Here is a 102125-nt window from a genome sequence, read left to right as displayed (position 1 = left end):
CTACGGTACACCGAGCAACCTTTAACCCGTCAGCTTTCATCTGCTGCCAGACTTTGCGCGCACCGTAACGGCACTTGCTGTCCCGCCAAATACGTTTAATCTCACCGATGTAATAGGCGTCATGCTGACTGCGCAGTGAACGCTTGTGTGGGTTGTCGCTTAAGGCTTGAACACGATAATAAGTTGACGGGGCAATCGGTAGGACTCTACAGATCAGCTCGACCCCATAAAGGTGTTTATTGTCGTCGATGAAGTGAATCATGATTTTAGTCAGCGGTCGAGCTCCGCCTGGGCGAAAAAAGCCGCAGCCTTCCTGATGATTTCATTAGCTTGCTTAAGTTCTTTATTCTCGCGTTCAAGCTCTTTGATGCGTTCTTTATCACTTTGCGCTTGTACTGAGGCAGGAATAGTTTGATCGATGTGCTTTTTATGCCAGGATCGCAGGGTCTCAGGTGTGCAGCCAATCTTAGGGGCGATGGCTTGAATCGCTGACCAGGTAGAGGGGTAGTCGCCTGCCGCTTCAATGAGCATGCGAACGGCGCGTTCTTTAATCTCAGGAGTATAATGTCGTGTTTTCATTGTCGTATTCTCTCAGAATATTAGGTCTCCGACAATCCCGGGGCGGTTCAAGCCTATATTTATTGATTAAGTATGGGCTTGTTGTCATTATATAAGAGAGCAATTATAAGAGCAAAATCACAAGCACAGTCACAAAGGATGTGATGGCTCTATCATTTATACAGCAAAGGAATGTTACTATGAATCAAATGTCCCTCTCAACAGTCATACTGTCTTCTCAAAAGCCGCTACTAGCCTTATGCCTAAGCATGTTAGGTATCGCCAGCAGTCAGGCGATGACTTACGATATCGACCCCACTCATACCAATGTACGCTTTGCTATTGACCATTTTAATACCTCTACCAACACAGGTGGCTTTTATAATATCACTGGGCAGCTAGATTATGACCCAGCGGCTAAGACCGGTAATATCTCGTTAGTAATTCCTCTGAATAGCCTAAATACAGGCAATACAGCATTTGATATTACGTTAAAAAGCGCAGATTTTTTCGATATTGAGCAGTTTCCACTGGCGCAATTTGAGTCTACCAAATGGTATTTTACGACTGATGGTAGTGGTTCAAATGTCAGCAAAGTCGATGGTATGTTGACACTACACGGCAAGACTAATCCCATTACGCTGACGGCTACCAAGTTCAATTGCTACCTAAACCCAATATTGAAAAAATCAGTGTGCGGTGGGGATTTTACAACGACCATTGATCGAACGAAATGGGGCATCAGTAAATATACGTTATTGGGTATTACTAAAGAAGTTCAGCTAAATATTCAGATTGAAGCGGCAAGGCAGTAGTTTAACAGCGTTAAGGTTGAAAAAATCTTAAAAATTTTATCGCTGATAAAATCAATAGAAAGCAATTCTCTATTTATATTATCAAAAAAGGGCTGAGACTTAGAAAATAAGTTTTGGCTTTTTTAATGAGAGAATCCTTAGATTCGTTAGTTAGTTTATCGAAATTTTCTTTATGCTTTCACTAGCGTAGCTCATTTTTCTACAGGCTTATTTTTTGCTGAATGATCCTATCGAGCAAGTCATAAAGTCTCCGCTATCCAATCTCATGTCATACCATAATTTCATTAACATGAATTATATTCATCTTATATTTAAATAGTATCGTTTTTATTCATGTAATAGTTTAGGTATGATTCACCTCATACACAAATTTGGTTTTATCTCAAATAATGAGAGTAGATTAGGGTAGCGGATTATCATGAGTAAAGAATTTAGTTGTGCCATTAAGCGCATTCGTTTTGATGAAAACTATCATCCTGCAAATAGCACGCGTCTGACGACAAACTTTGCGAATTTGGCGCGTGGCGAGCATCGTCAAGAGAACTTAAGCAAAACGTTAAGAATGATCAATAATCGTTTTAATGCTTTGGCACATTGGGATAATCCCACCGCAGATCGTTATTCTGTTGAGGTTGATATTATTTCTGTCGACATGGATGTGGCAGGAAATGGCGATACTTTCCCTATCATCGAGATGCTGCAAACAACGATTGTGGATCAGAAAGAAAACACCCGTATTGACGGTATGATTGGTAATAGTTTCTCATCTTATGTGCGCGATTATGACTTTAGCGTGGTCTTATTAGACCATTTCGATAAACATCCATCATCTGCGCCACCAGTAGATTTCGGTGACTTACATGGCAAACTGTTTCAGTATTTATTGAATTCAGAAGCTTACCAAGCTAATTTCACCAAGAAGCCTGTGATTTGCTTGAGTGTTTCCACCAGTAAAACCTATCAACGTACGACCAATCAGCACCCTGTATTGGGCGTTGAATACAAACAAGATGGCTGCTCTTTGAACAAAGGGTCATTAACCGATGAGTACTTTTCCAAAATGGGTTTAACCGTTCGCTACTTTATGCCTGCTGGCAGTGTTGCACCTTTAGCCTTTTATTTTGCGGGTGACTTGCTGAGCGATTATACCGATCTTGAGCTGATCAGTGCGATTAGTACCATGGAGACGTTTCAAAAAATCTACCGACCTGAGATTTATAATGCCAATTCGGCAGCGGGTCAAGTGTATCAACCGAGTTTGAAGTACCAAGATTATTCCCTAACGCAAATCGTCTATGATCGCGCAGAGCGCAGCCAGATGGCAGTGACACAAGGTAAGTTCACCGAAGAGCAGTTCATCAAGCCATACCAAACCATTCTTAATGAGTGGGCAGCAAGCTATGATGTAAATGAGCACGTGGCAGAAGCATGTGCGAATAAAGAATACGCTGCCTAAACACGCTCAATCTGGCTGAAATGAGAATACCAATAAATAAGAAGATGAATCGTATGACAATATTATTACCGACACAAAAATTACTACCGACGTCAACGGCGGGCAGTTTACCGAAACCTTCTTGGCTTGCAGAACCTGAAAAAATCTGGTCACCTTGGGCATTAGAAGGTGAGCAACTGCTTGAAGCCAAACAAGACGCACTACGTTTGACATTGCAAGAACAGGTACATGCAGGCATTGATATTGTCAGTGATGGCGAGCAAACTCGTCAGCACTTTGTGACCACCTTTATTGAACATCTGGATGGCGTCGATTTTGAGAAGCGCGAGACCGTGCGTATTCGTAATCGTTATGATGCCAGTGTGCCGTCAGTCGTGGGCGCGGTAAGCCGTCAAAAACCTGTATTTGTTGATGATGCTAAGTTTTTACGTGCACAAACCGATCAGCCAATCAAATGGGCACTGCCTGGTCCGATGACCATGATTGATACCTTATATGATGGTCATTATAAAAGCCGTGAAAAATTGGCGTGGGAATTTGCTAAAATATTGAATCAAGAAGCCAGAGAGTTAGAGGCGGCTGGGGTGGATATTATCCAATTTGATGAGCCTGCGTTTAACGTGTTCTTTGATGACGTCAACGACTGGGGTATTGCCACGTTAGAGCGTGCCATTGAAGGTCTAAAGTGTGAGACGGCGGTGCATATCTGCTACGGCTATGGCATCAAAGCCAATACCGATTGGAAAAAGACACTGGGTTCAGAGTGGCGCCAATATGAGCAAGCCTTTCCTAAATTGCAACAGTCGAATATTGATATTGTCTCTTTAGAATGCCAAAACTCACATGTACCAATGGATTTGATTGAATTGATCCGCGGTAAAAAAGTGATGATTGGTGCCATTGACGTGGCAACCAATACCATTGAAACCCCTGAAGAAGTGGCCAATACGCTACGCAAAGCCTTGCAGTTCGTCGAAGCGGATAAGTTGTATCCTTCAACCAACTGCGGTATGGCACCACTATCGCGCCAAGTGGCACGCGGCAAGCTGCAAGCGTTAAGTGCTGGCGCAGCAATCGTGCGTCAAGAACTGACCGCTTAGGGTTCATTGACTAAACTGATGCAAAATTTAGCTTTTATAGGTTGGGTTTTTAACCCCGTCTATACCAGCTTGTTTAAACTCATGAGTGACCTCAGTTATCAATGAACTTAAAGATTTAAAATTTAGGAGTTAAGTCATGATTGAAGCCACCGATTTTAGAGACGGTATGTCTTTGTTAACAACAGCGGTCAATGTCATTACCACAGAAGGCAGCGCTGGCACTCATGGGTTTACCGCATCTGCGGTGTGTAGCGTCACAGATACACCGCCAACCTTGCTGGTTTGCATGAATCAGACATCTCGCTCACATGCCCATTTTATTGAAAATAAAACGTTAAGTGTCAATGTTTTAGGTGCACAGCATGAATCAATATCTAACGCTTTTGCCTCCAAATTGAGTTCACAAGAGCGATTTGAATACGGCTCTTGGTCACCGCTTAAAACAGGCGCTCCCGTTTTAGAAGATGCGTTGGTCAGTTTTGATTGTGAGATTGAGGACATTCAGCAAGTGGGCACGCACAGTGTTTTCATGTGCCGGGTGGTCGCCATTAGACAAAGTGAGCAAGAGGAGAGTTTGGTGTATTTTAATCGTGCCTATTCTCGGGTTGGTCAAGTGGATCAAGCAGAAATCGCTTAATTTGGCTTTTTAACTGATTGATTGTCACTGAACTAAAATAACCATCGTACTAACTCTACATAAGAAGTAAATATCCCGTGGAATTAATCATTTTTTTAATCATAGGTGCGCTAGCAGGATTTGCTGCGGGGCTATTTGGTGTAGGCGGTGGCACAATTATCGTGCCATTATTATTCATCGTCTTTACGCAAATGGGTTACAGCCCTGACAATATCATGCATTTGGCATTAGGTACGTCATTGGCGACCATCATTGTCACCTCGATCAGCTCGCTCATGGCACATAATAAAAAAGGCGCAGTCATGTGGCCTGTCTTCAAAAATCTGGCACCAGGCTTAGCGATTGGTTGCTTTTTAGGGGCAGGGATTGCAGGGCAGATGTCTGGGCTATACCTTCAGCTCATTGTTGGCGTATTTTTACTGTGGGTCGCCTACAAGATGTTTTTCGGTGGCAAAAAACAGGTTACTAATCCTGCTACCAATTCTAGTAGTGCCGACGATGCTAATACACAACTGCCTTCAAAACCTAGGCAATTAGCAGCAGGTGGGGTTATCGGTATCGCTTCTGCCATTTTCGGTATTGGCGGCGGTAGCTTAACCGTGCCTTATCTCACGCGTTATGGTGTAGTCATGCAAAAAGCCGTTGGTACCTCAGCAGCTTGTGGTCTGCCGATTGCCATAGCTGGGGCATTAGGCTTTATGTTCTTTGGGATGCAGCAACGAATTGATGTGCCTAACACCATTGGCTTTGTACACATTTATGCCTTTTTAGGGATCAGCATCATGAGCTTTTTTACCGCCAAGCTAGGCGCGAAAGTTGCTCATATACTATCACCAGAGCTTTTAAAGAAATGCTTTGCGTTGTTATTAACGGTTGTAGGGTGTTACTTTCTGTATAAGGGATTGGTTTAAGTCTTTATATTGGCGCGTTTACACTGCAACGTTTAGATCGTTCAAAAGTTTATTTTGAGTGGTTCTCTTATATCAGTCTGCTTTAAGTGGTCTATTAATGGATTTAAAGGGTGAAGTAGCTGGGTTCTGTTGGGGTATACTCTTTTGTTTTTCAGAATGATCTTTGGAAAGAGAAAATCATTTGTCCTAGAGTCTGATAGCAACTTAGAGGTTAGCAGTACAAGTGCTGGTAGGTTGTTCAAAGAAGGTTTGCTAACCTCCCTTTCTAACCCAAAACTTATCTTATTTTTTATGGCTGTATTTCCGCAATTTATCGATACTGAACAAACCTATCTTTCTCAATTTCTAATTTTAGCTTCATCTTTTTGCCTACTGGTCTTACTGATCCATTTTTGCTACGCAGAAGCATTTGCTTTAGCCAGTCGATATCTATGGAAAGCTTAAGATAACCTATACTTAATTACAAAAATAGGCGGTGCAATATTAATGCTCATTGCCGTTCTATTGTGTGTAAGTGTAGTGCTCACTCTCTAAAAGCATCCTATGGTTAATACGAGATTGTCATAAAATTTTTAAATATAATAATCAGCCATAACTTTCTAGGCCAACTACATGACTCCTATATACACTGCATTGGCTGTACTGGTTACTTTTATTTGGGGTGTGAACTTTACTTTTATTGCATGGGGGCTTGAAAGCTTTCCACCGCTAATGCTCACCGCCCTGCGTTTTTTCTTTACCGCTGTGCCACTGGTTTTCTTTCTGAAGCCGCCCAAATTTAACCGTACATTACTTATCTATGCTATCGGTACGTTTGTCATGCAGTATGCTTTTATATTTACTGCCATGCACTTAGGGGCATCAGCAGGATTGACGGCACTATTGCTACAAATTCAAATTTTTATTACCGTATTGTTGGCGTATTTTATACTGGGTGAGGCAGTGAGTCGCATGCAAATCATCGGTATGCTGGTCGGTGTGCTAGGGCTTAGCGTCATCGCGTTGAACCTTGGTGGTGATATGCCTCTGGCTGGGTTTGTCTGTATCTTGATTGCGGCCATAGGCTGGAGCTTTGGTAACATTGCTTCAAAACAGGTTTCAACACAAGCGATGCAGCAAGGATCAGACGGGGCTATTATTTCGTCTAATAGTGGAAGGAATAAGGCATCCGCGTTGTCTGCTCTCGCTCTCGTGGTTTGGGGTGGTCTGATCGCTTGCGTGATTTTAACGCTATCTTCTCTCATATTTGAGACCGAGGCATGGCAGCTGGCGACGTTTACCGAGGCATCGCTTAAGTCTTGGTTATCACTTGGGTTTATCGTGTATGTCTCAACGCTGATAGGCTTTGGACTGTGGGCGCATCTGCTTAGTCAAAATACGGCTTCTAAGGTTATGCCGTTTGCTCTATTGGTGCCAGTATTCGGTATGACAACCTCAGTGCTGCTTACAGGAGAGGTCGTGACATGGTGGAAGATGCTGGCAATGATATTGATATTGTCGGGGTTGGTGCTAGCGAATATAAGAATGAAACTGGGAAGAAAGCGCCAGCCAGTATGATGTTAGCTGCTCTTATTCCTATAACAGCGCTTACGGTAAATAAAAATCCAAAAGCTCATAGCCGAAGATTGAAGTCCTTACTAGGGTATCGAACCTTCATATCTAGCATCAGTATGTCGACTTCTTTGATATGACTATCTAAGATAAAACCTACGCTGTTTAATCTTTAGCGCTGTCCACCCAAGAAAACTCTTCTAAGATACGCATCCATTGGTCATCTAATTTAGCTTTTAGCAATAATGGCTCACCAGTGACGGGGTGGCTGAGCGCTAAAGTCTGAGCATGCAGCAACATGCGCGTACAATCATAGTGGGTACGAAAAAATCGTGTGTGACGTATATCACCGTGGCTAGTATCACCCACGATATGATGGAATACATGTCGCATGTGCCGACGCAGCTGATGCTTGCGCCCAGTCTCGGGTGTCAAGCGCACAAGACTATAGCGGCTCGTGTCATGCTTTTTTGATACGGCAAATGGTAGCTCGATTTGTGCCAAACTTTGCCAATGGGTCACCGCCTCTTGAGCGGGTTTGTCCAAATCGGCAAACTTATCGGCGATGGCATCGGGCTGAAAGCTCAACGCATAATCAACGGTGCCTTGTTCTGGCATATAGCCGCGCACCACGGCTAAATACTGCTTGGTAACTTTGTGTTCAGTAAAAGCCTCGCCAAGGCTGCGCGCCACGGCTGAGCTCTTGCCAAACAATAATACGCCCGATGTGGGCTTGTCTAACCGGTGCACCGGAAATACGTGGCAACCTACCGCATCACGAGTGAGTTGCATGGCAAAGCGCGTCTCGCCTTTATCCAGCCAACTGCGATGCACCAATAGACCAGCCTCTTTATTAATTGCTACCAGAAATTCATCTTCATAGATTATTTCTATTTGACTAGCGATTTGATTGGCGGTGTCGCTTTCGATATCCATGTTCTCATTGTCCATACTGTAGATACAGTAACTATATAAGTGATTGAATTATATAAATTACTGATATTTTTCTATTTCGTTATTCACAAAAAATCCTTCGCTATCTTATTCGTACCAGATAGCGAAGGACTCGGTGTAAAAAGCAACTGATTAATAATTTTATTATTAAAATCAAATACTTATATTACTCAACAGTCACTGATTTAGCAAGGTTACGCGGCTGATCGACGTCTGTACCGCGCATTACGGCGACATGATAAGACAGCAGCTGTACGGGTACGCTGTAGACGATAGGGGCAAGCGTTTCACAAACATCGGGCACATAGACCACATGTAATCTGTCTTCTGCGACCATTTGACTAGATTCACTGGCAAAAACGAACAGCTCACCATGACGCGCGTGTACTTCTTGCATGTTGGCTTTTAGCTTATCAAACATGCTGTCTTTTGGCGCTAGTACGACGATGGGCATGTCTTTATCGACCAAGGCCAATGGTCCATGCTTGAGCTCACCTGCTGCATAGCCTTCGGCGTGGATATAAGAGATTTCTTTCAGCTTTAACGCGCCTTCTAGAGCGATCGGGAATTGTAGACCTCGACCTAAGAACAAGCAGCTCTTTTTATACTCAAAATGCTCACTCATGGCTTTAATAGGCGCATCGAGGTTTAAGCTGGCATGTAGTTGACCACGTAGCTCTTGTAATTGACCAAGCAAGGTACTCAGGTTTTCGCCAGTCATGCGCTCCTGAACGACACCCACTTTTAAGACCAATAGCATTAAAGCGGCGAGCTGAGTGGTGAATGCTTTGGTAGAAGCAACACCAATCTCGGGACCAGCAAGCGTTGGTAAAAAGATATCCGTCTCACGTACCAAAGACGATGTCGGTACGTTGCATAATGCTAAGCTAACTAGACCTGCTGGCGTATGCTTTTGAATATCACGTAGCGCCGATAACGTGTCTGCCGTTTCGCCAGATTGAGAAATACAAATGACAAGTGTGTTGTCGATGACGACAGGATTACGATAGCGGAATTCACTAGCGACTTCAACGGAACAAGGCACACGAATAAGGCTCTCAAACCAATATTTTGCGACCAAGCCTGAGTGGTAACTAGTACCACAAGCGATGACTTGGACATGCTTAATGCCTTTTAAGTGCGCTTCATGACGCTGTAAAAAATCATCGCGCAGCTTAGACGGCTCATCGCTATCTACAGCCATCTCAACAGTACGGGCGACCGCGTCTGGCTGCTCATAGATTTCTTTGAGCATATAATGCTTAAACTCACCTTTATCCGCATTGTGCTGTGCCGCATCAATTTCATGTATCTGACGTTTTACTTCGACACCATCGGCATAAACCTGAATGCTACTGCGCGTCAATTTGGCGATATCACCTTCTTCTAGGTACATAAAGCGATTGGTGACCGGTAGTAGGGCTAATTGATCAGAAGCAATAAAATTCTCACCGATACCCACACCAATCACTAGTGGAGAGCCTAAACGAACGGTAATCAACTCTTCTGGGCAGTCGATATGTAGAATACCAAGGGCAAATGCGCCATGTAATAACGGAATAACGGCACGAACCGCCTCTAGTAAATCAGGTGTGGTTTTGTAGGTATCATTGATTAGATGAGCGACGACTTCGGTATCGGTCTGCGACGTAAATACGTAACCTTTAGCAATCAATTCTTCTTTTAACTCGGCATAGTTTTCAACGATACCGTTATGTACCACAGCAATCTTGCCTGATACGTGCGGATGGGCATTACGCTGTGCCGGCTCGCCATGGGTTGCCCAACGTGTATGCGCAATACCAATATGACCATCGAAAAATTCAGGATTGACTGCCACAGCATCGACCAATGCTTGCACTTTACCCACTTGGCGCTCGCGATGGAGTTCGCCATCACGAATGACGGTCAGACCGGCAGAATCATAACCACGGTATTCTAGACGCTTAAGACCCTCAAGTAAGATATTAGCGATATTACGCTCAGCGACTGCTCCAACGATTCCACACATAACTATTCCTTAAATTCGATGTTTCATGTTTTGATTTTTAAAGGCTTCAATGTTTCAATGCTTAACCGCTCAAATACTTTGAGAGGCGATAATGTTCAGTCAATAAATAATAGAAGTTCATACTAGCAGAGCTTTTATACTAACAATTTTGACGTTATAAATATAAGGAAGCAGCATCACAAAAATTGTCATGCTGCTTAGTATTACTTCAATAGACATTAGTCAAAATGCTTGTGATTGACCATTGCTATTTTGACTTTTTGGTCGGACGCTGAAAGTCGTTTTTCTGAGTTTGTCGTGCCCGTCCAAAGGCTAATGCTTTACTATCAACGTCTTTAGTAATCACTGAACCTGCGGCAACCGTAGCGGTATCACCAATAGTCACAGGTGCCACTAAACTTGAGTTCGAGCCAATGAAGGCATTGTCTTCGATAATGGTTTGTGATTTATTGACACCATCATAATTACAAGTAATGACGCCTGCACCGACATTGACATCTGTACCAATGGTCGTATCACCGATATAACTCAAGTGATTAACCTTGCTGCCATGACCGACCGTTGATTTTTTAATCTCGACGAAATTACCAATTTTACTGTTATCAGACAATACGGTTTCAGGACGCAAATGGGCGAAAGGACCGACATCAACACCTGCCCCAATCTCAGCGCGATCAATCACGCAATAAGGTTTTATGTGGCAGGCATTACCAATGTGGGCGTTTTTGATGACACAGCCCGCTTCGATATAAACATTGTCACCTAAGACACAATCACCCTCGAATACCACACCCACATCGACAAACACATCTTGACCCGCAGTCAAGGTGCCGCGAATATCAACGCGCGTCGGATCAGCAAACTGCACGCCCGCTTCTTGTAAGTCGGCAACCAGTTTGCCTTGCCAAGTGCGCTCTAAGCTAGCGAGCTGTTGGCGGTTATTGACGCCTTCAATCTCAAAGGTATGCTCAGGCTCAATCGCGACAATATTAATACCTTCAGCGACCGCCATTTTGACGATATCCGTCAGATAGTATTCTTGCTGCGCATTGTCATTAGACAGTTTTGGCAGGTATTTATGCAATAACGCATTATCGACGCAGTAAATACCGCTATTAATCTCTTGGATTTTCTGCTCATCGGCGCTGGCATCTTTTTGCTCGACGATGGCTTCGATGTTGCCGTCTTTGTCACGTTTGATACGACCGAGACCAAAAGGATTATCTACGGTCAACGTCAACATCGACATGCCCTCGGTGTTAGCCGCTTGTAGCGTTGCTAATGTCTGGCAGCTGACTAATGGCACATCACCATAGAGAATCAGGCTTTGCCCTTCTTTGGGTAATTCCGACAGGGTTACTTTCACCGCATGTCCAGTACCTAATTGCTCAGTCTGAGCAACCCAAGTAATAGGCAAGTGTGCATATTGAGCATTGATATCTGCTTGGACTTGCTCGCCACCAAAACCATGAACAATAATGGTGTCGTCAACCGTTAATTGATGACACGTATCAAGGACATGACCCAATAACGACTTACCAGCCAATGTCTGTAGCACTTTTGGCTTAGCCGACTGCATACGCGTGCCTTTGCCAGCAGCGAGGATGATTACCGAGAGGGGAGTTGTCATAATAGCCTACAAATGTAACAAAATATAATTTCAAATTATAACGCAAACCGTCATTTAACTAAAACGCTATGTCGTGACATCTTTGTAACTTGCGTTGCTTGTCATGGGCTTACCATTTACTGGTGGTTTGCTGATAAATTGGCTATCGTCACAAACGCATTACTAAAAAAGTGGGAGAGTTAAAAAAATGATGGACTATAAACGACAATCGGTTATGAAAGACCGTCGCTTATATAAAAGCGAGGCTAATTTAACAATTAAAGGATGGTGGTATAAATAATGATCCAAACGGCTGCTGCCATGACCCCTGCGATGATGTCATCAAGCATGATACCTAGGCCCCCTGCGACTTTTTTATCTGCCCAGCCAATCGGTGGTGGCTTAATAATGTCAAAAAAGCGGAATAATATAAAGGCGATAATGATGGTAGTAATAGAAGAGGTTTGGGCGATATTTTGCCAAAAATTACCGTCAGCGATACCCATATAAGATAGCGGCAGTAGGGTAAGCCACATGCCTGCCCATTCATCCCAGACGATATGCGGGTTATCATGACCACCCATTAGCCCTGAGGTACGACCGCATATCCAACTACCAATCACACAAGAGAGAATGGTAATAATCAAAAATGGCACGAATCCTAAGCTTAGCAATGGTATCGCGATGATTAAGCCACCAACCGTGCCCCAAGTACCGGGTGCACGGCGAGGCAGACCACTACCCAAACCCAACCCAAGCCAATAAACTATGCGGTCAAGCATATCGGCATCGGCGGGTAGAGGCGGGCAGTCATTGGCTTTACGGATATCAGGCTTAGATAGGTTGTGATCAATCATGGGTTAACCTGCAAAATGTTGGTAACCCGTCAGATTGGGCCAAGTAGTAAAGGGGGCGGGATGGGCAGGTGTGATTGGCTGTCCTTGATAAAAAAGCTCTGGTCGTAAATTTTTAGTAGCATCTGGCTCATTTACGGCTATGACTTCGCCGATACAGGTAACAGGCGTGTTGCTACTGTCATTAACAGGTGGTTCAATATGAGCAGGCAAAGTAAAAGCCAATTCATAATCATCACCGCCAGTCAGCTGGCACAACAAGCGCTCGGTTAACTCAGCGTTTGCCAATGCTTTGCTAGTAGGTAGCTGATCAAGATGAATGCGCATACTAACGCTGCTTTGTTGGCAGATATGTCCAACGTCTTGATACAGACCATCAGAGATATCTATCATCGCTGTCGCACCAATTTTTGCCAATGCTGCACCCAGTGTAACACGTGGCGTTGGCATATGTAGACGATGCGCAAGCTCAATACCGATAGCAGTATCAGGATTTTGTAGCACATAAGCGGCATCGCCAAGCGTGCCTGAGACATAGATTTTATCGCCAACTTGCGCGCCTGAACGATACACGGCTGGCGTCTCTTTGGTGAGTAACCCTTGCGCGCTGATACTAAGCACTAAATTGTCGCTGCGGGTGGTATCACCACCAATAAGCGTCACCCCAAATAGCTGGCAAGCATGAAATAAGCCTTTAGCAAATTCACTTAACCATTGATCATTTGCCAAGCGCTGAGGTAAGGCTAGCGCCAATAGAATACTATGCGGAGTTGCACCCATAGCGGCAATATCTGAGACGTTCACTGCCACGGCTTTATAACCGATGGTAAATGCCAGCTTATTTACTTGCTCCCAGTCAGCGCTGAAGTGTCGACCTTGAACCAGTGTATCAATACAGCTGACCAAGCGCGCACCCGCAGGCAAGCACATCACCGCGGCATCATCACCAATGCCTTTTTCAACACTGTCTTTGTCGACACTGCTAGACAATGACTGCGCAGCTTGCATTTGGGAGAATATACGCTCAATCAGCTCAAACTCATTCATGATTAGTCTTTGCTGTCTGCATCAGTGCGGTCTGTTTCAATCGCTTTTTTGCTCGCTTTAAAGTCACTAATATTGGCAGTAGCCTTACTAGCGCTATTGCGTTTGACGGTAGCATTATTGGCGCTAATACGAGGCTTGTTTGAAGTAGTTGATTTTTCTTCAATGGCAGCTTTATCAGCACTATCTTCTATATCAGCGTTATCGTCAGCATTGCTATCCGCTTTTATTACAGGTTTAGCAGCCGTTTTTTGTGAGGTGCGTAAATTGGCTTTGCTATCTGCTTCTACTTCAATAGCACGTAGCTCTACCGCCATTTTATCAAGGACGGCATTAATCAATTTATGCGCGTCAGTAGCGCCAAAGTGATTATTCAGCTTCATCGCTTCATCAAGTACCACTTTATAAGGAATCTCTAAGCGGTTTTGTAGCTCGTAAGCACCAATTAAAAGAATAGCGTGTTCGACGGTATCCAATTTATCGATTTCACGGTCAAGATGCTGAGAGATAAGGACATCTAGTGCCTCGATCTGCTCTGGGATGTCACGCATCATTTCATGATAATAGCCAATATGTACGGTATGCATGGCATTGGTCGCGCGTGTACGAGCGGCGATATCGTGTGGGGCATTGTCTTTCCAGCCAAGCTTACCATCGATATCGAAGCGGCGGTCAGTGACGAGCCATTCGTATAGACCTTGCATCGCAAAGCGTCGTGCTTTACGGATAGCAGTGTGACTGGTCTTGTAAGAAGACTCACTCATATCGAAGATTTGATCACCCGCACTGCTGCTCGCGATGCGCGTGGCTTCAGCTTGTTTATCATTGGTTTGGGCGGTTTTCGCAGCGCTGATAGCGCGCTTGAGTTGGTCAGTCATAGGGGGTCTATACCTAGTTGCTAAGATAAAAAGTTTTTAAGATAAAAGGTTTAAAATAAAATGTTAAATAGTAGTTAGCTGGCAGGCTTTGCCAGTCAAGTTTTGTAGCGTACTTGGTAACAGTTTTTGTAACACTGACGCTGTGGTCTCGATAAAAACGAAAGCTCATAAAAACCACAGCGCTCATTAAATAACAAATAGCCTATCAAATGATGGCTTGATTAAGCGTCTTCACTGTCATCTTCAATATCTAACTGTGATAGTACCGCAAGCATTTCTAGTACAACCATTGCCGCTTCTGAGCCTTTGTTACCCGCTTTCGTGCCCGCACGCTCAATCGCTTGCTCAATGCTGTCAGTGGTCAAGACGCCATTGGCAACTGGGATATTGTAGTCCATAGCTACCGCGCTTAAGCCTTTTGCAGATTCGCTTGCAACGAAATCAAAATGCGGTGTGCTACCACGAATAATCGCACCTAAAGCAACGATGGCGTCAAAGCGATCAGACTCAGCAGCGCGCTGTGCAACCAATGGCAGTTCAAAAGCACCCGGTACACGGATAACGGTAATGTTGCTACCCAATACACCGTGACGTAGTAGCGCGTCAATTGCACCATCTACCAATGACTCAACCACAAAACCATTAAAACGACCGACGACGATACCAATACGAACGTCTTTATTTTGATGTAAATTACCATCGATGTGAGTCACGTCATTGCGCTGCTGTTGTAGATTTGACATAAAAAATCCTTTGCCGAATGGGCTTTTAATTAAAATGTAGGAATAAATAATGCGCTAAATATATCGCTACGCTCAAATGGCTTATTATCCGTTAGATAATCAGTTAAATGAACGAAAATAAGTGGTTAGCGCTATGATAACATTTTTTTCTGTTTTATTTGTACTTTACGAGCCTACTATAGACGCATTTGTATGCCTTGCGCTGCCATATACGCTTTGGCTTCTTGAACCGTATACTCACCAAAATGGAAGATGCTGGCAGCAAGTACGGCATCGACGCCACCTTCCAACACCCCTTCGGCTAAATGTTGCAGATTGCCGACGCCGCCTGAAGCAATAACAGGCACATTGACGCGGTTAGTAATTTGCTTCATCAATGCCAAGTCATAGCCTTTTTTGGTGCCATCACCATCCATCGAGGTCACCAATAATTCACCAGCGCCAAGCTCAGCCATTTTGCTTGCCCAAGCAACGGCATCAATCCCCGTTGGTTTGCGACCACCGTGGGTAAAAATCTCCCAACGCGGCATGATGATGCCATCGACATTGATATCTGCAACGCGTTTGGCATCGATAGCCACGACGATACATTGATTACCAAATTTCTGCGCCGCTTCGCCAACGAACTCAGGGGTAAATACCGCCGCAGAATTGATAGCTACTTTATCCGCGCCCGCATTGAGCAAATTGCGGATATCAGCGATTTTACGCACGCCGCCACCGACAGTTAATGGCACAAATACCGTTTCTGCCATACGCTCAACGGTATGATAGGTGGTATCGCGCTCGTCATTGGTCGCAGTAATGTCCAAAAAAGTAATCTCATCAGCGCCTTGTTCGTTGTAGCGTTTCGCTACTTCAACAGGGTCTCCTGCGTCTTTGATATTGACAAACTGCACACCTTTGACCACACGACCATTATCAACGTCCAAACAAGGAATGATACGCTTTGCTAACATAGGGACTTTCGCCTTATAATCAATTCATTCTATAAGCGCTAGTCTAGCAAAATCACCGCCATCTCAGGCAGGTTTTCGCAAGATTATTATGCTTTTAGCCAAAGTTTGCTCATGCACGGTACAATCACTGTCATTACCGTATCTATTTACCTTCTTTTAATTGCCATAAGTGAGATGTCATGTCCGTCTATACCCAGTTAACCGATGACCAGTTTGCCGCTTTTTGCCAGCGTTTTGGCGTGTCATTCGCGCGTGCCATTCCGATCACCCAAGGTATCAAAAACTCTAACTGGTTTATTCAAACGACTGACGATGTAGATGGCGCACACTCTTATGTATTTACCTTATTTGAAGAGCGTCCACCAGAAGATATCGAAAAGATGGCGATTATCTTAAATCAACTAGACGGTAAGTTACCGGTCGCTGCGCCGTTATCACTCGTTGATAGCGCAGAAAAATGTTATGTCATTCAATACGACAATAAAGCAATTACCTTAGTGCCATGCCTAGCAGGCTCGCATCCCCAGCAGACGACGCAAGCGATGTGTCATGAAATTGGCGCCGCTTTAGCGATGCTGCATGAGACATTGCAAGCACTACAACCTGCGGAAGAATATGGCGTGCCTTTATACCCATGGAGCGAGGTGCGCGATCGTGAAAGGCAGTTTATGCCAGCTGACGAAGCCAAATTGATGAGTGATATTTGGCAGTCTTATACGGATTTGCCGCTTGCGACTTTGCCAAAAGGCTTATGTCATTTAGACATGTTCGCTGATAATACCTTATGGGACTTATCGTTAAATAATAGCCAAAAAGGCGCAGAGCGTCTGACTGGGTTGTTAGATTTCACCGAAGTTAGCGTCGAGCACTATGTGATGGATATTGCCATTACGATTAATGACTTTTGTACCACGTGGGGCGATGCTGAGCAGGGCGAGTCGGTGAATTTTGATCGCAGTAAAATGGCGGCTTTTTTGCAAGGCTATGAGTCGAAACGCATGCTCGGTGAAGATGAAAAACGTGCCTTACCAGTAATGTTGGCAAAAGCGGCGGTGATTTTTTGGCTATTACGTCTCAACGTTATTCACTATAACCGTACCGAAGGACGTACGGGCGATAACATCATGGTCAAAAATCCTGACCTGATGAAACGCCTTGCTGCTTATCATTGGTCACATGTTGAAAAAGCGCAAAGTACAGTGTTTGTACTAGAACATGCGCGTTATAAAGATGATAATAAAAATAACGATGTCGAAGATTTTAAGATAATCGGTGTGTTTGCGACTGAGCAACAAGCACAAGCTGCTATTGAGCAATTAAAATCACAATCTGGCTTTAAAGATTATCCAAACGGTTTTCATATTGATGCTTATCCGTTAAATCAAATTAATTGGTCACAAGGTTTCGGTTGCTAATAGAATAATAGCAACGAGTTATATTTATAAATATCTAAAAGGAATTTATCATGACCGATCAAGTTGATAACTGGCACAAACTGGCACGCTACGACACCAATATGCAGGGTGAACTGCATGCCAATCTGCTGCGTAACAATGGTATTACGGTGTCTCTGCAACCGCTGAGCGCAATGCCGGGTATGAATTCTGGGATTGTGCTGTGGGTACAGGATACTGATTTGGCGCATGCACAGCGTATTTTGGCAAATATTGACACCGATGGGGCAACGCCTTATGAGGTGTTTGATGAAACGTCAGCAGCCAAAATTAACCCTACTTTCAATCCTGCACAAGACGACAATAACGGCGGTGAAGTATAAATGTGTCAACTCTTAGGAATGAACTGTAATACCCCAACCGATATTGGTTTTAGCTTTGCAGGGTTTCGTCGCCGCGGTGGCATGACCGATAGTCATGAAGATGGCTTTGGCATTGCGTTTTTTGAGCGTAGTGAGTGCGACTCAGAGAATGCTTCAACTGGTTTGCGTCTTTTCCATGATAATAAACCAAGTCATTTATCACCCGTTGCTGATTTGGTCAATAATTATCCGATTAAAGCCATGAACGTCATTGCTCATATCCGTAAAGCGACCCAAGGGCAAAATTGCTTGGCGAACACCCATCCTTTTGTCCGTGAAGTGTGGGGCGAACAATGGGTATTTGCGCACAATGGGCAAATGAATAGCGAATTTATCAAACGCTGTCAGCGCTTGCAAGACAACGGCAACGCCTCACATTGCCAGCCAGTTGGTTCAACTGATTCTGAAATGGCGTTTTGCTACCTTGTTAATCGCCTAAAAAGCAGCTTTAAAACTCGCCCTGATGACCAAACGCTGTTTAACTTTTTGACCACCCAATGTCGTTATTTATCCGCCAATGGCTTGTTTAATTGCTTGATATCGAATGGCAGTTGGCAATTGGCTTATGCGGGGAGTTTATTGTTTTATCTCACGCGTCAAGCGCCGTTTGGCGAAGCAAAATTGGCAGATGATGATTTGGCCATTAACTTTGGGGATGTGACCACAGATACCGATAAAGTGACGATTCTGGTGACTGTACCATTGACTGAAAATGAAAAATGGCAGCAATTAGCCGTCAATGAATGTCTGATATTCCAAGACGGGGATGTCATCTATAAAGACAGCCCAAGCCAGCGCAAGTTTTTGACGATTGAGGAAGGGATTGCGGTAGCAAGGTCGGTTGGGGCGAGTATTTAAAAGTACTCTTCAAAACAGTGCTTAAACCAAACCTTTGATCTGAACCGCAAATACAAGGCTGCTTTTTATTGATATTTGTCTATAAGATTTCATGTTCTAGTTTGAAAAATGAGGACTATTAAGTGATGTCAATTCAATATATATCATTTGAAGATCATCAAAGTTTTGATGGGTTTGAGTTTCGTGGTGGTGATTATTTTGATTTAAATGTTAATCTCACGTTAGGCGATGAGAAAGGAGGTGATAATTTCTACTTCTATATTACTAATGACTATGACTCTAGCTGCGATGAAATAGTCATTGAAGATTATGAAATTTACTTTCGAAAAAAAGGGGTTTTTGTGATGAAGTGTTTTGATAAGCAGATTTTGTTAGACTTCATTAAATCTTTAATTAAAGATAAGGGTAACAATCAAAATCCAAGCGAAGTATCAACCGATTTATCAGAGTATTTTCATTGGGAGTTTGATAATTACGTTCCGTACAAAGACTGATTGGTTTATCTACATTGTTTTTAAAATATATGATGAAATTTATGGCAATAGTATTAACTCAAATAACCCCCACAACACCGCTTAAACTTCTCACCAGACCCACAAATACACGGCTGCTTTTGCGTCACAGACATTGAAACAGTCGGATCTAAAAAGTAGCAGTGTGCATCATTATTGATTTTGTCTGTCACCTTCACAAAGGCAGACAATTCATGATGCGCCTGCACTTTCTCTTCTAGATTACTTGTATTATTAGTTGGCTTGAAATAAGCCTTGAACTCAACTTGTGCGTGCCTTTTACCAAGTTTTAGCGTATGCGCGACGATTTCTAATCCTGCCCAATTTGTCTCTTTTGCCCACGATTCAATCGCTTCTATATCTAGCAAGTCTTGCTGTGCAGGTAGCGTAGTCTTGACGATATATTCCGGAATAACCAAGACAAAGGCGCTATAACGCGACCGCATAAGACGTTCGGCTGTCTCAGCTTTTATACCCTCTGCTTTGCCAACTTCATCATTATAAAGAGTATCATTATAAACAGCCTCATGATAAGGCTGACAGCAATCTTTATAAAGTAGTGGTGAGCTGATAGCGCTTGATGATGGATGAATTTGGCAAGGGCAAACGTGTAGATTAGGTTGCATGTTTTATTCTCATTTTTGCTTGGGTTTTACTGCTTTACCGTATCTTTATCGCAGCATGCTTTTTATCAGTTCTGGCAATATGCCAACTTTTAGCTGTGCCCATGGTGCTGGGTCACGCAGCTGCTGCCAAAACGCATCAAACGGCGGGGCAAAATAGACCAACATGGCGAGCAGTGTATATAGTAATAAATACCACCACTTATCTTTAGGCTGATAAAACTTCATCGCTGTACCTGATGAGCGCTTCATTTTCATATTCGATAAGTTAACACTATATAGCTCGTCCAACGTCAAATGCACTAGCGCGCCACCGAATAAAAATAAACCGTAAAACCAGCTTGCCGTCAGTGGAAGGTGCAAGACGTAGTAGCTTAAATAGGTCAGTCCCAAACCCAAAATTGCCATATAAGGCACGGAGTGAATCACGCCGCGATGCACGGTCATGTTGGTAAAAATAGAGAAAACCACATAACGCATAAAGCCGTAGCCTGCCAGCCATAATGCAATCAGGGCGAGCAAACTCAGCTCACTGCGCCAATGCATGACCAAACCAAAGGCAAAAATAAACGAAGTAATATTAAACCCAAGCTTAATCGGTGTGGAGTTATCAGAATCCAAATCAGGCAGCAGCCCACCGATAGTGCCGAGCGCCACGCAAACTAAAAACCCCGAATCATCAATCAATCCCGCTTTATAAACCGTCAAACTGAGTGTACCACTGACCATGAATGCAACATTCAGGTGGGTGTTAAAATTTGCCATAAAAACTCATCAATAAGTAGCGCGCGAAACGATTGTTTTGAGGCGTTTGCCTAGCGGTAAAAAAGCGCACCATAATAGCATAGAGCAGCCAAACGTCTAACAGATAAGGATCGTATGCCGCGACTGGTTTACCCATTACCTTTGATTCTAATATTTCTTTGGAAAATATATTGATACTTAATAATAGAACGTTAACCCCTTGTTACGTTTACGATTATGCCACGATTTGACAACGTCTAGACGTTAACAAAGCGCCGCCGTTTTGTTATGGTAAAAGAGCGTTATTGTTAAGTCCTAAAGAGTCACTTAGCTATTTTGTTAACTCAACTTTATATTCTACTGTGTCAAATAATAATGATTTTGAATACAACTCGTACAATCATCTATCTAGCCACCAATCCTCAGCATAAACCTATAACCGTTTGGGCTTAGGATCTATAACAATGATAAGGAAGCTACCATGAGTGATATTTTTAATGTAAAAGACACCATTTCGGTCGCGGGCAAGGAACATGCCTATTACAGTTTGCCAAAGCTGACCGAAACTTTTGAGCACATCAGCAAATTGCCATTTTGCATGAAAATCGTCTTAGAAAACCTATTACGTAATGAAGATGATGGTCAATCTGTCGGCAAAAACCATATCGAAGCGGTTGCTAACTGGGATGCAGGTGCAGAAGCGTCAAAAGAGATCGCCTTTATGCCAGCCCGTGTGGTCTTGCAAGATTTTACGGGTGTACCGTCAGTTGTCGATTTGGCAGCGATGCGTGATGCCGTGGTTGAGCTGGGCGGTCGTGCTGAGCAAATTAACCCCTTTATCCCAAGTGAATTGGTGGTTGACCACTCCGTACAGGTTGATGCTTATGGTCGAGAAGATGCACTAGACTTGAACGAAAAAATTGAATTTAAACGTAACAATGAACGTTATGAATTCCTGCATTGGGGTCGTAATGCGTTTAAAAATTTTGTGGTCGTACCACCAGCGACGGGTATTGTGCATCAGGTTAACCTTGAATACTTAGCTCGTGTTGTAATGGCTGCTGATGTCAATGTTGATGGTAAAAGTGAGCTGACGGCTTATCCTGATACGGTATTTGGTACTGATAGTCACACGACGATGATTAATGGTATTGGCGTGCTTGGTTGGGGTGTCGGCGGTATTGAAGCGGAAGCGGCAATGCTCGGTCAACCGTCATCAATGCTGATTCCACAAGTGGTTGGCTTTGAGCTAAAAGGTAAACTCACTGAAGGCGTTACCGCGACAGATTTGGTATTGCGTGTGGTTGAAATGCTACGTGCGCATGGTGTGGTTGGTAAATTCGTTGAGTTTTATGGCGAAGGCTTACACAGTATGCCACTGGCAGATCGTGCGACGATTGCCAATATGTCACCAGAATATGGCGCAACCTGTGGTATTTTCCCGATTGACCAAATGGCGATTGATTATTTGCGTCTATCAGGTCGTGAAGAAAGTCAGATTGAGTTGGTCGAAAAGTATGCTAAGGCGCAAGGTTTATGGCACGATGCTGATACGCCAGCAGCGACTTATTCAAGTAAGTTAGAGCTCGATTTATCATCGGTACAGCCTGCACTTGCCGGTCCGAACTTGCCACAGCAGCGTATCAATCTATCTGATATGCACGAAAAATTTGGCGAAACGCTCGAGAAAATGACTAAAGACCGCAAATCAGAAGTCGAAGGCAAGGTACGCTTTGATGAAGAAGGCGGCGAGCAAGAGCAAGCGGATAGACTCTATGCTAAGCCTAATGTTTTCTCTGACGTCAATATCGATGATAAGAGCCATAAATTGCGTGATGGTTCTGTTGTTATCGCAGCGATTACCTCATGTACCAATACCTCCAACCCTGCGGTGATGATTGGCGCGGGATTAGTGGCGAAAAAAGCCGCTGCAAAAGGTCTAAAAGCCAAGCCTTGGGTCAAAACTTCATTGGCACCCGGTTCGAAAGTCGTCACCGATTATCTTGAAAAATCTAAGTTAATGGACGAGCTTGAAAAAACAGGCTTCTATTTAGTGGGTTATGGTTGTACCACTTGCATTGGTAACTCAGGGCCGCTCTTAGAGTCGATTGAAAAAGGTATCGAAGAAAAAGACTTAGTCGCTGCTGCCGTGTTGTCAGGTAACCGTAACTTTGAAGGTCGTATTCACTCACATGTAAAAGCGAGCTACTTAGCATCACCACCACTCGTTGTCGCTTATGCGCTGGCAGGTACGGTCGATATTGATTTAACGACGCAGCCTTTAGGACAAGATCAAGATGGCAAAGATGTCTTCTTGAAAGATATTTGGCCAACGTCAGATGAGATCAATGAGCTGATTGCCAATAATATCGATGCGGATATGTTCCGCAAAAATTACGGCGAAGTGTTTGACGGTAGTGCCGCATGGAACGCTATTAGCTCAGCCGATAGCCAGTTGTATCCGTGGAGCGAAGCGTCTACTTATATCAAAAACCCGCCGTTCTTTGATGGTATGACCATGGAGTCAGAAGGTATTCCTGATATCGAAGGCGCACGCATCTTAGGGTTGTTCGGTGATTCAATCACCACTGACCATATCTCACCAGCCGGTAATATCGATCCAGATTCGCCAGCAGGTAAGTACTTGCAAGCGCGCGGTGTGATGCAAGCCGACTTCAATAGCTATGGCTCACGCCGTGGTAATGATGCGGTCATGACGCGTGGTACTTTCGCCAATATCCGTATCAAAAATACCATGATGGCTGGCAAAGAGGGCGGCTATACTTATTACTTCAACGGCGATAGCGCCACTCTACAAGACGGCGAAGAAATGGCCATCTATGATGCGGCAATGAAGTATAAAGAAGACAAGCGTCCGCTCGTGGTACTTGGCGGCGCAGAATATGGTTCTGGCTCTAGCCGTGACTGGGCAGCGAAAGGGACGATTTTGCTTGGCGTAAAAGCAGTATTGACCAGCTCGTTCGAACGTATTCACCGCTCCAACCTCGTCGGTATGGGTGTACTACCATTAACCTTTAAAGATGGTGAAAATGCAGAAACTTATAATCTAGACGGCTCTGAAGTGCTTAGCATTACAGGTCTAGATAATGGCGAGAGCAAGACCGCCAAAGTCACGGCCACACGTGCCGATGGTTCGTCTGAGAGCTTTGATGTCAATGTTATGCTACAAACGCCAAAAGAGCGCGAGTACGTGCGTCATGGTGGCGTGTTGCACTATGTGCTACGTCAATTGGCTGCTGAGAGTAAAAACGCAGCGTAACGGTCAATTGAGCTTAGTATGATAAAAAGCCCAATTCCAGTTAAAGTAGGGGATAGGGCTTTTTTATTATCTGGGAAAAGGGAAGCACGTATCTGCAAATCTATTCCCATGAACTATCTAAAGTTTTCATTCCAGCTCTCCTTAAATATTTTATTTAAGAATGCTTCTTTATTGATACTGCCGTCATTGTTTAAGCAGGTCTTATCGACAAAAAGATAATTCGTCCAACTGATATCAGGAGACAATTCATTGATTTCATTTACGATATCAACTTCACTACTTTCAGAGAAATCTCTCATAACAAGTTTTTGTGCCAACTCTAAAATGCGACTCTTTGTTTTATACTCATGAGAATTTGGATACTCAGAAATTTTATCAAAAAATTTCTCATAATTGATACTTAAGTCTTCGTTTACATATTCATCACTCCAGAATATATAGTCACTCCAAAATGGGTCAGGAGACAGTTTGTCTAGTTCACGCTTTATTGCTACTTGCCTTGACTCTGAGCATGGAGTATTAATTAACTCTTCAAGTAATAAAGTGATTTTTTGCTTAGTATCATCGTTCATTATTATTTCCTCTGCTATTTATTCCAATGGTTTCAACCTTTCTCAGTCAACAGCCTAATTCCCAAGCCAATAAATACCACACCGCTTATCTTGTTTAAAATGGCTTCGATAGAGGGGTTTTTTCTCAGGTTTTCACTGAATTTTGATGCCAATAATGCTAAGCACAAGCACCATATAAAGCCAGTGACAGCAAAGGTCAGTCCTAAAATGACGAACGACACCATACTATAAGCATAACTGGCATCGATAAATTGAGGGAAGAACGCCAAAAAGAATAATGCGACTTTTGGATTAAAGGTATTGGTGAGTACACCTTGCTTATATATTTGCCAGTGATCTAAAGGCTGAACGGGCTTTGGCTTCTCGTCATCCTGCAAACTCGCGGCTATCAAAGGCTGTTGTTTACTTATGAGCATTTTGACGCCTAGATAGCACAAATAGCTGGCACCAATATATTTTACGAGCATAAATGCCGTAGGGGAGTTAGCCAGCAACACGGACAATCCTAGCGAAGCCAATAGCGTATGCACCAAAATGCCTGAAGTAATACCCAAAACAGAATAAAACCCTGCCGTTTGCCCCTGCGAAATACTACGGGTAATGATGTACATGCTGTCCGTGCCTGGGGTCAGGTTTAACAAAATAGCTGCCATGATAAACCCTAGATAGTTCTCAATCCCGAACATGGTTAAAACGTCCTTGTGTTAAGCCTAAAAATTTGTACGTTATAAAGTATTTATACATTCTATAAAATCCTTATAGGATTGATGGTAGCGAGGATCTTACGGGTTGGCAATAGAATAAATCATTCAATAAATAATGATATTAAAAACTATAAAGTAGGTTATGGCTTCAGTCTTTATCGAAATCAATAAAACGTAAATATCTTATAAAATCGCAGATACCGCAATGTGAACTCTGATAAGATATCAGAGATTAGTAAGACATTTGTTGATAATAAGGATTTGAGATGAAACGTTTGGCTTATACCATTGCTGTATCTGTTTTGGTCACGACTGTTGGGATAAATGCCGCGCATGCCGAGAGAGTTTGCAAAGTAACAGATCCGACGGGTACTCCACTAAACATTCGCGACGAGCCTAATGGCAAGATTATTAATAAGCTGCGTAATGATCGCGAGGTGTATGTCACAGATACTACTTATGATAATAAAAATCGTCCATGGGTATATTTAGAAGGCTATTACAAGGGCGAATACAGGCGTTGGGGCTGGGCGATTAGAGAGTTTGTCTCTTGTTATGATCGTTGATATGACAATTTACCGATTTTAGAGGATAGTCATGTGATTTATAAGTATGTGTTCTTATTTGCTATGTCTTTTTTGATTTGCTCGTGTAGCACGGGTATGAATACAGCAAACGCAGAAGCTTCTGACAGTAGTATAAAAATCGAGAAACACTCTGACGCAAATATAAGAGAAATCGAGATTGGTAAATCTTTTAGTCTAAAGAAAATTAAAAGCATGACCACGTTCGGCGGTGAGTTTAAGAAACTTTATAACGTTGAGTGTGGCGGGTTTTTTACCGAAGAAGAAGTAGGCGAGAGTTACGACGAAGCGATTTATCAGTATGGCAACATGGAAGTTGATATCACAGGTGATCAGGGTGCTATCATGAAAATAGTGGGCATTCCCGACGGGCTTCATATTAGATACCATGAATTATTGGTCGATAACAACTTCAATCCTAAAAGCTTAAACCTTCAACAATTTGAAGTTGATAAATATAAAGCGACTGCTTCAGACAAAACCGTTAGTATAAAGTCCACTGATATAAAAACAGCTTACGATACGATGTATTCCATCTATGAAAAGACGAGTGATGACATTCTATACCTAAGTTTCCTAGACAACAAGCTGGTTGCTATTAGAGTGCTAGTACAGTGTTGATTGATACTCTTAAATAAAGACCAATAGACATAAAAAAGCCCAGTCACCGTATGATGACTGGGCTTTTTTATTGTTCGCTTATTAGTCTAACCTGATGCTTAAAGGTGCTAAGCAAAAGTGCTAATAAGTGACGCCGAATAGTGGCGTCCCCAGGGGGATTCGAACCCCCGTTACCGCCGTGAAAGGGCGGTGTCCTAGGCCTCTAGACGATGGGGACGCATAGAGTGTTATAACCAATGGTTACAACGGTACTTCACAATATCAGATAGCTTAATAAATAAGCATTGCCTAGGTGCTGATATCGTCCTACTAGCGAGTATTTATGGTTACGTTTCAGTAGTACTGAGCGTTGCAATAAATAGTATGGTGGAGCTAAACGGAGTCGAACCGTTGACCCCTTGCATGCCATGCAAGTGCTCTACCAACTGAGCTATAGCCCCTCGCTAAGAGTGTGCGTATTTTATGCAAGACCGGGAGTCCTGTCAACTACTATTTTAAAAATAATGCATAAATATTTGAGAAAAAGCGTTTAAAGCTATTTTAGCTACTTAATAAGCCCAAATTAGCGTGGATTTTGCTTGATGGCAATCTCTTTTAGGGCTTTATCGGTAAAGAATTCTTCCTCAGTGAGGTTAGAGCTGCTGTCAGAAAAAATAATGGCGCAGCATTCCGTTGGGATATATTGACCACCTTTTTCTCGGATTGTTCTGATGCCTTTAAAGCCAATGATGTCAGATTCTTTCAATCGATCGACATTATGATTGGTATAACTGCAGTAAGTGGTGTATATCCACTTTAAATCTTCAAAGTCCTGACCGGTTGTCAGGGTAAGTTTTGCATTATAAAGCTCTTTTACGATGGCATCATAGTATTTCTGTGCTTCTTTGAGCGTGCTAAAGACATAGTCTTTGCTTTCGATGGTGACGGTCTTGGCGGCCATGTTTATTTCCAATTAAAAGGTTTGATACAGGATATTTAATAATAGTTGAAGGGTAGTAGTACCTATTAATTATAAAAAAAGGGTCAGAACTGGGCTGACCCTTCTAAATTCATAAATTTTAGCTAATCGATTGTTTAGTAGATGAGTTATTCAGCTTCTAAACTATTCTGCAGCCAAAAAATCTGGCAACTCAGCCGCTTGTTTCTCAAGTTTTTTTAGTTTCTTTTTACCGAGGCCACCCAGTACATCAACAGCATGACGCAAGCGAGTCAAGGTCATATCTGCACCGATGATTGCCATAGAATTCATGACTGGCGTCGATGAGGTGCTACCAGCGATAGCGATAAAGAACGGTGCCATAAAGTCACGCATTTTAATATCAAGATGGGCAGCAAGACCTTTTAGCGTGGCGTAAATATTTTCTTCCGTCCACGTTGGTAAGGTTTCTAGCTGCCATAATGACAGTTGGAGCATCTCGATAATTTGCTCAGGCGTGAGCGATTTATGAGTAAAGCTCTCAGCATTGATATCAGGTAAGTTCTGGAAATAGAAACCACCCCAATTAACTGCATCAGATAACAGCTCAATACGAGGCTGAATCGCCGCTGCGATAGCGGTTAATTTATCGCTGTTACTTGCCCAGTCGAGGATTTTGTTTTTGAGTTCTTCAGGGGTTAGCGCACGTAGCCATTCGGCGTTAAGCCAATTGAGCTTTTCGATATCGAAAATAGGGCCGCCAAGGGACACACGCTGAATATCAAAGCTGGCAATCATTTCCTCTAAGGTAAATTTCTCCGCTTCGTCAGGCATCGAGTAGCCCATACGACCAAGGTAGTTAAGCAGCGCTTCAGGTAGTACACCAGCATCACGATAGTAAGTGATAGAGGTTGGGTTTTTACGCTTAGACAGTTTTGATTTATCTGGGTTACGCAGCAGTGGCATATGGCAAAGCACAGGCATCTCCCAACCAAAATACTCATAAAGCAGCTGATGTTTAGGCGCAGAGTTGAGCCACTCTTCACCACGCAACACATGGCTGATATCCATCAAATGGTCATCGACAACGTTGGCTAAATGGTATGTTGGCATGCCGTCGGTTTTTAGCAGCACCTGCATATCGACTTGCGTCCAAGGAATTTCAACCGTACCGCGTAACATGTCATGTACTTGACAGACGCCTTCGGTAGGCACACGCATACGAATGACATGCGGTTTGCCCTCACTGACCAATTGCGCAGTTTTTTCAGAGGCTAAATGGGCACAGCGACCGTCATAACGTGGTGTTTCACCATTGGCCATTTGCGCAGCACGCATGGCATCGAGCTCTTCACTGGTACAAAAGCAGCGAAACGCATGATCGTTTTCTATGAGCTGTTCGGCGTGCTTTTTATAAATATCACTACGCTCGCTCTGACGATAAGGCGCGTGCGGGCCACCAATATCTGGACCTTCCGCCCAGTCGAGACCGACCCAACGCAGCGCATCCAAAATCATTTTTTCAGATTGTTCGGTTGAGCGCGTTTGATCCGTATCTTCGATACGTAAAATAAACTCGCCGCCGTGGGCTTTGGCAAAGGCTAAATTAAATAGGGCAATATAAGCGGTGCCGACATGCGGAAAGCCAGTAGGCGATGGCGCAATGCGGGTGCGGACAGGGCGCGTGCTGTTAGTTGAAGTCGATGATTGCATCATAAAATTCTCAGAATAGGCTAGTTAATGAATATGGCAGTGAAAAATGAAAAAAATAGCTGTTAAAAATATTAATAATAAATGTGAATAACACGTTTGAATAAAAAATACGGCACAAACAATAGCCGTCAATGTAGAAAAATAGCGTAAAATATAGCGCTAGTATAACAGAGAGATGGAATATTTTTAACGAAATGCCCGTCTAGCGCTTGACTACCCGTGTATCCTTGCGATAATAATGTTAGGCAAGTCATAACTTGTTTATTTTCATCTGATTTTTCACTCTTACTGACCAAAATGGTCGTCATCTACTGAGTCGTTTGTGTCCATATTGAATAATAAGCCAAAAAATACGCCGAATACTAAGCAAGATTCTAAAATGAATCCTTCTTTAGCCACTGTTAATGCTGCATCAGAGGCTGAGCTGTCTGCTGTGGAAAACGATTTTGTGGTAGAGAGTGACTCTACTAATCAGCCGACGCAAGAGTCTGTCACTGATAAAGCCAACTCTGATGAATTGAGCTTTGTTCATGATGCGGTGCTATTGCAAGAAACCGTCGCGGCAGTGCTGGGTGTCAAAGCGCTACCTAAGCAAACAGACGATGCAGAACAAAGCAGTGACAATCAAAATAGCTTGCAGATGAGTGGCGTCTACGTTGATGGAACCTTCGGGCGTGGTGGTCATAGTCGATTATTATTAAGCCAGTTAGCCGATGATGCAACCTTGATTGTTTTTGATAAGGATCCAACCGCTATTAGCGTTGCTCGCGAATTGGCAAAGACCGATAGTCGCGTAAAAGTGGTGCACGATAGTTTTGCGACGTTGACGAATAGTCTAGCGGCAATGGGTATCATGCAAGTTGATGGCTTAATGGCAGATTTGGGTATTTCATCGCCGCAAATTGATGATGGCAGTCGTGGTTTTAGTTTTATGCGTGACGGTGCGGTCGATATGCGTATGGACACCAGTCGTGGGCAGTCGGTCGCTGAGTGGTTAGAAAAAGTCGATGATGAAACCTTGGCCAATGTGCTTTATGATTTTGGCGAAGAGCGTCATAGTCGCCGTATCGCCCGTGCTATTAAGCAGATGGACAGTTATGACTCTACTTTGGCATTGGCTGAAGTGATTAAAGTGGCGCATCCTAATTGGCAGCGCGGTAAGCATCCAGCGACTCAGAGTTTTCAGGCGATGCGCATTTTTATTAACAATGAGCTTGGCGATGTTGACGACTTTTTAGAACAAAGCATTCCGATTTTAAAGTCAGGCGGGCAGCTGGCAGTGATTAGTTTTCACTCATTAGAAGATCGCCGTATCAAGCAGTTTTTGCAGCGTCATAGTAAAGGCCAATATCCAGAGGATGAGAATTTGCCGATGCCGCCCAATCGTCCACGCTACTTTAGCAAGCCTAAACGCGTGGGTCCAAGCAAAGCTGAAACCAGTCAAAACCCACGCGCGCGTAGTGCGTGGTTGCGCATGGCGACTCGTACTGATACCGACTATCTACACAGTGTTGAGCAATAACACAGGTAGTGTGATGTTATAGAGAGGGTGTTTGGCTGCGTTGCTGGTGATTGGTTACTGGCAATTAAGTAGGATAGAAAGTCTGAATACTTACGCGGCTGTTAAAAATCTGTAAACATTATCTGCTAGGCTCGGCTGTTCCTTTTTCGTTTGGTTTTACTTTATTGATGGTTCTGTACAAAGCGTCTTACCGCTCTAAAACAGTTGCCAATTTTCATACTTGAAGTCCACTTTTTGAGAGCGTCATGGCAATATCTGACAAACCCGCAAACCGTCGTGCTGCAATGCCGCATAACACCGATATCGGCGAGCTATTTGTACGCCGATTTAATGTGGTTAGTATCTATGTAGTGGTGCTATTGCTATTGGCAGTGGCGATTGTGTGGAGCGGTATCAAAACAGCCGAAGGCGTTCAGCAATATCATCAGGATTATAAAACCTTGCAAGACATGAAAAAACAAGAGCGTAATCTGCAAGTCGAACATCAACGTTTGCTCATTGAACAGCAGACTTTTAGTGCGACGCCGCAAATTGCTAGCCGTGCGGTGGCTGAACTGGGTATGTTTTCACCGACGCTAAAAGATAAGCTCATTATCCAGCCGGGTGTTGCCACAGCACAGGTGCCAGTCGTTGATACTGACTCAGATGAGGATAAGTCTGACGTTATCGAACCACGGGCTGCTACGGATATATCGCCTGACGCTCCTATCACCAATACCACGGTAGCGGAGGCAGGACAATGAGTGATAAAAAGCCTAATGCCAATAGTGGTAAAACGACCGCAAAAAATGCGAATAAAAAGCCAACTAGCGGTAAGGTTACTAAGCCCTTACGTCCTGCTAGTGCAGCCAAATCGGGGCAAACAGGCAGTACGGCTGAAAAAAAATCCTCTGGCAACCGTAAGGCTAAATTGTTTGATCGATTGAAAAAGAGTGAAGAGCAAGGCGCTTATACCAGTGTCAAAAACCTGAAAAATAAAAGAGGGTTTTTGGGTAAAGCGTCTGGCGCTTCCTCTCGCGGCGGTTTTGAGCAAGACAAAAACCGTTTCCGTACTATTTGGGTCATTGCATTGGTTATCTTGGGTTTGCTGATAGCCCGTGCTTATTATTTACAAGTTGCCAATGCCCAGTTTTATCAAGACAAAGGTGATGAGCTTATCACTAGCGTGCGCACGCAAAAATCCTATCGCGGTATGATTACCGATCGCAATAATTTGCCACTTGCAGTCAGTGCACCACTGGCGACGGTCTCCTTTAGTCCGCATGATTACGCGCGCGAATATTACGAGCTTAAGCGTATTATTATCACCAATCCTGAGAGTCCACAGCTGGTTGCGCGTATGCAAAAGCGTTTGGATAATATGGATCTGACCACGCTTGCAGCTGCTGCGAATATTTCGGTCACTGAGCTGAAAAAAGTTACCGCTATCGACGATAGTATTGATGTAACCGATGAGGCAGCAGTTAAAGCCGCGCTGCCATCGGGTGCAGGCTCGCACTATTTACCGCTACTGAATAAAGTAACGCCTGAGATTGCCCAAAGTGTCAGCACCCTTGATTTTCCTGGCGTCTATGAAAAAAACTTTTTCCAACGTTATTACCCGCAGCCACAACCAAACTCGCAGCTATTGGGCTTTATGGGGCAGAATGTCAGCGACCCTGAAGGTGGTTACGAAGGTCGTGCTGGTATCGAACGCCAATATGAAACTGAGCTGGCAGGTGATGATGGTAAAGTGTTGGTGCTAAAAGATGCCAAACAAAACAGTTTAAAAGAAATTAAACAGATTGAACCAGAAATACCAGGTAAAGATGTGGCGTTGACCATTGATTCGCGCTTGCAGTATTTGCTTTATAAAGAACTAGAGAAAGCAGGGCGTTTGCAAAAAGCGCGCTGGTCAACAGGCATGATTGTTGATGTGCAAACGGGTGAAGTGCTTGCCTTGTCAACATGGCCATCTTTTAATTCTAATAACCTGAATGAGATGACTGGTGAAAACCAACGTAACCGTGCGCTGCTCGATGTCTTTGAACCCGGTTCAGTGATGAAACCATTCACCGTTGCAGCGGCTTTAGACTCAGGAAAATATACCGCCACTACCTTAATCGATACCAATCCTGGCTCTATTCGTGTCCGTGGTTATACCATTCGTGACCATAATAATTTAGGGCGGATCACAATGGCAACGCTATTACAGAAATCTAGTAACGTCGCCTCGACTAAGATTGCTTTGTCTTTACCCGCTGATGGCATTACCAATATGCAAAAGCAATTTGGTTTTGGTTCAAAGACACCGCTACAGTTCCCAGGGGAAGGTAGTGGGCTTGTGGTCACACCAAAAGAAAAAGAAACATCAAGACGGGCAACGGTCAGTTATGGTTATGGTCTACAGGTAACATTGGCTCAGGTCGCGCAGGCTTATTCGGCGCTGGCGGCAGGCGGTGTGATGCACCCATTGACCCTCATTAAAGATGACAAGCCGCAGCCAAGCAAGCGTATCATGGCACACGAGCAAGCGATGTCTATCGTACAAATGATGGAAAGTGTCACCGAACCGGGTGGTACGGCTAAAGGTGCTGCGATTGACGGTTATCGCGTCGCTGGTAAAACAGGAACGTCGCGCCGTATCAATCCAAAAGGTGGCTACTATACTGACCAGTACCGCAACGTTTTTGCGGGTATGGCGCCAGCATCTAACCCAAGATTAGTAGGTGTGATGCTCATCGAAGACCCGCGTGGTCAGATTTATGCTGGTTTAACAGTCGCGCCAGTCTTTCATAATGTCATGAAAGAGGCGCTGCGTTTATACAATGTACCCTTAGATAAGCCGTTAAAAACGGAAGATTTATAGGCTTAAACGTAAGTTTTTTAAGTGTTCAGTTTTTAACTATTTGATGTGTTTTAACCGTATAGGATTTGCCAATGACCCTGTCACCCTCGTCGCCAAGCATTACCCCAGTCACCTTGCAGCAGCTGACTGAATCTAGTAGTAGCAATAGCAGGCATGGTGTAGGTATAGAGCAGGCGTTGCAAAAACTATCGACTCAGACGACATTGATTGGGGCGGATTCAAAACCAATGAATTCGTTTCTTGATATTCCATTCCTGCAGTTTCGTTTAGACAGTCGTCAGCTAGAGCCGAACGATGTGTTTGTGTTATTAAAAAGCCACATACCAAACTGTCAAAAAAGTCGTGACTACCTCTATCAAGCCGCTAACAATGCGGCTTTTATCCTATCAGAAATAGATCCTACGGCTTTACTTAACACGACTAGTGTATCAAATCACGCCGATATCACTTTATCGAATGATAGTACTGCTAAAGCGCAGCAGCAATTAGCAGCACTGCCTTGCCCTGTTTTATACGTGCCCAATATTCGTGATTTTTTAGGGACACTCATTCAAGCACGTTTTCAATATCAGCAGCCCGTGACCTTGCCAACGGTGGTCGCGGTGACGGGCACCAATGGCAAAACGACTATCAGTCAATTGGTGGCGCAGTTGACGCAGCTGACAGGCATAAGCAGCGCAGTCATGGGCACGGCAGGTAATGGTAGGCTTGGTGCTTTGGTGCAAGCCAGCCATACCACGGGCGATGCTTTAGCAGTTCAGCAATTTTTATATCAAATGGGGACAGAGAATGCTGAATTATTGGCATTGGAAGCCAGCTCACATGGTTTGGATCAGCAGCGTTTACAAGGTATGCCAGTGTCGGTGGCGATTTATACCAATCTTAGCCGTGACCACTTAGACTATCATGCCGATATGGCAGAGTATGCAGCAGCAAAAGCTAGACTGTTTGATAAAGCGCATTTTCCAGATTTGACACACGCTATCATTAATATCGATGATGAACATGGTCAGATTATGCTCGACACCGCACATGCCAGTGATTTAACGGTCTGGACGTACAGTTTAGAATCATCAAAATCTGCGACCTTTGTTGCGGCTGAAATCAAACCAAGCTTAAAAGGTGTCGAGATTACGCTACGTACTGATTTAGGCGATGGCGAAGTTAATCATTTAGGTATCGTCAGCCCATTATTGGGGCGCTTTAATGTTGCCAATTTGCTTGCCGCGATGGCAGCTGCCGTCGCTTTAGGCACTAGCCTTGAGCGTATTGCCGCAGTGGTGCCGCAGCTACAAGGTGCGGTTGGACGTATGCAGCGTGTGCCGTCTAATGATGGCTGCTTTATCGTTGATTATGCGCATACGCCAGATGCCTTAAGCCAAGTGCTTGCCAGCCTAAAGACCCATTGTAAGGGTCAGCTGTGGGCAGTGTTTGGCTGCGGTGGCGACCGTGATGCGGGCAAACGTCCTTTGATGGCGCAAGCAGGATTGGCAGGCGCGGATAAAGTCGTGTTAACGGCAGACAATCCACGCACTGAAGATCCCAATGCAATATTGCAAGATATGCAAGCAGGCATGACGAGTGAGCAATATCAGCGTACCCATATCGAACCTGCGCGCCAAGCAGCGATTGAGTATGCGGTCAATCAAGCCGCGGCTGATGATATTGTCGTTATCGCTGGCAAGGGTCATGAGACCTATCAAGAAATTAACCATATTCGTTATGATTTTGACGACAGTGTTATTTTGCAAAACGCCTTAAAACAAGCAGGGCGTGTATAGCATTTATAGATAAATAATAGCGCTTACAGTTAGTTTTTCATGCTTTTTAAGAAGTATTGCTCGTTAACTATAAAAAATAAATAAGTAGTCATCATATATAAGGTAATCATTATGACAGCCGACAACGATAACAGCATTCAGTCGCAAGGGCTGTATGTTTGGCAAGCAGACAATCTGCTCGCAGCAACCGCAGTACTCGATGGGCATTGGCAGCTGAGTGAAGGGCAATCCGACTCAGAAAACAATTCAGTAAATGATGTAATGAGCACTCGTATCGCCACCGATACCCGTACGATAAAACCTGGTGATATATTTTTAGCGTTATCGGGTGATAATTTTGATGGTCACGATTATATCGATACTGCCATCGCGCAAGGTGCGGTTGCGGCTATCGTCGCCCGCCCTATTGCTACGGCTGATGCAAATAGCATTCCGCAGCTAGTAGTGAGCGACACCCGTTTGGCGCTAGGACAATTGGCTGCGTATCGTCGTCAACAGCATCAAAATTTAACCGTCATTGCTATTACTGGCTCTAGCGGTAAGACCACCTGTAAAGAGATGCTGGGTAGTATCTTTGGCAGACTAGCACCGACATTGATTACCCGTGGTAACCTAAATAATGACTTGGGTGTGCCGATGATGTTGCTCGAATTATCCGACCATCATCGCTATGCCATCCTAGAGCTTGGTGCAAACCATATTGGAGAAATTGCTTATACTACCGAGATTGTAAAGCCAGATGTCGCGTGTATTTTAAATATTGGTACGGCGCATTTGGGTGAGTTTGGTAGCCGTGAAGGGATTTGCCAAACCAAGGCTGAGATTTACCATACCTTGAATGACAGCCAATTTGCGATCGTTCCTGATAAAGATGATTTTACCAATCAATTACGCCGTATCGCTGAAAAATATACGTCACACGTGATTGGTTTTGGTAATACTGATGTCAGTGCCAGCCATTTAGATGTCGAGCCTGAGCGCAGTGAATTTAAGCTGCATATCGGCAATCAAGTCCATGATATCAACTTGCCACTAGCGGGCGAGCACAATGTCAATAATGCTTTAGCCGCTGCTGCTTGTGCCCATGCACTAAATATCGATGTTAGTGATATCGTCGTCGGACTTGAAAATGCGCGTCCTGCTAAAGGGCGCTTGAACAGTCAATTACTGGGTATGCATCGCTTGATTGATGATACCTATAATGCCAATCCGCATTCGGTGCGAGCGGCAGCAAAAGTACTAGCGGCGCAAACGGGCACGCAAGTCATGGTGCTGGGCGATATCGCAGAACTGGGAGAGGCGGCGGTTAGCGAGCATCAAAGCTTGGGTCGTACGATCGCGACAACGGGCATCAATGTGCTGCTGTGTGTTGGTGAATACGCGCCTTTTACCGTGGCGGGTGCACAAGAGGTTTCTGACATCAATGCCCATGCGTTTACCGATAAAGACAGTTTATTGGCGTATTTGAAGCCGTATTTGCAAGCACAGCAGGCGCAGCCTTGTACGGTGCTGTTTAAAGGTTCTCGTTCCATGCAAATGGAAACCCTTATCAATGCGCTAATCGAGGAGTAGGCGGTGTTAGTTTGGTTGTTTGGCTGGCTTGGCCAGTATTACACGCCGTTTTCTGCGGTTTCTTCGTTGACGCTGCGAGCGTTACTCGCGGTCATTACCGCCCTCGCATTTAGCATGTTTTTTGGTGGGCCTGTCATTCGACGTCTGCGTGCACTGAAATATGGTCAAGCGATTCGCAATGATGGTCCGCAATCGCATTTGGCGAAAACTGGTACGCCGACCATGGGTGGGGTGCTGATTTTAAGTGCGATTGGCGTGTCCACCTTACTATGGGCGCGTTTGAATAACCCGTACGTTTGGATTTTGCTCATTGTTATGATTATCTTTGGTGCGGTCGGCTGGGCAGATGATTGGCTAAAAATTAAGTATAAAGATCCCAAAGGCTTAATTGCTCGTAAGAAATACTTTTGGCTCTCTATGGGTGCTTTGTTCGTCGGTGTGTCTTTGTATTATATCGCCACCTTGCAGCCAGATATTGCGACTACGCGTGAGATGCAGGATTTGCTGCTACCGATTTTTAAAGATTGGATGATTCCTTTTTCGGCAGTGCCGTTTGGTATTGGCTTTATTATCTTTACCTACTTTGTGATTAATGGTGCTTCTAACGCCGTCAACTTAACCGATGGTTTGGATGGTTTAGCTATTTTGCCCGTGGTCTTGGTCGCGGCAGGTTTGGGCGCGATGGCTTATGTATCAGGTGATGTACGCTTTGCTGATTACTTGCATGTGCCTTATATTGCCTATAACTCCGAGGTTCTCATTGTCTGTGGTTCGATGATTGGTGCAGGGCTTGGTTTTTTATGGTTCAACGCCCATCCAGCCCAAGTATTTATGGGCGATGTGGGGGCGCTTGCTCTTGGGGCGATGCTCGGTACGATTGCCGTTATGACCCGCCAAGAAATTGCTTTTGCTATTATGGGTGGTCTATTTGTCGCCGAAGCACTGTCGGTCATGCTACAGGTTGGCTCGTATAAGCTGCGTAAAAAGCGCGTCTTTCGGATGGCACCATTGCATCATCACTTTGAAGAAATTGGCTGGAAAGAAACGCAAGTGGTGGCAAGGTTTTGGATTATTGCCATTATTCTCGTCATCCTTGGGCTCATGACCTTAAAGCTGCGTTAACACAGCAATATCGCTCGAACATTAATATGAATATCATGTACGCAAAAGCCATCTCACTTTAGTTGAGGTGGCTTTTTTTGTTGCTAATAGTTTGGTTGCTGATAGTTTGTTTTTTGCATTTTCTTTCCTGCATTGTTTATCACGCAGTAAGCCTGAATTTTGTTAAAATGGCAGCCATATTGCGATGACGTTGAGATACTTGTGAGCTTATTTATTTGTCCCCTTTGCCAATCACCATTACAGCCTGCCGCAGATACGTGGCGCTGCGATGGCAGCTTGCACCCAAAACACACGGCTCATCCATTTGATGTGGCACGTCAGGGTTATGTTAATTTATTGCCCGTGCAACAAAAAAAATCCAAAGCACCGGGCGATAGCCAGCAATCAATTGATGCACGCAAACGGTTTTTAAACGCTGGACATTATCAGCCATTGCAGACGCTTATTTGCCAGAAAATGAGGGAATTGTTGGCGAAAAATGAGTCGGTCGCTGATTCAGCAATTGAGCCGATAACTAAAAAGGATAGCAAGACAATCAATTGGTTGGATATTGGCTGTGGTGAAGGGTATTACACGCAGGCAATGGCACAGACAGGCATGGATACGCTCATCGCCGCAGATATCAGTAAACCTGCTGTGGTAGAGCTTGCGAAAACGAGCAAAGCGACGGGGCGTCTTTGGTATCAGCAAGCTAAAGACAGTGTTACTAATGCGACAGCCAAGTCGGCAGTCATCTATCCGCTTGTTACCAGCGCTGCCCATTTGCCGTTACGCGCGCATAGCATCAATGGCATTAGCAGTATCTTTAGTCCTATCTTGCCAGACGCGTTCAATGAGGTATTGACTGCAGACGGTTATTTAATCATTGCCAAGCCAGATATCGGGCATCTAGCGACGATGCGCGAAGCGTTATTTGATAACGTCCGCGAGCATGATTCGGATAAGTTTTTGCATGAATTGGCTCCATATTTCACGCTAATGGGTACGGAGCATGTCAATACCGAGATGACGTTGTCAGCCGCTGATTTGGCTGATTTGATGACCATGACGCCTTATGCTTATCGTGCGCTTAATGAAAAAAGACAGGCGCTACTAGCAGCCGTTGAAACAGAATCCTTTAAGACGCAAGCTAAGTTTGTCATCTATATTTTGCAGAAGACAGCAGCTGAATAGAATCGCTTAATGTCATTAGTATTTCTCCATGTTATTAGCCCGTTTAGATATGATCAATTGAATTGAGGACACGCCCTAATAATGGGTTACAAAACAGGCCCCATCGTGGCGACAATGTTATTCCAGATTTTATAAGATAACGGCCAGTTTTCAACTTGCTCACGAGTGACCTCTTCAGAATCAGCGATATACTGGTATTGTCGCTCAACGATGGCCGCTGTGAGCGTTTTATCGCTAAACACAATGTTGTTTTCATAGTTCAAATCAAAGCTACGCAAGTCTAAATTGGTCGAGCCAATCAGACTGATTTCGCCATCGATGGTCAAGGTTTTTGCGTGTAATAGACCGGGTTTATATTCGTAAATATTGACCCCCGCTTCAAGCAGCTGCCAGTAATAACTGTGGCTGGTAGCAGCCACGACTATTGAGTCGTTATTCTTTGGGAAAATCATGGTTACTTGTACACCGCGATAAGCGGTCGCACACAAAATGCTGACGAGCGAATAATCAGGCACAAAATAAGGCGTTGAGATAATCAGGGTTCGTTTTGCCTGACCAATTAAGACACCTAAAAATTGTGGCGTGGTGCCGCGTCGTTGGGTAGGACCATCAGAAAAAACCTGTGCAGCAAAGCCATTTGGCGGCAATGCGACTGGTAAAGGTGGCGATGATGTTATTGGTAAAGGCTCCTCAGTTTCTGGCTGTGGGGATTTTTGTTGCTTTAGTTGAGGGTCAATAAAATAAGGAAAGCTGTCAAGCGGCGTATCAGGATTTTCAGTCAGCCAATCACTGGCAAACAACATCTGATTCTGTGCCACCACTGGTCCTTCGACCCGCAGCATAATGTCTACCCACGGCGCAAATTTTGGCTTTACACGAAACTCAGGATCGGCGCAGTTGCGACTGCCACAGTAGCCGATTTTGCCGTCAATAACCGTAATCTTGCGGTGATTTCGCAAGTCAATCCGGCTAAACATGAGTACCTTTAAAAGATTACTAATTGGTAGGGCAACACTGACTTGTACGCCAGCTTCTATCATTTCCTGCCATATCTTTGAGCCGACCATTTTTCGTGAGCCCATACCGTCAACCATTGCTCGGCAGATGACGCCGCGCCTTGCCGCTCGTATGAGCGCTTGAGCAGTATCGATTCCCATACCATCGATTAGCCAAATATAATACAGCACATGAATATGATCGGTCGCTGCATCAAAGTCGGCAATCATACGTTTGCGCGTCTCAGCCGCATCTGCTATTAGCTCTGCGTGATTGCCCACCGTTGTATGATAGCCAGTTGCATTGGCAGAGTAGGCAAAGGCCGCTTGGTATTCAGGTTTGATAGCCTCCGACAAAGCGATGTCATCACCAAGTACTTCGGGACTATGTGCGCTTAATTTATCGATGATTTCTTTACGTTTGCGCGTAAAATCGCGTCCTAGATGCACCTCACCAAACATCCAATAAATTACAACTCCCAGATAAGGCAAAATGAACAATATCACGAGCCAAGCGAGCCGAGCGGGCGAGGTCAGATCATGGCGCGCAAGCACTCGCAAAGAGATCAGTATCAGCAGCATAAAATGAACAGTTAAAAAGATATCCAATAGCATAATGCGCTCCATCATTATTATTTTTATTTGCAGTATTTATCAGTGGTTCTTACTGATTATAACGCACTGTAAAATTACCACCGTTTTGATTGGTAAAAACAGCAATGCGGCAACGCTGGAGCTATGATATTTAGTAGTAAGCTTGTTCAAACTGGTGAAATATACACCTCCATCAATACTCTCCTAACAACCAGCCACTGACAAAGGCAAAATACTCGCGAAACCAAGCGTTGTAACGAATGGATAAAGGCGTGGGACTGGCGACGGTGATCGGTTGTGTATAGCCCTGATGTCGCGCAATGCTGGCTGCGCGAATGCTATGGAAATCACTGGTAACGATGGCGATAGGATCAGTGATAGATAGCCCTTTTGCTTCTAACAACGCTCGGCTGTTAGCGAGGTTTTCTTCCGTACTAGTACTTTTACCTTCTTGTAAAATGCGTTCGAATGGCACGCCATGTGCCTCATGCAAATACGTGGCCATGATATCGGCTTCGCTACGTGTACGCTGAAAACCAACGCCACCACTGGTTATCACCAAAGCATCTGGTTGCGTCTCGATAAGGGGCACGGCGGTGTCCAAGCGCTTGGCGAGCGTCGGTGTCGGCTTACCTGCAACCGTGCCAGAGCCTAATATAATAATCGCTGCCACTGTCGGTGCAGGCTGCTGGCTAAGCGCAATCTGCTGTTGTAATGACCAAATAAATAGAGCGAACCTCAACAACCAAAGTATAAATACAGCCCATAACCCATACCAAAGGCGGTTAAAGCCATAATGTTGGCTACAAAACCTGCGTATTGCATGCCAAAACATTCCATGTATGACAAAAACCATGCCGAGTAAAAAAGGTACAACCGAGCCGAAGTTGACTTTACCGACGACTATCAATGCAGCGCAATCGATGATAAGTATGATGCCGATAACAGATAAGAGGCCACGAGTAACCGAAATTAAACCTTTAGTCATAGTGAAAGACGCTTTTTTATTCAAGTGAATGGAGTTTCTGATAGTGGCTTATAAAAGTAAGCGGTAATGAGGTATGTTTTAACCCATTATTAATCTATTTTTAACCTGTCTTTATAAAATATAGTGATTCTGGACATATTGAATGCACAGTTCATGAAACGCTTGTGCTGACGGTGAAATCGTTTTATTTGCCAATTTAAAAATACCAATTTGTCTGTCTAAGGTAGGTTCAAGTAAGTCGAGCCATACCAATTCTGGCTCATTCGACGGAAAGGCGAGCTTGGGTAGGGTGGTGATGCCAAGATCATTGCGTAATAATGAAAATAAGGAAGTAATGTTCTCGACCGTGTAACGCGCATTGCGGTTGAGCACCTCGGCGGGTGTGTTTTCGAGCAGTCGACAAGTGCCATTATAAATAAAAGGCTGGGTCATCAGTTGTTGCCATTTAAGCCCTGCTTTTTGTTGGTTTCTTGACGGTTTTACTGGTTGATTTAACGAGTTGCTTTTTAAGCAGACCACGCCAATCGGGTCAGATATGAGCAAGGTGAAATCTATGTTTGATTGGTCGATACTAGTGCAGTTGCCCAATGCTAAATCGATTTCACCTGCCAATAAACGATTGGCCACACCGACAGAGTTATCATCTATTAGTACAATCTCGACATCAGGATATCTCTTGGAGTACTCAACCAACACGCTAGGCAAGAGTTTTGTCACCAGTGATGGCACGCTTGCAATCCTTATTTTGCCTTTATCGCCAGCGGCTGCTCCTTTTAAATCATCCTCTAGCGCTTGATAAACCGTCATAAACTGCTCGATTTTGGGTAAACAAGTCTCGCCAAAAGGCGTGAGTGTTGCTTTATTTCCTCCTTCAAATAAGCGCTGACCCAGTGTTTTTTCCAATTCCTTTATCGAGGCAGACAACGCCGCTTGCGAGCGATTGGCTCGATCCGCCGCCGCCCGAAAGCCGCCTTCCTCTACCACGCATAAAAAGTGACGTAATTGCTGTAATTTCATAGGCTTATTCTTCACCACTATTAATATATAAGATATCGTCTATGATAGATTAAATCTATTATATTCTAAATTTAATTAGTTAGATTTATCGTTAGTACTTGGGTAGGATAACTCTATAGCAATCGCTGCCCAATCATTGATCAAAGGATATGACGACATGACGACTCATTCAACCAAACAATCCATCAAAACCTCACTTTATGCGTCTAAAGCCCCTCTAGAATGGGCGATCACTAGCAATGGTACGTTGTACACCGCGCAGATTCCTATCGATGAAAATGGTGATGTGGTTGCAGGTGGTATCGAAGCGCAAACCCGTCAAACGTTAGACAATCTCAAGCACACACTAGAATGTGCCAATGTTGGTATGGATTCGGTACTACAGGTCATGATCTATGTGACCGATCGCGACTATCTAAAAACGGTCAATCAAGTTTATGCTGAATACTTTGAAGCACCCTATCCAAATCGGGCAGCGCTCGTGATAGCAGGACTGGCTCGTGAAGAAATGCTGGTTGAGCTGGTTGTATATGCCGCTGTGCCTTAAAGCTAATTTTAATATTCCATCTTTTAATACTTTATCAAGGAAGCTCTTATGTCAGCTCACACAGCCCAACAGATATTGCAGCAAGACCCAACCAAATCACTTTACATTAACGGTGAATGGCAGTCAGGCGTAAATACCGTAGCCAATATTAACCCATCTGATATCACCGACACTATCGGTGAGTTCGCACAAGCGAGTAGCGATCAAGTCAAAGAGGCTATTGCTGCTGCCCGTCACGCTCAGCCAAAATGGGAAGCAACTCCTTTAGAAAAAAAGCAGTCTATCCTACAAGCAATTGGCGATGAAATGATTGCTCGCTGTGATGAGCTAGGTACGCTGTTGTCTCTTGAAGAAGGTAAGCCTTTTGCGGAAGGTCGCGGCGAGATTTACCGCGCAGGTCAGTTCTTTCATTACTATGCCGCTGAAGTATTGCGCCAAATCGGTGATAACGCCGCCTCAGTACGCCCCGGTGTCAAGGTTGAAGTTACCCGAGAAGCAGTCGGTGTGGTCGCCATTATCTCACCTTGGAACTTCCCAACTGCCACTGCTGTGTGGAAGATCGCGCCAGCGCTAGCGTTTGGTAACACAGTCATTTGGAAGCCTGCGAATTTGACGCCAGCCAGCGCAGTGGCATTGGCTGAAATCATTCACCGTCAAGGTATGCCAGAAGGGACGTTTAACCTACTATTGGGTGGCGGATCGTCAGTCGGTGATGCGCTCATCAATTCTACAGATATTGATGCCGTTAGCTTTACGGGCTCTGTACCAACAGGTCGCAAAGTTGCTGCTGCAACGGCCCCGAACTTTATCCGTTGCCAGCTTGAGATGGGTAGCAAAAATGCCTTGGTTATCGCTGATGATGCCGATTTGCAAGTTGCTATCGATGCGGCAGTGGCTGGTGCATTTGGTGGTTCTGGACAGAAATGTACTGCTTCTTCACGACTCATCGTGATGGACAGTATTCATGATGCCTTTGTCGAAGGGGTGATTGCCAAAATGAAAACCTTAAAAGTCGGTCATGCGCTTGATGACGGTATCTTTATGGGGCCAGTCGTCGATGATAAGCAACTGGCATCAAATATGGACTGGATCGAAAAAGCCAAGCAATCTGGTGCCAATTTAGCGTTTGGTGGTGAGCGTTTAGAGATGCCACATGACGGCTACTATATGTCGCCAACCTTGTTTACCGAGACGGACAACAGCTGGGATATCAACCAAGAAGAGGTTTTTGCTCCGCTGGCTTGTGTGATGCGTGTCAAGGATTTGGACGAAGCGATTGCCATAACCAATGACACGCGCTTTGGTCTGACGGGGGGCATCATCACCCAAAGCTTGCGTAGCAGTGCGATGTTCAAAGAACAAGTGCAAGCAGGTTGCGTCATGGTCAATTTAGCGACTGCAGGTACGGACTATCATGTACCGTTTGGTGGCCGTAAACAGTCAAGCTTTGGCCCGCGTGAGCAAGGTCAATATGCCAAAGAGTTCTATACCATCGTCAAGACCGCTTATCAAAAAGCGTACTAGGCATGTCTTAACAAGCATACTCGCCGCTATCGAAGTGACACGGTGTGAAAAATCACTTAATAGCCAATGATAGCGGCCACTGATAAAAGTATTAAAGGGAATTGATATGTACCAAGACCATATCGTCATTGACGGATTACAGTATAGCCATTGGGATCGTGATTACTTTAAGATGCTACAAGCCAGTGGTATCAATGCGGTACATGCCACCTTGGTCTATCACGAAGATGCCCGTCAGACCATGACCCGCTTTAGCGAGTGGCACACACGCTTTGAGCAAAACTCAGATCTTATCTTGCCAGTGTACTCAGTAGCTGATATCAAAACGGCAAAAGAGCAGGGCAAAGTGGGCATCTTCTTTGGCGCGCAAAACTGCTCACCAATCGATGATGAAATTGGCCTAATCAGCGTGATGCGCCGCTTGGGTCTATTGATTATGCAGCTGACTTATAACAATCAGAGCTTACTAGCGACGGGTTGTTATGAGCAGAATGATAGCGGTATTACACGTTTTGGCCAGCAAGCCATTGCTGAGATGAATCGTGTCGGTATGATTATCGATATGTCACACAGCGCTGAGCGTTCAACGCTTGAGGCGATAGAGATCTCATCGCGCCCGATATGTATCAGTCATGCCAATCCAACCACGGCTCATGACGCGCTACGCAATAAATCGGATACGGTTATTAGTGCATTAACCAAAGCGGGCGGGTTGTTAGGTTTTAGCTTATACCCGTTTCATTTGCCAAATGGTAGTGATTGCACATTAGATGATTTCTGTACGATGATTGCCAATTGCGCTGATAAATACGGTGTCGAGCATTTATCCATTGGTAGTGACTTGTGTCTCAATCAACCCCAAGCCGTGCTTGAGTGGATGCGTAATGGGCGCTGGTCAAAAGCGATGGACTATGGTGAAGGCAATGCCAATAATTCAGGTTGGCCAGATACCTTGCCGTGGTTCGCTGGGAAGGACGGTATGGAAAACATCTATAACGGTTTGCTAAAACATGGCTTTAATGAGATTGACGCTGGAAAAGTCATCGGTCAAAACTGGTTTGATTTCCTTGAGAGTGGTTTAAAGCCTTTAGCCTAAAGGCTCATTCCTAAAGGATAATTCTAGCAAGTCATCGCTAAAAATCGCTATAGGACGACAGACGTTTTATAGCGCATACCCATTTGAAATAAATAGCTTTGAAGTAAATGCCTTTGAAATCAATAATATAGTGAGGATATCTGGCTATATCCTCATTGTTATACGTCTGATCTAAATAACGAAACGTTAGCATATGGAGCCACATCATGGCCGATTTAAAGGGACTTAATCAAGTTGAGCAAGGATGCTCAAACGCTGCCAATAGCACAGCGGATAAGGTGAGCACTGTACCAGCTGCTACCGATATTGATGCGTTGGGGCTAAAAAATCCTGCCTTTTGGTATAGTGGCGGGTTTATTACGATTTTTGTGCTCATGGCGATTTTTGCAGAAGCACAGTTAGCAACGATTGTGGATGTTGGTTTTAAATGGTCGGCCAATATCTTTGGTCCTTTTTGGCAAATTTTGCTTCTCGCTACTTTCGTCATCGCTTTAGCGGTTGGAGCAGGTCGCACGGGTCGTGTGATTTTGGGCAACTTACCAAAGCCTGAAATGGACAATTTCAAATGGATGGCCATCCTGTTTTGTACATTATTGGCTGGAGGCGGGGTTTTTTGGGCGGCGGCAGAACCTATTGCTCATTTTGTGTCAGCGCCTCCTTTATACGGTGAGTCACCAGACTTGCAACAACGAGCATTTAACGCCTTATCACAATCTTTTATGCATTGGGGATTTTTGGCGTGGTCGATTGTCGGTAGTTTGACCGCGATTGTGGTCATGCATTTGCATTATGACAAAGGCTTGCCGCTGAAACCTCGCACACTTCTTTATCCTATGTTTGGTGAGCGCGTACTTACTGGTCAAACGGGCGCGATTATCGATGCGTGCTGTATCGTCGCCGTGGCTGCGGGTACGATTGGTCCGATTGGCTTTTTGGGTCTACAGACCAGCTATGCCCTCAATACTTTGTTTGGTATTCCTGATACTTTTGCCACCCAGCTTATCATTATCATATTCGCGATTGCGCTTTATACCTTATCAGCGATCAGCGGTCTTGCTCGAGGCATGCAATTGCTCAGCCGCTTCAATGTCATATTGGCAGTTGCGCTGATGGTCTTTATTTTGATATTTGGACCGACCAATTTTATCGTCAATGGTTATATTCAAGGTGTCGGCACGATGGTCGATAACTTTATTCCGATGGCCACTTTTCGCGGTGATGAAGGCTGGCTTGGCGGTTGGACCGTGTTCTTTTGGGGTTGGTTTTTGGGTTATGGCCCGATGATGGCCATCTTTATCGCTCGTATCTCACGTGGTCGTACGATTCGTCAATTGATTACCACGGTTTGTATCATTGCGCCACTCGTTACTTGCTTTTGGTTCACCGTCGTTGGTGGTTCAGGTCTGGCGTTTGAGATTGCCAATCCGGGCAGTGTCAGTAGTGCCTTTGAAGGCTTTAACTTACCTGGTGCACTATTAGCCATTACCCAGCAATTACCCTTTCCTTTAATTACCTCGATATTATTTCTAATTTTAACCACCGTTTTTATCGTCACGACAGGCGATTCGATGACCTATACCATCAGCGTCGTCATCAGTGGCGAGCGTGAGCCAAACGCCATGATTCGTACCTTTTGGGGCATCATGATGGGGGTAACAGCGATTGTTTTAATCTCGCTTGGTTCAGGGGGCGTGACCGCATTACAGTCCTTTATCGTGATTACCGCTGTGCCTGTCTCCTTTATTCTATTGCCGTCGTTATGGAATGGACCACAAATTGCCCAGCAAATGGCGCGAGAGCAAGACTTGTATCGACCTAATCAGGTAGAGGTAAGACATAAAATTAGCGAAGAAAAGCTCGCTAAGGAAAAGCTTACTCAAAAAACTGATTGACTACCAAACGGTCAAGGTCAAAACAACGATCCTAAAAACGGCTGAATACTTATTTACTGATAGATATCATCATTGGCATTATTAACGAAGCTGCTGGCTCAATATATTAGGTAAGGTAGTGAAATTATGAATATGATTCATGCAAATAATGAAAGCATTAACGTCAAGCCGCCTCAACTTACCACTGAATTTCGTACTCGTGACGTGATTATGAATGCAGAAAGGTTGGGCGCGATGCACCAAACTCGCATTAGCTTTGTGCGCACGTTACTGCGTAAGATTGATAGAGAGCAATGGACGCTCAGTACCCATTTGTGGGATTTGGATGAGCAAGGCTATGGCACGGTTATTTATCGCCTCAATACCCCAGAGCATCTGTATCATCTGGTGGTGTTTTGTAATGAGCTGGCTGATGATGAGCGCAACGATAGGGTGATTGCCCAAAAATGGGATGTAACCTTTGGTCTGGTCTTTGGTGAGATAAGTGAGGAATTACTGGATAATCTACAAGCCAATGTACCGCTGCAAGAAGCAGGTCGCAACTCTAATATGGTGATGGTGCTGGCACGAGCAAATAAAAGCGTACGGGTCTTTGATCATATCGTTAGCTCACTCGCCGTTGGTCAGCAACCAGATTTAGATATACTTGCGCAAGTGGGTTATATATTGCGCACTACTGCCGTCTATGGCAATGGTAAGTTTGGTATTTATGACTTCAAACCGTTAGATCACAGTGCAGATTTTGATCAATCCTTTCGAGCGCAGATGTGTGCCGTGTATTTGCTGCGTGAGTTTAGCTTAGATTGGGTCGATTATTTGGCAAAGCAAAAAGGCGGTAGCAACGCCGCTGCTCTGCATCCAGAGATTAAGCGTTACTTGGGAGTTGGTAACGCCACCGGTCTGGGCATGGCACCGTATCTAATCAACCATCCCTGTGTCGTCGATCAATGGCTAACTACCCGTGAAGAAGCGTTGCAAGCGACACTGGTTTGCCAAATTGAGCCTAATGAAACGGCGCATTTTGCCAGTTTAATCAAACGCGCTATTCAGCATTTTAGTGAAATTGTCACTATCAATGAGCAGCAAATTAAACTCAATGAAGCGGTCGTTGCGGAATTAGCCGTACTACAAAATAATTTGATGGCAACTATTAATCAATACAGTACATGGGCGGAGTTCTTACAAGCTCACCATCATCTAAGCCTTGAGAGCCAAGAAGTAGTTATCTCTTGCTTGATGGAGCTTTATCCTGAGCATGTCGATGCGTTTCAAGAAAAAATAAATGCCGATGAAACGCTGTCGCTACCGAAAGGCAAGGTGATCCAAGATTTAATCGATGTATTAGAGCTACATTATCAGTGGGCGATTAATATTGATTTTAGCCAGCCCGATAATAGCCATTGGTTTTGGTATCGTTCGGTGGATAAAGAAGAGCCAAGGATGGGCGTGCGTGGGCAAGAACCGGGTGCTGATCGTGAGCTTGCATTAGACATCGCACGGCAAGCAAATAAGCTGTATCTCGCGTTGAAACCCACCGATCCAAAGCAGCTCATTTCAGAGTTCATCTTAAATCAGCCAAAATATCGCTCGATTGCGCGCCGCGTTTGGACGATGGGACATAAGCCACTGGGCGATATTCAGATGAATGTCTTGCATAAAACCGCATTACCCATGCACCTGTTACGGTGTAAATTATCGATGTTTGGTGCCACCAAGTTCGATCCCAGATCAGATCGCTGGGTGCGGATCACCTTGTTTCAAGGTGCGCCTTTGTTTGCAGAAGTGCATAGTGATGAGTGGCTGTTTCCTTTATTACCCGATTTATCGAAAGAGCAGCGAGGTTTGACTCATGATCGTATCGCATAATGAAATCATGACGATAGTACACAAAGCCTTTACTGGGATGCACCGTGAAGTAGGCGAAGCGGATGTGATTGCTACCATGGTCGCTGAATTACAGATGGCGGGCTTGGACGGTATCAGACACTTTAACAATGCCAGTCCGTATATCTTAACTGAGCACGATACGCCAATCGATATCGTCCATCAACAAGACGGCGCTATTCGTTTAGATTTGCATGGTAGCAGCTTGGCTTGTCACTTGCCGACTATCATTGACTATGCTCTGGAAAAAATGGGTGATTTGGCGCATTTTCATATTTATTTACAGAACTGTCATAACCGCTGGTTGGCTTATAGCGAGCTGGTGGGGCTGGCTGCCAAAGGCTTTGCTTGCTTGGCTAAATGGGACAATGGCTCTGTGCCCAAGCATACATTATTTACGTTAAATCAAGGTTTTGTGTATCCTGATTTATACTTTTTTGACCAAGCACAAGCCAATTACAATACCAATGATATGATTATTGAAATTGCGACCCAAAATTTTGATATTGAACAGGATATACAGCATTTCAATTATAAAATATCGACAGATGAGCTATTTGAAACGCATCAGCGCGCATGGAAAGAAGGCATCTATGTCGACGATGAGCAGTGGGCGATACTCAAAAAAACGGCTGCGGCGATGTTGGTAGAAAATAGTGAAACATCAAGTAAAGGTGCGGGAGGGGCGTAAGCGAGAGGAATGTAATAAATAAAAGGTTACAAAATGACACAGGCAAATAAATTAAGCCAAAAAGAGGCTTGTAATTAAAAATTTCAGAAAGTGTTTTGGACTAAAAGGTATTTCGGAGTTGTTTGAACAGATGGGAAAGCTAGAGGCTTTGATTAAGCAGAATAAGATTGGCGGTGAAGGAGGGATTCGAACCCTCGATACGCTATTAACGCATACACACTTTCCAGGCGTGCGGTTTCAGCCACTCACCCACTTCACCGTTTTTAGACGGCTTAGTATAGCGGATACTGTCTAGAATGTCACGACTTGCACCTTATCTTTCTTTATTTACAAACGCCTGCTACGATAGCGTATACGTAATGACAAGCATAGATGGTTGAAAGTTGAATGATAAGTTTCGGTAGGCTCAATGCCCGTTTGAAAAACAGTATTACAATGACCGTGATGGCGGTGGTCGTAAGTATAACTTCAGCGCATGCTGATGACTTTACTCAGTGTAGCGAGTCCTTTTATGGCGGTGTCTATCCTGAGTTTATCAATACCAAGCTAAGCAACAAAACCCAAGCCTTATGCATGGATGGTTTTGCCGTTATGTATTCTGGCGTGTCGCGTACACCGCTTTGGTCGGCAGAGTATTTGGATCGCAAGCGTTTACAACAAGCAAAAGAAATTGATCGTGAAGACAGCTTTCATGAAGAAAGTAGGTTACCAAAATCCGCACGCGCCTCATTGTCCGACTATTCAGGCTCTGGCTATGATCGCGGGCATTTAGCGCCCAATGCTGATATGGCGAATCGCAGTCAACAATATGATAGCTTTAGCCTTGCCAATATCGCCCCGCAGTCACCGCGCAACAATCGCTATATCTGGCGTAATATTGAATCAGCCACTCGCTATTTGACCCAGCAATATGGAGAGGTTTATAGCATTACAGGAGTAGCCTTTACTGGCAAAACAACCAAGCAATTGGCAGATCGTGTGCTGGTGCCCAGTCATTTTTTTAAAGCCGTCTACATACCAGCGATTAATCAAGCAGGGGTCTATTATGCACCCAATGATGAGTCGGAGCGCATAGAGGTTATTAGTGTTGATGAACTCTCGACTAGAATTGGTATCGATGTGCTGCCCGTCTTGGATGCCAAAACCAAAACACAGGCGTTTGATCTGCCATTAAAGGCGGGTGAAAGCTCCGAGTTGCCCGATGAGCCAACAGAAGAGCCGGCTTGGATGCTGTTTGTTTGGGCGATTCTTGAGTGGGTAATCGTCCAATTGCAAGCATAATGCCTCTGTGACACGAGTCTATATATAATAAAAGGCACAAAAAATCCAAAAATTACGCAAGGTATTAATAAAAAGGAGAATCACATGATTGATCCATTTGCCAATGACCACCAAAGCATGCAAATTGGTGAGCTTATCATCGAAAACCAAACAGATAAAATTATTATATATGGCGATATTGATTTGACTCTTGATGCTACTGGATATGAGCAAGCACAACAGTTGCATGAACTAACAAGCAAGATTATTCAGGCATTTGAAAATAATTCTATTTACAATAATAGTCAGCATAAGTCAAAAGAAAAAGATGACCGGTTAGATAAAAATATTGACAATCCTTTTTTGTAACTATTTGATATAGTTCAATTTTTATAGAAATAATAAACTATAAAAAAATTACTAGGCAAAAGCTTAAAATTGCTTATAATGAGTCAAGACATCGCTTATGTCGTATAAAATTTTGATGAGCAGTTTTTTTAGATGCGCTAAACACTCCCAAAGAGTAGAAAGTCGCATGGCTGTTAATAGGGATTTTAGCGAAGGATAAGCCTAGGAGATCAGAAACATAACGTTTCGAGTAATCATTGTATGAAGGGAATCAGTCTATGAAATTATTTACCAAAACCACTCTAGCTGTTGCAGGTATCAGTTTAGCAAGCATGGCATTCGCCGCTGATCCTTTGGCCAATACCACGTGGCAGACATTTGATGAAGGTAAGCCAAAAGGTACCGTAAAGATTACTGAGTCAAATGGTGTACTAACAGGTACGCTTATCGCTACTAACTCAGCCAAAGGCAAAAAGCACGTTGGTACGACCATTATTAAAGGTTTAAAGTCTGATGGTGGTGGCAAATATAGTGGTGGTACGATTACTGATCCTGAAAAGGGCAAAGACTATCGTATGACCGCAAACTTGAGTGGTAACACCTTAAATCTAAAAGGTTATATCGGTCCATTCTCACGCAGTCAAACGTGGAAAAAGAAATAAGCCGAGAGCTTATTTTTAGTATTAGACTTAATAGTTATAAATAGATAAAAATCCCGCAATACCTTTTGGTAATGCGGGATTTTTAGTACATATATTTTAATATTGGCTTCAGAGCTTATCTCACAAATTCTGGATATGCTTCCATACCACACTCTGCTATATCCGCACCTTCATACTCATCTTCTTCAGAGATACGAAGACCAATCACTAATTTGATAACCGCCCAAGTGATTAAGCTGGCGATGAATACCCAAGTAAAGATAGTGGCTGCACCAGCAATCTGACCTACGAACGATGCTGCTGGATTGGTAATTGGTACGATAAGCAGACCGAACAGACCGACTACACCATGAACTGAGATAGCACCCACTGGATCATCTATTTTTATTTTATCCAATGCTAAGATAGATAGCACAACGATAACGCCAGCGATCAAACCAAACAGTGTTGCTTGTAATGCAGATGGGGTTGAGGGTTCTGCTGTGATAGCGACTAATCCTGCGAGTGCACCATTTAAGAGCATGGTTAAGTCAGCTTTGCCAAAGATGATGCGTGCTATTATTAAAGCACCAATTGCACCGCCTGCCGCTGCTGCATTGGTATTCAAAAACACCATAGCAACCGAGTTAGCACTGGCAATATCACCCAGTTTTAGCACCGAGCCGCCATTGAAACCGAACCAACCCATCCAGAGAATAAGTGTTCCAAGCGCTGCCAGTGGTAAGTTAGCACCTGGAATGGCGCGTATTTCACCATTAGGGCCATACTTGCCTTTACGTGCACCTAATAATAATACCCCTGCTAATGCAGCCGCAGCACCCGCCATATGGACGATACCAGAACCTGCAAAATCAGAAAAACCCATGTCGCCTAAATTGAACATACCAAATACATCATTGCCACCCCACGTCCAGCTACCCTCTAATGGATAAATGACACCAGTCATCACCACAGCAAATAATAAGAACGACCACAGCTTCATGCGCTCAGCCACCGCTCCTGAAACGATTGACATACAGGTTGCAACAAATACCACTTGGAAGAAAAAATCAGACGCAGCGGAGTAAACAGAATCACCGTCAAAGCCGTTTTCAGCGGAGGCTGCTAGGGCATCTGCTACCAGCGTTTCATTACCCGCGATACCGCTTAAGAATAGGTTGCCACCATACATAATGGCATAGCCGCATATCATGTACATGGTACAAGCGGTGGCAAAAAGTGCGATATTTTTGGTTAAAATCTCAACGGTGTTTTTTGAGCGGACGAGTCCAGCTTCTAACATGGTGAAGCCTGCTGCCATCCACATGACTAGCGCCCCGCACATTAAAAAGTAAAACGTATCAAGTGCGTACTGGAGCTCGAAGATTTGATTTTGCATGTTAATTCCCCCTTGAATTGATGCAATACAGCTATCGGTATGATCTATAAATCTGTGTCTATATGGCCTTGCGCGTTAGATAGCGTCAGGGCCTGTCTCGCCCGTACGAATACGAATAACTTGCTCGAGTGCAGTGACAAAGATTTTGCCGTCACCAATCTTGCCCGTGCTAGCGATGCGAGTGATCGCTTCGATAGCAGGTTCGACCATCTCATCAATAACAGCCACTTCGACTTTTACTTTAGGTAAGAAGTCCACCACGTATTCTGCGCCGCGATAGAGTTCTGTGTGACCTTTTTGGCGACCGAAACCTTTGACTTCAGTAACAGTGACACCTTTAACACCGATGTCAGAAAGCGCTTCACGTACATCATCGAGCTTAAACGGTTTTAAGATCGCAGTGATTAGCTTCATAAAATATTCCTTATTTGTGTGATGCCGCAGGTTGATCGAAGCATTGTGGTGCATCGTATCGCTGCCATGCTTACTATTAGTCATTCAAGAACTGTGCCAATTTACTCAAGGGGGATAGGTAAGATTGGATTTGTTTGTTCAAAAACAGCCATAGTTATGGCAAAAAATACTGGTTATGCTGCAATGGTATAAACCATCATTATGAGCATAGAGAATGCGAATTAACCTTTAGCGTTGAACTGACGAAAACTTTATTATAACCAACTTTTTAGGTGCTTGGGGAGACCATCCATCTATTTCCTGTGATGATTTGCTAACCTAGTTTGGTATATGAAACGAATTACTTGAGGAGAAAGTAGGGAAAATTGTGTGATACGGTAAGCGGCAGAGCTCAACATGGATGTATAGGCTCTGCGCTCAAAGAGAGAGGAGTGGCTGTGTAGATCGGCTAAAGCCTATACCTTTGGGAAGAGTAGGTAGGGGGTTTTGGTGCTGCCGAGCAGCTTTTTTGTGTCGCTACCTTTTAGAAGTTCGCGCAGACGAGATTGGCCAAAAGCACCGGTCATTAGCATACCGATATCATTTTCATTTTGATAATAATTCAAAGCCGAAGTGACATCACGGCAGTCCAGCAAGGCTTTTTTAGACTTGATGCCTGCTTGTTTGAGCCGCGCATAAGCTTCACGTAGCGCATCGCAATTTTCAGAATTTTCTTTACCGACCATCACGATATGAACGGTTAATGCGCGCACCAGTGAAGTTTTGCAGAGCCAATTGAGCAATTTATGTGAAGTAGGGCTGTTGTCAAAAGCAAATAACGCGGTCGTAGGGGGCAAAAATGGTGCATGAGTCACCAAAATGGGGCAGTGACTGACTCTAATTAACTGGCTCAATGTCGATTTGCAGGTGACATTGTGACCTATAACGATCAATTGTGCTTTGTCATCGACGTAATCGATACTTTCATTGAGGTGTTCATGGCGATGTAGAGTAAAGGTTTTTAGTTTTTGTCGCTGCTGCTCGCAGTAGGTGGTGGCTTGATGAAGCAAAAGCTTACCTTGGGCTTTTAGCTCACAATTACTCAAGTGCTCCTTGGTGGTGAATTGCTCAAGCAGCATGTTTTCATCATCGATATTTAGGCAGCCTGAATAATTCACAGCCGCTTTTTGTTGTAAGCTCGGTACAGAATGCAACAGTCCAACAGGTGCTTGTAGACGAGTCGCGGCCCACATGCTGGCTTCTAACACTGCTTGCACGTGGTCTGGGCAGTCCAAGCAGGCAATCACACTATCTGGTTTCAAATTACTCATAAGACCACCACATTATTCCAATATTAAAAAAACAGAATAAAAAGACAGCTGCTTGGCTCAAGGGTGGGGCGATAATGCTTATGCCCAACCCTTTGCACCAATGCAGCTGTTTATTCAACTGTCTATTTATGAGCGGTAATGAATATTAGCTCAATAAATAGACGTGGCTTTGTTTAATCCAATAAGCCAATATCTCGGCGATCGTGGATAGAGAAGCGATCAATCAGGGTTCGGCTCGCATTATTGAGTCCCACCACTTTGACATCAATGCCCTCACGTTGCAAGCGCATGACCAGTTTGTCCAAGGTGTCTACGGCACTGACATCCCAAAAATGCGCTTGGCTGACATCAATTTGAATACTGTCCAAAGCTTCTTTGGTATCGAAGCTGTTTAAGAACTGGGTCGTAGAAGCAAAGAATACTTGTCCTTGTACATAATAATAACGGGTATTAGTACTCTCATCATACTCACTAAATACCGTTAAGAATTGACCAATTTTATTGGCAAACGCCAGCGCTGATAGCAGCACGCCCACGCCCACGCCATAAGCTAGGTTGTGCGTAAATACTGTGGTCAAAACAGTCGCTAGCATAACAATATTAAATGACATCGGATGCGTTTTAAATTCGCGAATAGACTGCCAGTTAAAAGTACCAATGGAGACCATAATCATTACAGCGACCAGTGCCGCCATGGGAATTTGACTGACCCATTCACTTAAAAACACTACCATAATGAGCAGTACGATACCTGCCATCAAAGTGGACAGACGCGTACGTCCGCCAGATTTGACGTTGATCATAGATTGACCAATCATGGCACAGCCTGCCATGCCACCGAAGAAACCTGATACGACGTTGGCAATCCCTTGACCGCGACACTCGCGGTTTTTATCGCTTGGCGTATCTGTCAAATCATCGACGATAGTCGCTGTCATCATCGATTCTAATAAACCAACGATGGCAAGTGCGATAGAGTAAGGCGCGATGATCAGTAAAGTATTTAGGTTCAAGGGAATGTCAGGTAATAAGAACATCGGTAATGAATCAGGCAAATCGCCCATACTGCCGACATTACGAATATCGAGATTCATGTACATCGCGACAGCAGTCAAACCAACGATACAGATCAGCGGTGACGGAATCACGCGACCGATTTTAGGAATCAGTGGAAACAAGTAGATAATCGCTAAACCCGCCGCTGTCATAATATAAACCGTCATGCCAACGCGTTCAGTCATCGGGTTAAGCTCAGGCAGCTGGGCGGCAAAGATCAATATCGCGAGCGCATTGACGAAGCCAATGACTACCGAGCGCGACACAAAGCGCATCAAATTACCGAGCTTTAGAATACCCATTATAATCTGAATCCCACCGCACAATAAGGTGGCAGCTAGCAAATACTGCAAACCATGCTCGGCGACTAAGTCAACCATCACCAGTGCCATTGCCCCAGTTGCTGCCGAAATCATGCCTGGACGACCACCGACGAAACTGATCACGACCGCGATACAAAATGAGGCATACAAGCCGACTTTTGGATCAACACCTGCGATAATAGAAAAGGCAATGGCTTCAGGAATCAGCGCTAAGGCAACAACCAAACCGGATAAAACGTCGCCACGAACATTGGAAAACCACTCGTCACGTAAGTTATCAATAAAAGATGTCATAAGTAAACTGCATAGGGTTAGAGGCAAAAAAAGTAATCATTACTCATTCATAAAATGATCGCATCGCTATAAAAGTAGCTATTCATCTTTCTTTTACGGCAACATGTGCTGTGTCATATTGCGGTATTGAATTATTAAAGGTCGGTAATAAGTAGGTCTACTGATTTACTTACTGGTATCACTAATACGCTCACCAATAATTGATATGATGATAAATTCAGTGAGATTACCTAAAAAAAATAGTTAAAATAAGGTGCTTAAAGCAGGGCGTTTATAAGAGCACCTACAGTAACGAATAGCGTCAGCAATGATATGCTGCGGTAGAGGGTAATAAATAATTTCTCAAATAAAAATAGCCGCTCGACATGACCCGTCTATAGTAGTAACTTTGCCAAACAGAAGTGACAGTAGCGTGCTAACTGTGACAACATGCTAAACTAAAATGCTTGGGTAAATACCCAGTCACTTACAGATTAAGGCAACTATTATAGCATTAGCCACTTAATATAAAAACAGGGGCATAATAGCACATCGTCATAAAAAACCAGTACCGAAATCTGAACGATACCGTTATGATGCGTCTTATCTTGACGGCATCATTTTGCTTCTTTATATACTAGGTTTGTTTGATGCCATTTTGCTCGTCCAACAGAAGGAATAAATATGACCACCAACACTGCAACAGATGCCTTACTTCACAAAGGCAGTGGTCTACAAGTCGTGGTCGGTTTGGGACAATCTGGGTTGTCAGTTGCGTGCTATTTGGCCAATCAAGGCTATCAGGTTGCTGTCACTGATGCTCAGGCGACACCTAGCTTAGCAGATCAACTACCCGCTGAGATTAGTATTCGCCAATTTGGTGCGATTGACGCCGAGCTCTTGCAGCAAGCGGCACGTATTATTATAAGCCCCGGTATCTCACTTGCTACCGAAGCCGTCGCCGCTGCTCGCCAAGCGAATATTCCAGTGGTTAGTGACATTCAGCTATTTTGTGAGGCTTGTACCGTACCGATAGTGGCAATTACTGGCTCTAATGCTAAGAGCACCGTGACCACCTTGGTCGGGCAAATGGCCGAGGATGCTGGTGTCAATGTCGGTGTCGGCGGTAATATTGGCGTGCCAGCGCTGACCTTGCTTGATAATACTGATATGGAACTGGCGGTACTTGAGCTGTCGAGTTTTCAGTTAGAGACGGTGACCAATTTGGGTGCGCAAGTGGCGACAGTTCTGAATATGTCACCTGACCATCTAGATCGCCACGGCGATATGCTGGGCTACCATCAAGCCAAACATCGTATCTTTCAGGGTGCTAAGTCCGTGGTTATCAATCGCGAAGACGCCTTGACGCGTCCGCTAGTGGCTGATAATTTGCCCAGAGTGAGTACCGGTATACATGCTCCTGATAAAGGTCAATATGGTCTTATTACTACTCCTGAAGGTCAGATTTATCTTGCCCACGGTACAGAAAAGCTACTGTCTGCAGATAAACTGTTGATTAAAGGTCGTCATAATCTGCTCAATGCACAGGCAGCCTTAGCGTTAGGCGAACTTGCTGGTTTGCCATTGGGCAGTATGTTGAATACCTTACAGCAGTTTACTGGACTTGAGCATCGTTGCCAGTATGTGGCAAATGCTGCAGACATTGATTATTTCAATGATTCAAAAGGCACCAATATCGGCTCAACGGTGGCAGCTATCGAAGGGCTGGGTGCAGTCTATGCACCAAAGGATGGTAAACTACTATTGATTTTGGGTGGACAAGGTAAGGGTCAACAGTTTGGTGAATTGACGCCGTTTATCAATCAGTATGTTAGCCAAGTACTGTTTATTGGTGAAGATGCGCCCCTGATTGAACAGCATCTGCGCGCGGCTAAGATAAGCGCCGATGTTGCGTTACATCAGTGCCAAACTTTAGAAAATGCCTTTACAACCATTCAACAAGTCACGACAAGCAGCCTATCGCAAGTGCAAGCGGTGCTATTGTCACCTGCTTGTGCCAGCTTTGATCAATATAGTGGCTACGCAGCTCGCGGTGAGCATTTTAGTCAGTTGGTTGGTCAGTTAGCAACTGAGTCGTCAGATATGATGGCGGCCGATTAAAAGGTTTGGTGATTTAAGCATTTGCATGATAAGTGCTTAGCGAATATCAGCATTTAATAAAGAAATCAGAATTTAATAAAGAACTCGTGTATTTAATAAAGAATAAGGGCAATGCAATAGGATTGCCCTGAATTGACTTTTACGACGCGCGCGCATTTTCTGTATAAATGATTGTTTTGCTTATAGATTGCTGCTACTGTCAATCATAGCCAGTCAGCAACATGAATGGTCAGCTTATTTTCTTAGTAATCTGTCTGGTACTGTCTATTTTCTATTTTTTAAACGGTGGCGTTTAATAGACGCCGTGTTTTTTCGTTCGTTAGTGTATATAAAATTATGGCGCTCTCTTCTCTTTTTCGTTCCTCGTCCCAACCGAAGCAAGTATCTGGCTCAGATGGTATTCTTTCTATGCCGTCAGCACGCGCCATTCTCCTATCGAGTGTTGGCTGTATGTTGGTGCTCAGTCTATTGATGGTGGCTTCCGCTTCTATTCCTTTTGCGCTCAGTCGCGGCATGACAGAGCTGCACTTTTTCAAAAACCAGCTGCTGTATATGATGATCGGTTTGACGGTCGCTACGGTTTCTTATTACAGCGTGTCTTTGCGAACACTATATAAGACTGAAACCCAATTTATCCTATTGGGTATCACTGGCATGCTGCTAGTGGCAACCCTCTTTAGTACGCCTATTAACGGCTCCAAGCGTTGGCTGAACCTAGGGGTATTTAATTTTCAGGTGGCAGAGTTGGCCAAGTTAGTGATGATTGTCTTTGTCTCTGATTTTGTGGTGCGTCGCTCTTTTGAAGTTCGTAACGGCTTAGACGGTTTTTTGCGGATTATGTTGGTGGTGGCACTCATCACCATGCTGCTATTGTCACAGCCAGATTTTGGTTCTTTTGTCGTTATTTTAGGTACTATCTTTGCGATTTTTTATATCGCTGGTGCGCCTTACAAGCACTTTTTAGCACTGGGCGCGGCTGCCATCGGTGGTGCGGTATTGATGGTGACGACAGCGCAGTACCGATTGGTACGTGTGATGTCATTTATGGATCCGTTTGATGATGTGCAAGACACGGATTATCAGCTGGCACGTAGTTTGATTGCCTTTGGTCGTGGACAATTTACAGGCGTTGGTTATGGTGAGAGCGTACAGAAACTGTCGCATTTGCCTGAGGCACATACTGATTTTCTATTAGCCATTACAGGGGAAGAGTTAGGCTTTGTTGGGGTTACCATGGTACTGGTGCTCGAAGCGCTGATTATCGGTAGCGCGATGCGTATCAGTTACAACGCGCTCAAACGTCGGCAGATGCGTATGAGTTATACCGCCTTTGGTATCGGTGTGGTGTTTATTGCACAAACAATTATCAATGCGGCGATGAATATGGGCGCGATTCCAACCAAAGGATTGACCATGCCATTCTTCAGTTATGGCGGCTCATCAATGTTGATTAGTTTGGTGATGGTTGCGTTATTGCTAAAAATTTATAAAGAAAGCCCTGAAATCGAAAAAAGCCAATGCCGTTATTATTGATAGGTTGAGCATTAGTGATAGGCTCGATGCATCATGACTGGCATTATCCAAAGAAGCGTCGCTAAATAGTGGCGCTTTTTGCTAGCTGGCTTTTATCCATTGGGCATATTTAACTGTTGTTTGCCTTGTAGCGGCGTACTGTTCCATTGAGCAATGGCTTGCTTTAACATACGAGTAGGTGTGTCTCTATCGACGGCTGGTTGCTGTAATAGTTGTAAAGCATCGGCGATGAGTTTACTTGGATCTCGTGTATCAATGGGTTGTGCTAGGTTTTGCTTGGAGAGTTTTTGTCCATCAGCATGACATATCAGTGGCAAGTGATACCAGTGATCGATGGCAGGTAAGCGTGCGGCATCCATGATGCTGATTTGCGCTGTCGTCATGGGTAGGATATCTAGACCGCGCATAATATGTGTCACCTGTTGCAGTCCATCATCAAGGCTGGCAGCCAAAATATAATTGATCATACCATCTTGGCGACGCACCACCATATCACCCAATGTCTGCTGAGGATTATCCCACTGCAATCCTTGAATACCGTCGTTAAAACCAATCTTATAATTCGGTAGCTGTATGCGTAGCTTATGTTGCTCTCTATCAAGGTCAGCGCTGACACAGCAGCGTGGATAGCGCTTCCTGTTTGGTTGCAATGGGTTAGCATCATAAGATGGGCTCAGCTCTTCTTGCGCCCAGTATTGCTCCAAATCCTTACGCGAGCACTGACAACCATAAGTGAGCGGATGCAGGGCTGAGTGTAGATAATCATTATAAATATCAATACGCTCAGATTGATAAATGATATCACCGTCCCAGTACAATCCAAGCGCTTCCAAATCAATCAAGATTTGCTCAGTAAATTGCTGATCACAGCGTTCGGTATCAGTGTCTTCAATACGCAGTAGCCATTTACCACCAATGGATTTTATGTGGCAAAAGCTGGCAAGCGCAGTCGTCAATGAGCCAAGATGCAGTTCACCAGTCGGTGAGGGAGCAAAACGACCAATCGGCTGTACTGGTATGATTGGAGTGGGCATAGGAATAAGGTTAGTTTTCAAAGTAGGAAATTATTAGTAGAAAAGGTAGAAGATAGAATAATAAATATATCCGTAAAAAGATATTTGTGAAATGAGTCTGTTTTGTTAGCAAATCAATATAAGCAAGCTTAAAGCTCTGTATCAGCCATGATTCATTGACTAAAAGCCAGTCTTCTAAAACGCAATAAGCGACCATGTTATGGTCGCTTATGCTTACATTCTACTATTGAGATGAATCGTAATTCGCTTAAGCGCCTTGATTTTGGCGTTCTTTAATCTCAGACAGGGTTTTACAATCGATACACTGGGTAGCTGTTGGGCGCGCTTCGAGACGACGCAGACCAATCTCTACGCCACAAGTTTCACAAAATCCATAATCATCATTTTCAATTTCTGACATGGATTTATCAATTTTGCGAATGAGCTTACGTTCACGGTCACGCGTACGCAATGCGAGGGCAAACTCTTCTTCTTGGGTGGCGCGATCATTGATATCTGGCATAGCACTGGACTCGTCTTGGATATAAGTCTTGGTGCGATCCGCTTCGCCAATCAGTTGGCTCTTCCAATCCAATAATATAGCCTTAAAGTGCTCTAACTGCGCATCAGACATGTACTCTTCGTCTTTGGCAGGCACATAAGGAGTAAACTTAGCTTCACTTGGATTCGTGGTCAGGGTGCTCATATGGGTATCCTACTTTTTTCAAATTAATTCAATAAAACGACGTATCAAAAGACAAGACGCTATCAATGTCATAAACGCTATAATTTGTCCCTTTATAAAACGTTTTACCACTTGGTAACACAAGTAATACAGCGGATCTAATAGTACAGTTATCTTGATATGCTCAAAGCAATCTATCAAGGGTCAGGTATATGGTTATGCATATTTTTATTTAAATAGCGTTGTCTTAATAATGCGACAAATCACTGACTGTGAAGACTTAGCTGTGATCGATTTAGCCATCCTAGCTATTATAATTCTACCTAATACCAGATACTAGGCAGTCCTCATTTCGTTTTATACGTTGTATCATTGTTTCTGACAATAATGAAGTCATTTTTCATCATCATGTCGTTTTTACCGTGCCAGTCATTGTATTCTGAACTCAGAAATATCAGTCAATAGCTTGGGGTATAAGGGCTCACATCAATATTGGTGTCAATAAATCTGGGCGTCAAGTATCCAGTCTTTCTACCCAGCTTGCAACCTTTCCATTGTTGGCTAATTGCAACCAACGGTAACCGGGCGGGACGCTTTTATCATAGGAGAAATCATTCTCATAAGGCTTGAACTGGTAGCAAGTAGATGGCGTACTATAGACCGTGACTCCTTGACGATGGCGGACCTGCTCTTGGTGCGTATGACCACTGATAATGACCTTGAGATGGTCAAATCCTAACAGATGCTGCCAAAAGGCTTCACTATTCTCTGCCATATGTGTGTCAATCCAGTCAGAGTCTACGGGAATGACGTGATGATGTAGAGCAATCAGCGCAGGCTTATCACAAGCATCGAGTCTCTCGCATACCCAGTCAATATCGGTAGGCGTTATCTCGCCCGCGACTTTGCCCGTGATGGATGAGTCTAATAACAACAGCTGCCAGCGATCAGTCTCAATGACATGCCGGCTTAGCAAGCGCGGGTCGGCAGGTTGAGCAAGCAGTTCGCGCTCAAAGAATGGTAAGTCACTGCCTATCTCATCCGTCACATCATGATTGCCCGCAATACAAGCAAAAGGAATATTGGTGGCTTGCAATACCTCAAAAATATGATCGTAAATAGCGGGTTTCACTTCATTGACTAAGTCGCCAGTCACGATAATCAAATCGCAGCGAATGTCGCTACTCAATGCTTGCTGTAGTACTGTTTCAAAGCACTGCTGACAGACAGTGGCTTCGCTATTGTTAGTATCGCTATCAACACTAGAAGAAACGGGCGTTGATAAATGCAAATCTGTGATTTGTAGTATGTTTACCTGTTCATCTGGTGTGCTAATGTTATTAACAGGATAGCTTAGCATTGGGTCAGTCCCTCATCGAATCGAAACAAGTGATGCTGTTAAAACGAATGATAAATAAATGTCCTGCATCGAGTAGACTAATGAATTTTGGTCTGACCAATATGTTTTTTGGCTTGACGCCGCTAGTATGTCGATGGTATTAGGGCAAGTTTATAACATAAAGTCAATGAAAGCTCTATCATATTGATGAAATAAAGTTGGATAAGAGAATAAAAAACCAGCGGCTTTATGTGTACGATAATGTGTCTAGCGGCGCGCAGACCAAATTTTTGCAGTGCTGAGCTTTGAGAAAATCAGCGCGATAAAAAATAAAATAGCTAAGATTAATACGATAGCAAGTCCTGTCTGAATATCTAGCCAGATGCTTCCCCAAACGCCTAGCGTCACGCCAAGCTGTGCGATCAGTAGCGATATAACGACCATTTGTTTTGGCGATGATGACCATAAACGTGCCGTTAATGCTGGTAATACCAATAAACCGCTGATTAATAAACTACCAACCGCTTGCAGGGCAATCGCACAAAATCCCGCCAATACGCCCATAAAGAACAGCCGCTGGCGTGTCGGATTAACACCTTGAATACGCGCCAGTGCTTCATGAGTGGCAAGCTTAATTTGTGCAGGCCATATATACATAAGTAGACCTAACCCTACCAGCACGCTACCGGCAAGTAAGGGCAAGTCTGCCCAATCAAGCTCTAGCAAATTACCAAACAAAAACCCCAGTACGTTTGCTTGTTGGTCAGTCAACTGGGTCAAAGCCAATAAGCCTAAGCATAACAATGACACCGCCACGACCGCCAAAACCGCATCGACAGGCAGGCGCTCATCATCGATTAATACCAGCCCTAGCACCACCATGACGCTGACCAAGGCAATGCCAATACCCATAGGTAATTGCCACCATACTGCTAAAGCCACGCCAAGCAAGGTACCATGTGCTAAAGCATCAGCAAAAAAGGCCATGCGTCGCCACAAGACTAAGCAACCTAAAGGCGCTGATAGTAGCGCTAAAATACTGCCAGCGATCCAAGCGGGGGCAATGATGGCTAACCAAGCAGTCATAATAAATATCCGTAAAAGTTTTTATAAAGCTCAACGCTCGATATGTGTTTGATATATCAAGCTTCGATATATTTTATATTTGTGAATGTTCAACGCGCCTTAATGATTATAGTTCGCTTGGGGCGTGATGCTCACAGGCATGTGGTTGATGCACATAAGGCTGCTCATAATGATGCCCAAATAGCTTTTGAAACTCACTACTAACGGCAAGCTCGCTTGGTTGTCCCTCACAGCAAATGTGCTTATTAAGACAAATCACGCGTCGACTGCCCTTCATGACCCAATGCAGATCATGCGATACCACCAACATGGCACAACGCAAAAACTCCGGCAGCTCATCAATAAATTGATAGAGCCAAACCTCAGTATCAGGGTCCAGTCCTTGCATCGGCTCATCTAAAATCAATAAGTTGGGTTTGTCTAACAGTGCGCGCGCGAGCAAGACTCTTTGTGTCTCACCACCCGACAGGTGCAGCATTTGTCGCGATAATAAGTGCGTCAATGACAAGTTATCGAAGATAAATTGACGCTGCTCAGACGTTAAGCGCCTTTTATCCGCTTGTGCCAATAAATCGCAGACTCGTAATGGCAATATCGGCGGTACAGCAAAGCGCTGCGGTACATAGCCAAGCTGTAACTTTTGATGAGAGTTAATGTGCCCTTTAGTTGGCTCAATCAATCCCAAAATAAGTTTAACCAACGTTGACTTACCAGCGCCATTAGGTCCAATAAGACTGACTGTTTCATTAACCGCAATGTCAATATCAATATGTGAGAGTAAGCGTTGATGCCCAATGTCGTAGCTGACATCGCTTAGGCTCAGCAGTTTACTCGCAGTGTTAATGGTGTTGCCATCAACAGCGGAAAAGTTCGGTTGATTAGACGGTGAGGTAGACAGGCTCATAGTATGACAACCAATAAGTGAATAAGTAATACAAATAAAAAACGGATGACAAAGACTTACGCTTCAGTGGTTAGGGTGTGTTACTGGCACGCTTGGCAACGACCACTCAGCTCAATCACACTGCGTTCCACAATAAAGCCAACGTCTTGCTCAGCAAAACTCATCATTTCCTGTACGGGCACACTGCTACATTCTTGTACACGCTGACATTGACCACAGATTAAAAATGCTGCGGTATGCTGGGCGCGTGGGTGACAGCAGGGCACATAAGCATTGATAGAGGTCAATTGATGTATCAAGCCTTCACTCAATAAAAACTCCAGACTGCGATAGACAGTGGGTGGCGCGACATTTTTTGGCGCTTGTTTTTTAGAGCTAATTTCTTTAGATGCCGCTTTCGTTGGGCGCTGTTGCGAGCTAAGCGCTTCGCTGCTGTCATCATTGTTATTGGGCTCTGATAAGCGCATTTGCTGCAATTGCGTGATCAAATCATATGCACCGATGGGTTTATTGGCTGCCAATACCAATTGATATATTTGCTGGCGCAATGGGGTAAAGCGTGCACCGTTCAGGCGACATTGTTCTTTTGCTGCCATTAGGCGCTCGGTCACGTCATGCGGCGTAAAGTCCTGCACATCATGTAAATGTTCGCAGACTGATAAACTGGTGGACATGGTGCAAGCTCCTACAAAATAAAATGGCACTGTTATTATAGTAATTTATAATGTTATAGTATAACATACTAAAAATAATAGCAGATAAGTGATCTTGGCTTATTTATTGATACCTTAATGATCACTCAGATACAACGGCGATAACGTCTAAATGTTTCCACTTATATTTTATCTTTCATACATTAAAGAATCTATTATGAACTCAGTTTTCAAATATTTTTTAAGCTCAACCATTATACTACAGCGATGGCTCATTACGGGCATAGTTGCATTAGGCCTCTTTACTGTGAGTGCACAAGCGGCAACAGTCAGCGTGAGTAACTACCCACTGTTTTTATTGAGTCAAGCAGTGACTGAAGGTTCACCGCCCGCCAAGCAGTTATTGCAGGCCGGGGAGGTAGGTCATCATGGCAGTATCAGCCCAGGCGATATTAAAGCCATTCAGGACAGTAAATTTGTCGTGTGGTTTGGTGAGCCACTAGAAAATAACTTGGCGGCAAGCCTTAATACCGCACCCAATGCGATTGCCTTATTTGAATTTGATGCCTTTAATCGTCATCCGCTACGTGACGTCCAAGGCAAGCCTATTGCTGGCACCTTGGATCCACATATATGGTTAGATCCTGAAAATGCCAAAGCCATGACTCGTGCCCTTGCTGTCATCCACAGTCATGCTAATCCGCAATATAAAGCACTTTATCACGCCAATGCACAAAAATTTGCTCAGCGAATGGATAGGGGAGTGGCATCTTTCGTAAAACAAGCTAAAGGCAAGCAGCAAACCCAGCCTTATTGGGCCTATCATGATGCTTATCAATACATCGAATCCAGCACAAACCTAAAGCTTGTTGGCAGTTTAAGCACTGATCACCATCTAGCACCACGAGCAAGCCAAATACGCTGGCTAAATGAGAAGCGTCCAGCCAAGCAAATGTGTCTGGTTAGCCCAAGTCAACCAGCCAAAGGTCTACTCGCTAAGTTACAGCCTGTAAAAACCACTGTGCAACCTGAAGATATGAGCAATAGTAAAGACTTTGTGAGTGGTTGGCAGACGATGGCACAGCAAATCTATCAATGTATATCGTAGGATAACTGATTAACCATAGTGGCTTACAACGCTTGAGAAGCCATTATGTAGTCATACTTTGGGTGTTATCCATTGGTCAGTAACTATGATGTCTATGAGTGATTCAGCTAGGTCACTGATAAAAGGTATATTTTTCTTGCTTAACGGTGGTATGCCCCTTATAATAAGTGGCGTTTTATTTTGGTTAAAAGGTAACACCTGTAGAGTGAGCCGTTCACGGATAAAAGTGTCGCGACGATGTTATATTGCCACCTTATCCCAATGCTGTAAGGCTATAGGATTGCATTACCGATGACCAAGCCTGCCAAACGCACACAAAAAGATAAAATTGGCATCTATATCAAACGCCAAGCGTGGATATTATTTGTCCTTATTATTATTGCTTGGGCTTTAGATACCAGTTGGCTACATAGTGAGCTTACTGTTGCAAAAAGCGCCGCTATTGGTGCGCTACTCAGCTTTGCTACCCAAGCTGTATTTGCTTTTTTTATCTTTTGGTACACTGGATATCGCGCGCGCCAACATATTGTTAGCCAGCTATATCGAGGTCAAATGGCCAAATGGCTATTGACTGTGTTTGGTTTCGCACTAATTTTTATTACCGTACAACCCCTATCTGCGCCTGCGCTGTTTATCGGTTTTATGGTAATGCAAATTAGTCACAGTTGGATGTTGTGGCATATACGCTAGCATTAATAGACGATGACTATATCAATAGTTGAGTGCTTAATAGTGCTAGGCAAGTCACCCTGCCGTCCAGCTTCTCTATGACTGATTTCATAAGAAAGTCAAAACATACAAAACTGTCTAAAGACAGCGCCAATGATTATAAAGACTGTGATATGAGCGTTTAAATGAGTATAGCGTGTGATAATGGAGTCGATAGCCAATTATTAGCTATCAGTATTGCCTCTAATTAAATTCTTACAATTTAATTAATCACGCAAAGCTATGTTAGTAAACGTTAATAGTAGCTAACTTATTCATACAGTGCATAAAAAAGTCATAATTGACTTTACACGAATACAACGCTGCATTAATATAGGCAGCTAAATATTTTGCTTATGAACGCTGTATTAAGCGTCGATCGTGGAAACGCGGCAGTAAGTAAACACAGATATAATAATTTCGCGTACATATACAAGGGCTATTACTGAATCATCATAAGCCCTTTTTTGATAGCTAAAATTTATCTTAAGTTATCAAGTTGCGTACTAGTAATAGAACTATGGGTTGGATGTTATTGATTACATGAGCGCTTTAGCATGGTTCATCGGCTTGCTAGCAGGTCAAATAGGATCGTTAAAACCTCATCAGATGACAACCATATTTTTGGTAGTTGATTAAATCGTTGATTAATAAGAAGCTGACATTATGGCAGGCGAGCAAACAACAACAGACTATATCTCTCACCACTTAACGAACTGGACGTACGGCTATCTGCCGGGCGAAGGCTGGAAAGTTGCCTATACTGCTGAAGAAGCTAGTGCAATGGGCTTTAAAGCCATCCACCTTGATTCTATGCTTTGGTCAATTGGTCTAGGCATTGTTTTCTGCGCCATCTTCTGGATGGTCGCTAGAAAAGTCACTTCAGGCGTGCCGGGTAAAACTCAGGCTGCGGTTGAGATGATCGTTGAGTTCGTTGATAACAACGTTCGTGATTCGTATAGTGGTACCTCAAAGCTGATTGCGCCTTTGGCGTTGACTATCTTTGTATGGATATTCTTAATGAACTTGATGGATTTACTACCCGTCGATTTTATTCCTATGATTGCTGGCCAAATCGGCGCAATGATGGGACATGATCCACATCATGTGTTCTTTAAGATCGTTCCAACGACGGATCCTAATATTACGCTTGGCATGTCTTTTTCTGTCTTTATACTTATTCTGTTCTATAGTATCAAAGAAAAAGGTTTGGGCGGCTTTGTTGGCGAGCTAACACTGCATCCTTTTAGTGCCAAAAACCCTATCGTACAAATTATTTTAATACCCATCAACTTTATCTTAGAGTTTGTTACTTTGATAGCGAAACCTATCTCTTTAGGTCTGCGTCTATTCGGTAACATGTATGCTGGTGAGTTGATTTTCATACTGATTGCTCTAATGCCGTTTTGGATTCAATGGGCGTTATCAGTACCGTGGGCTATTTTCCACATCTTAATTATTACACTTCAAGCGTTCGTATTTATGATGCTGACGATAGTTTATATGTCACTTGCATCATCAACTGAACATTAATTAGACATTCAATAGGTAAATGAGGATACATCCATGGATCCAGTATTAGGTGGTTACACAGTTATCGCAGTAGCACTACTTATCGGTTTAGGTGCACTAGGTACAGGTATTGGTTTTGCTATTCTAGGTGGTAAATTCCTAGAAGGCGTTGCGCGTCAGCCAGAACTTGGTTCACAGCTGCAAACTCGTATGTTCATCGTAGCAGGTCTTCTTGATGCTATTCCGATGATCGGTGTTGGTATTGCTATGCTATTGTTGTTCGCTAACCCTCTAGCAGGTTAATCAGAAAGCTCAGTTGTAAATGTTTGGTAGTCAAAGTTTGTATCTCAACCATAGCCAAAGTTTGGCTATCAAATATGATCAATGAAACTGATTTTTCATTAACAAAGAGGTGATCACGTGAATATCAATTCTACCCTCATCGGTCAAGCCATTGCTTTTGCAATCTTTGTGATGTTCTGCATGAAATTCGTGTGGCCACCACTTATTGGTGCCATCAATGAGCGTCAGCGTAAAATTGCTGAAGGCCTGAATGCCGCAGAAAAAGCAAAAGCAGATCTGGCGACCGCTGAGCAAGACGTCCAGCAGGAGCTTGATCTTGCAAAGACCAAAGCTGCTGCTTTAATCGAGCAAGCGAACAAGAGTGCCAACCAGCTTGTCGAAGATGCAAAAATGCAGGCCCAAGTGGAAGGCGAGCGCATTCGTCAACAAGCGCAAGCGTCTATCGACCAAGAAATCAATCAAGCGCGTGAATCATTACGTGCCCAAGTTGCTGAACTGGCTGTACTTGGTGCAGAAAAGATTTTGCAAGACAAAGTCGATGTGCAAAAACATGCCAGTATGTTAGACCAACTGGCGGCAAAGCTGTAACTGTGAGGATATAATGGCTGACTTATCAACCTTAGCACGACCCTACGCTAAAGCCGCGTTTGACTATGCCAACGAAAACGGGGCCGTAAACGAGTGGGAAAATTTCTTGTTTGTCGCCAGTGCAATTGTCAATGACAAAGCGTTCCGTACATGGCTAGAAAATCCAGCCGTTACGGCTGAGCATAAGTCAGCTGCTTTGGTTGATCTTTATGACTCACAAGTGGCTGGTGATAGCGACTCTGCTTTTAAACAGCTACTAGGCGAGAGCAAAGGCTCTCGTTATGGTAATAGTATTAGCTATCCTAAAGTGTCACCAGCGCTCAATAATTTTATTAAGCAGTTGGCGCAGCAAGAGCGTCTGGCGCTGCTTCCTGAAGTTTATGAGCATTATCGCCGCCACAAGGCAATAAGCTTAAAGCAGCTTGATGCTTACGTGACCTCTGCCTATCCATTGACTGACGCTCAGCGTGAAATGCTTCAAACGCGCCTTGCTGCATCATTAAATGCTAGTGTGGTGATTCATGAGTCGGTCGATCCAAGTCTATTGGCAGGCGCTACCATCAAAGTCGGTGATAAAATCACTGATGATTCGATGCGCGGCAAGTTACAACAGTTAAAAACACAGCTAACGGCCTAATGCCATTTACCAGCGCAGTCATCTATGATCTGCGTGAAAGTAAGAGCATTTAAGTCAGTGGGCGGGTTATCATAAATTAAAGGAAACAAGGCAATGCAACAATTGAATCCAGCGGAAATCAGTAACCTGATTAAGCAGCGTATTCAAGACCTTGATGCGGGTGCAACTGCAAAGAATGAAGGCACGATTGTCAAAGTATCTGACGGTATCGTGCAGATTCATGGTCTTGAAGATGCCATGTACGGCGAAATGATTGAGTTTGAAGGCGAAATCTATGGAATGGCGCTTAACTTAGAGCGTGATTCTGTCGGCGCGGTAGTACTTGGTGATTACCTAAAGCTGCAAGAAGGTCAAAAAGCCTATTGTACTGGTCGTATTCTTGAAGTACCAGTAGGTCCTGAGCTGCTAGGCCGTGTTGTTGACGCCTTGGGAAATCCTATTGATGGCAAAGGTCCTATCGATGCCAAAATGACTGACAAAGTCGAAAAAATCGCCCCAGGCGTTATTGATCGTCAGTCAGTAGATCAACCAGTAATGACGGGTTATAAAGCCGTTGATACTATGATTCCAATTGGTCGTGGTCAGCGTGAGCTTATCATTGGTGACCGTCAGACGGGTAAAACCGCGATGGCTATCGATGCGATCATCGCGCAGAAATCATCTGGTATCAAGTGTGTATACGTCGCAATCGGTCAGAAACGTTCTACCATTGCAAACGTCGTACGCAAGCTTGAGCAAACTGGTGCCCTTGAATATACGACTGTCGTCGTCGCTTCAGCGTCAGAACCAGCAGCACTACAGTATATCGCACCGTATTCAGGTTGTACGATGGGCGAATACTTCCGTGACCGCGGTGAAGACGCACTGATTGTATTTGATGACTTATCAAAACAAGCCGTTGCTTATCGTCAAATTTCACTATTGCTACGTCGTCCGCCAGGTCGTGAAGCGTATCCTGGTGATGTCTTCTATTTACATTCACGTTTACTTGAGCGTGCATCACGCGTAAACGCGGCGTACGTAGAAAAGTTCACTAACGGTGAAGTAGTTGGTAAAACCGGTTCTTTAACCGCACTGCCAATTATTGAAACCCAAGCTGGTGACGTATCTGCATTCGTACCGACTAACGTGATTTCAATCACCGATGGTCAGATTTTCTTAGAATCAAGCCTATTCAACTCAGGTATCCGTCCAGCAGTTAATGCTGGTATCTCGGTATCTCGTGTGGGCGGGGCAGCTCAGACTAAGATCATCAAGAAGCTATCTGGTGGTATCCGTACTGCACTGGCTCAGTATCGTGAATTGGCTGCCTTTGCTCAGTTTGCATCAGATCTTGATGACGCGACTCGCGAACAGCTTGATCATGGTGAGCGTGTGACTGAATTGATGAAGCAGAAGCAGTATCAGCCAATGTCAATCTCTGAGCAAGCTGCAGTTATCTATGCATCGAATGAAGGCTTTTTAGCGGACGTTCCTGTCGAAAAAATCGGTTCTTTTGAAGAAGCTTACTTACGCTATATGCATGATGAGCAAAGTGAATTGATGCGTGAGATTGATGATACTGCGAATTATAATGATGATATCGCAGGTCGTTTGAAGTCATCTTTAGAGACCTTTAAACAAAATCACAGTTATTAATTTAACGGGTTAAGCCGAATTGGTTATGGCTGTCTTTGATGGCTAATAAAGTGGCGCATTGTCTTGTATTTTTTTATTAAGACAGTAGCGCCACTGTTCTAACCATTGACGGTATTAGATCGCGTCATGCACAAAATATATAACATTAATCTGTTAGATTGATGTTATATACTAAATAATTGTCGCATGCGCCAATGCTTTTTAACCCTCTTATATTGGAATCATTATGGCAAGCTTAAAAGAGATACGTGCCAAAGTCACCAGTATTAAAAGCACCCAAAAAATTACTCGTGCTATGCAAATGGTTGCGGCAAGTAAAATGCGCCGTGCCCAAGAGCGCATGGAAGTGGGTCGCCCGTATGCTGATAGTATGCGCCGGGTTATTTCACATTTGGTGCATGCCTCATCAGACTATAAACATCCGTATATGGTCTCGCGTCCAGTCAATAAGGTTGGCTATATTGTCATTACCTCTGATCGCGGTCTGGCGGGTGGTTTGAATATTAACTTATTCAAAGCTTTATCTAAGAGTATCCAGCAGTATCAAGATCAATCTGTACAAACTGAGTTTGCAGTCATTGGCGCTAAAGGTGTGAGTTTTTTCAAAAACTTTGGTGGTAAAGTGACCTCGGCAGTAACCGATTATGGTGATAAGCCAACGTTTGAGCAGATAAACGCACCGGTTCAAGCGATGCTTGACGATTATACTAACGGTAAAATAGACCGCATCTATGTGGTTTATAATAAGTTTGTTAATGCGATGACCCAAAAGCCGACTGTCAATCAGTTGGTACCTTTACCAGACAGCGCGTTTGGTGAAGAAGAGAGCGGCATTCAAACAGAACTGAGCTGGGATTATATCTACGAGCCTGATATCAAAACATTGATTGATGAGCTGCTTGGCCGCTATATTGAGTCGATTGTGTATCAAGCGGTAATGGAAAACATTGCCTCTGAGCAGTCCTCACGTATGGTTGCGATGAAAGCGGCGACAGATAATGCTGGTGACCTAATTAACGATTTACAGTTGGTTTATAACAAGCTGCGTCAAGCGGCGATTACCCGAGAAATCTCGGAAATCGTTGGCGGTGCTGCTGCTGTTTCATAATTGAAACCCCTTATGAAACCCACTATATACAGAAGTTCAAGGAGAACGCAATGAGTAGCGGTCGTATTGTACAGATTATTGGCGCGGTTCTTGACGTTGAGTTCAACCGTAGTGAAGTTCCTCAGATTTATGATGCCTTGCAAGTAGATGGTACCGAAACCACCCTAGAAGTACAGCAACAACTAGGTGATGGCATCGTCCGTACTATCGCAATGGGTTCAACTGAAGGCCTAAAGCGTAACTTAACAGTCACTAACACTGGTGCGCCTATTGCTGTGCCTGTTGGTATTGGTACGCTTGGCCGTATCATGGATGTTCTTGGTCGTCCTATCGATGAAGAAGGTCCTGTAGAAGCTGATGAAAAATGGTCTATCCACCGTGAAGCGCCAAGCTACGCGGATCAGTCAAACAGCACTGAGCTGTTAGAAACTGGTATTAAAGTTATCGATCTACTTTGCCCGTTTGCTAAAGGTGGTAAAGTTGGTCTGTTTGGTGGTGCTGGTGTTGGTAAAACCGTTAACATGATGGAGCTGATCAATAACATCGCTCTAAAACATGAAGGTTTGTCAGTATTTGCTGGTGTTGGTGAGCGTACTCGTGAAGGTAACGATTTCTATCACGAAATGCAAGAAGCCGGCGTTGTAAACACTGAAGACTTTAGCAAATCTAAAGTTGCGATGGTATACGGCCAGATGAATGAGCCACCGGGTAACCGCTTGCGTGTTGCGTTGTCTGGTTTGACCATGGCTGAATACTTCCGTGATACGAAAGATCCTGCCACTGGCAAAGGTCGTGACGTATTGCTGTTTGTTGATAACATCTACCGTTATACACTAGCCGGTACTGAAGTATCAGCACTACTTGGTCGTATGCCATCTGCGGTTGGTTATCAGCCAACACTTGCTGAAGAGATGGGTATGCTACAAGAGCGTATTACCTCAACTCAGTCTGGCTCTATCACCTCAGTTCAAGCAGTATATGTCCCTGCGGATGATTTGACGGATCCATCACCAGCAACGACGTTTGCGCATTTGGATGCAACGGTTGTATTGAGTCGTGATATTGCTTCACAAGGTATCTATCCTGCGGTTGATCCGCTAGATTCAACCTCGCGTCAGCTAGATCCATTAGTCATTGGCGAAGAGCATTATAACGTTGCTCGTGGCGTGCAAGAGATTTTGCAGCGCTATCGTGAGCTAAAAGACATCATCGCTATCTTGGGTATGGATGAGTTGTCAGAAGAAGATAAACTAGTCGTTTATCGTTCGCGTAAGATCCAGCGCTTCTTGTCACAGCCATTCCACGTTGCTGAAGTTTTCACTGGCGCACCTGGTAAATATGTACCACTACGCGATACCATTGCTAGCTTTAAAGCAATCATCGCGGGTGAATACGATGACCTACCAGAGCAAGCGTTCTATATGGCTGGTGGCATCGACGAAGTTGTTGCTAAAGCAGAAAAAATGAAATCTACTGCAGCGTAAGTTGTGTTAGCATTTGCTAAAGGGCAGATAAACCATAAAAAGTCTATTTGCCAGTTAGTAACGCCTCGCAGTTTTGATTGTGTTTTGATCGTAAGGAGTTAAGTATGGCAACGTTACAATGTCGCGTCGTAAGTGCTCGTGAAGAGTTGTATTCAGGCGAAATTAGCATGTTAATAGCTACTGGTACCGAAGGCGAGATTGGTGTATTGCCAGGTCACACACCGCTTATTACTTTGTTAAAACCGGGTGCGATGCGAGTGCAAACACCAAACGGTGAAGAAGAAGTGATTTATGTATCAGGCGGTGTTTTAGAAGTACAGCCGAAGATGGTTACCGTATTGGCTGATACAGCGATGCGTGCACATAACCTTGATGAAAGCAAAATTGTCGAAGCACGTAAAAAGGCTGAGCAGATGCTGGTTAATCAATCGGATACTGTACAAACTAATGCAGCTTTAGCATCATTAGCAGAGTCTGTGGCACAGCTACAGACTATCCGTAAGTACAAAAACCGCGCTTAATTTTTTGTGGAAAATTTTAGAGTTTCCTTTTGACTCTTACCACAGATATAAAAAAACAGTCCATCATGGGCTGTTTTTTTATGTTTATTATTTAATATTCTATGCTTGTTGATCGAGGATAAATACACTATTTATGATGCAATTTCGATCTCGACAGCCAGTTTTTTAAATATGAATGTTAACTAACTATGCATTTACTACTTATGTATCGAATGATAATAGGCAATACTGGGATAATAGATGAAAAAGTCACTGGCAGCAAAGGTGATATGTCGCTATATTAGACGTAACAGGAATACAAGTGTCGGTATCAATCAAGTATTCTATCGCTGTGCGCTACATTAAGATTGGCTACTTATAGAAATTCAGGTGAGGAAAGGGTCGTAAAAAAACATTTCACTTGCTATTATTTGTATAAAGCTCATAATTTTTGGACGTAAACTAAAGTTTTAATGGGTGTAGTTTATAGGTTTTGTTAACGACTATAAGCTATAGTATAGGAAGCTGTATGTTTAATAGTATACTGTGCTACCAAGTTTGTAACAGCTATACCAACATCAATTGTGCCACTTAATGGTGCTATTAATTTTACCGCTCTTACTTTTACTGCTTTTAAATGAGATGTATTAGAGGATATAACAATGACAACGAATGAAGAAGACAACACCCCCCGAATTTTGATTGTTGAGGATGATGAGCGTCTGGCCATGTTGACTCAAGATTACTTGGTCAAAAATGGTTTAGAAGTCGCTATCGAAACCGATGGCAATCGTGCTATTCGTCGCATCGTCAGTGAACAACCAGATTTGGTCGTACTTGATGTCATGCTTCCTGGTAGCGATGGACTGACGGTATGTCGTGAAGTACGCCCGCACTATCAGAATCCTATTTTGATGCTGACTGCGCGTACTGAAGATATGGATCAGGTACTGGGTCTTGAGATGGGTGCGGATGATTATGTCGCTAAGCCTGCTCAGCCACGTGTCTTGCTAGCACGTATTCGTGCGTTATTACGTCGCTCAGAAAATGCCCCATCAGAAGATGTACCACAGCGCCTAGAATTTGGTGAACTGGTCATCGACAATGGCGGTCGTTCAGTGAATTTAGGTGATGAATTGGTTGATTTCACCAGCGCTGAATATGACTTATTATGGTTGCTTGCTTCTAATGCGGGTCGAATTCTTTCGCGTGAAGATATCTTTGAGCGTCTACGTGGTATTGAATATGACGGTCAAGATCGCTCAATTGACGTTCGTATCTCACGCATTCGTCCAAAAATCGGTGATGATCCAGAAAATCCAAAACGTATCAAAACTGTTCGTAGTAAAGGGTATTTGTTCGTTAAAGAAGGCAACTAAGTCAATTTTGCTCCGGCAACGGCTTATTGCTCATTAGCATGACCAAAGAAACCAGCAACTAGGCTGGTTTTTTTGTGGCTAAATTTTAATTTTTGAACTTAAATACAGCGTTATGTGGTTTAATTAAGCAATTATTGTGGGTGCTGCCTAAATGTACATGAGGTAAATGGATTTTAGGTGATGCTCAGTTATAAATTAAAATACAGCAGCCAGAATGGTTTTTTATTCAACAGTGTTTGATATCATTTATCACGCAGCGCTTGTTTGCTGAATGATGTCGGCAGTTTTTATTCATTAAGTTGGTTACGGCACGTATGTCATTAGTCTCTTCTTTAAAACACAGTATCTTTGTTCGTATTTATGCTGGGCTACTCATAGTCTGTTTGTGTGTGGCATTATTTGCTCAACTGTTGATGGATACCATCAACAAAGAGCGCGTCCAATCCTACCGTGAAAACATGGCAACAGGGGCTTTTCATCTGGTGAGTGAAGGTATCGCTCATCAGGAAAGTGAAGAACAGCGTGAATATTGGTTGTCTGATGCCAGTAGTTTATTTGGCTCAGAATTCAAAGTTTTGCCTATTGATGAAGTAGACTTTAATGCCAGTGAACTGCGGCGTTTTGAAAATGGCAATACGGTCGTTCGTTATACCGAACAACCTGTCTATGCCGATGTGTATTATCGTCTACCAGACAATCAAAGTGTTTTGACCGCCAGGATATCGCAAGTGACTGAGCAGCAAGTACGGGCAATCGCTGTGTTTTTATTGGATGATTTGTCTTACTATGTGACGTTATCTGACAAGCGTGCACGTTTGGCTGAACTGGAAAAAAAGTTTTCCTTTCCTTTAGAGTTTAAAGCCGTCAATACACTAGATTTAGATACCGATCAGCTTGCACGATTACGCCGAGATGAAGTGGTTATTTCCTTACAAGATACCAATAGCAGTAAAAGTAATTCGGCTATTAGAGTAGTGGTGCCTTCTGAAATCAATGACATGGCGATATTGATTGGTCCGGTGCCATTATTCAATTGGTTCCCACTTAATCTGATTATTAGTATGATTCTTATCAGCATGTTTTTAATCAGCTTAGGCGTGTATGCGTTGATTTTTCCACTTGAGCGTAAATTGCAGTTGATTCAGGTTGGTGTCAATGAGGTGAGTAAAGGTAATCTTGAAAGTCAAGTTCAAGTCATTGGGCAGGATGAAATTGCCCGTTTAGCCGCGACTTTTAATGCCATGACCTCGCATATCAAGCGCCTTATTGAGTCGCAGCGAGAATTAACGCGAGCGGTATCACATGAGCTTCGTACACCGGTGGCTCGTATCCGTTTTGCCGTTGATATGCTGGCTGATACGGATGACGAAGACTCACGTTTTATGCAGCGTGATTTTATTGATGAAGATATCGAAGCGCTTAATGGCTTGATTGATGAGATTTTGACTTATGCTAAGCTCGAAGAAGGCTCACCAAAGCTAGATTTAGAACCAGTCAATCTTAGAGAGTTATTGGAGCAGATTGAGCGTGAAACCAATGCCTTGGGTAAGCCTATCAAAATAGTGACCAAGCTGCCGAATGCTAAAGTAACCGCTGTCGCAGATAGGCGTTATTTACACCGCGTGATTCAAAATTTGGCGGGCAATGCCTTACGTTATGCAGAGACCACAATTATCATTAGTGCTGGCGTCAGAAAGGGCAATGCTTTTGTTAGTGTTGAGGACGATGGTCATGGTATTCCAGAAGCAGATCGCGAAAAGGTCTTTATTCCATTTTCACGCTTAGATGACAGTCGCACGCGTGCCTCAGGCGGCTATGGTTTAGGCTTGTCTATCGTATCGCGCATTGCCTTTTGGTTTAATGGCAGTATGAAAGTCGATGAGAGCCGAGAGCTTGGCGGTGCACGATTTGTCATGACGTGGCCTATCAAACCACTGACACAAATTTTGGCTGCTGATGAACTGACGCAAGAAAAAAGCGAGCGTGGTTTTGAAGATAAATAATGCCACTGCACAGGATTGTCGTTATTTTCTAGTATAAAAATAGCAGCATCAATTAAGCAGTGTGTGACAAATAAACTGGCTCAATTTCTAAGCAGTGTTCTCAATCTCATGTTTAGAATGGATATACACCTTAGATAGAATTGCCGGTTAATTTTTATTATTAACGGTTTAAAGATAGCTTTAGATCAGAGGAGGGTAAAGGATGCCATATTTATTTGGTGGTTTGGTGGTACTAAATGCAATAACGTTGGGCTACTACCTATTCTTGCAGCAGCCATCGACGACGCAAACGTTAACAGCAGCGCAAGAAAATATTACTCAGCCATTAGCGTTTACGAATAGCGCCAAATATATTCCACCTATCATTGGAAACAAAGACTAGGTGTTATACAACTAAATAGTCGCAGCGAATTGTTTTGACCATTTATTAGCTTTAGTGATGAACCATTCAGCAGCTATCAGTCTTCTTTGTTCCATGTCTTGTCATTAAAGACAGGCGTTTCTTGTGTATCGGCTGCCATGGTTGTATCTCCAGCAACCTTGGAAAGTAGGGGAATACGCACACACACTTGTAAACCTCCGTCGGGATGGTTAATGGCTTCTACCGTCCCATGATGCAATCTGGCAATACGATCGACAATCGCTAGACCTAAACCACTGCCTTGTGTGGTACGTGCTGTCTCTCCGCGTTCAAAAGGCTGCATAATACGTTCTAACTGATCTTCTGCAACGCCATCACCACAGTCACGCACACATATCAGCAATTGTTCTTGCGCCTCTCTATTGACGACATTTTCACTGACGACATCGCTATCTTCCTCTTCAATGGTTTCTATAAAAGTTGGCACAACAGTCGCTGACAGGTAAATGGGCGGTTTGCCATAACGCTTGGCATTATTGACCAGATTGATCACAAGGCGTTTGATAGACATGGGGCGCACAGGAACCACTTTGTGACACTCTGATTGATAGATGAACTCCATTGGTGCAAATTGCACCATGATCTCATTAAAGATGGTATCCAAATTGGTTAGGCTGACTGGCTCATCGGAGCCATCTTTCATAAACGAGATAAACTGCTCTAAAATGGCATCCATGTCTTCAATATCATAAATTAATCCCTCTCGAAAAAAGTCATCAGGTAGCATCTCAGCAGTCAAACGCATACGAGTTAAGGGCGTTCGCAGATCATGCGAGATACCAGCGAGCATAATTGTACGCTCTTTTTGTGCTTGATTTAACGTCGTGAATAGACGATTGAATGCCATGTTGACCTGACGTATCTCCGTAGGGCCTTTTTGTGTTGGCAACGTAGTGGCATGACCGAGGCGAATATAGTTGGTCGCGGCACGCTGCAAATATCGTAGCGGACGATTTAATTGCCGCGCCAGTAGAATAATGGTCAGCAGCGATAAAATAGGCAATCCAATGAGAAACAGCACCAATAATGCTGGACTATATTGCGAATAATAAACCACGGGTTCACGAATCCAAAAGCTGTCATCACGGCTGTCTTGCACCCAAAGCTGCGGTGTCGGTTTGAATTTAAAATAAACCTCGACAGGTCGACCCAATTGCGCACCGATTTCGCGTTGTAAGACATCAGTAAAGACGCCGACAAAGGCCTTATCAGACACTGCTGGAAAATCATTAGGGTTATTCACTACCACGACATGCGAGTGTTGATAAATCCATTGGCGTACTTCAGGACGATTTTTCCAGTCTTTGTTGACACTATTCATCAACTGCAGCTCGCTCGTCAAGTAACGCGCATGGTTTTTAAGCTCGGGTAAATATAGACTGCGCCAAAAAAACAGAATCGACAAGCTGACACTGATAAGAACAATGAAAGAGACCATCAAGGTTGTCAGCCAAGTGTTGGAGTAAGAGCGCGTAAACCGCCCTTTGCGACGTGGTTGCGATTTTGGTGTGGTCATATGGATCCAACATATTAAAAGATGCTTTATTGAGTTTAGTGTAAAAATGGTGCTTTCTTATGTCGTTCAAAAACAACGTGTGATACTTATGAATAGCATAATGGTTGCGATTCTTGAGCGATGGCGCAATTCGTTAGGCGATAGCATCATTCACTCGCTGACTATGTCATAGAGTAGCATAATCAATGAATGACACGGATGGCTTTAAAACAGTAGGCAACAATTGAATACTCAAATTTGCACTAATATAGTACTGAGTAATATAGCACCGAATAACACAGCGCTGAATAATACAGCAACGAGCCACTTGGACATGATGTAGAGGTAGTATCTTCAGTTAAAAATCAGTGGTGATGATCAATTGTATTTTACATCGATGGGCATTTAAGCTATTGTTAATAAATAATTAAATAAGCGCAGTTTATGTTTTCAATAAATCAAGACTGTGATATAATTATGCCCTTTTTGGTATACCTGCGAAAGAGAGAATTCACATGGTTGTTATTCGTTTAGCACGGGGCGGTGCCAAGAAACGCCCATTTTATCAAGTAGTTGTTGCTGATCAACGCCGCGCGCGTGACGGTCGCTATATTGAAAACATCGGCTTTTTTAACCCACTCGCTAAAGAGTCTGAAGAAGCAGTACGCCTAAATATGGAAGCGTACAATGCGTGGATCGCAAAAGGTGCACAACCTTCAGATCGCGTTGCTTCATTGGTAAAAGCTTTCAACAAGTCTGTCGCGCAAACTGAAGCAACTGCTTAAGTTCTGTGGTCACTGAGACGCTGATAGCTCGTCTATAAGCAGTCTCTATAGACTTTAGTAAAAAACATAGCGTAACTGGTCTAACTAGGTACGCCATTAACTGTTTATCGCTTTTAACTGCGTTTATCGTTTTTAATTGCTTTTTATTTATCTTCGCTGTGTTCATCATTGTTAGGTTAGCCGTTATGTCTTCTGCTCCAAACGCTAGTGCCCTTATGAAAATTGGTCAGCTCAAAAAGCCTTATGGCATCAAAGGTTGGCTTTGGGTATTTAGTGAGACAGATGATCGTACGGCGATATTTGACATTAAACCTTGGTGGATGAAAACCGCTACCGGCATGAAACCTTTAACCGTTAAGGCTTGGCGTGAGCAAGGCGCAGGAATTGTGGCTCAGTTTGAGCAGATTCCTGATCGCAATGTTGCTGAGACTATGAACGGGGTAACTCTTTGGGTCGAGCAAGACATCTTGCCAGAACCCGCTGAAGATGAATACTACTGGTCGGACTTGGTCAGCCTGCGCGTTGTAAATGAGCAGGATGAGTATCTAGGCGACATTACTGAGATGTTTGAGACTGGCGCTCACGCTATTATGCGAGTTGCGGCAAACTCAGACAGTTTAGATGCCGATGAGCGCCTGATTCCATGGCACAAGCAAACTGTAGTACAGGTCAGTCTGACTGAAAAGACAGTGCTGGTGGCATGGCCGAGTGATTATTGATAATAATTTTAACTTTGCGGTTAAGCTTTATCAGTAATAACACCGATTTATTTAGCCAATATTAGCCACTGCGCAAGTAGATACCTAATGTATTTTGCCGTTATTAGTATTTTCCCTGAGATGTTTGCCACGATTCGTGAGTTTGGAATCACGGGTCGAGCAGTCACTCAGAAGCAAGTGACGATTGAATGCATTAATCCGCGTGATTTTACCAGTGACAATTATCGCCGTATTGATGAACGTCCGTATGGTGGCGGTCCTGGCATGGTGATGATGGCTGAGCCATTATCCCAAGCGATTGAGGATGCGCGCCTACGAGCAAGTCAGCATGGCTGCCGTGTCGACAAAGCGCACTGTCCGGTGATTTATATGTCGCCACAAGGACAGACGCTGAGTGAGAGTAGTGTGGTCGATATGACTGAGTATGACGGCATGATTATATTATGCGGTCGTTACGAAGGTATTGATGAGCGCCTACTATCGCAATATGTCGACATGGAAATATCGCTTGGTGATTACGTACTTACCGGTGGTGAGCTACCAGCAATGGTGCTAATGGATAGTGTGATACGTCGTCTGCCTGATATTATGGGTGATGATAAGTCAGCTGAGCAAGACTCGTTCGTCGATGGCTTGCTTGATTGTCCACATTATACTAAGCCGCATGAGTTTGCGGGTATGGCAGTGCCTGAAGTGTTACTTTCAGGTCACCATGCCAATATTGCGAAGTGGCGCTTTAGTCAGCAAGTCGAACGTACGCAAGCGCGTCGTCCAGACTTATGGCAAGCGTTTATGCCAACGGTAGAGCAAGCAAAGTGGCTAAAAGCATTGGCGAAAGCAGATAAAAAACAGCGTTGATAGCGGCTAAAAAGATAAACAGTTAAGCAACAGAATTTTGAGCAACAACAAAACGAGTCATAGCATAATGGCCGTTTGTCATAACCCACTTACGTTGTGTCTCATTAAAAAGATACGATCCATTATTACAAACAGGTGATATGCGTCAAGCCTCTATTATCTAATGTGAGGAGATAACTCTCATGAGCAACAAGCATCCATTGGTTCAGGTCATCGAAAATGCTCAATTGATTGAGCGCCCAAGCTTTGCACCCGGCGATACCGTTGTGGTTCAAGTAAAAGTACGTGAAGGTGAGCGTGAGCGTTTACAGGCTTTTGAAGGCGTTGTAATTGCTAAACGTAACCGCGGTTTAAACTCAGCGTTTACCGTACGTAAAATCTCAAGCGGTGTTGGCGTTGAGCGTGCATTCCAATTGCATTCACCAATCATCGATAGCATCGAAGTGAAACGCCGTGGCGCTGTTCGCCGTGCGAAACTATACTACTTACGTGAGCGCTCTGGTAAATCAGCACGTATCCGCGAGAAGCTTGCTCCGCGTGCACCTAAAGCTGTTAAGCCAAAAGCTAACGCTTAGATTATATCCAGTATCTGCTTTTAAGCATTGTGCTTAATATTGCTTTATTGCTGAACCGTCTATTATGCGATTCGGCAATAGCGAAAAGCCAGATACAAGCCCTTATTCATAGGTTTATCATATAAATAAGCGGGTAGTACCAAAAAAGACAAAACCCCAATCTGTGCGTATGCCAGATTGGGGTTTTTGTTTCTGTTGTTTTAATTAATGCGCTTTAATTAATATGCTTTAAATCACAAATCTAGAGAAACGTTTTAAAAATTGCCTTTAAAGTTCTAACCATCGAGATTTTCGATACGGCTATTTTGGTCTTTAGATTTGCTGTACTTACGCAAGCGTATATAGAGCGTTTTAGTGACGGTAGCGATAATTTTTTGTTGATCATCGACGATATCTGCTTGGTATTCCCGAAATACTGGCTCGCCGTCTTTTGCTAATTCCTGAATCGTGGTTATTTCATTGCTAGGAATTTTTAGGCGTGCAGTGACTTTGCTATTACCAGGGGCAATAAACTCAATATGTGAGCTTTTGTCCCAGACCACGTAACTGCTGCCCAGTTGGTGCATCAGCATTATCATATAGAATGGGTCCACCATCGAATACAGGCTGCCGCCAAACTGAGTGCCCACGATGTTTTTGTTCAGCGTATTCAACCCCATACTTACCACACACAAACCTTGATCGAGATTGAGGTGATCGATTCTGATACCAGCGCCTACGTACGGTGCATAAGTATTGATACGCAGCTTCAGTAGGTGGGGTGTCAATAACGGCATGATACTTTGTTTGGCTCTGCGTTTTAGCGTCTCAAAATTGGTAGGTAGCAAACTCATAAATTCGTCCTATTGCTTCTTTTATATTTTTTAGTGATACCGTTTGAGTCAAATTTTTTAGTGTACTTCTATCAAAGAGCAGTCACGAAAGGGCATTTATCATAAGTAAAAAATATCAAAACCGCTAGGCTTAAAGCGTAACTGACATGGATTTTCTATCGTTACTTAAAAGTTATAATAAACTATTTATTATAGCTATCTTTAATATTTAGTTATGTGATAACAAATATCTAGATACAGATAATTATTAAGAAAAAGGTCATTTATTCTGATTTAAAGCCTATATTAAGTGTATTTTTTCCTCATGGTTTTCTATTAAGTTCAATTTTGTATTAAATGGAAACTTTAATTTATATATTATAATGGTGTATGGACTTTTTTAGTGATTCTAAGTTCGCATTTCGAGTTCTCATGTCATACAATGGCTTGCAATTTTTAATGGACGCTTTAGTCACATTAAATTTCACTATCAAATTATCAGTTAAATAAAGCCTCAGTCGACATAAGGAAATGTGATGAGTAACACTCAGATCCCTTCTTCAGGGTCTAATCAGCAGTCATCAAATCCATCTAATTACGACAGCGAGCCATCAGGTAGCTACCTTGATTTACACAAACCAAGCGCAAGCTTTGACAGTCGTGACGCTTATCTAAATCATGAATTACAAATCATGCAGCCAAAACGCTGGCGTCCCAATTTGCCGTTTCGTGATTATCGCTTTGAGTATGAAGATACTATTCCTGCAATGGCGGCAACGATTGGTAAAGTGGTTATGGTGGGTGCGATTGCTGCAACATTTGCAGGTCCACTTGGTTTGGGCGATGCGTTCGTTTTAGAAAACGTTCGTTATGAGCTATTAATCGTTTCATTCTTTATCATCTTATTTTCAGGATTTCTACTCCCGACAGCCAACCTTGCAGGTACTCACGGCCCCCTTATTCCGCTTATTCCTATCGTCGTTGCTGCTGGTGGTCACCCGATGGCCTTTGGTTTACTTATCGGTGCCTTCGGATTGCTATTGGCAATCAGTAAAGGGGGCAGTCTGCTGGCAAACTTGACCAGTAAAGGGGTGTGCGGTGGCCTCTTGATTTACCTAGGGTTTATCGGTACCACCTCACAGGTCAAAAACCTCTTTGCATGGGCAGAAGGTATTGGCATGTCGCATATTGCCTTCTTCATTATTTTGGCAACGATTTTGTTGTATGCATTACTTGAGCATTGGCAAAAACGCTGGCTTGCGGTTCCGCTAAGCTGTGTACTAGGTGGCGGACTTGCATTTGCATTGGGTGCACCCTTTGAGTTCAAAACTGCACCAGGCTTACCAAATATGAATCCAATGTATTGGTGGGGTGAAAATACCGGTTGGATGCTAGGATTACCTACGGTTGAAAGCTTTATTGTCGTACTGCCGTTTGCTATTTTGGCGGTTGCGATGTGGTCACCAGATTTTTTAGGCCATCAGGTCTTTCAAAAAATCAGCTATCCTAAACGTACTGAAAAGGTACTCATGGATATCGATGACACAATGACCAGCGCTTCATTTCGTCAGGTCGTCGGCTCCGTATTGGGCGGTGCTAACTTTGCTTCATCGTGGGGCACGTATATTGTCCCAGCAGCGATTGCCAAACGTCCGATTCCTGCTGGTGCCTTATTGACGGCATTGTTCTGTATTATCGCAGGAGTTTGGGGCTATCCAATGGATTTGGCTATTTGGCAGCCAGTGATGTGTGTGGCATTGATCGTTGGTGTTTTCATTCCACTGCTTGAAGCTGGCATGGAAATGACTCGTGAAGGTAAAACCACGCAGTCTGCTGCGATTGTAGTCTTTGCTTCAGCGCTTGTAAATCCTGCCTTTGGTTGGTCACTCACGTTGTTGCTTGATAACTTAGGCTTGATTGGCTCGAAAGAACGCAGTGCTAATTTAACTAAAATGAGCCGCTGGATCATACCGGGTATTATGTTTGTGGTATTGACAGGTGTGATGGCTATTGTCGGTATGCTACCGGGTATTCCAGCATTGATGGCTAACTTCCGTCATTAATAGCATCTTACTTACCCACGAAAAAGTCAGCCTCGGTGCTGGCTTTTTTATGGGTGATGCTATGATAATAATTGGCTTGTAAAACAATGACTCCCGCCCCATAACTAGCAGTATTACAAGACTTTTAAGAGCAATAAATTCTATGGTCAATGTCTCAGAATCGAGTCCTATCGATGACAAGAAAGCCCGTCTTAAGCATTTAATTCAGCGCCTGCCAAATTTGCCAGGGGTCTATAAAATGCTGGGTAAAAATGGCGATATCTTATATGTCGGTAAAGCCAAGTCACTCAAGAGCCGTGTGAACAGCTACTTTGCTAAAACCATTGACCATCCAAAAACACGGGCGCTAGTGGCACGGATACATAATATTGAAACCATTATTACCCGTAGTGAGACCGAAGCGTTATTGCTCGAGCAAAACTTGATTAAAGAATATCGTCCGCCTTATAACGTACTGTTGCGCGATGATAAATCCTATCTCTATGTGTTTATTTCAGCAGATAAGCCTTATCCAAGATTGGCATATGGTCGCGGTAAAGGCAATCACCAAAAAGGTCGCTTTTTCGGTCCTTTTCCCTCTGCTCATGCCGCCAAAGAGACACTGGTGCTGATGCAGAAAATGTTTCAAATGCGCCAATGTACCAATACTTTTTTTAAGCAACGTAAGCGTCCTTGTCTTGAGTATCAGATTAAGCGCTGCCGTGCGCCCTGCGTGGGCTTGGTATCGGCCGAAGAATATGCAGAAGATGTCAATAATACCATTCGTTTCCTAAAAGGCGACTCTAGCGATATTCATAGCGCTTTGATTGAAAAAATGGAAGCTTCTGCTGAAGAATTAGATTTTGAAAAGGCAGTGTTTTATCGCGATCAGCTGTCTATGCTGCGCGAAGTACAAGCCAAGCAAGCTGTTTATACTGTGCAAGGCGAGGCGGATGTGATTGCTATTGCCAGTCAAGCAGGCATGACTTGTGTCAACGTCTTGACCGTACGTGGCGGGCGTGTTCTTGGCGGTAAGAATTACTTCCCTGACGTTGATAGTAGCGAGCCTCTTGCTGATAATTTATCAGCATTTATTACCTCATTTTATTTTCAGGTGACGGATGACTTGCCCGCAGAAATCATGTTGAGTCATGAGTTACCGGATCAGGTGGCGGTCAGTGAAGCATTGGCGAGCCATTTTGGTAGTAAAGTCGTGATCAAAACCAGTGTCCGTGAACACCGTGCCGAATGGTTAGATTTAGCCAAACTCAATACCAATAATGCGCTAAAAACCAAACTGGGCGACTATTTAGAGTTGCATGCGCGCTTTGGTGCCTTAAAAGATGTCTTAGCGGACGTCACTGATAGAACCATTGATCGCATAGAGTGTTTTGATATCTCCCATACGATGGGCGAGGCGACCATTGGTAGCTGCGTAGTCTTTGACCAAGGTGGCTCGCGTCGCCGTGATTATCGCCAATATGCGATTCATGACATTGTCGGTGGTGATGATTATGCCGCAATGAAACAAGTGCTGACACGGCGCTATAAAAAGCAGCCATTGCCTGATTTGTTGCTGATTGATGGTGGTAAAGGGCAGCTTGGCATCGCTAAAGAAGTATTAACCGAGTTAGGTATTCTTGGTGATACTTTGCTGATTAGTGTGGCAAAAGGCGAAGGACGTAAGGCTGGTCTTGAAGTGCTGCATTTTATCGATCATGAGCCGTTAGATTTACCGATGGATAGCAAGGCGCTGCATTTACTGATGCATATCCGTGATGAGGCGCATCGATTTGCTATCACAGCACACCGTAAGAAACGTGACAAGCGCCGTTCATCGTCAGTACTAGAAGTCATACCGGGGCTCGGTGAAAAGCGCCGCCGTGATTTACTCAATCATTTTGGCGGATTGCAACAATTGCTCGGTGCATCGCAGCAGGAATTGGCAGGCGTGCAAGGGATTGGGCCAGTACTTGCAAAAACGGTTTATAAAGTATTGCACGAGTAGTGGTACATATTAAAAAAACGACAACAGAAACAAATCTGTTGTCGTTTTAACGCTAATAATGTTTAGCAGATTAAACTCTCTAATCGCTAAAAATCAAAACTTAACTGCTGGTTTGGATAGCGGCGACAGTGCTCGCAAACGCGCTCCCAACGATTAAATCGATAGCGTAAATACCAACGAACATGCACAGCTTTAGGATAACCGCATTGAATGGTCATGATGACCTCCATAATTATGATAATAATTTCACAAATATGGAGACATAGACATTTATTAGCATTTACTATAAAGTATATGGACCTTCCTACAGGTAAACCAAAACTTTATATGTAGCTAACAGTGGAGTCTAGCTCCATAGTTGTCTTATCTAAAAGTTTTTTAAGCTCAGCAATTAACGTTGCTGAGCTTTTTTAATTGTCCATAAGTGGTTTCTCCTTTTAAGTAGTACGTGATAATAATTAAATGAGATTAGGCGTTTCTTTTATAAGTCACAAATTTAAAGTCTAAGTCACTTTTTTCATCGTGCATTTGCTCAGATTCTTCGGCCACTTCAAACTCATTTGGCAATTCAGGATAAAAGGCATCGCCATCAGTGATTTCAGTATCGACCTGAGTCAGTTCAATACGATCGGTATACATCAACGCATCGCTAAACACGCGCTCGCCGCCAATCACCCAAATCGTATCAAGATGCGCACCGTGTGCCAGACTTGCTGCTTGCGTTAATGCATCATCTAAATTATGCACCACGTAAGCATTGTTTTTGCCGATTAGACCTTTTTGCTCAGCATAATCCAGTTGGCTACTGATAATGAAGCTAACGCGTTTTGGCAAAGGCTTGCTGCCCATCGACTCGAACGTCTTACGACCCATAATGACGATACCTTGTATACCACCGTCATTTTCTTTGGTCGTCATGCTTTTAAAATGCTGCAAATCTGCTGAGATATGCCACGGTAGCTCATTATCTTTGCCGATACAGCGGTTACTACTGATAGCTGCGATTTGGGCAACTTCGGTGTGGGCATAACTCATAACGTATCCTTTTTATCATCTTTTGAAATGTTGGTCTCATTTAAAACTTCCAATCAGACAAATGCTAGACTGCAACCTTTGCCTTAATCGCAGGATGCGACTCGTAACCATCAACGCTAATGTCTTCGTATTTGAAAGCAAAGATATCTTTCACATCAGGATTAAGCGTCAGCGTCGGCAGCGTATATAGCGAACGCGTCAACTGTAATTCAACTTGCTCGCGGTGGTTTTGATAAATATGACAATCGCCACCTGTCCAGATAAATTCGCCCACTTCTAATCCGCATACTTGCGCGACCATATGGGTCAGCAAGGCATAACTGGCAATATTAAATGGCACACCTAGGAATAAATCTGCTGAACGCTGATAGAGCTGGCATGACAGTTTATTATCCGCCACAAAGAACTGAAATAGCGTATGACAAGGCGGCAGCGCAACTTGATCTGCTTCACCGGGATTCCAACCAGACACAATCAAACGTCTTGAATTGGGATTGGTTTTTATTTGCTCAATGACTTGGGTGATTTGATCGACACCATCATTATTGTAGCTCCCATCTTCACGCTGGCTTGCGCCATAATTGCGCCACTGATGACCATAGACAGGGCCTAAATCACCAGCAGGGCGATTAAAGCGTGCCGTCTGTTCAGCCGTTGACCACTCATTCCAAATGCGTACGCCATTGGCTTGTAGATAATCAACATGCGTACTGCCACTTAAAAACCAAAATAGCTCATAGACGATAGATTTAAAGTGGACTTTTTTGGTGGTTAATAAGGGAAAACCGTCGGCTAAATTAAAACGTAGCTGCGCGCCAAAGTGGCTCAGCGTACCAGTGCCAGTACGATCGCCTTTTTCAGTGCCTTCAGTGAGGACAAGATGCAGCAAATCTAGATAAGCCTGCTCATTTTTACGCTGCTTGTTGTTACTAATAATGGAGTTGCTCATGGTCATAAAATTGCTCTTCTACGCTATTAAAACGCATAGTTGTATTGTTTTTTAACAGGCTACTTGATGTGAATTAGTGCTTAATAAGCCGACTGCTTACCCCAGTCATAGATACCGCGTTTGTAAGCGTATACCAGCATAATGAAACCAATAATAATCATGGGAGCGCTGAGTATTTGCCCTTTGGTCATCCAACCGAGTAATACAAATCCTTGGTCCGCATCGGGTTGGCGGAAAAACTCAATGATGAAGCGGCTAATGCCATAGCCCAATAAAAATACTGCCGATGCTGCCATACGTGGGCGCGGTTTTGATGAATACCACCATAGGAATAGGAATAATAATAACCCTTCGGCAAGTGCCTCATACAGCTGTGAGGGGTGACGAGGTAGCAAATACTGCCCATTTACTTCAAGCATCAATTCTTGTAGCTCAGGGTTGGTTTGCAATTGCTGCATATCAGTAGCAGCTGCTTGCGGGAAGTAGGTAAGCCAGTTGTAGCCACCGTTAGAGACGCGGCCCCATAGCTCGCCATTGATGTAATTGCCAATACGACCGAATAACAAGCCCGTTGGCACGCAAGGAACGATAAAATCCAGTACTTGAAACGGAGTCTTTTTATACTTACGGGCAAAATATAACATGCCCAGTAAGACACCAATCATGCCGCCATGGAAAGACATACCGCCTTCCCAGACTTTGAAAAGGTAAGCGGGGTTTTGTAAAAATTCACCGAATTGATAAAATAATACATAGCCGACACGACCGCCCAAAATGACGCCAAGTGCGCCAAAAAAGACCAAGTCGGACACCATGTCAGTGTTCCAATTGTCACGTTTGGTGCTGCGATACCAAGCCAGACCAAAGGCGGCGGCAAATGCTAATAAATACATTAGGCCATACCAGTGCACTTCTACTGGACCCAAAGACAGCGCTACAGGATCGTACTGAGGATGTATCATCATAAGGGCATCATAAATTTGGTAATAGAATGCTGCTCATAATAGCAAAAATAGCCAGTGAGGCATACCAAATTACGGTGAGGCTCATCTCATGATAACAACTTATCTGCTACGGGTAACATCTAGAAAGAAAGCCAGAAAACCGCTAAGATATAAAAAAGTTGCTGAAAATAAATGCCATTATAAATATTGCCTCATTATATTTAATGAAGCGTTAGATACTGCGCGCTTGCGCTAATGCACCGTATTAATGGATTAACCGTATTTTTAAGGAATGATTATGCAAGCTAAGTTGTCAAAAGTAGCAATATTACCTAAGTTTTTACCCTCTAAAAAACAGTTGATGCCACTGGGTTTATTTAGCTTAGCGGCTTTAGCTTTGACTCCTGCTCAGGCAGCGAACAGTAGTATTGAGCAAGTGACCATTTATCAGGGCTTAGCTAGTGTGACTCGTGCGTTACCAATCAATGGTAGCGGTGAGCAGACACTGGTTTTTTCTTGTCTGTCCCCTTATATCGATAAAGACAGTGTGAGCGTACAAGCAGCAAAAGGCATCAATATTGGTGAAGTCAGTATCGAGACTTTAAGCGATGAGCAAGCAGCACAGTGTCAGTATCAAGGTGAGGCGAGAGTGCAAACACAGCAAGATAATTTGGCAGTTATCAATGCTGAGTTAGAAGCGGCACGCTTAGCAAAAGCTTACTTGCAGAATTTAACCAAGGTCACGCAAATCAGTACAGATGGCACGCTTGCCAATAATGCGCGCGATCTGGAAACCCAAGCGGTCAGTATCAATAAACGGATACTAGAAATTCAGCAGCGCCAAGCCCGTGCGCAAGATGCGCTCAACCAACTAATGGCGGGCAGCGCGACTTCCACTCAAAATAGTGTGACTCAAGTGAGTGTACGTACTGCCAGTCGAGTACCAAGCAGTGTAAAACTGCACTATCAAGTACGCGGCGCGGGTTGGGAGCCAACGTATCAAGCAAGGCTGAATACTGAAACCAAGCAATTAAATATCATTGCCTCTGCGGTTATTGCCCAGCAGACAGGAGAAAACTGGCTCAATGTCCCTTTGATGCTAAGCTCTGTCAATCCCAATCAAAACACGACCAGCCAATTACCTCGTGTAGAGCGTTTCTCGCTATATGAAGAAGATAGAGAAAACCGGACTATATCTGTACCACCTATGGCGGAAAACATGCCTGTTGTGGTAACTGCAAGAGACAGCTATGGCGGTGCCTCGACACCTAACATGGCACCGCTGCCAAGCTTTACCGTTAGCAGTCAGAATAAAAACGGCATTACCGAATACCGCTTGCCGCAGCGTATTAGTATTCCAAGCGATGGCAGGCGTGTACGGACGGTCATTGATGAGCAGTCGGGCAGTAGCAAGCTATGGATTCGTAGTACGCCGAGTGTGGAGGCAGCTGGCTATTGGTATGCATCCGCACCGTTTTTGACACCAGCTTGGGTAGATGGTTCGCTACAGCTATACCGTGATGATAATTATGTCGGGCAGGCGCGCTATAATTATCAAGCGCTCAAAGAGCAAGGTATCGGTTTTGGTATTGACCCTAATACCATCGTAAAGCAGATAGCTGATGAAGATAAGCAGGGTGATAAAGGCGCATTTAATCGCACGCAAACCTTAACTAAAACACAAGCGTATCAATTTACCAATCAGCACAACCGATCTATGCATTTACAAGTATTAGGCAGTGAGCCGATTAGCCGCGACGATAGTCTTAAAGTAACCATCACTCATACACCGCCAGTGACTGAGCGTGACTGGAATGACAATAAAGGCATGGTTGCGTGGGAGTTCGATTTACCAAGTAAACAATCGAAAGTCATACAGTCGACCTCTCAGATTAGTTATCCTGCTAGCAAAAACTTATCAGTGAACTAATTTGTCAGTGAACTAATTTGTCAGTGAACTAAGTTCAAACCGAAATCAAGCTTGGCTGTTTGCTAAGCAATGACATGTTACTAAGCATATTTTTAGTAAAATTAGGAGTCTTATGTGTATTGTCGCCATTGCTTGGCAACTGTTTGATGAGCTGCCTTTGGTGCTATTGTCCAATCGCGATGAGTTTTTGCAGCGTCCGACAGAGCCGCTACATCAATGGGAAGATAAGCCTATTTTTGCAGGACGCGATGTACAAAGTGGCGGTACTTGGCTAGGTATTCATCAACAGCCCCATCAAGCCAATCATCAATACAGTCATCAATACAGTCATCAATACAGTCATCAAGCGCCTCAAGAGTATTATCAGCAAAACGGACGTTGGGCTGCGGTATTGAATTTTCGCGATGGCGTGCAGGCAAGCTCTGATGAGCGCTCACGCGGGGCGCTAGTCACGGATTTCTTAACCAGTGATATCAGCCCGATGGAGTTTGCACGGCAGATTAGTTTGCAAAACTATGCTGGGTTCAATCTCATTATTGGTGATAGCAAGCAAGCCGTTATTGTCAATAATCGTGGTCATGCTCCTATGCCACTATATGCAGGACTGCATGTCATTTCCAATGGTCAGCCTGAGGACAGCTGGTTTAAAACTGAAAAGTTGCGAGGCAGGCTGCGCCAAGAAGTATTGCCACTAATCGCTGAGAATAGCGAACCTGAGTACTGGCAAGAAGCTGCCTTTGCGGTATTGTCTGATAATACGCAAGCGCCAGTGGATAAGCTGCCGGAGACTGGAGTGGCTGTTGAGATTGAGCAGATTCTGTCTTCTATTTATATAGAGCCTGTCGCTTTTAATCATACGCAAAATAATTTGCCCACTTATGCGACACGTACCCAAAGCATTTTAACCCTGAAATGTCATTCTCGGTTGGCAGATTCAGCAGTGGATGATATTGCTAGATTAGTAAGCCGAGAGTGTCAGCATGATAATTATAAAGAATGTCGGCATGATAGTCATAAGTAGCCTATAGGCTTTTCATCTATTAGCTTTTTAATCTATTAGCTTTTTCATCTACTCTTAATAAGGCTCACGTACAATTTTCATGAGAAGTTTGATACTACAGTTTTAATATCGAACAAGAGAAAATCACCAATCCCTTTATTAAAGAATGGATTTCACTTTAAATTACTATTTATATGGCGTAAGATAAATATAGATGTCACTAAAGTTCATACCAGTTGAGTAAATGTTTATAAAACAAGGAGTGTGAAATGAGCATGATGAAGTCACTGATATTTATTGAACCAGGTAAAATTGAAATTGTAGATAAAAAAATCCCTGATGTAGGCCCAAATGATGCCTTGATAAAAATTACCACCACGACCATTTGTGGTACTGATATCCATATCTTTAAAGGTGAGTATGCCGTTGCAAAAGGCTTAACCATTGGTCACGAGCCAGTAGGTATCATTGAAAAGCTTGGTAGCGCAGTCATGGGCTATGAAGAAGGGCAGCGAGTCATTGCTGGCGCCATTTGCCCAACGTTTACCTCCTATGCCAGTCAAGATGGTTTCCCGTCACAAGACGGTGGTTATCTTGATGCAGATGGTAGATGTTCTTGTCACGGTTATAAAGCCACAGGCGGCTGGCGTTTTGGTAATCACATTGACGGTACGCAAGCAGAGTATGTGCTAGTGCCAGATGCGCAGGCCAATCTATGTCCAGTGCCAGATGGACTGACGGATGAGCAAGTGTTGATGTGCCCTGACATTATGTCGACAGGCTTCAAAGGCGCAGAAAACGCCAATATTCAGATCGGTGATGTGGTTGCTATATTCGCACAAGGACCTATCGGTTTATGCGCGACAGCTGGGGCAAGGATTAAAGGTGCCTCAATGATTATCGCTGTCGATGGCAATAATGACCGTTTGGCCATGGCAAAGAAACTGGGAGCAGATATTACTCTAAACTTTACAGAAGTTGACGTGGTTGATGAGATCATGAAAATCACTGGCGGTCGTGGGGTGGATAGCAGTATCGAGGCGTTAGGTTTACAGTCTACGTTTGAGCAATGTCTCAAAATATTAAAACCAGGCGGTACACTCTCAAGCTTGGGTGTGTATTCTGAAGATTTAGTCATTCCAATGGCTCATTTCGCCTCTGGTCTTGGCGATCATACGATAAGAACGGCTCTCTGCCCAGGAGGTAAAGAGCGTATGCGCCGATTGATGAATGTCATCGAGTCTGGCCGAGTGGATTTATCAGAGATGGTGACGCATACCTATGCCTTGGATGATATTGTAGAGGCCTATGACTTGTTCATGCATCAGCGTGACGGCGTACTAAAAATTGCTATCAAGCCATAATTATTCCGCAAGATACAATCGCTATATAATAGAAGAGCCTGCATCTAAAGGATACAGGCTCTTCTATTACGTGTTACTTTTAATCAAAATGTCAGTTCATCCTATCAACAAGTGATTATCTTGTTCAGGAATAATCAGCTCTTGTCTTAGAGGTAGCTCAGGCACTAGCTCTTGCAAGGCACGGCGATAAACGCCTCGTTTAAAATGAATCACTTGTCCAAGTGGATACCAGTAACTGACCCATTGCCAATGATCAAATTCTGGTTTGCCCTCATCAAAGCGGATATGTTGAGTGTTCGTCTCATCTAAGCGTAGCAAAAACCATTTCTGTTTTTGCCCAATACATAAAGGGTGCTGTCCATGCCGCACATAGCGTTTTGGCAGACGATAGCGCAACCAATCTTGCGTCACTGCCAATAAGTCTACATGACGCGGATGCAGGCCGACCTCTTCCCAGAGCTCGCGATACATCGCATCCATCGGCGTCTCCCCACGGTCGATACCGCCTTGTGGGAACTGCCAAGCGTTGTGACCAATACGTTTTGCCCACAGAACCTGCCCTTGTGTATTTGCCAAGATGATGCCGACATTGGCGCGAAAGCCGTCTGCATCTATCATGATTAAACCTTTTTAATTTATTTAAAATAGCTTATTTTGAGCTAGAACCGTGACAGCAATCATAATTATTATAAGGTGATGGTTGTCGATATTAGGTCAAAATAAGATTCATTACCGTTATTAAACCAAGAAACAAGCAAAATGTGTAACAGTATTTTGCTATAAAATGTTTCACGAGCTTAACTGTTTAAAATCAACCAGTTATAATTAAACTTTTGTAATGTTTTTTGGAGAATCTTACTGCAAAGATAGGTTCGAACTATAAGAGGATAGGTTTGAATAATAAACAGTAGGCGGTGTATGAATGTTAATTCACTGCTAAGAAAATTTTAGTAAAAAGGTTTAATTGAAAATAAGGCTGCAAAAGACAAATAGGTGAACTATTCATAATAATAATGATTTTGGATGATAAGGGCTCGATAAAATGTGCCATTGGCTTATGCTACACTAGCCAAGTAAAACATATTGCCAGAAAATAAAAATCGGGCAACGAGCTAATTAAAATAAGGAATGGTCAAGATGTCAGAGTCAAAAGCAAGTGTAACGTGGCAAGAAAACAAAGCATTTATGGGCGTGTCACCATCAGGGCATAATGTACAGATCGATGCCGATAAAGAAAAAGGCGCAAGTCCGATGGAACTGATTCTATTGGGGCTTGGTGGTTGTGCTAGCTACGATGTGGTAGCGATTTTACAAAAATCGCGCCAAGAAGTGACAGACGTGCGTTGCGAGTTGACCGCTCAGCGTGCTGAAACTGTACCAGCTGTCTATACTGACATTCACATGCATTTTGTGGTGACAGGTCAAGATGTCAAAGAAAGCCAAGTAGAGAAGGCCATAAAACTGTCCGCAGAAAAATACTGCTCGGCCAGTAGAATGTTGGTACAAGGTGGGGTGAACGTCACCCATGATTTCGAAGTGATTGCAGGATAGGGGCAAGTATACTAATGAATGCACTTCTGGAATTAGTCTCTGATACCGCAGCGTCCGCAATTTGGGCGATGGTCGCAGCAAGTTTACTACCGCTTGCCATGGCATTGACAGCGAAAGCTATTGGCGGCTTTAGTTTGGCTGACAATGCCCATCCACGTGATTTTTTACAAGGTACGACGGGCGCGGCCGCACGTGCTAACGCTGCCCAGCAAAACAGCTATGAGACGTTGCCAATATTTTTGGCAGCAGTACTGACGGCAATGCTGTTCTTCGTACCACAATCGATTATTAATATATTGGCTTGGTTGTACGTGCTGATTCGTATCGGTTTTTGCGTGGCTTATATTACTAATTTGGCGACGTTTCGCTCCATACTTTGGGTGTTATCGATTGCTTGTTGTTTGATGTTATTCTATTTAGCGATTAGAGTAAGCATTTAATATTAGTCGTTAGACAGCTTAGTTTTAAAACAGATTGGCTTTAAGATAAAAGCAGCTATTATTGGCGCACACTGGCTTGCAGTGCACTAATGATAGCTGCTTTATTTTTTTCTCTTTTAATACTGTCCCATAAAACTTTTGCTTCGCTATAGCCTTTGATGAGCATCGCAAGCCATTGCTTATAACGACCCACTAATATCACCTCAGTTTTAGCCCGACCTTCCAAAAATCTTATCTGATGGGTGACCATCGCTTCCCACGACAACGTTGCTGCACTTAGCATGGCATCATCTGAACCGCAATCCACTCGAGCAACCAAATCTGGACGGGTAACCGCGCCGCGACCTAACATCAGATGTTCTGTACCAGCTTGTACCATACAGTTTTTCGCGTGCTCGGCATTCCATATCTCGCCATTGGCAATGACTGGAATATCTAGCGTGTTAAAGCTCTGGATTTTGTCCCAATAGGCTGGTGGTTTATAGCCTTGGGTTTTGGTTCGTGCGTGAATGGTTAGCCAATCAGCACCACTGTCGCTAATCGCAGCTTTGATATCATCCATGCGGCTGGTATCGGTATAACCTAAACGAATTTTAGCTGAGACTGGAATATGAACGGGAACAGCTTGCCGCACCGCGCTGATAATCTGATACAGGGTTTCGGGTTCATCCAATAATACCGAGCCACCACGGTGGCTATTGACCGTCTTGGCAGGGCAACCAAAGTTGATATCAATCGCCGGCGCACCAAGCTCAGCAGCATAAGCAGCATTTTCTGCCATAAGTTGCGCTTCGCTGCCCAAAAGTTGTAAATGAATAGGCGTGCCAGAGGCAGTTTTAGCATCATGACGCAGTTCTGGAACGTACTTATAAAATACATGCGCTGGCAATACGTGCTGAGTCACACGGATAAATTCGCTAACCGACCAATCATAAGGGCGACCCAAGTCCGATGCAATTTGCGTGAGGATTTGCCGCATTAATGGGTCGGTCAAGCCTTCCATTGGTGCAAGGAGGCGGACGGGATTGGCGAATAACTGACGGATGGTATTTTGACGTATTTGAAGTTGCTGATTAGTATTCATGCTTGTTGTTCACTGCTAAAAGGGTGCTATTAAAGGATTGCCATAAAGACAGGTAGGCTAGAGGTTTAGAGTGGCAAATACAGAGAGTGACTAACTGAGAAAAATTAAGTATTACCAAAAATCACTTTTTTGCCTGTTTGCAAACCTGATATCAAGTCTTTAATATTATGGATGTCCAAATTATTCTGGGCACGTGTGCAAGCGACGTAGAGCAAACGCAACTCTTCAGGGCTGATCTTGACCGCATTGGTCGTCACATCATAATAAAAGTCATCGTCGAGCTGTACCTTTCCCCATTCGAGCCCTTTCGCTTTATGGGCAGTGGAGATAACATAGTCAGCATTTTCGATACTGGTGAGACTATTGACGGCTTGGCTCAGGACATTGGTGCCATGATCATCGACCAATTTCACCAGTGTTTTTAGATCACTGCCTTCATTGGTTTCAGAATACTCTTGCACATCGCCCCAATTATAGAAATACGCCAGTTCAGGTACACCGTACGCCGACTTACCGTTTTTCAAGTTTTCGGCTGCCTGACAAAATTTAAGCATACGATCGGTATCAGCTTGTAGCGCCACGCGGTGACCCAATTTTAGTCCAGTTAATAATTGCGACATTGCGGCGGCATTAGTGCGGCAAAGGATGGCATCTTTTTTACTATGTACCATACCCTTATCAGTAGAAGATTGTTTATTAGGATTGCCCTTTAACGGGACATCTTCTTGCAATGCTTTGAGCAAAGTATTGGCAATCTCAGCAATTGGTTCGCCAAAACGAAATGACTGGGTCAACAAGGTTTGTGGTAAGGGTAGTTTTTTCATCGCATTGACTGCGCCGCGCCATTCATAAATCTGCTGATGAGCGTCACCCACGTAAATCACTTGCCGTGGCTGCTGGGTTAAAATTCCCATCATCAATGGATCGGCATCTTGGGCTTCATCAAACAAAATAAAATCAGCTGGAATACTGGGCTTCGATAATGCCCAAAGTTTCAGATAAATATCATGCCCGATACCAGCTGGATGGCGCGCATCAATCGACTGTAGCCAACGCTGCTCGACGGCTGGATAGAGCATTTCGCGCAGCTGCTCTGCGTCAGAATCATCGAGCCAGCTGGGAAACAATATATGTCTAGGTGCAGGATAACTAGCATGCGTACTACAAAAATTGCTGACGGCATCACTGACAAAACGCGATAGTCGGGCTGGAGTGAGGGTAATGTATTTGTTTATACCATCCATTTGCCGACGTACTTGGACGGGCTGCAAACCCAAATCATCACCCAGACGTTTGGGTGAAAAACGCGGCAACGACAGCTTAGCAGTGATATCACGGGCGACATGCCGATAAGCAAGCGAATGAAAGGTGCGACATTCCACATGTGGTGGAAACTTTGAGCGAGCATCATTGGCAATGGTCTTGTTAAAGGCCAAATACAAACCGCGGCCACGCAAACGCTCACCAATCAGTTTTAAGGTCGTCGTCTTACCAGCACCCGCATAAGCCACCACTTTAAATGACTTGTGATCCATCGCCATGTTAAGCGCGCTCAGCTGCTCATCAGTGGGATCGCTCATATAAGCTGGCATAGATGCGGACATAAAAAATTACCTAAAAGAGTAAAACGGATCAAAAATGACGGGGGTAAAAAAAGCCACTGCATAGACAATGGCTGGCTCGTCATATGAAATTGCAAAATACTTGCAAGCGCATATGACAATAATACAAAAACTCATAGAAAATAAAGGTAGAAATCAGCAGGTTATAGTAACAGATTAGCGCGTTGGCTGTTTTTGGAATAAGCATCTGACAAGTAATGTTATTCTTTATTTAACCCTGTATCGCTTGCTAAAGTAGGACTGTGCTCTTCTTTAATTAATACTTTCGCTAAAAATACTCCTAGCTCAAACAACAACCACATCGGAATGGCGAGCATCAACATCGACACCCCATCAGGCGGTGTCACGACCGCAGCAACGGCGAAACAGCCGACAATAATATAACGGCGTTTATCTTCTAAGCTCTGAATGGAGACGACGCCCGTCAATATCAATAGCAAGGTGACGACTGGAATCTCAAAGGTTAAACCAAATACCATAAAGAGTTTGAGTGCAAAACTTAAATAACTATCGATATCGGTCATCGGCAATACGTTCTGCGGCGCGAACATAATAAAGAATTTGAGAACGCCTTTAAGGACAATAAAATAAGAGAAAGCCACACCCGCATAAAATAAAAATATAGAGGACATCAAAACGGGAATGGCGATTTTTTTCTCTTTTTTATATAAACCGGGTGCGACAAACGACCAGATTTGATACAAAATGTAGGGCATTGCAAAGAATGCTGCGACAAAAACAGTCAGGCGTATCGGTGCCATAAAGTTAGAGGTGATATCCGTCGCGATCATCGTTGCGTTGGCAGGCAACTGGGCAACCAATGGGTTGGACAAAAAATCATAGAGCTCGCGTGAAAATCCGACCAAGGCTAAAAATATTACCAGTACCGCGACGCA

At 43.8% G+C, this 102125-nt stretch carries 93 protein-coding genes, 3 tRNA genes, 1 pseudogene and 1 other annotated feature (1 of these 98 only partly in view); of the genes and pseudogenes, 56 read left to right on the top strand and 41 right to left on the bottom strand.

Features of this window, described 5'->3' with window-relative positions; all coding sequences use genetic code 11:
* Nucleotides 1–579: pseudogene (locus JFC08_RS13760) on the bottom strand (IS3 family transposase); the annotation flags it as partial.
* Nucleotides 188–304, bottom strand: a sequence feature (AL1L pseudoknot). (Overlaps the previous pseudogene by 117 nt.)
* A 179-nt stretch (nucleotides 580–758) precedes the next feature.
* On the opposite strand from JFC08_RS13760, the gene JFC08_RS05855 reads away from it, so the two are divergent.
* From JFC08_RS05855 to JFC08_RS05825, 7 genes are all read left to right on the top strand, one after another.
* Complete coding sequence (locus JFC08_RS05855; RefSeq protein ID WP_198330057.1) at nucleotides 759–1373, top strand: YceI family protein; 615 nt, start codon at nucleotides 759–761, stop codon at nucleotides 1371–1373.
* A 418-nt stretch (nucleotides 1374–1791) separates the two neighbouring features.
* Entirely contained in the window at nucleotides 1792–2829 is a 1038-nt protein-coding gene (locus JFC08_RS05850) for a DUF1852 domain-containing protein (RefSeq protein ID WP_198330056.1), read from the top strand.
* Between the two features lie 53 nt (nucleotides 2830–2882).
* Entirely contained in the window at nucleotides 2883–3929 is a 1047-nt protein-coding gene (locus JFC08_RS05845; RefSeq protein WP_198330055.1) for a methionine synthase, read from the top strand.
* Between the two features lie 136 nt (nucleotides 3930–4065).
* Nucleotides 4066–4566, top strand: coding sequence for a flavin reductase (locus JFC08_RS05840; protein ID WP_060492047.1), 501 nt, complete (start codon nucleotides 4066–4068; stop codon nucleotides 4564–4566).
* 77 nt (nucleotides 4567–4643) lie between these two features.
* The gene (locus JFC08_RS05835) at nucleotides 4644–5477 is read left to right on the top strand and encodes a sulfite exporter TauE/SafE family protein (RefSeq protein WP_198330054.1); all 834 of its coding nucleotides are present in this window, start codon (nucleotides 4644–4646) and stop codon (nucleotides 5475–5477) included.
* Between the two features lie 156 nt (nucleotides 5478–5633).
* The gene (locus JFC08_RS14035; protein ID WP_227697671.1) at nucleotides 5634–5921 is read left to right on the top strand and encodes a LysE family translocator; all 288 of its coding nucleotides are present in this window, start codon (nucleotides 5634–5636) and stop codon (nucleotides 5919–5921) included.
* 168 nt (nucleotides 5922–6089) lie between these two features.
* On the top strand, nucleotides 6090–7034 hold the full coding sequence (locus JFC08_RS05825) for an EamA family transporter (RefSeq protein WP_198330052.1): 945 nt from the start codon (nucleotides 6090–6092) through the stop codon (nucleotides 7032–7034).
* Between the two features lie 159 nt (nucleotides 7035–7193).
* Here the strand turns inward: JFC08_RS05825 and truC are convergent, their stop codons facing one another.
* From truC to hisF, 8 genes are all read right to left on the bottom strand, one after another.
* Nucleotides 7194–7964: a tRNA pseudouridine(65) synthase TruC gene (truC, locus tag JFC08_RS05820; RefSeq protein WP_198330051.1), complete on the bottom strand. Its 771-nt coding sequence runs from the start codon at nucleotides 7962–7964 to the stop codon at nucleotides 7194–7196.
* A gap of 184 nt (nucleotides 7965–8148) precedes the next feature.
* Complete coding sequence (glmS, locus tag JFC08_RS05815; RefSeq protein WP_198330050.1) at nucleotides 8149–9993, bottom strand: glutamine--fructose-6-phosphate transaminase (isomerizing); 1845 nt, start codon at nucleotides 9991–9993, stop codon at nucleotides 8149–8151.
* Nucleotides 9994–10240: 247 nt separating this feature from the next.
* Complete coding sequence (gene glmU / locus JFC08_RS05810) at nucleotides 10241–11623, bottom strand: bifunctional UDP-N-acetylglucosamine diphosphorylase/glucosamine-1-phosphate N-acetyltransferase GlmU (protein ID WP_198330049.1); 1383 nt, start codon at nucleotides 11621–11623, stop codon at nucleotides 10241–10243.
* A gap of 257 nt (nucleotides 11624–11880) precedes the next feature.
* Nucleotides 11881–12459, bottom strand: a complete 579-nt coding sequence (locus JFC08_RS05805; protein WP_198330048.1) for a phosphatidylglycerophosphatase A family protein — start codon at nucleotides 12457–12459, stop codon at nucleotides 11881–11883.
* 3 nt (nucleotides 12460–12462) lie between these two features.
* A complete protein-coding gene (gene thiL, locus JFC08_RS05800) occupies nucleotides 12463–13503 on the bottom strand; it encodes a thiamine-phosphate kinase (RefSeq protein ID WP_198330047.1) in 1041 nt (346 codons plus the stop codon).
* Between the two features lie 2 nt (nucleotides 13504–13505).
* Entirely contained in the window at nucleotides 13506–14378 is an 873-nt protein-coding gene (gene nusB, locus JFC08_RS13755) for a transcription antitermination factor NusB (RefSeq protein WP_227697664.1), read from the bottom strand.
* Nucleotides 14379–14599: 221 nt separating this feature from the next.
* Nucleotides 14600–15121 carry a 6,7-dimethyl-8-ribityllumazine synthase gene (gene ribH / locus JFC08_RS05790; RefSeq protein WP_045445783.1) on the bottom strand — a complete coding sequence of 174 codons (522 nt, stop codon included), beginning with the start codon at nucleotides 15119–15121 and terminating at the stop codon, nucleotides 14600–14602.
* A gap of 176 nt (nucleotides 15122–15297) precedes the next feature.
* The gene (gene hisF / locus JFC08_RS05785; RefSeq protein ID WP_198330046.1) at nucleotides 15298–16080 is read right to left on the bottom strand and encodes an imidazole glycerol phosphate synthase subunit HisF; all 783 of its coding nucleotides are present in this window, start codon (nucleotides 16078–16080) and stop codon (nucleotides 15298–15300) included.
* Between the two features lie 179 nt (nucleotides 16081–16259).
* Here hisF and JFC08_RS05780 point away from each other — a divergent pair, with 179 nt between their 5' ends.
* The 4 genes from JFC08_RS05780 (at nucleotide 16260) to JFC08_RS05765 (ending at nucleotide 19248) form a co-directional block, all read left to right on the top strand.
* A complete protein-coding gene (locus JFC08_RS05780; protein ID WP_198330045.1) occupies nucleotides 16260–17495 on the top strand; it encodes a homoserine kinase in 1236 nt (411 codons plus the stop codon).
* A gap of 50 nt (nucleotides 17496–17545) precedes the next feature.
* The gene (locus tag JFC08_RS05775; protein WP_227697663.1) at nucleotides 17546–17857 is read left to right on the top strand and encodes a putative signal transducing protein; all 312 of its coding nucleotides are present in this window, start codon (nucleotides 17546–17548) and stop codon (nucleotides 17855–17857) included.
* Nucleotides 17858–18754, top strand: a complete 897-nt coding sequence (locus JFC08_RS05770; RefSeq protein ID WP_198330044.1) for a class II glutamine amidotransferase — start codon at nucleotides 17858–17860, stop codon at nucleotides 18752–18754.
* A 125-nt stretch (nucleotides 18755–18879) separates the two neighbouring features.
* Nucleotides 18880–19248 (top strand): Imm8 family immunity protein, encoded by a 369-nt coding sequence (locus tag JFC08_RS05765; protein WP_045445795.1) that lies wholly within the window; start codon nucleotides 18880–18882, stop codon nucleotides 19246–19248.
* Between the two features lie 53 nt (nucleotides 19249–19301).
* Here the strand turns inward: JFC08_RS05765 and JFC08_RS05760 are convergent, their stop codons facing one another.
* Complete coding sequence (locus JFC08_RS05760) at nucleotides 19302–19892, bottom strand: YchJ family protein (RefSeq protein ID WP_198330043.1); 591 nt, start codon at nucleotides 19890–19892, stop codon at nucleotides 19302–19304.
* A gap of 45 nt (nucleotides 19893–19937) precedes the next feature.
* Nucleotides 19938–20654, bottom strand: a complete 717-nt coding sequence (locus tag JFC08_RS05755) for a metal-dependent hydrolase (protein ID WP_193007540.1) — start codon at nucleotides 20652–20654, stop codon at nucleotides 19938–19940.
* Nucleotides 20655–21114: 460 nt separating this feature from the next.
* On the opposite strand from JFC08_RS05755, the gene acnA reads away from it, so the two are divergent.
* The gene (gene acnA / locus JFC08_RS05750; RefSeq protein ID WP_198330042.1) at nucleotides 21115–23913 is read left to right on the top strand and encodes an aconitate hydratase AcnA; all 2799 of its coding nucleotides are present in this window, start codon (nucleotides 21115–21117) and stop codon (nucleotides 23911–23913) included.
* 113 nt (nucleotides 23914–24026) lie between these two features.
* Here acnA and JFC08_RS05745 read toward each other — a convergent pair whose 3' ends face one another.
* Both JFC08_RS05745 and JFC08_RS05740 read right to left on the bottom strand, forming a co-directional pair.
* Nucleotides 24027–24485, bottom strand: coding sequence for a hypothetical protein (locus JFC08_RS05745; protein ID WP_198330041.1), 459 nt, complete (start codon nucleotides 24483–24485; stop codon nucleotides 24027–24029).
* 32 nt (nucleotides 24486–24517) lie between these two features.
* A complete protein-coding gene (locus tag JFC08_RS05740; protein WP_045445803.1) occupies nucleotides 24518–25171 on the bottom strand; it encodes a LysE family translocator in 654 nt (217 codons plus the stop codon).
* Nucleotides 25172–25455: 284 nt separating this feature from the next.
* Here JFC08_RS05740 and JFC08_RS05735 point away from each other — a divergent pair, with 284 nt between their 5' ends.
* Together JFC08_RS05735 and JFC08_RS05730 are read left to right on the top strand one after the other, a co-directional pair.
* The gene (locus tag JFC08_RS05735) at nucleotides 25456–25755 is read left to right on the top strand and encodes a hypothetical protein (RefSeq protein ID WP_198330040.1); all 300 of its coding nucleotides are present in this window, start codon (nucleotides 25456–25458) and stop codon (nucleotides 25753–25755) included.
* A gap of 33 nt (nucleotides 25756–25788) precedes the next feature.
* On the top strand, nucleotides 25789–26394 hold the full coding sequence (locus tag JFC08_RS05730; RefSeq protein ID WP_198330039.1) for a hypothetical protein: 606 nt from the start codon (nucleotides 25789–25791) through the stop codon (nucleotides 26392–26394).
* Nucleotides 26395–26535: 141 nt separating this feature from the next.
* On the opposite strand, the gene JFC08_RS05725 is transcribed toward JFC08_RS05730, so the two are convergent.
* From JFC08_RS05725 to gltX, 4 genes are all read right to left on the bottom strand, one after another.
* Nucleotides 26536–26611, bottom strand: a tRNA-Glu gene (locus tag JFC08_RS05725).
* 147 nt (nucleotides 26612–26758) lie between these two features.
* Nucleotides 26759–26834, bottom strand: a tRNA-Ala gene (locus tag JFC08_RS05720).
* 122 nt (nucleotides 26835–26956) lie between these two features.
* On the bottom strand, nucleotides 26957–27334 hold the full coding sequence (locus JFC08_RS05715) for a hypothetical protein (protein WP_198330038.1): 378 nt from the start codon (nucleotides 27332–27334) through the stop codon (nucleotides 26957–26959).
* A 162-nt stretch (nucleotides 27335–27496) separates the two neighbouring features.
* Nucleotides 27497–29026: a glutamate--tRNA ligase gene (gene gltX / locus JFC08_RS05710; protein WP_198330037.1), complete on the bottom strand. Its 1530-nt coding sequence runs from the start codon at nucleotides 29024–29026 to the stop codon at nucleotides 27497–27499.
* 319 nt (nucleotides 29027–29345) lie between these two features.
* On the opposite strand from gltX, the gene rsmH reads away from it, so the two are divergent.
* The 7 genes from rsmH to JFC08_RS05675 all read left to right on the top strand — a co-directional run bounded on the left by rsmH (nucleotide 29346) and on the right by JFC08_RS05675 (nucleotide 39041).
* Complete coding sequence (gene rsmH, locus JFC08_RS05705; RefSeq protein WP_244656502.1) at nucleotides 29346–30545, top strand: 16S rRNA (cytosine(1402)-N(4))-methyltransferase RsmH; 1200 nt, start codon at nucleotides 29346–29348, stop codon at nucleotides 30543–30545.
* 245 nt (nucleotides 30546–30790) lie between these two features.
* Nucleotides 30791–31288: a cell division protein FtsL gene (gene ftsL / locus JFC08_RS05700; protein WP_198330036.1), complete on the top strand. Its 498-nt coding sequence runs from the start codon at nucleotides 30791–30793 to the stop codon at nucleotides 31286–31288.
* Nucleotides 31285–33393, top strand: a complete 2109-nt coding sequence (locus tag JFC08_RS05695; protein WP_198330035.1) for a peptidoglycan D,D-transpeptidase FtsI family protein — start codon at nucleotides 31285–31287, stop codon at nucleotides 33391–33393. The genes ftsL and JFC08_RS05695 overlap by 4 nt, the downstream gene beginning before the upstream one ends.
* A gap of 71 nt (nucleotides 33394–33464) precedes the next feature.
* On the top strand, nucleotides 33465–35174 hold the full coding sequence (locus JFC08_RS05690; protein WP_198330034.1) for a UDP-N-acetylmuramoyl-L-alanyl-D-glutamate--2,6-diaminopimelate ligase: 1710 nt from the start codon (nucleotides 33465–33467) through the stop codon (nucleotides 35172–35174).
* A 111-nt stretch (nucleotides 35175–35285) separates the two neighbouring features.
* On the top strand, nucleotides 35286–36746 hold the full coding sequence (locus JFC08_RS05685) for a UDP-N-acetylmuramoyl-tripeptide--D-alanyl-D-alanine ligase (protein ID WP_198330033.1): 1461 nt from the start codon (nucleotides 35286–35288) through the stop codon (nucleotides 36744–36746).
* 3 nt (nucleotides 36747–36749) lie between these two features.
* Nucleotides 36750–37868 carry a phospho-N-acetylmuramoyl-pentapeptide-transferase gene (gene mraY / locus JFC08_RS05680; protein WP_087813657.1) on the top strand — a complete coding sequence of 373 codons (1119 nt, stop codon included), beginning with the start codon at nucleotides 36750–36752 and terminating at the stop codon, nucleotides 37866–37868.
* A gap of 201 nt (nucleotides 37869–38069) precedes the next feature.
* A complete protein-coding gene (locus JFC08_RS05675; RefSeq protein ID WP_338101663.1) occupies nucleotides 38070–39041 on the top strand; it encodes a putative RNA methyltransferase in 972 nt (323 codons plus the stop codon).
* An 86-nt stretch (nucleotides 39042–39127) separates the two neighbouring features.
* Here JFC08_RS05675 and cls read toward each other — a convergent pair whose 3' ends face one another.
* From cls to JFC08_RS05660, 3 genes are all read right to left on the bottom strand, one after another.
* A complete protein-coding gene (gene cls, locus JFC08_RS05670) occupies nucleotides 39128–40651 on the bottom strand; it encodes a cardiolipin synthase (protein WP_198330032.1) in 1524 nt (507 codons plus the stop codon).
* A gap of 172 nt (nucleotides 40652–40823) precedes the next feature.
* The gene (locus JFC08_RS05665; protein WP_198330031.1) at nucleotides 40824–41618 is read right to left on the bottom strand and encodes a YdcF family protein; all 795 of its coding nucleotides are present in this window, start codon (nucleotides 41616–41618) and stop codon (nucleotides 40824–40826) included.
* Nucleotides 41619–41729: 111 nt separating this feature from the next.
* Nucleotides 41730–42635, bottom strand: coding sequence for a LysR family transcriptional regulator (locus JFC08_RS05660; protein WP_198330030.1), 906 nt, complete (start codon nucleotides 42633–42635; stop codon nucleotides 41730–41732).
* A 157-nt stretch (nucleotides 42636–42792) separates the two neighbouring features.
* Between JFC08_RS05660 and JFC08_RS05655 the strand changes: the two genes are divergently transcribed.
* The 6 genes from JFC08_RS05655 to JFC08_RS05630 all read left to right on the top strand — a co-directional run bounded on the left by JFC08_RS05655 (nucleotide 42793) and on the right by JFC08_RS05630 (nucleotide 50269).
* Nucleotides 42793–43182, top strand: coding sequence for a RidA family protein (locus JFC08_RS05655; protein ID WP_198330029.1), 390 nt, complete (start codon nucleotides 42793–42795; stop codon nucleotides 43180–43182).
* Nucleotides 43183–43230: 48 nt separating this feature from the next.
* A complete protein-coding gene (locus tag JFC08_RS05650; protein ID WP_198330028.1) occupies nucleotides 43231–44706 on the top strand; it encodes an aldehyde dehydrogenase family protein in 1476 nt (491 codons plus the stop codon).
* Nucleotides 44707–44812: 106 nt separating this feature from the next.
* On the top strand, nucleotides 44813–45802 hold the full coding sequence (locus tag JFC08_RS05645; protein WP_198330027.1) for a membrane dipeptidase: 990 nt from the start codon (nucleotides 44813–44815) through the stop codon (nucleotides 45800–45802).
* Nucleotides 45803–46008: 206 nt separating this feature from the next.
* Complete coding sequence (locus JFC08_RS05640; protein WP_198330026.1) at nucleotides 46009–47694, top strand: BCCT family transporter; 1686 nt, start codon at nucleotides 46009–46011, stop codon at nucleotides 47692–47694.
* 126 nt (nucleotides 47695–47820) lie between these two features.
* Nucleotides 47821–49560 (top strand): hypothetical protein, encoded by a 1740-nt coding sequence (locus JFC08_RS05635; RefSeq protein WP_244656501.1) that lies wholly within the window; start codon nucleotides 47821–47823, stop codon nucleotides 49558–49560.
* Nucleotides 49544–50269: a DUF3726 domain-containing protein gene (locus JFC08_RS05630; RefSeq protein ID WP_198330025.1), complete on the top strand. Its 726-nt coding sequence runs from the start codon at nucleotides 49544–49546 to the stop codon at nucleotides 50267–50269. The genes JFC08_RS05635 and JFC08_RS05630 overlap by 17 nt, the downstream gene beginning before the upstream one ends.
* A gap of 168 nt (nucleotides 50270–50437) precedes the next feature.
* On the opposite strand, the gene JFC08_RS05625 is transcribed toward JFC08_RS05630, so the two are convergent.
* Nucleotides 50438–50528 (bottom strand) — tRNA-Ser (locus JFC08_RS05625).
* Nucleotides 50529–50686: 158 nt separating this feature from the next.
* Here JFC08_RS05625 and JFC08_RS05620 point away from each other — a divergent pair.
* The 3 genes from JFC08_RS05620 to JFC08_RS05610 all read left to right on the top strand — a co-directional run bounded on the left by JFC08_RS05620 (nucleotide 50687) and on the right by JFC08_RS05610 (nucleotide 52539).
* The gene (locus JFC08_RS05620) at nucleotides 50687–51550 is read left to right on the top strand and encodes a DNA/RNA non-specific endonuclease (protein ID WP_227697661.1); all 864 of its coding nucleotides are present in this window, start codon (nucleotides 50687–50689) and stop codon (nucleotides 51548–51550) included.
* A gap of 84 nt (nucleotides 51551–51634) precedes the next feature.
* The gene (locus tag JFC08_RS05615) at nucleotides 51635–51898 is read left to right on the top strand and encodes a hypothetical protein (protein ID WP_045445842.1); all 264 of its coding nucleotides are present in this window, start codon (nucleotides 51635–51637) and stop codon (nucleotides 51896–51898) included.
* Between the two features lie 257 nt (nucleotides 51899–52155).
* Nucleotides 52156–52539, top strand: coding sequence for a DUF2147 domain-containing protein (locus JFC08_RS05610; RefSeq protein WP_045445845.1), 384 nt, complete (start codon nucleotides 52156–52158; stop codon nucleotides 52537–52539).
* Nucleotides 52540–52654: 115 nt separating this feature from the next.
* Here the strand turns inward: JFC08_RS05610 and JFC08_RS05605 are convergent, their stop codons facing one another.
* The 4 genes from JFC08_RS05605 to JFC08_RS05590 all read right to left on the bottom strand — a co-directional run bounded on the left by JFC08_RS05605 (nucleotide 52655) and on the right by JFC08_RS05590 (nucleotide 57314).
* Nucleotides 52655–53917 (bottom strand): ammonium transporter, encoded by a 1263-nt coding sequence (locus JFC08_RS05605; protein WP_045452414.1) that lies wholly within the window; start codon nucleotides 53915–53917, stop codon nucleotides 52655–52657.
* Between the two features lie 75 nt (nucleotides 53918–53992).
* Nucleotides 53993–54331 (bottom strand): P-II family nitrogen regulator, encoded by a 339-nt coding sequence (locus JFC08_RS05600; protein WP_010197981.1) that lies wholly within the window; start codon nucleotides 54329–54331, stop codon nucleotides 53993–53995.
* Between the two features lie 455 nt (nucleotides 54332–54786).
* Nucleotides 54787–55641: a universal stress protein gene (locus JFC08_RS05595; protein ID WP_198330024.1), complete on the bottom strand. Its 855-nt coding sequence runs from the start codon at nucleotides 55639–55641 to the stop codon at nucleotides 54787–54789.
* 173 nt (nucleotides 55642–55814) lie between these two features.
* On the bottom strand, nucleotides 55815–57314 hold the full coding sequence (locus tag JFC08_RS05590) for a SulP family inorganic anion transporter (protein ID WP_045445854.1): 1500 nt from the start codon (nucleotides 57312–57314) through the stop codon (nucleotides 55815–55817).
* A gap of 663 nt (nucleotides 57315–57977) precedes the next feature.
* Here JFC08_RS05590 and murD point away from each other — a divergent pair.
* On the top strand, nucleotides 57978–59414 hold the full coding sequence (murD, locus tag JFC08_RS05585) for a UDP-N-acetylmuramoyl-L-alanine--D-glutamate ligase (RefSeq protein WP_198330023.1): 1437 nt from the start codon (nucleotides 57978–57980) through the stop codon (nucleotides 59412–59414).
* 336 nt (nucleotides 59415–59750) lie between these two features.
* Nucleotides 59751–60947, top strand: coding sequence for a putative lipid II flippase FtsW (gene ftsW / locus JFC08_RS05580; RefSeq protein ID WP_227697660.1), 1197 nt, complete (start codon nucleotides 59751–59753; stop codon nucleotides 60945–60947).
* A gap of 92 nt (nucleotides 60948–61039) precedes the next feature.
* On the opposite strand, the gene gluQRS is transcribed toward ftsW, so the two are convergent.
* The 6 genes from gluQRS to JFC08_RS05550 all read right to left on the bottom strand — a co-directional run bounded on the left by gluQRS (nucleotide 61040) and on the right by JFC08_RS05550 (nucleotide 66648).
* The gene (gluQRS, locus tag JFC08_RS05575; RefSeq protein WP_198330022.1) at nucleotides 61040–61981 is read right to left on the bottom strand and encodes a tRNA glutamyl-Q(34) synthetase GluQRS; all 942 of its coding nucleotides are present in this window, start codon (nucleotides 61979–61981) and stop codon (nucleotides 61040–61042) included.
* Nucleotides 61982–62228: 247 nt separating this feature from the next.
* Nucleotides 62229–62666: an RNA polymerase-binding protein DksA gene (dksA, locus tag JFC08_RS05570; RefSeq protein WP_045445865.1), complete on the bottom strand. Its 438-nt coding sequence runs from the start codon at nucleotides 62664–62666 to the stop codon at nucleotides 62229–62231.
* Nucleotides 62667–63159: 493 nt separating this feature from the next.
* Nucleotides 63160–64005: a metallophosphoesterase gene (locus tag JFC08_RS05565; RefSeq protein ID WP_198330021.1), complete on the bottom strand. Its 846-nt coding sequence runs from the start codon at nucleotides 64003–64005 to the stop codon at nucleotides 63160–63162.
* 246 nt (nucleotides 64006–64251) lie between these two features.
* On the bottom strand, nucleotides 64252–65070 hold the full coding sequence (locus tag JFC08_RS05560; protein ID WP_055125361.1) for a metal ABC transporter permease: 819 nt from the start codon (nucleotides 65068–65070) through the stop codon (nucleotides 64252–64254).
* A gap of 106 nt (nucleotides 65071–65176) precedes the next feature.
* On the bottom strand, nucleotides 65177–65974 hold the full coding sequence (locus tag JFC08_RS05555; protein ID WP_198330020.1) for a metal ABC transporter ATP-binding protein: 798 nt from the start codon (nucleotides 65972–65974) through the stop codon (nucleotides 65177–65179).
* Between the two features lie 80 nt (nucleotides 65975–66054).
* A complete protein-coding gene (locus JFC08_RS05550) occupies nucleotides 66055–66648 on the bottom strand; it encodes a Fur family transcriptional regulator (RefSeq protein ID WP_198330019.1) in 594 nt (197 codons plus the stop codon).
* Nucleotides 66649–66934: 286 nt separating this feature from the next.
* On the opposite strand from JFC08_RS05550, the gene JFC08_RS05545 reads away from it, so the two are divergent.
* The 13 genes from JFC08_RS05545 to JFC08_RS05485 all read left to right on the top strand — a co-directional run bounded on the left by JFC08_RS05545 (nucleotide 66935) and on the right by JFC08_RS05485 (nucleotide 79977).
* Entirely contained in the window at nucleotides 66935–67735 is an 801-nt protein-coding gene (locus JFC08_RS05545; protein ID WP_338101662.1) for a metal ABC transporter solute-binding protein, Zn/Mn family, read from the top strand.
* 291 nt (nucleotides 67736–68026) lie between these two features.
* Nucleotides 68027–68425 carry an ATP synthase subunit I gene (locus JFC08_RS05540; RefSeq protein ID WP_198330017.1) on the top strand — a complete coding sequence of 133 codons (399 nt, stop codon included), beginning with the start codon at nucleotides 68027–68029 and terminating at the stop codon, nucleotides 68423–68425.
* A gap of 684 nt (nucleotides 68426–69109) precedes the next feature.
* Nucleotides 69110–69976, top strand: coding sequence for a F0F1 ATP synthase subunit A (gene atpB / locus JFC08_RS05535; RefSeq protein WP_055125357.1), 867 nt, complete (start codon nucleotides 69110–69112; stop codon nucleotides 69974–69976).
* Nucleotides 69977–70009: 33 nt separating this feature from the next.
* Nucleotides 70010–70258 carry a F0F1 ATP synthase subunit C gene (gene atpE / locus JFC08_RS05530; protein WP_010197960.1) on the top strand — a complete coding sequence of 83 codons (249 nt, stop codon included), beginning with the start codon at nucleotides 70010–70012 and terminating at the stop codon, nucleotides 70256–70258.
* A 117-nt stretch (nucleotides 70259–70375) separates the two neighbouring features.
* The gene (locus JFC08_RS05525; protein WP_045452424.1) at nucleotides 70376–70846 is read left to right on the top strand and encodes a F0F1 ATP synthase subunit B; all 471 of its coding nucleotides are present in this window, start codon (nucleotides 70376–70378) and stop codon (nucleotides 70844–70846) included.
* A 13-nt stretch (nucleotides 70847–70859) separates the two neighbouring features.
* The gene (locus JFC08_RS05520; protein ID WP_198330016.1) at nucleotides 70860–71483 is read left to right on the top strand and encodes a F0F1 ATP synthase subunit delta; all 624 of its coding nucleotides are present in this window, start codon (nucleotides 70860–70862) and stop codon (nucleotides 71481–71483) included.
* Between the two features lie 93 nt (nucleotides 71484–71576).
* The gene (gene atpA / locus JFC08_RS05515) at nucleotides 71577–73121 is read left to right on the top strand and encodes a F0F1 ATP synthase subunit alpha (RefSeq protein WP_045445880.1); all 1545 of its coding nucleotides are present in this window, start codon (nucleotides 71577–71579) and stop codon (nucleotides 73119–73121) included.
* A 226-nt stretch (nucleotides 73122–73347) separates the two neighbouring features.
* Nucleotides 73348–74229: a F0F1 ATP synthase subunit gamma gene (gene atpG, locus JFC08_RS05510; protein ID WP_045445883.1), complete on the top strand. Its 882-nt coding sequence runs from the start codon at nucleotides 73348–73350 to the stop codon at nucleotides 74227–74229.
* 50 nt (nucleotides 74230–74279) lie between these two features.
* Nucleotides 74280–75713 carry a F0F1 ATP synthase subunit beta gene (gene atpD / locus JFC08_RS05505; protein ID WP_045452427.1) on the top strand — a complete coding sequence of 478 codons (1434 nt, stop codon included), beginning with the start codon at nucleotides 74280–74282 and terminating at the stop codon, nucleotides 75711–75713.
* A 104-nt stretch (nucleotides 75714–75817) separates the two neighbouring features.
* On the top strand, nucleotides 75818–76234 hold the full coding sequence (locus tag JFC08_RS05500) for a F0F1 ATP synthase subunit epsilon (protein WP_021812807.1): 417 nt from the start codon (nucleotides 75818–75820) through the stop codon (nucleotides 76232–76234).
* A 641-nt stretch (nucleotides 76235–76875) separates the two neighbouring features.
* Complete coding sequence (locus JFC08_RS05495; RefSeq protein ID WP_045445894.1) at nucleotides 76876–77592, top strand: response regulator; 717 nt, start codon at nucleotides 76876–76878, stop codon at nucleotides 77590–77592.
* 314 nt (nucleotides 77593–77906) lie between these two features.
* Nucleotides 77907–79595, top strand: a complete 1689-nt coding sequence (locus JFC08_RS05490; RefSeq protein WP_045445985.1) for an ATP-binding protein — start codon at nucleotides 77907–77909, stop codon at nucleotides 79593–79595.
* A 202-nt stretch (nucleotides 79596–79797) separates the two neighbouring features.
* A complete protein-coding gene (locus tag JFC08_RS05485) occupies nucleotides 79798–79977 on the top strand; it encodes a hypothetical protein (RefSeq protein ID WP_045445897.1) in 180 nt (59 codons plus the stop codon).
* 76 nt (nucleotides 79978–80053) lie between these two features.
* Here JFC08_RS05485 and JFC08_RS05480 read toward each other — a convergent pair whose 3' ends face one another.
* A complete protein-coding gene (locus JFC08_RS05480; protein WP_198330015.1) occupies nucleotides 80054–81532 on the bottom strand; it encodes an ATP-binding protein in 1479 nt (492 codons plus the stop codon).
* Nucleotides 81533–82026: 494 nt separating this feature from the next.
* Between JFC08_RS05480 and rpsP the strand changes: the two genes are divergently transcribed.
* The 4 genes from rpsP to rplS all read left to right on the top strand — a co-directional run bounded on the left by rpsP (nucleotide 82027) and on the right by rplS (nucleotide 84448).
* Nucleotides 82027–82296: a 30S ribosomal protein S16 gene (gene rpsP, locus JFC08_RS05475; protein WP_045452431.1), complete on the top strand. Its 270-nt coding sequence runs from the start codon at nucleotides 82027–82029 to the stop codon at nucleotides 82294–82296.
* A gap of 185 nt (nucleotides 82297–82481) precedes the next feature.
* Nucleotides 82482–83015 carry a ribosome maturation factor RimM gene (gene rimM / locus JFC08_RS05470; RefSeq protein ID WP_198330014.1) on the top strand — a complete coding sequence of 178 codons (534 nt, stop codon included), beginning with the start codon at nucleotides 82482–82484 and terminating at the stop codon, nucleotides 83013–83015.
* A gap of 87 nt (nucleotides 83016–83102) precedes the next feature.
* Complete coding sequence (trmD, locus tag JFC08_RS05465) at nucleotides 83103–83873, top strand: tRNA (guanosine(37)-N1)-methyltransferase TrmD (RefSeq protein ID WP_198330013.1); 771 nt, start codon at nucleotides 83103–83105, stop codon at nucleotides 83871–83873.
* 182 nt (nucleotides 83874–84055) lie between these two features.
* Nucleotides 84056–84448, top strand: a complete 393-nt coding sequence (rplS, locus tag JFC08_RS05460; protein WP_045445905.1) for a 50S ribosomal protein L19 — start codon at nucleotides 84056–84058, stop codon at nucleotides 84446–84448.
* A gap of 275 nt (nucleotides 84449–84723) precedes the next feature.
* Here the strand turns inward: rplS and JFC08_RS05455 are convergent, their stop codons facing one another.
* Entirely contained in the window at nucleotides 84724–85281 is a 558-nt protein-coding gene (locus tag JFC08_RS05455; protein ID WP_198330012.1) for a DUF4442 domain-containing protein, read from the bottom strand.
* A 515-nt stretch (nucleotides 85282–85796) separates the two neighbouring features.
* Here JFC08_RS05455 and JFC08_RS05450 point away from each other — a divergent pair.
* Both JFC08_RS05450 and uvrC read left to right on the top strand, forming a co-directional pair.
* Complete coding sequence (locus JFC08_RS05450) at nucleotides 85797–87323, top strand: DUF3360 family protein (protein ID WP_045452432.1); 1527 nt, start codon at nucleotides 85797–85799, stop codon at nucleotides 87321–87323.
* 142 nt (nucleotides 87324–87465) lie between these two features.
* Entirely contained in the window at nucleotides 87466–89310 is a 1845-nt protein-coding gene (gene uvrC, locus JFC08_RS05445; RefSeq protein WP_198330011.1) for an excinuclease ABC subunit UvrC, read from the top strand.
* Nucleotides 89311–89396: 86 nt separating this feature from the next.
* Here the strand turns inward: uvrC and JFC08_RS13880 are convergent, their stop codons facing one another.
* The 4 genes from JFC08_RS13880 to lgt form a co-directional block, all read right to left on the bottom strand.
* Entirely contained in the window at nucleotides 89397–89528 is a 132-nt protein-coding gene (locus JFC08_RS13880; protein ID WP_265091442.1) for a hypothetical protein, read from the bottom strand.
* A 250-nt stretch (nucleotides 89529–89778) separates the two neighbouring features.
* The gene (locus JFC08_RS05440; protein WP_198330010.1) at nucleotides 89779–90345 is read right to left on the bottom strand and encodes a dihydrofolate reductase; all 567 of its coding nucleotides are present in this window, start codon (nucleotides 90343–90345) and stop codon (nucleotides 89779–89781) included.
* Between the two features lie 64 nt (nucleotides 90346–90409).
* Nucleotides 90410–91300 (bottom strand): thymidylate synthase, encoded by an 891-nt coding sequence (locus JFC08_RS05435; protein WP_198330009.1) that lies wholly within the window; start codon nucleotides 91298–91300, stop codon nucleotides 90410–90412.
* 74 nt (nucleotides 91301–91374) lie between these two features.
* The gene (gene lgt, locus JFC08_RS05430) at nucleotides 91375–92259 is read right to left on the bottom strand and encodes a prolipoprotein diacylglyceryl transferase (protein ID WP_087813630.1); all 885 of its coding nucleotides are present in this window, start codon (nucleotides 92257–92259) and stop codon (nucleotides 91375–91377) included.
* 277 nt (nucleotides 92260–92536) lie between these two features.
* On the opposite strand from lgt, the gene JFC08_RS05425 reads away from it, so the two are divergent.
* The 3 genes from JFC08_RS05425 to JFC08_RS05415 all read left to right on the top strand — a co-directional run bounded on the left by JFC08_RS05425 (nucleotide 92537) and on the right by JFC08_RS05415 (nucleotide 96532).
* On the top strand, nucleotides 92537–94168 hold the full coding sequence (locus JFC08_RS05425; RefSeq protein ID WP_227697659.1) for a DUF4139 domain-containing protein: 1632 nt from the start codon (nucleotides 92537–92539) through the stop codon (nucleotides 94166–94168).
* Between the two features lie 112 nt (nucleotides 94169–94280).
* The gene (locus JFC08_RS05420) at nucleotides 94281–95189 is read left to right on the top strand and encodes an NRDE family protein (RefSeq protein ID WP_198330007.1); all 909 of its coding nucleotides are present in this window, start codon (nucleotides 94281–94283) and stop codon (nucleotides 95187–95189) included.
* 248 nt (nucleotides 95190–95437) lie between these two features.
* Entirely contained in the window at nucleotides 95438–96532 is a 1095-nt protein-coding gene (locus JFC08_RS05415; RefSeq protein WP_198330006.1) for an NAD(P)-dependent alcohol dehydrogenase, read from the top strand.
* A gap of 96 nt (nucleotides 96533–96628) precedes the next feature.
* Here JFC08_RS05415 and JFC08_RS05410 read toward each other — a convergent pair whose 3' ends face one another.
* A complete protein-coding gene (locus tag JFC08_RS05410; protein ID WP_045452438.1) occupies nucleotides 96629–97150 on the bottom strand; it encodes an RNA pyrophosphohydrolase in 522 nt (173 codons plus the stop codon).
* 519 nt (nucleotides 97151–97669) lie between these two features.
* Here JFC08_RS05410 and JFC08_RS05405 point away from each other — a divergent pair.
* A complete protein-coding gene (locus JFC08_RS05405; protein WP_055125345.1) occupies nucleotides 97670–98083 on the top strand; it encodes an OsmC family protein in 414 nt (137 codons plus the stop codon).
* Between the two features lie 14 nt (nucleotides 98084–98097).
* Complete coding sequence (locus tag JFC08_RS05400) at nucleotides 98098–98523, top strand: MAPEG family protein (RefSeq protein WP_198330005.1); 426 nt, start codon at nucleotides 98098–98100, stop codon at nucleotides 98521–98523.
* Between the two features lie 58 nt (nucleotides 98524–98581).
* Here JFC08_RS05400 and JFC08_RS05395 read toward each other — a convergent pair whose 3' ends face one another.
* From JFC08_RS05395 to tatC, 3 genes are all read right to left on the bottom strand, one after another.
* Nucleotides 98582–99607 (bottom strand): tRNA dihydrouridine synthase, encoded by a 1026-nt coding sequence (locus JFC08_RS05395; RefSeq protein ID WP_198330004.1) that lies wholly within the window; start codon nucleotides 99605–99607, stop codon nucleotides 98582–98584.
* A 104-nt stretch (nucleotides 99608–99711) separates the two neighbouring features.
* On the bottom strand, nucleotides 99712–101211 hold the full coding sequence (locus JFC08_RS05390) for a UvrD-helicase domain-containing protein (protein ID WP_198330003.1): 1500 nt from the start codon (nucleotides 101209–101211) through the stop codon (nucleotides 99712–99714).
* A 218-nt stretch (nucleotides 101212–101429) separates the two neighbouring features.
* Nucleotides 101430–102125 carry the 3' portion of a twin-arginine translocase subunit TatC gene (gene tatC, locus JFC08_RS05385; protein ID WP_198330002.1) on the bottom strand. Its footprint extends 189 nt past the window's final position, so the window shows 696 of its 885 coding nt (coding positions 190–885); its start codon lies off the right edge, out of view — the gene reads right to left on this strand; it ends in the stop codon at nucleotides 101430–101432.

Origin of the sequence: Psychrobacter cibarius (genome assembly GCF_016107535.1) — a bacterium.
GTDB lineage: Bacteria > Pseudomonadota > Gammaproteobacteria > Pseudomonadales > Moraxellaceae > Psychrobacter > Psychrobacter cibarius.
This window is presented reverse-complemented; position numbering and strand designations above follow the sequence as displayed.

Bases quoted from the DNA above. Each gene is read 5' to 3' on its own strand.
- JFC08_RS05855 (WP_198330057.1), top strand. From the start codon at position 759: ATGAATCAAATGTCCCTCTCAACAGTCATACTGTCTTCTCAAAAGCCG.
- JFC08_RS05850 (WP_198330056.1), top strand. From the start codon at position 1,792: ATGAGTAAAGAATTTAGTTGTGCCATTAAGCGCATTCGTTTTGATGAA.
- JFC08_RS05845 (WP_198330055.1), top strand. From the start codon at position 2,883: ATGACAATATTATTACCGACACAAAAATTACTACCGACGTCAACGGCG.
- JFC08_RS05840 (WP_060492047.1), top strand. From the start codon at position 4,066: ATGATTGAAGCCACCGATTTTAGAGACGGTATGTCTTTGTTAACAACA.
- JFC08_RS14035 (WP_227697671.1), top strand. From the start codon at position 5,634: ATGATCTTTGGAAAGAGAAAATCATTTGTCCTAGAGTCTGATAGCAAC.
- JFC08_RS05825 (WP_198330052.1), top strand. From the start codon at position 6,090: ATGACTCCTATATACACTGCATTGGCTGTACTGGTTACTTTTATTTGG.
- truC (WP_198330051.1), bottom strand. From the start codon at position 7,964: ATGGATATCGAAAGCGACACCGCCAATCAAATCGCTAGTCAAATAGAA.
- glmS (WP_198330050.1), bottom strand. From the start codon at position 9,993: ATGTGTGGAATCGTTGGAGCAGTCGCTGAGCGTAATATCGCTAATATC.
- glmU (WP_198330049.1), bottom strand. From the start codon at position 11,623: ATGACAACTCCCCTCTCGGTAATCATCCTCGCTGCTGGCAAAGGCACG.
- JFC08_RS05805 (WP_198330048.1), bottom strand. From the start codon at position 12,459: ATGATTGATCACAACCTATCTAAGCCTGATATCCGTAAAGCCAATGAC.
- thiL (WP_198330047.1), bottom strand. From the start codon at position 13,503: ATGAATGAGTTTGAGCTGATTGAGCGTATATTCTCCCAAATGCAAGCT.
- nusB (WP_227697664.1), bottom strand. From the start codon at position 14,378: ATGACTGACCAACTCAAGCGCGCTATCAGCGCTGCGAAAACCGCCCAA.
- ribH (WP_045445783.1), bottom strand. From the start codon at position 15,121: ATGTCAAATCTACAACAGCAGCGCAATGACGTGACTCACATCGATGGT.
- hisF (WP_198330046.1), bottom strand. From the start codon at position 16,080: ATGTTAGCAAAGCGTATCATTCCTTGTTTGGACGTTGATAATGGTCGT.
- JFC08_RS05780 (WP_198330045.1), top strand. From the start codon at position 16,260: ATGTCCGTCTATACCCAGTTAACCGATGACCAGTTTGCCGCTTTTTGC.
- JFC08_RS05775 (WP_227697663.1), top strand. From the start codon at position 17,546: ATGACCGATCAAGTTGATAACTGGCACAAACTGGCACGCTACGACACC.
- JFC08_RS05770 (WP_198330044.1), top strand. From the start codon at position 17,858: ATGTGTCAACTCTTAGGAATGAACTGTAATACCCCAACCGATATTGGT.
- JFC08_RS05765 (WP_045445795.1), top strand. From the start codon at position 18,880: ATGTCAATTCAATATATATCATTTGAAGATCATCAAAGTTTTGATGGG.
- JFC08_RS05760 (WP_198330043.1), bottom strand. From the start codon at position 19,892: ATGCAACCTAATCTACACGTTTGCCCTTGCCAAATTCATCCATCATCA.
- JFC08_RS05755 (WP_193007540.1), bottom strand. From the start codon at position 20,654: ATGGCAAATTTTAACACCCACCTGAATGTTGCATTCATGGTCAGTGGT.
- acnA (WP_198330042.1), top strand. From the start codon at position 21,115: ATGAGTGATATTTTTAATGTAAAAGACACCATTTCGGTCGCGGGCAAG.
- JFC08_RS05745 (WP_198330041.1), bottom strand. From the start codon at position 24,485: ATGAACGATGATACTAAGCAAAAAATCACTTTATTACTTGAAGAGTTA.
- JFC08_RS05740 (WP_045445803.1), bottom strand. From the start codon at position 25,171: ATGTTCGGGATTGAGAACTATCTAGGGTTTATCATGGCAGCTATTTTG.
- JFC08_RS05735 (WP_198330040.1), top strand. From the start codon at position 25,456: ATGAAACGTTTGGCTTATACCATTGCTGTATCTGTTTTGGTCACGACT.
- JFC08_RS05715 (WP_198330038.1), bottom strand. From the start codon at position 27,334: ATGGCCGCCAAGACCGTCACCATCGAAAGCAAAGACTATGTCTTTAGC.
- gltX (WP_198330037.1), bottom strand. From the start codon at position 29,026: ATGATGCAATCATCGACTTCAACTAACAGCACGCGCCCTGTCCGCACC.
- ftsL (WP_198330036.1), top strand. From the start codon at position 30,791: ATGGCAATATCTGACAAACCCGCAAACCGTCGTGCTGCAATGCCGCAT.
- JFC08_RS05695 (WP_198330035.1), top strand. From the start codon at position 31,285: ATGAGTGATAAAAAGCCTAATGCCAATAGTGGTAAAACGACCGCAAAA.
- JFC08_RS05690 (WP_198330034.1), top strand. From the start codon at position 33,465: ATGACCCTGTCACCCTCGTCGCCAAGCATTACCCCAGTCACCTTGCAG.
- JFC08_RS05685 (WP_198330033.1), top strand. From the start codon at position 35,286: ATGACAGCCGACAACGATAACAGCATTCAGTCGCAAGGGCTGTATGTT.
- cls (WP_198330032.1), bottom strand. From the start codon at position 40,651: ATGCTATTGGATATCTTTTTAACTGTTCATTTTATGCTGCTGATACTG.
- JFC08_RS05665 (WP_198330031.1), bottom strand. From the start codon at position 41,618: ATGACTAAAGGTTTAATTTCGGTTACTCGTGGCCTCTTATCTGTTATC.
- JFC08_RS05660 (WP_198330030.1), bottom strand. From the start codon at position 42,635: ATGAAATTACAGCAATTACGTCACTTTTTATGCGTGGTAGAGGAAGGC.
- JFC08_RS05655 (WP_198330029.1), top strand. From the start codon at position 42,793: ATGACGACTCATTCAACCAAACAATCCATCAAAACCTCACTTTATGCG.
- JFC08_RS05650 (WP_198330028.1), top strand. From the start codon at position 43,231: ATGTCAGCTCACACAGCCCAACAGATATTGCAGCAAGACCCAACCAAA.
- JFC08_RS05645 (WP_198330027.1), top strand. From the start codon at position 44,813: ATGTACCAAGACCATATCGTCATTGACGGATTACAGTATAGCCATTGG.
- JFC08_RS05640 (WP_198330026.1), top strand. From the start codon at position 46,009: ATGGCCGATTTAAAGGGACTTAATCAAGTTGAGCAAGGATGCTCAAAC.
- JFC08_RS05635 (WP_244656501.1), top strand. From the start codon at position 47,821: ATGAATATGATTCATGCAAATAATGAAAGCATTAACGTCAAGCCGCCT.
- JFC08_RS05630 (WP_198330025.1), top strand. From the start codon at position 49,544: ATGATCGTATCGCATAATGAAATCATGACGATAGTACACAAAGCCTTT.
- JFC08_RS05615 (WP_045445842.1), top strand. From the start codon at position 51,635: ATGATTGATCCATTTGCCAATGACCACCAAAGCATGCAAATTGGTGAG.
- JFC08_RS05610 (WP_045445845.1), top strand. From the start codon at position 52,156: ATGAAATTATTTACCAAAACCACTCTAGCTGTTGCAGGTATCAGTTTA.
- JFC08_RS05605 (WP_045452414.1), bottom strand. From the start codon at position 53,917: ATGCAAAATCAAATCTTCGAGCTCCAGTACGCACTTGATACGTTTTAC.
- JFC08_RS05600 (WP_010197981.1), bottom strand. From the start codon at position 54,331: ATGAAGCTAATCACTGCGATCTTAAAACCGTTTAAGCTCGATGATGTA.
- JFC08_RS05595 (WP_198330024.1), bottom strand. From the start codon at position 55,641: ATGAGTAATTTGAAACCAGATAGTGTGATTGCCTGCTTGGACTGCCCA.
- JFC08_RS05590 (WP_045445854.1), bottom strand. From the start codon at position 57,314: ATGACATCTTTTATTGATAACTTACGTGACGAGTGGTTTTCCAATGTT.
- murD (WP_198330023.1), top strand. From the start codon at position 57,978: ATGACCACCAACACTGCAACAGATGCCTTACTTCACAAAGGCAGTGGT.
- ftsW (WP_227697660.1), top strand. From the start codon at position 59,751: ATGGCGCTCTCTTCTCTTTTTCGTTCCTCGTCCCAACCGAAGCAAGTA.
- gluQRS (WP_198330022.1), bottom strand. From the start codon at position 61,981: ATGCCCACTCCAATCATACCAGTACAGCCGATTGGTCGTTTTGCTCCC.
- dksA (WP_045445865.1), bottom strand. From the start codon at position 62,666: ATGAGCACCCTGACCACGAATCCAAGTGAAGCTAAGTTTACTCCTTAT.
- JFC08_RS05565 (WP_198330021.1), bottom strand. From the start codon at position 64,005: ATGCTAAGCTATCCTGTTAATAACATTAGCACACCAGATGAACAGGTA.
- JFC08_RS05560 (WP_055125361.1), bottom strand. From the start codon at position 65,070: ATGACTGCTTGGTTAGCCATCATTGCCCCCGCTTGGATCGCTGGCAGT.
- JFC08_RS05555 (WP_198330020.1), bottom strand. From the start codon at position 65,974: ATGAGCCTGTCTACCTCACCGTCTAATCAACCGAACTTTTCCGCTGTT.
- JFC08_RS05550 (WP_198330019.1), bottom strand. From the start codon at position 66,648: ATGTCCACCAGTTTATCAGTCTGCGAACATTTACATGATGTGCAGGAC.
- JFC08_RS05540 (WP_198330017.1), top strand. From the start codon at position 68,027: ATGACCAAGCCTGCCAAACGCACACAAAAAGATAAAATTGGCATCTAT.
- atpB (WP_055125357.1), top strand. From the start codon at position 69,110: ATGGCAGGCGAGCAAACAACAACAGACTATATCTCTCACCACTTAACG.
- atpE (WP_010197960.1), top strand. From the start codon at position 70,010: ATGGATCCAGTATTAGGTGGTTACACAGTTATCGCAGTAGCACTACTT.
- JFC08_RS05520 (WP_198330016.1), top strand. From the start codon at position 70,860: ATGGCTGACTTATCAACCTTAGCACGACCCTACGCTAAAGCCGCGTTT.
- atpA (WP_045445880.1), top strand. From the start codon at position 71,577: ATGCAACAATTGAATCCAGCGGAAATCAGTAACCTGATTAAGCAGCGT.
- atpG (WP_045445883.1), top strand. From the start codon at position 73,348: ATGGCAAGCTTAAAAGAGATACGTGCCAAAGTCACCAGTATTAAAAGC.
- atpD (WP_045452427.1), top strand. From the start codon at position 74,280: ATGAGTAGCGGTCGTATTGTACAGATTATTGGCGCGGTTCTTGACGTT.
- JFC08_RS05500 (WP_021812807.1), top strand. From the start codon at position 75,818: ATGGCAACGTTACAATGTCGCGTCGTAAGTGCTCGTGAAGAGTTGTAT.
- JFC08_RS05495 (WP_045445894.1), top strand. From the start codon at position 76,876: ATGACAACGAATGAAGAAGACAACACCCCCCGAATTTTGATTGTTGAG.
- JFC08_RS05490 (WP_045445985.1), top strand. From the start codon at position 77,907: ATGTCATTAGTCTCTTCTTTAAAACACAGTATCTTTGTTCGTATTTAT.
- JFC08_RS05485 (WP_045445897.1), top strand. From the start codon at position 79,798: ATGCCATATTTATTTGGTGGTTTGGTGGTACTAAATGCAATAACGTTG.
- JFC08_RS05480 (WP_198330015.1), bottom strand. From the start codon at position 81,532: ATGACCACACCAAAATCGCAACCACGTCGCAAAGGGCGGTTTACGCGC.
- rpsP (WP_045452431.1), top strand. From the start codon at position 82,027: ATGGTTGTTATTCGTTTAGCACGGGGCGGTGCCAAGAAACGCCCATTT.
- rimM (WP_198330014.1), top strand. From the start codon at position 82,482: ATGTCTTCTGCTCCAAACGCTAGTGCCCTTATGAAAATTGGTCAGCTC.
- trmD (WP_198330013.1), top strand. From the start codon at position 83,103: ATGTATTTTGCCGTTATTAGTATTTTCCCTGAGATGTTTGCCACGATT.
- rplS (WP_045445905.1), top strand. From the start codon at position 84,056: ATGAGCAACAAGCATCCATTGGTTCAGGTCATCGAAAATGCTCAATTG.
- JFC08_RS05455 (WP_198330012.1), bottom strand. From the start codon at position 85,281: ATGAGTTTGCTACCTACCAATTTTGAGACGCTAAAACGCAGAGCCAAA.
- JFC08_RS05450 (WP_045452432.1), top strand. From the start codon at position 85,797: ATGAGTAACACTCAGATCCCTTCTTCAGGGTCTAATCAGCAGTCATCA.
- uvrC (WP_198330011.1), top strand. From the start codon at position 87,466: ATGGTCAATGTCTCAGAATCGAGTCCTATCGATGACAAGAAAGCCCGT.
- JFC08_RS13880 (WP_265091442.1), bottom strand. From the start codon at position 89,528: ATGACCATTCAATGCGGTTATCCTAAAGCTGTGCATGTTCGTTGGTAT.
- JFC08_RS05440 (WP_198330010.1), bottom strand. From the start codon at position 90,345: ATGAGTTATGCCCACACCGAAGTTGCCCAAATCGCAGCTATCAGTAGT.
- JFC08_RS05435 (WP_198330009.1), bottom strand. From the start codon at position 91,300: ATGACCATGAGCAACTCCATTATTAGTAACAACAAGCAGCGTAAAAAT.
- lgt (WP_087813630.1), bottom strand. From the start codon at position 92,259: ATGATGATACATCCTCAGTACGATCCTGTAGCGCTGTCTTTGGGTCCA.
- JFC08_RS05425 (WP_227697659.1), top strand. From the start codon at position 92,537: ATGCAAGCTAAGTTGTCAAAAGTAGCAATATTACCTAAGTTTTTACCC.
- JFC08_RS05420 (WP_198330007.1), top strand. From the start codon at position 94,281: ATGTGTATTGTCGCCATTGCTTGGCAACTGTTTGATGAGCTGCCTTTG.
- JFC08_RS05415 (WP_198330006.1), top strand. From the start codon at position 95,438: ATGAGCATGATGAAGTCACTGATATTTATTGAACCAGGTAAAATTGAA.
- JFC08_RS05410 (WP_045452438.1), bottom strand. From the start codon at position 97,150: ATGATAGATGCAGACGGCTTTCGCGCCAATGTCGGCATCATCTTGGCA.
- JFC08_RS05405 (WP_055125345.1), top strand. From the start codon at position 97,670: ATGTCAGAGTCAAAAGCAAGTGTAACGTGGCAAGAAAACAAAGCATTT.
- JFC08_RS05400 (WP_198330005.1), top strand. From the start codon at position 98,098: ATGAATGCACTTCTGGAATTAGTCTCTGATACCGCAGCGTCCGCAATT.
- JFC08_RS05395 (WP_198330004.1), bottom strand. From the start codon at position 99,607: ATGAATACTAATCAGCAACTTCAAATACGTCAAAATACCATCCGTCAG.
- JFC08_RS05390 (WP_198330003.1), bottom strand. From the start codon at position 101,211: ATGTCCGCATCTATGCCAGCTTATATGAGCGATCCCACTGATGAGCAG.